Genomic DNA, 111718 nt, shown 5'->3' with positions numbered 1-111718 from the left:
CGCGGTGGGTTTTGTTGCTTGCGCTGAATGCCGGCTGAGCGGCTAATCGGAATCCCCGTGCGCCGCGCCCGACGCCTTCCGCGCGAGGGGACGACGCTCCGTCTCTTCTCACCACCCCCTGGGAGTACGACATGAAGTCGATGTGCTGCCTTACCGCGATGCTTGCCCTGTGTGTCGCCGGTTCCGCCTCCGCGGCCGGAAAGCCCCTGTTCCAGAGCAGTCAGTACATTTCCAAGGCCATTCCCGGCGAGCCCGCGTTGAGTCGCGTGCTGGCCAATCCGTCCACCGGCGCGGTGCAGAGCGTGCGCGTGGACGCCGCCGCGGTGGACGCCACGCAGGCGCAGCTGGAACTGGACCTGCTGGGCCAGCGCGTCACCGCCACGCAGACCAGGACCGAACAGCTGGAAGGCGGCAACAGCATCTGGTACGGCAACCTGGGCAACGCCGCCGCGGCCAAGGCGCGCGCGCGCTCCGGCCTGGATCCGCTGAACTCGGCGATCCTGGTGCGCAGCGGCGACACCATCACCGGCAGCATCCGCAGCAACGGCACGCTGTTCCACCTGCGCCCGATCGCCGGCGGCGGCCACGTGCTGGTCGAGGTCGACGAGAGCCGCATGCCGGCCGAGCATCCGGCCGAGTACGCGCTGCTGCCGACCATCCAGATGCCGCAGTCCGTGGTCGACGACCGCGCCACCGCCGCCGCCGCCTCGTCCGGCTCGCCGGCGACCATCCGCGTGCTGGTGGTGGCCACCAACCAGGCGGTGACCAGCTACGGCGGCAACATGCAGTCGCTGGTGCAGCTGGCGGTCGCCGAGTCCAACCAGGGCTACACCAACAGCAACGTCGGCATCACCATGCAACTGGCCGGCTACCAGACCACCAGCTATACCGAGTCGGGCGACTTCACCACCGACCTGAGCCGCTTCCGCGGCACCAGCGACGGCTACATGGACAGCATCCACACCACGCGCAACAGCGTGGCCGCCGACGTCGGCGTGCTGATCATCGACAACGCCAGCTATTGCGGCCTGGCCTCGGGCATCGGCTCGACCGCGGCCACCGCGTTCGCCGCGGTGTACTGGGACTGCGCCACCGGCTACTACAGCTTCGCCCACGAGATCGGCCACCTGCAGAGCGCGCGCCACGACGTCGCCACCGATTCGAGCACCTCGCCGTACGCCTACGGCCATGGCTATCGCTACGGCAACAGCTGGCGCACGATCATGGCCTACAACTGCCCGGTCAGCTGCCCGCGGCTGAACTACTGGTCCAACCCGAACATTTCCTACGGCGGCGTGCCGATGGGCAATGCCAGCACTGCCGACAACCAGCGCGTCCTGGTCAACACCAAGGCGACGGTCGCCGCGTTCCGTTGAGTTAGCCGTTCCAGGGGCGCTCCGGTGCAGGCCGCGCCAGGCCTGCGCCGGGATGCCCCGCTTGCCGATCGGACCTCCAGGGCCGGACGCCGCGGCGTCCGGCTTCGGCTATGCTGCGCGACGACGTGTCCGGCATGGCCGGGCGTGCACCGCTCACCCGTCCTGGAATCGGCGATGATGTTGAAGAGCATGGGCGTGCCAGCCGCCTTGGCGCTGGCGATGTTGAGCATGGGCTGCGGTCCGGCCGCGGATCCGCCGGCCGCGCCGCAACGGGCGCCGGCGACCGCTGCCGCACCGGCAACCGCGCCCGCCGCAGCCGCTGCGCCGCCGGCGGCGTTCGACGAGACCCATGCGCTGGACATGCTGGAGACGCGTCTGGCGGCCGACCGTGTCTATGCCGACGCGCAGTGCCTGCAATACGCCGCCGAGCGCGATGCGGAACCTGCGGCCGATGACGCCGCCGCCTCGTCGCCCGCTACCAGCGAACCGGCCAGCACCGAACCGGCCGCGATCGAGTTCGCGGTGCGCGAGAAGCATGGCGACGGCTGTCCGGGCGACCCGCAGACTGCGCCGGTCAGAGACCGTTACCGGGTCGAACGCTCCGGCGCGATCCTGTGGTACGACGCGGCCGAGGGCGATTTCGTCGGCTATGCGCAGCGCGCCCGCGACAGCGCCGGCGGCATGCTGTAGCCGGCAGCGCGTCGCGCGCGGTCCCCGCGCTGTCGCTTGCCTACAGCCGCTGCAGCTGGCAGCCCTGCGCATCCACGCGCAGCACCGACCCCTGCTCGTACCAGTCGCCGAGCACGATGCGGGTGCAGTCGCGGCCGTTCGCCTGCAGCGTGTGCACCGCGGGGCGATGGGTATGGCCATGGATCATCCGCGCCACGCCGTAGCGCGCGAAGCTGGCCACGACCTCGTCCGGCGCCACGTCGGTGACGGTCTCGAACTGCGCGCGATCGCCTTGCTTCATCTCCGCCTGGCGCGCCTGGCTGGCGGCGCGCGCCTGTTGCGCATAGGCGATGCGTGCGGCCAGCGGCTGCGCCAGGAACTGCTGCTGGAACGCCGGGTCGCGGGTCTGCGCGCGGAACGCCTGGTAGGCGGTGTCGTCGGTGCACAGCAGGTCGCCGTGCAGCAGCAGCGTCGGCTCGCCGTACAGGTCGATCACGCACGGATCGGGCAGCAGGCGCATGCCGGCGCGGCGCGCGTAGTCGGCGCCGAGCAGGAAGTCGCGGTTGCCGTGCATGAACAGCACCGGCACGCCGGCATCGCCGAGCGCATGCAGTTCGAGCGCGACCGCATCGGCCGCCGCGGACGGCGTGTCGTCGCCGATCCAGGCCTCGAACAGGTCGCCGAGGATGTACAGCGCCTCGGCCTGGCGCGCTTCGCCGCGCAGGAAATCCAGGAACAGCTCGGTGATCGCCGGCCGGGCCGGATCCAGGTGCAGGTCGGAGATGAACAGCGTCGTCATTGACGCATTGTAATGGAGCCGGGATTGGAGATTGGGGATTCGGGATTGGCAACGCCGACCGTGTCCAGGCGTTCGCTCCCGCTTCCACGAATCCCCAATCCCGAATCCCCAATCCCGGCTACAAGACCACCCACAACGACACCCCGGCCAGCAGTGCGCCGATCGCGGTGGCGGCGAGCACGTCGCTGGGGTAGTGCAGGCCCAGCACCACCCGCGACAGCGCCACGCAGGCGATGAACGGGATCAGCAGCGGCGCCAGCCACGGGTAATAGGCCAGCGCGACGATGCCGAACGACACCGCGTGCAAGGTGTGCCCGGACGGGAAGCTGAACTCGTCCAGCGGCGCCACCCAGGCGCGGATGCGCAGGTCGGCCGCGTACGGGCGCGGGCGCCGGGTCCAGCGCTTGAGGCCCTTGTACAGGCTCAGCGCGACCACGCCGGTGGCGGCCATGTGCGCGGACGCGAACACGCCGCCCATGCCGTCGCAGACCACCAGCAAGGTCATCAGTCCGTACCAGAACACGCCGTCGCCGAGCCGGCTGATCAGCGCGAAGAAGCGCCGCACCGAGCGCCGCCGGCACCAGTGGTTGGCGCGCCGGCACCAGCGCGCTTCGTGCCCGCGCAGGATCTCAAGCCGCGTTGACGGTTGCATGCGTCCTCCTGCTGGAAGCCAGTTCGCCGAGAAGCGCCTCGAAATCGGCCACGACCTGTTCCGGGCGCAGCTGCTGCATCGCCGCGCAGGCGGCCTGGCCCAGCTGCCGGCGCAGGGCGTCGTCGCCGGCCAGGCGCACCGCCGCGGCGACGAAGCCTTCGTCGTCGGCCACCGCCGCGCCGTTGACGCCGTCGCGCAGGTATTCGCGTGCCGCGCCGTAGTCGAAGGCGACCGTGGCCACGCCGCTGGCCATCGCTTCCAGGGTCACGTTGCCGAAGGTCTCGCTGCGGCTGGGGAACAGGAACAGGTCGCCGCTGGCGAAGTGGCGCGCCAGCGCGTCGCCGCGTTGCACGCCGCAGAAAATGAAGTCGGGGTTTTCCTGCGCCAGGCGCCCGCGCATCGGGCCGTCGCCGACCCAGACGAAGCGCGCGTCCGGCCGCACCTGCTGCAGTCGGCGGAACGCGCGCACCGCCAGCGGCAGGTTCTTCTCCGAGGCGATGCGGCCGACGTACAGGGCCGCGCAGCCAGCGTCGTCCAGGCCCCACTCGCGGCGCAGCTGCGCATCGCGGCGCTGCGGTTCGAACTGGCGATTGTCCACCGCGCGCGCCAGCAGGCGCGCGCGCTCGAAGCCTTGACCGGCGAGGAAGCCCAGCAGCTCGCGGGTCGGCACCAGGGTCGCGTCGGCCTGGTTGTGGAAGCGCCGCATCCAGCGCAGCGCGGTGGACTGCAGCCAGGCGGCACCGTATTGCGGCAGGTATTCGTCGAAGCGGGTGTGCAGGCCGGTGGCGATCGGGATGCCCAGGCGCCGCGCGGTGCGCAGCGCCGACCAGCCGAGCGGGCCTTCGGTGGCGATGTAGACCGCGTCCGGCGGCGCGGCCTGCCACAGCCGGGTCAGGCGTCGCGGCGCGGGCAGGCCGAACTTCAGGCCGGGGTAGCGCGGCAGCGCCGCACCGCGCACCAGGTGCGCATCGCCGTCGTGGTCGCCGACCTGGCGCGGCCGCACCACGTCGACTTGATGGCCGAGCGCGCGCAATCCAACTTCCAGCCCCTGCACGGTCAGCGCGACACCGTTGACCTCAGGGGGGTACGTTTCGGTGACGATCGCGTAGCGCATGCTTCAGGCTCCGGTTTGCCAAAGCTTCGCGCGAAGCGGTGAAGCGAACATGTCCGGCGCATGTAGGAATGATGACGCCGGCCCAGGGCGTTTAGCCGCCCTTTCACCAGCAGCCCGGCGAGGGCGATGCGGCCCGCAAGAATCGCTCCAGCAGCCCGGCTTTTACGAATCCCGAATCCCGAATCCCGAATCCCAGCCTTCAGGCCACAAACGGCCGGAAATTGATCCCCAGCCCCGCCATGCCCTCGACCTCGCCGATCAGGTCGGCGCGCTGCAGCGGCCGCGATTCGATCCACGGCTGCGACAGGATCAGGTGCAGGTCGTTGCCGTTGGCCTTCAGTTCCAGCGACGGGATCGGCTCGGATTCGTGCGCGCGGTGCAGCAGCACCGCCAGCCGCAGCAGCGCGGCCTTGCGCTTGGCGCCGAGCAGCAGGCGGTCGGGCAGGGCGTCGAACGCGGTCTTGGGCACGTTGCGGCGATGGGTGCGCACCAGCGTGGCCAGCACCTGCTGTTCCTGCCGCGAGAAGCCGGCGATGTCGGAGTGCTCGAGCACGTAGGCGCCGTGCACGTGGTACTGGCTGTGCGCGATGACCTGGCCGAGCTCGTGCAGGCGCGCGGCCCAGCCGAGCATGCGGCCGTCGTCGGCATCCAGCGCCCAATCGGTGGCGACCTGCTCGAACAGCGCCATCGCGGTGCCTTCCACGCGCGCGGCCTGCGCCTCGTCGATGCCGTAGCGCTGGGTGAGCGCGGCGATCGCGGTCTCGCGCGGATCGTTTTCGCCGCCGCGGCCGAGCATGTCGTAGAGGATGCCTTCGCGCATGGCCGCCTTGCTCACCATCAGGCGCTGCAGGCCCAGGGCCTGGAACGCGGCTTCCAGCACCAGCACGCCGCCGGCGATGATCGGGCGGCGGTCGGCGGACAGGCCGGGCAGGTCGATGTCCTCGATGCGCTTGGCCAGCAGCAGGCGCTCGCGCAGTTGCGGCAGCGCTTCGGCGGTGATCGCGCCCTTGGTCAGCTTCATCGCCGCGCAGATCTCGCCGATCGCCTTGTGCGTGCCCGACGAGCCCAGGGCTTCGTGCCAACCCAATGCGCGGTACAGCCCGGCGAACTGCTGGAACTCGGCGCCGATCTCGGTCAGCGCGTCCTTCCATTTCTTCTTCGACAGCTTGCCGCCGGGGAAGAAGCGCCGCGTGCTGGCGATGCAACCGGCCTGCAGGCTCTCGCGTTCCAGGGTCTGGAAGCCGCGGCCGATGATGAATTCGGTGGAGCCGCCGCCGATGTCGATCACCAGCCGGCGCTGGTCCGGCTTGGGCGGCTGCGCATGCGCCACGCCCAGGTAGATCAGGCGCGCTTCCTCGCGTCCGCTGACCACTTCGATCGGATGGCCGAGCGCGGTCTCGCCGGGAATCAGGAACGCCTGCGGCGAGCGCAGCTGGCGCACGGTGTTGGTGGCCAGCGCGCGCACGCGCAGCGACGGCACGTCGCGGATGCGCTGGCCGAAGCGCGCCAGGCATTCCAGCGCGCGTTGCCGCGCGTCCGCCGACAGCCCGCCCTTGCTGTCCAGGCCGTCGGCCATGCGCACGGTCTCGCGCAGGCGGTCCACCACGCGCAGCTGTCCCAGCTGGTACCGCGCCACGACCATGTGGAAACTGTTGGAACCCAGGTCGATGGCGGCCAGCAGGTCGCCATCGCGCAACGGCGTGTACGGGGAGATGGGAGGCATGGGCGGAATGGTAGCCGATGCACGGCGGGTGCCGTCCATCGGCGCGCAGGCGGCGTGGCTCAGAGTCCGTCGAGCAGCGCCAGCTGCGCCGAATGCGGCGGCTGGTCCTGGCCCGGCGCCAGCTTGCGGTAGTTGCCGCTGGCGTCCAGCTCCCACGCGTTGAGATTGTCGTCCAGGTAGTTCTTCAGCACTTCGCGCTGGATGCGCTGGATCAGTTTCGGATCCAGGATCGGGAAGCAGGTCTCCACCCGCCGCAGCAGGTTGCGCTCCAGCCAGTCGGCGCTGGCGCAGAACAGCTCCGGCGCGCCGTCGTTGCCGAACCAGTACACGCGGCTGTGCTCGAGGAAGCGGCCGACGATCGAGCGCACCCGGATGTTGTCCGACACGCCCGGCACGCCGGGACGCAGCGTGCACGCGCCGCGGATGATCAGGTCGATCTTGACCCCGGCCTGCGAGGCGGCGTACAGCGCGCGGATCACCTGCGGCTCGTTGAGCGCGTTCATCTTGGCGATGATGCGGCCCGGGCGCCCGGCCAGGGCCAGCTTGGTCTCGCGCTCGATCCGGTGCAGCACGCCCGGGTGCAGGGTGAACGGCGATTGCAGCAGGCGCTTGAGGCGGATCTTCGGCGCCAGCCCGGACAGCTGCTGGAACAGCAGGTGCACGTCGTTGCAGATGTCCGCGTCGGCGGTGATCAGGCTCAGGTCGGTGTAGGCGCGCGCGGTGCCGCTGTGATAGTTGCCGGTGCCCAGGTGCACGTAGCGGCGCAGCTTGCGGCCCTCGCGGCGCACGATCAGCAGCATCTTGGCGTGGGTCTTGTAGCCGACCACGCCGTACACCACCTGCACGCCGGCTTCCTGCAGGCGATCGGCCAGGCCCAGGTTGGCTTCCTCGTCGAAGCGCGCGCGCAGCTCGACCACCACGGTCACGTCCTTGCCGTTGCGCGCGGCCAGCACCAGCGCATCGACGATGCCCGAGTCCTTGCCGGTGCGGTACAGGGTCTGCTTGATCGCCAGCACCTGCGGGTCCACCGCGGCCTGCTTGATCAGGTCCAGCACCGCGGTGAACGCGTCGAACGGATGGTGCAGCAGCACGTCGCCGGCGGCGGCGATCTCGAAGATGCCGTCGTTGTCGCGCAGGGTGCGCGGATTCATCGGCGGGTACTTCAGGTCCGGGCGCTGCACCAGGTCGTAGACCTGGTTGACCCGGCTCAGGTTGACCGGGCCGTTGATGCGGTAGACCGCGTTCTCCGGCAACGCGAAGTTCTGCAGCAGCGTGCGCACGATCGGCTTCGGGCAGTCCTCGGCGATCTCCAGCCGCACCGCCGGCCGGTAGCCGCGGTTGACCAGCTCGTCGCGCAGCGCCAGCGCCAGGTTCTCCACTTCCTCCTCGTCCACCACCAGCTCGGAATTGCGGGTCACGCGGAACTGGTAGGACCCCATCACCTCCATGCCCGGGAACAGTTCGTCGACGAAGGTGGACAGCACCGAGGACAGGAACACGAAGCTCTGTCCGCCTTCGGCCAGGCTTTCCGGCAACTGGATGATGCGCGGCAGCGAGCGCGGCGCGCGCACGATCGCCAGGTGCCCGATGCGGCCGAACGCGTCGGTGCCCTTCAACACCACCACGATGTTCAGCGATTTGTTGAGGATCTTCGGGAACGGGTGCGCCGGGTCCAGGCCCAGCGGCGACAGCACCGGCATGATCTCGTTGCGGAAGTAGGCGCGCAGCCAGCGCTTCTGCCGCGCGTTCCAGCTGTGGCGGCCGAGCACGCCGATGCCGGCGTCCTTCAGCGCCGGCCGCAGCACTTCGTTCCAGCAGCGGTACTGGTGGTCGACCAGCTGCGCGGCGCGGTCGTGGATGGAGTTGAGGATCGCGCTCGAGCTCAGCCCGTCCGGCGCCGGCGGCAGGCCGAATTCCAGCGCATGGCGCACGGTGGCGGCGCGGATCTCGAAGAACTCGTCGAGGTTGGTGCAGGAGATGCACAGGAAGCGCAGCCGCTCCAGCAGCGGCACGCTCGGATCCTGCGCCTGCGCCAGCACGCGGAAATTGAAATCCAGCTGCGACAGTTCGCGGTTGAGGTACAACGCCGGGTCGCGCAGCGGGTCGCTGGGAACGTCCGGTGGCGGCGTGGGCGGCAGGGCGGCGGCGCGGGGCATGGCGGTACTCGTTAGGCGGAGGTCAGGGTGGCATGGTCGTGCCGCGGATGCACGCGTCCGGCGCCGAAGTGGCACGAGAACGTGCTGCCCTTGCCGACTTCGCTTTCGATGTCCAGCCGCGCCTGGTGCAGGCCCAGCACATGCTTGACGATCGACAGTCCCAGCCCGGTGCCGCCGCTCTCGCGCGAACGGCTGCTGGAGACGCGGTAGAAGCGTTCGGTGATGCGCGGCAGGTGATGCGAGGGGATGCCGTAGCCGCTGTCGCGCACCGACAGCACCGCGCCGTCGCCTTCGCGGGCGAAGACGATGCTGACCGAGCCGCCGGCAGGGGTGTAGCGCACCGCGTTGGTGACCAGGTTGGAGAACGCGCTGTGCAATTCCTTGTTGGAGCCGACCAGGTCGATGTCGGCCTCGTCGTGCACCTCGATGCGGTGCCGGCCCTGGCTATGCGCCTCGGCCTCGCGGCGCAGCGTGGCCAGCATCGGCGCCATCGCGATCGTTTCTTCGTTGGCGTGTTCCTGCGATTCCAGCCGCGACAGGGTCAGCAGGTCTTCGACCAGCTGGGTCATGCGCTGCGACTGCTTGCGCATCTCGGCGATCATCGGCCCGGAATCGGGGAAATCCTCCGGATCGAGCATGTCCAGGTAGCCGTGCACCACGGTCAGCGGTGTGCGCAGTTCGTGCGAGACGTTGGCGACGAAGTCGCGGCGCACCTGCTCCAGCTGCAGCAGCTTGCTGACGTCGCGCGCGACCAGCAGCCAGTAGTCGGCGGAGTAGGGGATCAGGCGCAGGTTTAGGCGCAGCCGGTCGTCGATCGGCGAGGGCGTGTCCAGCATCGGTTCGGCGTTGCGGCCGCCGGCCAGCCAGTGCGCCAGCGGCATCGGCTGCAGGCGTTCCACCACCGGCACGTTGAGGTCGCCGGGATGGCGCAGGCCGAGCAGGGTGCCGGCGGCTTCGTTGAACCACTGGATGCGCTGGCTGTTGCGGTCCACCACCACCACCGCATCGGGCAGCGCGGCGGCGGCGGCGCGGTAGGCGCGCAGCATGTCCAGCAGGCGCCGCTTGCGCGTGCGCATCTCCGCCTGGCTGCGGTACAGCAAGCGATCCAGTTCGTTCCACACGCCGGTGCCGGCCGGCGGTTCCCAGCGCTGGCGCGCGGTCAGCCGGCGCAGCACGCGGCGCAGGCGCCAGTAGTGCCAGCCCATCACCGCCAGCGACATCAGGGTCAGGGCCATCCACACATGGCCGCCGATCCAGCCGATCAGCACCGCCAGCAGCAGCAGCGCGGCGAGGGTGCCGAGGGTCTTGAACCAGGCGGAACGGATGTGGCGGGGCATCGGGGGCGCGCTCTGTCGCAATGGATCTGTCCGTCCGCCGTTTATAGCAGGCAAAGACGGCAATCAGATGGAGGACGAGAAGCGGTAGCCGGAGCCGCGCACCGTCTGCACCATGTTCTCCACCGCGAACGGTTCCAGGGTCTTGCGCAGCCGGCGGATGTGCACGTCGATGGTGCGCTCCTCGACGTAGACGCTGCCGCCCCACACGTGGTCGAGCAGTTGCGCGCGGCTGTAGACGCGCTCGGGATGGGTCATGAAGAAATGCAGCAGGCGGTATTCGGTGGGGCCGATCGGCACCGGCGCGTCGCCGGCGAACACGCGGTGCGCGGCGCCGTCGATGCGCAGGCTGCCGACCGAGACGCTGCCGTCCTCGTCGTCGTCGCGGGTACGCCGCATCACCGCGCGGATCCGCGCCAGCAGTTCGCGCGCGGAGAACGGCTTGACCACGTAGTCGTCGACACCGGCTTCCAGCCCGCCGACCCGGTCGTTCTCCTCGCCGCGCGCGGTGAGCATGATGATCGGCACCTCGCGGGTCATCGCGTCCTTGCGCCAGCGCCGGGCCAGTTCCAGGCCGCTGGTGCCGGGCAGCATCCAGTCCAGCAGGATCAGGTCGGGGACACGGTCGGCGATGGAGGTCTGCGCTTCCCGCGCGTCGCCGGCATGGACCGGTTCGAAGTCGCCCTTGCGCAGGGCAAAGGCCACCATGTCGCGGATGGCGGGTTCGTCGTCGACGATCAGGATGCGTTTCTGCACGACGGCACCGGGGTACTGGGAGGAGAGGTCGCCAGTAGACTACGGTTTTATTACTAATCGATGACGGCCGCCACACGGCGTTTCAGCGCTGTTTCACGTCCGGATCCTGCACGCCCTGGCGGCGCAGCTCCAACACCGTGGGCGTGATCGCGGCGATCCGCGCGTCGATGCGCGCGCGCGCCACGTAATCGAGGTCGTCGCGCTTCCTCAGATTGTTCAGCTGGATCAGCGCCTGCTCGGGGCGTCCGTTCAGGTACGCGGCCTCGGCATAGGCCTCGCCGGCGCGGTTGCCGTCCCCGGCCAGCTCGCAGGCGCGGGCGAAGGTGCGCTGGAACACCGGATCGTCGGCCGCCGCGCCCAGCAGCGGCCGCAGCACCGCCTGTGCGCGCTGGCCGGCCGCGCGGCCGCCCTGTTCGTTCAGGGCGGTGGCATAGGTCAGCGCCACCGCGCGGTTGCTCGGCAGCCGCTTGAGCAGGGCGTCGAAGCGCTGGTTGGCCTGCTGGCTGCGGCCGTTGCGCGATTCGGCCTCGGCCACCGCCAGGCCCAGCCACCAATTGTCCGGGTGCGCCTGCAGCAGGTCCTCCAGGACCTGGGTCGGCTCCTGGCGGTTGCCGCTGCCGCGCAGCCGGGCCAGCGCCAGGCCGTAGCGCTGGGCGTCGCTGAGGCCCTGCTTGCTGCCCTGGCGCAGGCCCTCGTATTCGCGCACCGCATCGGCCGGGGTGTTGGCGCTGAGCACGCGCAGGCGTTCGCGCGCCCACTCGAACTGGCCGCTGGCGCCGCGCGCGTAGGTGTCGAACGGCAGTTGCAGCCGCCCGGGCAGCAACGGGTTGCTGGGCGCGCCCAGCGGCTGGCTCAGCGACACGTCGTTGGGGTCGACCCGCTCCTGCAGGGTGCCGCCGGGCACGCTGGTGGTCAGCGTCACCGTGTTCTTCTTCATCTGTTCGGCGCGCTGCCGCGCCTCGCTGATGCGGGTGGTGGTGACCGGGTGGGTCATCAGGTAGTCGGGGGTGCTGTAGCCGCCCTGGTTGCCGCGCATCGCCAGCGACATGCGCTCGAAGAAGCCGGCCATCGCGTCCACGTCGTAGCCGCTGCGCGCCAGGGTGCGGATGCCCAGGCGGTCGGCCTCCGATTCGTTGGAGCGGGTGTAGTCGATCTGGCGCTGCTGCATCAGCCCCAGGCCGCTGGCGATCGCCGCCTGGGTGGCGTCGCCGCTGGAGCGGCCGCCGGCCTGCTGCGCGGCGACCACCGCGGCGAGCATGCCGAGCAGGATCGGCACCTGGTCGCGCTGCGCCCGCTCCACCCCGCGCAGCACGTGCTGCTGGGTGATGTGCGCGATCTCGTGCGACAGCACCGCGGCCACCTCGTCCTCGCGCTCGGCGGTCAGCACCAGCCCGGCGTTGACCGCGACGTAGCCGCCCAGCGTGGCGAAGGCGTTGATCTGGCGGTCGCGCAGCATGAAGAAGGTGTACTTCTGCTGCGGCTGGTCGCTGTTGGCGCCGAGCCGGGTGCCCATGGTCTGCAGCCAGTCGTCGATCAGCGGGTCCTCGAGCACGTAGTCGTAGTTGCGCAGCTCGGCCAGCATCATCTTGCCGTACTCGGCCTGGCGCGCCGGGGTCAGCAGCTCGCCGGCCGAGGAGCCGATGTCCGGCAGCTTGTTCTCCTGCGCGGGCGCAGGCGCGACCGCGACGGCGGTAGCCAGGGTGATCGCGAAGGCGAGCGGCAACGGGCGCAAGGGTGGCTCCAGGGGCAGGCGGGGCGCCGCGGCGGCGGCGGGTGAATCCAGGGTGATCCGCAGTGTTGCGGCAGCGGACTCGAAAATCCACCTGGCCGCTACCATAGTGGCTTGGACCCCTTTTCTCGCCCGGAGTTTCCCGTGGACATCCAACATGCCGATGACGGCCAGGCCGGCGGCCCGCCGATCACCCTGTACTCCACCGCGATCTGCCCGTACTGCGTGGCGGCCAAGAACTTCCTGAAGAGCAAGGGCCGCAGCTGGACCGAGGTGCGCATCGACCTGGACCCGGCCGAGCGCGAGAAGATGGTGGCGCTGGCGCGCCGCACCAGCGTGCCGCAGATCTTCGTCGGCGCCACCCATGTCGGCGGCTACGACGACATGATGGCGCTGCACCGCGCCGGCAAGCTGGAACCGCTGCTCGACGGCCAGGCCCCGGAGGGCCAGGCATGAGCGCTGCGGGGACGGGCGGCGAGGGGGGCGACGGCCAGGACCGGGTGCGCGAGTTCACCGAGTTCCGCCAGCGCATGAACCAGCGCATCCTGGCCGAGCCGAACCAGGTGGTGCGGCGCTTCTTCGCGCTCGACACCCAGACCTACCAGGCCGGCGCGCTGGACGTGAAGACCAAGGAGCTGCTCGGCCTGGTCGCCTCGCTGGTGCTGCGCTGCGACGACTGCATCAGCTACCACGTGGCCCAGTGCAAGGAAGCCGGGGTGGAGCGCGACGAATTCTTCGAGACCTTCTCGGTCGGCTTGGTGGTCGGCGGCTCGATCGTGATCCCGCACCTGCGCCGGGCGGTGGATTTCCTCGACAAGCTCGAGGAAGGCGCGGCCGCCGCGCCGCCGGAGCACGCGCACGGCTGAGTGGCGCCGGAGCCGCCTTGCACGCGCCGCCTGCGGGCGGCGCGCTGCGTTTTGCGCCCGCTGCGGTTTGGGGGCCTTCACCGGCTTCGGGCATAATTACTGGTGAAACCTCCTTGCGCCTGCAGCCCGGGCTTCCGGTCGGCGCTCCCCCTCTGTACGGAAACCGCAATCCTATGACGCAGACAATCACGGTCATTCGGGGCGATGGCATCGGCCCCGAGATCATGGACGCCACGCTGTTCGTGCTCGACGCGCTGAACGCCGGCCTCACCTACGAATACGCCGACGCCGGCCTGGTCGCGCTGGAGAAGCACGGCGATCTGTTGCCCGCCGCCACCCTGGACTCGATCCGCAAGAACAAGATCGCGCTGAAGAGCCCGCTGACCACCCCGGTGGGCGAGGGCTTCAGCTCGATCAACGTGGCCATGCGCCGCCAGTTCGACCTGTACGCCAACGTGCGCCCGGCCAAGTCGTTCCCGAACACCAAGTCGCGCTTCGGCGCCGGCGTGGACCTGATCACCGTGCGCGAGAACACCGAAGGCGCCTACCTGAGCGAAGGCCAGGAAGTGTCGGCCGACGGCGAGACCGCGGTGTCGATGGCCAAGGTGACCCGCAAGGGCTCCGAGCGCATCGTCCGCTACGCCTTCGACCTGGCGCGCGCGACCGGCCGCAAGAAGGTCACCGCGGTGCACAAGGCCAACATCATCAAGTCCACCTCGGGCCTGTTCCTGAAGGTGGCGCGCGAAGTGGCGGCGAACTACCCGGAGATCGAGTTCCAGGAAATGATCGTCGACAACGCCTGCATGCAGCTGGTGATGCGTCCGGAGCAGTTCGACATCATCGTCACCACCAACCTGTTCGGCGACATCCTGTCGGACCTGTGCGCCGGCCTGGTCGGCGGCCTGGGCCTGGCGCCGGGCGCCAACATCGGCGTGGACGCGGCGATCTTCGAGGCCGTGCACGGCTCGGCCCCGGACATCGCCGGGCAGGGCAAGGCCAACCCGTGCGCGCTGCTGCTGGGCGCGGCGCAGCTGCTGGACCACGTCGGCCAGCCGCAGAACGCCGAGCGCCTGCGCAACGCCATCGTCGCCACGCTGGAAGCCAAGGACGGGCTGACCCCGGACCTGGGCGGCAGCGGCAACACCATGGGCTTCGCCAAGGCCATCGCCAGCCGCCTCTGAGCGCGCCGGAAGACCGCACAAAAAGAAAGGGCGCCTCCGGGCGCCCTTATCTTTTGCTCGTAAGTTTGTCTGACGCTACTTCTCGCGCATCGATCACAGGGAGCCGCTCTTGCGATTCCCCAATCCCGATTCCCGACTCCCGGCTTAATTGCGCGACTGCAACTTCGACAACAGCCGCAGGAACTCGATGTACAGCCACACCAGGGTGACCATCAGCCCGAACGCGCCGTACCACTCCATGTACTTGGGCGCGCCCTGTTCCACGCCGCTCTCGATGAAGTCGAAGTCCAGCACCAGGTTCAGCGCCGCCACCACCACCACGAACAGGCTGAACAGGATGCCGACCGTGCCGGAAGCGTGGATGTAGGGGATCTGGATGTTGAACAGGCCGAGCACGATGGTCGCCAGGTACACCAGCGCGATGCCGCCGGTGGCCGCCACCACGCCCAGCTTGAAGTTCTCGGTGGCCTTGATCAGCCCGCTGCGGTAGGCGAACAGCAGCGCGAACAGGGTGCCGAAGGTCAGCAGCACCGCCTGCAGCACGATGCCGTTGAAGCGGTGCTCGTACAGCGCCGAGATCGAGCCCAGGAAGAAGCCTTCCACCAGCGCGTACAGCGGCGCGGTGATCGGCGCCCAGGTCTTCTTGAAGGTGGTGATCAGCGCCAGGATGAAGCCGCCGATCGCGCCGCCCAGCACGTAGCCGATGATGCCCGGCGCGATCACTTCGTTGCCGGCGCCATCGACCGAGATCGACTGGCTCCAGGCGAACACCGCGGTCAGCACGGTCAGCAACAGCAGCGCGCCGGTCTTGTGGATGGTGCCGTTCAGGGTCATCGCCTCGCTGTCGCGCGACACCACTGCGCCGCTGCCGAGGTCGAGGAACGTGGATTCCTTCAAGGCGGGGTTGCCGCTGCGGATCATGCTGTTTCTCCCTGTAAAAAAGACGGTTGGCCCGTATCGGCCGCAAGTGGCGAGGATAGCGCAGGCGGCGCGAATGCGATGTGCCGTTGACACCGGGCCGCGAGCTTCCCACAATAGCCGACCTTTCCGGCCTCGGCCGCGAGGGATGTTCCGCCGGGGTATAGCGCAGTCTGGTAGCGCGCCTGCTTTGGGAGCAGGATGTCGGGGGTTCGAATCCCTCTACCCCGACCAATCCGATGTCCAACGGCGGTGAGGAATGCGACAATCCGGCCCGGGCGCCCGTAGCTCAACCGGATAGAGCACCGGCCTTCTAAGCCGGCGGTTACAGGTTCGATTCCTGTCGGGCGCGCCACACCGGCGCCGGACAGGGTGTTGCAAGAGTTCAATGGTGGCTGTAGCTCAGCTGGTTAGAGTACTGGATTGTGATTCCAGATGTCGGGGGTTCGAGTCCCCTCAGCCACCCCATTGATCGCGTGACCCGCTGCTTCGCGGGGTGTTGCAACGAAGCAAAAAAGCGCCTAAAATGCGCGACTCAGTTTCAGGGCCGTTAGCTCAGTTGGTAGAGCAGTTGACTCTTAATCAATAGGTCCAAGGTTCGAATCCTTGACGGCCCACCAAATCAAGCAGCCACTTAGCGCAAGCCAAGTGGCTGTTTTTTTATGCGCCGCGCATGCGCGAACGCGTGCCGGCCACGGCGTACGCAGCCGGGCGCGTCGGTCAGCGCCGCGCCGCGATCGCCAGTGCCGCCTCCACCATCGCGTCGGGCCGCAGCGGATCGTCGTCGATGGCGATGTCCGGCGTCAGCCACATCGGCGTTGCCGCTCCCGACGGCCGCACCAGCAGCAGCCGCGGCACCCACAGCACCAGTCCGCTGTGCGGCAGCACGATCTTCTGCACGCCGCCGGTCTGCGTGCTCCTGACGCTGGCGCCTTCTCCGAGCAGCGTTGCGAAGCCGAAGTCCTGCATCGTGTCGGCGAACAGCACCGCCGAGGAATAGGTGCCGCGGCCGATCAGCACATAGACCTTGCCGTCGAAGTGCAGCGGATCGTCCGGCTGCGGGGCGCTCCAGGTGTCCACGGTTCCGCTCAGCACCTCGCCCGGCCGTTCGTGCTTGGACGGGTCGTCGCGGAGCACTTTCTTGGTGTAGCGCGACGCCCATCGGTAGGGGCGGTCGGCGATGTAGGGCAGCAGCCCTTGCAGCCACAGCGCGTCGTCGCCGCCGCCGTTCTGGCGCACATCGATGATCAGCGTGCGCGTGCCGCTCGCCCGCATCTGTTGGAACGCGCGGCGGGCGAATTCCAGGAACGCGTCCGGCTCGGGCCACGAAAAGGTCCGGATGGTCATGACCGCGGCGGCGTCCGGGCGCAGTTCGAGGGCGAACTGCCGGTCGAAATCGTCCTCGCCGATCAGGATCGAAGGGCGCGCGTGGCTTGCGGGTTGGCGCAGCCGCGCCTGCGGCGGGCCGGCGAGCGTCAGCCGGAAGGCCGGGGGCGCGCCGTACACCTTCCAGTAGAAGAACCACCAGCGCCGCGACAGCAGGTCGGCGCGGAAACGCGCGCTGTCCCCGTGCACGTGCGCGAGCAATGCGCGCGCGACCTGGTCCGTGGGAACGCCATCGATGGCCTGGATCCGGCTGCCGGCGAGAGCGGTCGAGGCGCCGCCCAATTCGGAGAGGATCCGTACCCGCGCCTGCGCATCGACCGTGACCTCGAAGGGAAACAGGGTGCCCCCGTCGCGCAGATGCTGTTCCGTCTGCGCACGCCAGTCGGCGTAAGCGACGAAGAAGTGGCCATCCGCCAGCAGCGGATTGAGCGTGGAGAATTCCCGCCAGGCGGCATCGCGATCCAGTCCGGTCGACACCCGCTGGCGCAATGCGTCGACGGCGTGCTTGAGCTGCGCGGGATCGACCGAATGCGACGGATGCGGGTGGGTCGCGGCGATTCCCGCCTGCAGTGCGTCGATGTCGGCATCGAGCTGCTGGGTGCTGTAGCGTTCAGCCGCCTGGACGGGCGGAACGCCCAGGACTGGCGCGGCGGCGAGCAAGAACAGCAATGCCTGGAGCAGTTGCGGCCTTCGCATGAAGACCTCCCGAGAAGTGTGTTGAAAAAATATCATAAAATTTCAAAATGACGAAAAAAGCCAAGCAGCCGCTCGACCCCGCCGCCATCGGCGATCCGGCGCATATCCGCCTCCTGGCCTCGCCGGTACGGCAGGAACTGGTCGATACGCTGGCGTCGCTGGGGGGGCGGGCGACCGTCGCGGAGCTGTCGGAGCAGTTGGGCCGGCCGGCGGACGGGCTCTACTACCATCTGCAACTGCTGGCCGAGAGCGGGCTCGTGCGCGAAGGCGAGGGCGCGGCAGGGGAGCGGGTGTTCCGGCTCGCGGGCAGCGCCGGCGTCCCGCTGCGCCTGTCCTACGACCTGGCCGACGACGAGGCGGCGTCGGCCCTGGCCGCCTATGCCAAGGGCCTGGCCCAGGTCGCCGAGCGCGACTTCCAGGCGGCCTTGAAGCAGCCCGGTGTCGTGGTCGAAGGCCCCGGCCGGCAACTGTGGGCGGCGCGCAACAAGGGCTGGGTCAACGCGGCGGAACTGGCCGAGGCCAACGCGCTGCTGGAGCGGCTCTGCGAGCTGCTGAGCCGCCCGCGCGATCCGTCGCGCGACCGGCCGATGTCGCTGGCGTTCGTGCTCGCGCCGGCGGCGGTGCGGGGCCGGCGCCGGGTGCCCAAGGGTTGAGGAGGGGCTTGCCTCGCGCCTTGCCATCGGTGGGTTGCGGAAACAGCGTGCGCTACCGCCCGCCGGCATGTCGGCGCTCCCTGTCTGCATCGGGGCCGCCCCAACGCATTGATTGCAAAGCCCTCCGGCAGTGCATCCCGATCGATCGGCGCGCGTCCTGCACCCCCGGCGGCCGAGCGGGCCGGGTGGCATCCGCTCCGTCAGGCGCCTTTTTCTTTGCCGGCAGGCCTGCAACAATGCGCAGGCGAGCGCGTCCGGCGCCCCAGCGCGAAAGTGGCGGAATTGGTAGACGCCCTGGTTTTAGGTACCAGTGCCGCAAGGCGTAGGGGTTCGAGTCCCCTCTTTCGCACCATTCCGGCGCCGCCAGCGCGGCCCGCCGCGCCCATGGCCTCCGTCCGCACGCCTGCCGCGACAGCGCCGGCCGACCCGGTGCGCTGGCAGGCACCGCGGGAATAGGCGAAACTATCCGGCTGCGGCGGCCGTCCCGTGCCCGCGTCAACCCGTATTTTTCTACATCGTGCCGAGAGCCGCGGGCTCCCGGTGGCAGGAGTCCACATGCAAGCTTCGATCGAAACCACCGGTACCTTGGAACGGCGTCTGACCTTCACCCTGCCGGAGGAGCGCCTGGAGACCCATATCGGCGGCCGCCTGCGCGAAGTCGCGCGCACCGCGCGGATCAAGGGCTTCCGTCCCGGCAAGATCCCGCCGAAGGTGATCGAGCAGCGCTTCGGGCCGCAGATCCGCGCCGAGGCGCTGGACGGCCTGCTGCGCGAGACCTTCGACTCGGCGGTGCGCGAGCACGAGCTGCGCCTGGCCGGCAACCCGCGCATCGACCGCGCCGGCGACAACGAGCTGCAGTTCGTGGCCACCTTCGAGGTGGTGCCGGAGTTCGGCGACATCGACGTGGCCAAGCTGGAAGTGATCCGCCACACCGCCGAGGTCACCGACGCCGACATCGAGCAGATGATCGAGAACCTGCGCCTGCAGCGCCGCACCTGGCAGCCCGCCGGGCGTGCCGCGCAGGACGGCGACCTGGTGACCCTGGAAACCTGGTCGCAGGCCGGCGACGAGCGCCTGCCCGCCGAGGGCGTGGAGAAGGGCAGCAGCGTGATCGGCTCCGGCGTCATGTTCCCGGCGATCGAGCAGGGCCTGGTCGGCCTGTCCAAGGACGAGGAAAAGACCCTGACCGTCGATTTCCCGGCCGACTGGCGCGTGCCGCAGTTCGCCGGCAAGCAGGTCCAGGTGCACGTGAAGGCGGTCGACGTCGCCGCGCCGGTGCTGCCGGAGGTGGACAAGGAGTTCATCAAGAGCTTCGGTGTGAAGAGCGGCGATGCCGAGCAGTTCCGCAAGGACATCCGCATCAACCTGGAGCGCGAGCTCAAGGGCGCGCTGATGAACCGGCTGCGCCGGGAGGTCGGCGAGCAGCTGATCGCCGCCTATGCGTCGGTGGAGATGCCGCCGCGCCTGGTCGAGAACGAGGCGCGCTCGATGCTGGCGCAGCAGGTGGAGCAGCTGCGCCGCTCCGGCCGCGACCCGGGCCAGGTGCCGGACGACGCCCACCAGGGCTTCGTCGACGCGGCGCGCAAGCGCGTGCTGGTCGGCCTGCTGGTCGGCGAGGTCGCCCGCCGCAACGAGCTGCGCCTGGATCCCAAGCGGGTCTCGGAGACGCTGCGCCTGATCGCCTCGACCTACGAAGAGCCGGAACAGGTCATTGAGATGTACCGCAACGATCCCCAATTGATGGGTGGACTGCAGAGCCGTGTGATGGAAGAGCAGGTGATCGACTGGATCGCCGAGCGCGCCCAGCACACCGAGCAGGCGATGACGTTCCAGGAAGCGATCCGCCAGTAAGGCGTCGCTTCGCGGCGGCCCGCATATTGCATGCGGGTTGGAGACGCAATCCAGGCCCCCGCAGCCGTGGGGGCGCGACAAGATGCGAAGCCCTGCACATCCCCGTGCAGGTACTACACAAAGCAGGAGTTCCCGCGTGGACAATGTGACCAAGGCGTTGAATCTGGTTCCGATGGTGGTCGAGCAGACCAGCCGCGGCGAGCGTGCCTACGACATCTATTCGCGCCTGCTGAAGGAGCGGCTGATCTTCCTGGTCGGACCGATCGACGACCACATGGCCAACGTGATCGTGGCGCAGATGCTGTTCCTGGAAGCGGACAACCCGGAAAAGGACATCAACATCTACATCAACTCGCCGGGCGGCGTGGTCACCGCCGGCATGGCGATCTACGACACCATGCAGTACATCAAGCCGGACGTGAGCACCATCTGCATCGGCCAGGCCGCCTCGATGGGCGCGCTGCTGCTGGCCTCGGGCGCGGCCGGCAAGCGTTACGCGCTGCCGAATTCGCGGGTGATGATCCACCAGCCGCTGGGCGGCTTCCAGGGCCAGGCCACCGACATCGACATTCACGCGCGCGAAATCCTGACCCTGCGCGCGCGGCTGAACGAAATCCTGGCCAAGCACACCGGCCAGTCGCTGGAAACCATCGCCCGCGACACCGAGCGCGACAACTTCAAGAGCGCCGTCGACGCGCAGGCCTACGGGCTGGTCGACCAGGTGCTGGAGCGCCGTCCGGAAGAGTCGATCCAGCCGGCATAAGGCTTGCATGTACTGCAAAACGCAGCGTATTCCGCAGGGCCGGGGTCGGGCTAGCGTCCTCCCGGCCCTGTGCTATTCTCGAAATCGAACCCCCGTTCATCGGGTGGGGTAACTGGGTAAGCGAAGCAATGAGCGAAGACCGGCAAGGCCGTTCCGGCGACAGCAACAAGATTCTGTACTGCTCGTTCTGCGGCAAGAGTCAACACGAGGTCCGTAAGCTGATCGCCGGGCCGAGCGTGTTCATTTGCGACGAATGCGTCGAGCTGTGCAACGACATCATCCGCGAGGAGCTCGAGGAGAAGGCGCAGTCCGCACGCAGCAGCCTGCCCAAGCCCAAGGAAATCCTCGAGGTGCTGGACCAGTACGTGATCGGGCAGCTGCGCGCCAAGCGCACGCTCGCCGTGGCCGTGTACAACCACTACAAGCGCATCGAGAGCCGCCAGAAGAACGACGAAGTCGAACTGGCCAAGTCCAACATCCTGCTGGTCGGTCCGACCGGTTCGGGCAAGACGCTGCTGGCCGAAACGCTGGCGCGGCTGCTCAACGTGCCGTTCACGATCGCCGATGCGACCACGCTGACCGAGGCCGGCTACGTCGGCGAGGACGTGGAGAACATCATCCAGAAGCTGCTGCAGAAGTGCGACTACGACGTCGACAAGGCGCAGCAGGGCATCGTCTACATCGACGAGATCGACAAGATCTCGCGCAAGAGCGAGAACCCGTCGATCACCCGCGACGTGTCCGGCGAAGGCGTGCAGCAGGCGCTGCTGAAGCTGATCGAAGGCACGGTCGCCTCGGTGCCGCCGCAGGGCGGGCGCAAGCATCCGCAGCAGGAATTCCTGCAGGTGGACACCAAGAACATCCTGTTCATCTGCGGCGGCGCTTTCGCTGGTCTGGACAAGGTGATCCAGCAGCGCTCCAACGACGTCGGCGGTATCGGCTTCGGCGCCAAGGTGAAGAGTTCCGAGCGCAAGCGCGAAGTCGGCAAGATCCTGGCGGAAGTGGAGCCGGAAGACCTGATCAAGTTCGGCCTGATCCCCGAGTTCGTCGGCCGCCTGCCGGTGGTCGCCACGCTCGAGGAACTGGACGAGCCGGCGCTGATCCGGATCCTGACCGAGCCGAAGAACGCGATCACCAAGCAGTTCAAGAAGCTGTTCGAGATGGAAGGCGTGGAGCTGGAGTTCCGGCCCGACGCGTTGCTGGCCATCGCCAAGAAGGCGCTCAAGCGCAAGACCGGCGCGCGCGGCCTGCGCACCATCGTCGAGTCGGTGCTGCTGGACACGATGTACGAACTGCCGTCGCAGGAAAACGTCAGCAAGGTGGTGGTGGACGAGTCGGTGATCGAGCACAAGTCCGAGCCGTACCTGATCTACCAGACCCCGCCGCCGGCGCCGAAGGTGGCCTCGGCCGAGTGAGTGCCGGGTGAACCCGCGGGGCTGCCGCGCCGCGGCCTTCGCGACCTGCTAAATAGTTGAAAGAAAAGGGGCTTTTTCGCTGCCCTTGCATCATCCAGCCGATGGCCCCATAACGGGGCCATCGGCATTTTTATGCCCGCCTTTTCCGCATTCCCGCCTCCCACATCGGAACCCTCATGGCCCAGTCCCAATCCGAAGTCCTCGACCTGCCGGTCCTGCCGTTGCGCGACGTCGTGGTCTTCCCGCACATGGTCATCCCGCTGTTCGTCGGCCGCGACAAGTCCATGCGCGCGCTCGAGTACGCGATGGAGGCCGACAAGCGCATCCTGCTGGTCGCGCAGAAATCCGCCGAGACCGACGATCCGGTGGCGGCCGACCTGTACAACGTCGGCACCCTGGCGCAGGTGCTGCAACTGCTGAAGCTGCCCGACGGCACCATCAAGGTGCTGGTCGAGGGGCTGTCGCGGGTCAGCGTCGACAAGGTGGTCGAGCGCGACGGCGCGCTGCAGGGCGAAGGCAGCGAGATCGATGCGGCCGAATCGCGCGAGGAGCGCGAGGTCGAGGCGATCGCGCGTTCGCTGATGTCGCTGTTCGAGCAGTACGTCAAGACCAACCGCAAGCTGCCGCCGGAACTGCTGCAGACGCTGTCGGGCATCGACGAGCCCGGGCGCCTGGCCGACACCATCGCCGCGCACATCGGCGTGCGCCTGGCCGACAAGCAGCGCCTGCTGGAAACGCTGGAAGTGGGCGAGCGCCTGGAGATGCTGGTCGGCCTGGTCGACGGCGAGATCGACGTGCAGCAGCTGGAGAAGCGCATCCGCGGCCGGGTCAAGTCGCAGATGGAGAAGAGCCAGCGCGAGTACTACCTCAACGAGCAGATGAAGGCGATCCAGAAGGAGCTGGGCGACCTGGACGACGCGCCGGGCGAGCTGGAGGAGCTGGCGCGCAAGATCGCCGAGGCGGGCATGCCCAAGCCGGTGGAGACCAAGGCCAAGGCCGAGCTCAACAAGCTCAAGCAGATGTCGCCGATGTCGGCCGAGGCCGCGGTGGTGCGCAACTACCTGGACTGGCTGCTGGGCGTGCCGTGGAAGAAGCGCAGCAAGGTGCGCAAGGACCTGAAGGTCGCGCAGGAAACGCTGGACGCCGATCACTACGGCCTGGAGAAGGTCAAGGACCGCATCCTCGAATACCTCGCGGTGCAGTCGCGGGTGAAGCAGATGAAGGGCCCGATCCTGTGCCTGGTCGGCCCGCCCGGCGTCGGCAAGACCTCGCTCGGCCAGTCCATCGCCAAGGCGACCAACCGCAAGTTCGTGCGCATGTCGCTGGGCGGCGTGCGCGACGAGGCGGAGATCCGCGGGCACCGCCGCACCTACGTCGGTTCGATGCCGGGCCGCATCGTGCAGAACCTCAACAAGGTCAGCAGCAAGAACCCGCTGTTCGTGCTCGACGAGATCGACAAGATGTCGATGGACTTCCGCGGCGATCCGTCCTCGGCGCTGCTGGAAGTGCTCGATCCGGAGCAGAACAACGCGTTCAACGACCACTACCTGGAAGTGGATCTTGACCTGTCCGAAGTGATGTTCGTGGCGACCTCCAACTCGCTGAACATCCCCGGCCCGCTGCTCGACCGCATGGAGGTGATCCGCATCCCCGGCTACACCGAGGACGAGAAGCTCGCCATCGCCATGCGCTACCTGGTGCCCAAGCAGCTGAAGGCCAACGGCCTGAAGGGCGAGGAGCTGGAGATCGCCGCCGACGCGATCCGCGACATCGTGCGCTACTACACGCGCGAGTCCGGCGTGCGCAACCTCGAGCGCGAAGTCGCCAAGATCTGCCGCAAGGTGGTCAAGGAAATCGCGTTGGCCGGCCCGCAACCGGCAGTCGCCAAGAAGGCGCCGGCGAAGAAGGGCGCGGCGGCGCGCAAGGACAAGGCGCGGGTCAGCGTCGGCTCCAAGAACCTGGACAAGTACCTGGGCGTGCGGCGGTTCGATTTCGGCCGCGCCGAGGAGCAGAACGAGGTCGGCCTGGTCACCGGCCTGGCCTGGACCGAGGTCGGCGGCGACCTGCTGCAGATCGAATCGACCCTGGTCCCGGGCAAGGGCGCGGTGATCCTGACCGGCCAGCTCGGCGACGTGATGAAGGAATCGGCGTCGGCGGCGCTGTCGGTGGTGCGCTCGCGCGCCGAGCGGCTCGGCATCGAGGTCGACTTCCTGCAGAAGCACGACGTGCATCTGCACGTGCCCGATGGCGCCACGCCGAAGGACGGCCCCAGCGCCGGCATCGCGATGGTGACCTCGCTGGTGTCGATGCTGACCAAGGTGCCGGTCAAGGCCGATGTGGCGATGACCGGCGAGATCACCTTGCGCGGCCGCGTCTCGGCGATCGGCGGACTCAAGGAGAAGCTGCTGGCGGCGCTGCGCGGCGGCATCCACACGGTGATCATCCCGGAGGAGAACCGCAAGGATCTGGCCGACATTCCGGACAACGTGACCCGCGACCTGAAGATCGTGCCGGTCAAGTGGATCGACGAAGTGCTCGACCTGGCGCTGGAGACGCCGCTGAAGCCGAAGGCGGCGGCCGATGGCGAAGCCGCTCCGGTGCGGCGCAAGCCCAAGCCGAAAGCATCCTCGAGCGCGCGCGTCAAGCACTGAAAGGCGCTGAACCGTACCCGCCCAAGCGGCCGAAACCCGCGCCGTTGCTGGCTTTTCGGCTTGCGCGGGTGGGAGGCCGCTGGTATAAATGCACGACTTGCGAGCACCGCAAAGGCGCGTGCTTGGTAGTGAAAAAATCAATCGGGGCCTCGTCGCCGACGAGGCAGGCCACGCCGACACCCGATCCTCAATTCCGCGGTTTTCTGCCGCACATGGAGTCATCAAGAAATGAATAAAGCCGAACTGAACGACGCTATCGCCGCCGCTGCCGATATCTCCAAGGCCGAAGCCGGTCGCGCCGTCGACGCCTTCGTGTCCGAAGTCACCAAGGCGCTCAAGAAGGGCGACAGCGTGACCCTCGTGGGCTTCGGCACCTTCCAGGTGCGCGACCGTGCCGAGCGCACCGGCCGCAACCCGAAGACCGGCGACTCGATCAAGATCGCCGCGTCGAAGAATCCGACCTTCAAGGCTGGCAAAGCGCTGAAGGATGCCGTAAACTAATCGACTCGCTAGGGTGCTTAGCTCAGCGGTAGAGCGTCTCCTTTACACGGAGAGGGTCGGGGGTTCGAAACCCTCAGCACCCACCAAAGCACCGAGCGGCAAGTTTCAAAAGCGGAGTGGTAGTTCAGTCGGTTAGAATGCTGGCCTGTCACGCCGGAGGTCGCGGGTTCGAGTCCCGTCCACTCCGCCAGTTGTACCGAAGCCCCTGAGAAATCGGGGGTTTCGTTTCTCGAAGCACCCGCCGCGTCCTGCGCTGCGTACACTTCCGAGAATGCGGGCCTCGCGCCTGCCTCCGTTCAAAAAGCGGAGTGGTAGTTCAGTCGGTTAGAATGCTGGCCTGTCACGCCGGAGGTCGCGGGTTCGAGTCCCGTCCACTCCGCCAGTTTTGTACGCGAAACCCCCGAGCGATCGGGGGTTTCTTTTTTGGGAACGGCCTCGCTCCGCGCCATGCGCGCGGCAGGCGTTCGCGCCGCGGGCCGCCGCTGCGGCGACGCCATTCGGCCACGGGGCGTGAAGCGGGTTAAACTGCGCGGCTCGCCAACAGGCCTCGGTTCCCAACCAATGCTGCAGAAACTTCGCGAAAAGACCTCGGGCTGGATCGCCACCGCGATCATCGGCCTGTTGATGATTCCGTTCCTGTTCGTCATCGACAGCAGCTACCTCGGTGGCGTCGGTGCCAACAACGTCGCCAAGGTGCAGGCGCCGCCCGCGTGGTGGTCGTCGGCGCCGTCGTGGTGGCCGGTCTCGTTGCTGTGGCGTCACCACGAGGTGAGCACCGAGCAGTTCCGCGCGCGCTTCGAGGAAGCGCGGCTGCAGGAGCGCCAGCAGCAGGGCGAGAACTTCGACCCGCGCGAGTTCGAGAGCGCCGACAACAAGCGCAAGGTGCTCGACCAGTTGATCGACGAGCAGGTGGTGAAGCTGGCCGCCGAGCAGGCCGGCGTGGTCATCGGCGATGCCGCGGTGCGCGACTACATCGCCACCATTCCGGCGTTCCAGAACGACGGCAAGTTCGACCCGGAGCGCTACCGCCTGGCCCTGGCCTCGGGCACGCCGCCGCGGACCCCGGCCATGTTCGACCAGCTGGTGCGCGATGGCCTGCAGCAGTCGCTGATCCCGTCCGCGCTGATGGAATCGGCGTTCTCGACCCAGCAGGAATCCGAGCGCCTGCTGAAGATGCTCGGCGAGACCCGCGATGTCGAGCTGGCGCTGCTGCCCGAGCAGCCGGCCGACACCACCCCGGTCAGCGATGCGCAGGTGCAGCAGTGGTACGACGCGCACCAGTCCGACTTCAAGCTGCCGGAGCGGGTGTCGATCGAATACGTCGAACTGGACGCGGCCAAGCTGCCGCCGGCCAAGCCGGCCGACGAGGCGACGCTGCGCAAGCGCTACGAGGACGAGAAGGCCCGTTTCGTCGAGCCCGACCAGCGCCTGGCCTCGCACATCCTGATCAATGCCGGCAAGGACGCCGCGTCGCAGAAGGCGGCCGAGGCCAAGGCCGCCAAGCTGGTCGCCGAGGCCAAGCAGCCCGGCGCCGATTTCGCCGCGCTGGCCCGCGCCAATTCCGAGGATCCGGGCTCCAAGAACGCCGGCGGCGACCTGGGCTGGGTCGAGAAGGGCGTGATGGTCAAGCCGTTCGAGGACGCGCTGTTCGCGATGAAGGCCGGCGACATCGTCGGTCCGGTGAAGAGCGAGTTCGGCTACCACGTGATCCAGCTGCGCGAGATCAAGGGCGGCCAGGGCAAGAGCTTCGAGCAGGTGCGCGACCAGCTCGCCGGGGAGCAGTCGCAGGCCGACAACGAGAAGGTCTTCAGCGACCTGAGCGGCAGGCTGGTGGACCTGGTGCTGAAGAACCCGACCGCGCTGGGCGCGGCGGCCAAGGAGGTCGGCCTGCCGGTGCAGACCCTGGGGCCGTTCTCGCGCGCCGATGCCAGCGGCGTCGCCGCGCAGCCGGCGGTGCTGCGCGCGGCGTTCTCCGACACGCTGGTGCAGGACGGCACGGTCAGCGACCCGATCACCCTGGGGCCGAACCACACCGTGCTGATCCGCGTCACCCAGCACCTGCCGGAGCAGACCCAGCCGCTGGCCAAGGTCCGCGAGCAGGTGGTCGCCGCGGTGCATGCCGACCGCACCGCCAAGGCGGCCGCGGCCAAGGCCGACGCGTTGCTGGAGCGGCTGCGCAAGGGCGAGACGCTGCAGGCGATGGCCGGCCCGGAGAAGCTGCAGGTCAACCCGATGCCGGGGCTGCCGCGGACCGTGCCGATGCCGAGCCCGGAAGCCAACCGCGCGATCTTCAGCGCGCCGCCGCCGGCCGCGGGCAAGCCGTCGGTGGGCAAGGTCGAGCTGTCGGCGAACGGTGCGCCGGGCGGCGCCAAGCGCTATGCGCTGTTCGTGCTGAACAAGGTGAACCCGGGCGACCTGAGCAAGGTGCCGGCGGAGCAGCAGGCCACGCTGAAGCAGCAGCTGGGCCAGATCGAAGGCGCCGCCGCGGCGAAGGCCTACATCGATGCGATGCGCAAGCGCTACAAGGTCAGCGTCCAGGAAGCGCAGCTGTAAGCGCGGTCTGCACGGCGGCATGATGCGAACAAGCCCGGCCCTGCCGGGCTTGTTCGTTTCCGGCGTCTGCGCGCTGGGCGCATCCGTGCGCAGTGCGGGTGCGCGGTGTGTTGCGCGAGCGTGGCGCGCGGCGTGGTCGCGAGAGGTGCTGCGGGCATGCGGCATGCGGTGCCAGTTGCCGGATCGGCGACGCGATGCGGCCGAGGCGAGGGCCCTGTGCGGTCGGTGCGAGGGCGCTGGGGCCAAACGTCCCTAGGCTGATCGTTACGCTGTAGAAGCGATTTCAGTCGCGACAGGCGCTATCCGAGTCCCGGTCGCGACTGAAGGTGCTCCTACAGGGGCAGTGCGGGAGCGCGCGGGGAAGCCTTCGGCTCGATGCGATGAGGAAGATCCCGAGGTGAGGCACGGGCGCGTCCGTAGCGGAGCGGGGTAGCGCGGAAAGCGGCGAGTCCGCGCTCGCAGCGCGGCAACGGCACTTGGCCTGCTGCGGGCTGCGTAACTGCCGCGGCAGTGCAACCGCAGTGCTCGGTCATGCTGCGCTGGCAACCGGCAACCGGCAACCGGCAACCGGCAACCGGCAGCTGGCTGCGCGGTTGCCGGTAGCGCAATCCTCCCGCCGCAGCGGGAGACTTATTCCTCGTAGCTCAGCACCATGCCCGGACGCAGCACGCTGCGCGCGGACAGGCCGTTCTTCGCCAGCAGCGTCTGCACGGTGATGCCGTAGCGCTTGGCGATGTTCCAGGCGGTGTCGCCATCGCGGACCGTGTGGGTACGGCGCGCCGAAGGAGTGCGCGAGCGGATGCGTGGCGGGGTGGCCTCGGCGACGCTGGCGACGGTCTTCGCCGCCGGTGCCTCGACCTGCGCCGGCATCGCCGCCGCCACGGCATCGTCGATGGCCGCAGCCGCGCTGCCGCCGACGCCGATCGGCGCCAGCACCGGCAACGCGCGCTTGCGGTTGCGGGTACTGCCCAGCGCCGGATTCAGGCGCGCGACCTGGTTGCCCTGCAGCGCCTGCTGCCGGGCCCAGTCGTCCAGCGCCATGCCGACGGGCAGGGTGCGCGCCTGCAGGATCGGCACCTCGCGGTCCAGCGAGGCCATCCACTCGTCGCGGGTCTGCGCCTGTTCCAGCACGCAGGCCAGCGCATGCAGTTTCTCGACGTAGGCATAGGTGATCGGCGACAGCCCCGGCAGCTTGTCCGGCTGCGCGTTCTGCGCGTTCATGCCGGCGCGGCGCATCGACTGCAGCACGCGGTATTCGCCGGCGTTGTAGGCCATGATCGCCAGTCGCCAGTCGCCGCCGAACATGCCGTGCAAGGTCTTCAGGTAGCGCACCGCGGCGCGGGTGGAATCGACCGCCGACAGGCGCCCGTCGTAGCCGCCTTCGACCGGCACATCGTGGTTGCGCGCGGTGTCGGCGATGAACTGCCACAGCCCGGCCGGACCGCCGCTGTTGCGCGCGGCGGGGCGGTAGCCGCTCTCGACGAACGGGATCAGCGCGAACTCGGTCGGCAGGTCGGCGGCACGCAATTCGTCGACCACATAGCCGAACAGCGGCAATACGTCCTCGTCCTCGTTGGCCAGGCGTGCCGGCGCGCGCGAGAACTGCTGCTTCCAGCGCGCATCGGTGGCGCCGCCGTCGCATTGCGCATCGGCCAGCCCGTCGCGGAAGTTGGCGAGGATGTCGTGGCCGTTGCGCGTGGTCGCCGGCGGCAGCGCCGCCGCGTCCATCGGCAAGCCATTCAGGCCGGCGACGGTCTGCTCAAGCGCGGCGCCGATCGGCGCGGCCGCGGTCGCGGGAGGGGCTACCGACGCCGCGACCGCCAGGGTCAGCGCCGTCGTCAACAGCAACGACCTCATGCGCGGAAATCGTCTTTCCAGCGCCTCAATTCGGCGAATACTTCCACTTCGTCGCGCGCGCCGCGGCCGAGCCGGGCGCCGACCGCCTGCTGGATCGCCGCCGAGGCGGTGCGCAGGAACGGATTGGTCGCCACTTCGCTGGCGAGACTGACGGGAACAGTGGGACGGGCAGCATGACGCATGGCCTGGACTTCCTGATGGCGCTGCCGCAAGGCAGCGTTGGTGGGATCGACCGTGACGGCGAATGCCGCATTGGCCAGGGTGTATTCGTGTCCGCAACACACCAGCGTGGCGCCCGGGAGGGCGGCCAGCCGTTGCAGCGAACCCAACATCTGGGAGGGCGTACCTTCGAACATGCGCCCACAGCCCAGGCTGAACAGCGTATCGCCGCTGAACAGATGGCCGTGGCCGACATAGGCCACGTGCGTGCGGGTATGCCCAGGCACGGCAAGGGTCTGCAGCTCCCATTGCAGCACCTGGACGTGGTCGCCATCGCCCACCCGCTGGCTGGCGAACGGGATCCGCGGTTCGTGCGGGGCATACACCGGCAGCTCCGGCCAGCGCTCGCGCAAGGCCGCCACGCCACCGATGTGGTCGTCGTGATGATGGGTCAGCAGCACCGCGGCCGGTTGCAATCCCTGCGCGGCGGCTTCGAATACCGGCTCGGCCTGGCCGGGGTCGACCAGCAAGGCGCGGCCGTCCGCGGCGGTGATCGCCCAGATGTAATTATCCTGGAATGCGGGCAGGGCGATCAGTCGCATAGAATTGCACCATGCCTGCCACCCCGTTCCCTCGTCAAGCCACCGTCTCATCCTGGTTTGATACGGCAGTGGCGCAACAGCTGCTCCAGGCCGAGCAGCCGTTGATCCTGGATGCCTTGCTCGGACGCCCCGCGCAGCCCTGGTTGTGGCTGGCGCCGGTGCCGTTCGCGCCGCTGGCGCGCGAGCTGCCGGGGCGCGGCGTGCGCCTGCACCGCACCGCGCGCGGCTATGCCGGCGACCTGGTGTGCACGCTGCCGTTGCCGCTGCCGTCGGAGAGCGTCAACGCGATCGTGCTGCAGCATGTGCTGGGCGCCGACGCCGCGGCGCTGCTGGAAGAATGCGAGCGGGTGCTGCTGCCGGGCGGGCGGATCTGGCTGTTCGCGCTCAATGCGGTGAGCCCGTACCGGCTGCGCTGGCGCCGGCAGGGCCTGGTGGCGCGGCCGCCGGGCAGCTGGCGCGGCCTGCTGGATCAGGTCGGGCTGACCTGCACCGAGCCGTTGCGCTACCTGGGGCCGGTGTGGCCGACCCGCGGCGGCGTCGGCTCGTCCACCTCCGGCGCGCCGTTGCGGGCGGTGTGCCTGCTGCAGGCGGAGAAGCGCAGCGCCGCCGGCATCGGCCCCATTCCGCTGCGCGCGCCGGTACGCTGGCGCGGTTCGGCCGCTTCCATCTGATTCCTGGACGACCATGAAGACTGTTGATATCCACACCGATGGCGCCTGCCTCGGCAATCCCGGCCCCGGCGGCTGGGCCGCGCTGCTGCGCTACAAGGGCCTGGAACGCGAAGTGGCCGGCGCCGAGGCGCATACCACCAACAACCGCATGGAGCTGATGGCCGCGATCATGGCGCTGGAGACGCTCAACGAGCCGTGCCAGATCGTGCTGCACACCGATTCGCAGTACGTGCGCCAGGGCATCACCGAGTGGATGCCGGGCTGGGTGCGGCGGCAGTGGAAGACCGCCGGCGGCGACCCGGTCAAGAACCGCGACCTGTGGGAGCGGCTGCATGCCGCGGCGCAGCGGCACACGATCGACTGGCGCTGGGTCAAGGGCCACAGCGGCGACCCGGACAACGAGCGGGTGGACGTGCTGGCGCGCAACCAGGCGCTGCGGGTGCGCGCCGGCGGCGCCGCGGTCGCGTCCTGATCCTTTCCACGCCTCATCCTGCAGCGAGCCACATGCGCCAGATCATCCTCGATACCGAAACCACCGGCCTGGAATGGAAGAAGGGCAACCGCGTCGTCGAAATCGGCGCGGTGGAACTGCTCGAGCGCCGCCCCAGCGGGCGCAATTTCCACCGCTACCTGCGCCCGGACTGCGACTTCGAACCGGGCGCGCAGGAAGTCACCGGCCTGACCCTGGAGTTCCTCGCCGACAAGCCGCAGTTCCACGAGATAGTGGACGAGTTCCTGGCGTTCATCGACGGCGCCGAGCTGATCATCCACAACGCCTCGTTCGACCTGGGCTTCCTCGACAACGAACTGTCGCTGCTGGGCGCGTCCTACGGGCGCATCCTCGACCGCGCCAAGGTCATCGACACGCTGCTGATGGCGCGCGAGCGCTTTCCGGGCCAGCGCAATTCGCTGGACGCGCTGTGCAAGCGGCTGGGCGTGGACAACTCGCACCGGCAACTGCACGGCGCGCTGCTCGATGCGCAGATCCTCAGCGACGTTTATATCGCGCTGACCTCGGGCCAGGAGGAAATCGGCTTCGCCCTGGCCGAGGAGGGCGGCGGCCACGCCGACGGCCAGCGCGCGGCGTTCGACATGGCGACGCTGCTGCCGCGGCCGCGGGTGCTGGCGACCGCCTCGGAGCTGGAAGCGCACCAGGCGCGGCTGGAAAAGCTGCGCAAGAAGGCCGGGCGCGCGCTGTGGGACGCCGCCGAGCCGGTGCTGGCCGAGGCCGTGGCCGGTTGAGCGGCTGAGACGCTGGAAGGCGTCGTTCGCTGGCGCTTTCAGGGACTGTCCTGGCAGGCGGCGCCACGGGCCAAGGCCGCCATTGCGGCGGCAGCGCGTCGCGCAGCTCGCAGAGGGCGGCCGCAGACCGCGCCTGCCGTCGCAGGCATCGCCCGTACAGGGCGCCAACTCAGTGGCAGCGCACCAGGATCGCGGTGATGTTGTCCGAGCCGCCGCCGTCCAGCGCGGCGGCCACCAGCGTGTCCACGCATTCCTGCGCGCTGCAGTCGTCGTGGCCGAGCGTGGCGGCGATGCCGGGATCGTCCACCTCTTCGGTCAGCCCGTCGCTGCACAGCAGCAGTTGCATGCCCGGGCGCAGCTCGCCGGTCATCGTGGCCACGTTGAGGTGCAGCGGATCGGTGACGCCCAGCGCCTGGGTGACCACGTTGCGGTGCGGGTGCGCGCGCGCCTGTTCGGCGGTCAGCGCGCCCTGCGCGATCAGTTCCTGCACGTAGCTGTGGTCCTGGCTGAGCTGGGCCAGCTTGCCGTCGCGCCACAGGTAGGCGCGGCTGTCGCCGACCCAGGCCACCTCGAAGCGGTTGCCCTGCACGCGCGCGGCGACCACGGTGGTGCCCATCGGCAAGGTGTCGTTGCGCCGGCGCGAGGCGCGGATGATCTCTTCGTCGGCGATGCGGATCGCCTGCGCCAGCGGGGTGCCGCCGCGCACCTCGCGGACGATGGCCTCGCGCGCCAGGGCGCTGGCCACCTCGCCGCAGGCGTGGCCGCCCATGCCGTCGGCGACCAGCCACAGGCCGAGCTCGTTGTCGCCGTAATAGGTGTCCTCGTTGAGTTCGCGGCGCAGGCCGACGTGGGTGAGGTGTCCGAATTCGATCATTGCGCGCCCACGGCCGGCCCGGCTTCCTGTCATTCAAACGGCATCATCGCGGCCAAGCGGACATCAGGCAATCGTTCGCCGCGCCAGCGGGCAGGCGGGGTTCATGGCGCCACAGGGGGGCGGACGCACGCGGCCGCGCGACGCGGCGCTTGTCCGCGCGCGGCGGGAACCGTATGATGCACGCCCCCGGTCCGCCGGGGACCACCCGGGAAGGTGGCAGAGCGGTTGAATGTACCTGACTCGAAATCAGGCAGGCGTTTATAGCGCCTCGGGGGTTCGAATCCCCCCCTTCCCGCCAGTCTTTGCAGAAGGCCCCGTCAGGGGCCTTTTGTTTTTTGACGGCCGCGGCCACGTTGCGCCGACATGGCTTTAAGGCCCGCTCGTTACACTTCCTCTCAACTCTCGCCTGGGTATGCCCATGTCCGAAATCCTCGTCCCCGTGTCCTTCGGCGAACTGCTCGACAAGATCGCCATCCTGCAGATCAAGTCCGAGCGCATCGGCGATGCGGCCAAGCTGGCCAACGTGCGCGCGGAGCTGTCGGCGCTGGAAAAGACCTGGATGGCGCATCCGGCCGCCAGCGGCGACGTCGCCCGCCTGCGGCTGGAACTGAAGGCGGTCAACGAGCGCCTGTGGGTGATCGAGGACGAGATCCGGATCAAGGAGAAGGCGCAGGCCTTCGACGAGGAGTTCATCAAGCTCGCGCGCAGCGTGTACTACGAGAACGACGAGCGCGCGCGGATCAAGAAGGAGATCAACCTGGCGCTGGGTTCCAGCTACGTGGAAGAGAAGTCCTACCAGGACTACCGCGGCACGGCGTCCTGAGCGAAACATCCGGGAGGCATTGCCTGCCTCCCGGATCGGTCAGGACGGGCCGGGTATGGGCGGGTCAGGCGCGGGCGACCAGGATGCCGGTCAGCCGCCGCACCAGCGGCAATGCCAGCAGCAGGGTGGGAAAGGCGATCAGCCACGACAACGCCCAGGCGCCCAGCCACAACGAATACACGCCCGGCGCCAGGCCGACCGTGCGCAGGGTGCTGATCATCGAGACCACGCAGGTCATCAGGATCGACAACAACAGCGGCATCACCCAGCCGGCATGGCGGGCGTGCAGCTTGCGCGGGGAAAATCGAGGGAAACGGGACATGATGCGGACTCCGTAAGCCGGTCGGGCAAAGGCGCCACCCGCGCGCGCCGAGGCGCTGGCGGGAAACGGCCCCGGACGAATCCGGCGCGGTTGGCGCGTTGCTTGACGTAAACGCTTACGGCGGCGTCCGCAGACCGAAGCGGTGGCCGACGCGCGCGATCATGGTAAGGCGGCGATCGGCCCGCACACAAGCCGGCTCAGCGGCCGTGGTCGGCACGGTAGCGCTCGAACGCGGCGATCGCGTCGTCCACGCCGATCAGCGCCATCACCGCGTCGAATTCGATCTTGCTGCCCCATTTCAGCTGCGCGGCCGGCTTGCCGAGGAACTTGCGCGCCGCCGCGTCGTACTTGTCCACGCAGTAGCGGATGTCCGAATACGGGCCGCTGCGGCGCGGGTTGCTGGCGGCGTGCAGGCCCAGCACCTTGCTGCCCACGGCGTTGGCGATGTGCATCGGGCCGGAATCGGGGGTCATCACCAGCGCGGCGCGCTGCAGCAGCGCCGGCAATTGCTTGAGCGTGTCGCGGCCGACCAGGTCCAGCAGCGGCGCGCGCGCGGCCGCGACGATGGCGTCGGCGGTGCTGCGCTCCAGCGCGCTGCGCCCGCCGCACAGCACCACCCGCCAGCCCTGCGCGGCGGCATGGTCGGCGACCGCGGCGTAGCGGTCGGCATACCAGTTGCGGCGCACGTGGCTGGAGCAGGGCGAGATCAGCAGCGCCGGACGGCCGTCGTCGGGCCATTGCGCCTGCGCCCAGGCATGCGCGTCCTCGGGGATCGGCAGGTCCCAGCGCACCTCGGTCTGGCGCAGGCCCAGCGGTTCGCAGAAGCTGCCGATCGCGTCGAGCACGTGGATGCCGGGGCGGTCGGGAATGCGTTCGTTGACGAACAGGCCGTGCAGGTCCTTGGAGCGGCTGCGGTCGTAGCCGATGCGGCGGCGCGCGCGCACGAACGCGGACAGCACGTTGGCGCGCAGCGCCACCTGCATCTGCAGCAGCGCATCGAAGCCCTGCGGCGGCAGTTCGCGGCGCAGCGCGCGCATGCCGGCCACGCCGCTGCGCTTGTCGTAGTCGTGGAAGACCACCCTGGGCAGGCCGTCGAGCAGCCTGTGCCCGGCCTTGTCGATGATCCAGTGCAGCGGCGGCGCCTCCGGCCAGGCGCGCTGCAGGGTGCGCACCAGCGGCACCACGTGGGTCACGTCCCCCAGCGCCGACAGGCGCAACAGGCACAGCGAAGGGAGCGTTGCTGCCATGGTGTTGTTAGACTCGCTGAATGGTTGCATTCGACGCCACCGAAGCGCTGACGCCGTACCGCGAGGGCCGCGGCTATGGCGCCATTCTGTTCGACCGCCAACGACTGCGGCAAGCCGAGCCGGCGCTGTTCTCCGCGGCCCATTGGGCCGAGCGCGCGCGTCCGGTGGACGAGGGCGGCCGCGGTGGCGCCTGGTTCGTCGATGCCCCGTTCGGCGCCTGCGTGCTGCGCCAGTACCGGCGTGGCGGCCTGGTCGCCAAGCTCAGCCGCGATCGCTACCTGTGGTCCGGCGCCGACCGCACCCGCAGCTTCGCCGAGTTCCGGCTGATGCGCGCGCTGATCGCACGCAAGCTGCCGGTGCCGCGGCCGCTAGCCGCCTGCTACCTGCGCCAGGGGCTGCGCTACCGCGCCGCGATCCTGATGGAGCGGCTGGAAGGGGTGCGCTCGCTGGCCGATCGCGCGCATGTCGCCGGGCGCGGCGCGCCGTGGGAGGAGACCGGGCGGCTGGTAGCGCGCTTCCATCGCGCCGGGCTGGATCACGCCGATCTCAACGCGCACAACATCCTGTTCGACGGCAATGGCCGCGGCTGGCTGATCGATTTCGACCGCGGCGTGCTGCGCATTCCGGCCACGCGCTGGCGCGAGCGCAACCTCAAGCGCCTGCACCGCTCGCTGCTGAAGCTGCGCGGCGAGCGCAGCGTCGACGAGGTCAACAAGGACTACGCACGCCTGCGCCGCGCCTACGACCTGGCCTGGAACCGGGGCTACTGATGGCCTGGGCGCTGCGCTTCCAGGGCGTCGGCAACGCGTCGGCGGTGCAGCTGGGTTCGCCGATGGCCACCATCGAGCGCGATGGCGCGCCGTGGCTGAGCATCGATTGCGGCGGCGAGGGCCTGAGCGCCTACCAGGCGCACTACGGGGCGATGCCGCAGGCGCTGTTCGTGACCCATGTGCACCTGGACCACGTGGCCGGGTTCGAGCGGCTGTTCGTGGACGCCTATTTCTCGGCGCGGCGCGGCAAGGTGCGGCTGTACGTGCCGGCGCCGGTGCTGCCGCTGCTGCACCGGCGCATCGCCGACTACCCGAACGTGCTGGCCGAAGGCGGCGCCAATTTCTGGGACGCGTTCCAGCTGATCGCGGTCGGCGATGCGTTCTGGCACGACGGGGTGCGGCTGGAAGTGTTCCCGGTACGCCACCACTGGCCGGAAACCGCCTACGGGCTGCGCCTGCAGGGCGCGCTGGTATGGAGCGGCGATACCCGGCCGATCCCGGAAATGCTGAGCCGTTATGCCGGCGACGGCGAGCTGGTGGCGCATGACTGCGGCCTTCACGGCAATCCGTCGCATACTGGCGTGGACGACCTGGAACGGGAATATCCCGCCGAGCTGCTGCAACGCATGATGCTGTACCACTACGCCAGCGCCGAGGATGCCGAGGCCCTGCGCGCGCGCGGCCACCGCGTCGCGCGGCCGGGCGAGTGCGTGGCCCTGGACGCACCGCGCGCGCCGCAGGTGCCGGCGCCATGAGCGCGGTATTGCGCCCGCCGCTGTCGCTGGCGCCTGCCACCCCTGTGGATCGGCTCGGGCGGCCGCTGCGCGACCTGCGCCTGTCGGTGATCGAGGCCTGCAACTTCCGCTGTGGCTACTGCATGCCGGCCGACAAGGTGCCCGACGACTACGGCTTCGATGCGGCCTCGCGGCTGTCGTTCGAGCAGATCGAGACGCTGGTGCGCGCCTTCGTGCGCAACGGCGTCAGCAAGCTGCGCCTGACCGGCGGCGAGCCGCTGCTGCGCCGCGACCTGCCCGAACTGGTGCGGCGGCTGGCGCGCATCCCCGGCCTCGACGACCTGGCCATGACCACCAACGGCTCGCTGCTGGCGCGGCACGCGCAGGCCCTGCGCGAGGCCGGATTGCGCCGGGTCACGGTGAGCCTGGACGCGATCGACGCGGCGACCTTCCGGCGGATGTCCGGCGACCGCGGCGACGTGGCGCAGGTGCTGGCCGGGATCGACGCGGCGGTGGCCGCCGGGCTGGGGCCGGTCAAGATCAATTGCGTGGTCCAGCGCGGCATCAACGACGACCAGGTGCTGCCGCTGCTGGCGCACTTCCGCGGCAGCGGCCACGTGCTGCGTTTCATCGAGTACATGGACGTGGGCACCTGCAACGCCTGGCGCCGCGAACGGGTGGTGCCCTCGGCCGAACTGCGCGAGCGCATCGCCGCGCGCTGGCCGCTGCGCGCGCTGGATCCGCACTATGCCGGCGAAGTCGCCGCGCGCCATGCCTTCGTCGATGGCGGCGGCGAGATCGGCTTCGTCAGCTCGGTCAGCGCGCCGTTCTGCGGCGACTGCCATCGCGCCCGGGTCTCGGCCGACGGCCAGCTCTATACCTGCCTGTTCGCCGCCGCCGGCAGCGACCTGAAGCCGGCGCTGGCCGGCGGCGAGGACGCGCTGGCCGAACGCGTGCAGGCGCTGTGGGCCCAGCGCGGCGATCGCTACAGCGAACTGCGCGGCGATGCGCGCGCGGCGCGCGGCAAGCACGTCGAGATGTTCCTGATCGGTGGATGAGCGGCATGCACGACGACGCCACCACGCAGCGCGTGATCGCGCTGGAACTGAGCCTGCTGGAGGCGTCCGTGCGCGCCTCGGTCGAACGCCTCGACGACCTGCTCGAGGAGGACTTCGTGGAGTTCGGCGCTTCCGGCCGGCGCTTCGGCAAGCGCGAGGTGTTGGCTGCGCTGCCGGGCGCGTCCCCGGTCCGTTACCGGGTCGACGACATGCAGGCGCGCTGGCTGGCGCCGGACCTGCTGCAACTGACCTATCGCAGCGAGCGCGATGGCGACGGCGGCCGGCATGGTGCGTTGCGCAGCTCGCTGTGGCGGTGCCGCGACGATCGCTGGCGGATGCTGTTCCACCAAGGCACGCCGAGCGTCGGCGAGGCCTGAGATTTCGCCGTGGGAGCGGCAGCGCAGCGCATGAAGAAGAACCTGGCCAAGCCGGCGCAGCCGGCGCTGACCCATCTCGACCCGCAGGGATTGCCGACCATGGTCGACGTCTCGGCCAAGACCGTCACCGCGCGCGTCGCCGTGGCCGAGTCGCGGGTGCGCTTTCCCGCCGCGGTGGCCGCGCAATTGCGCGCCGATGCGCTGCGCAGCGCCAAGGGCGGCATCGTCGACACGGCGGTGATCGCCGGCACCATGGCGGTCAAGCGCACCCACGAGCTGATCCCGTTCTGCCATCCGCTGCCGATCGACGGCTGCCGCTTCGCGATCGACTGGGCCTCGGCGCAGGTGCTGCGCATCGAATGCACGGTGCGCACCGTGCACCGCACCGGCGTGGAGATGGAAGCGCTGACCGGCGCCAGCGTGGCCGCGCTGACCGTCTACGACATGTGCAAGGCGCTGACCCACGCGATGACGATCGGCCCGGTGCGGCTGCTCGGCAAGCGCGGCGGCAAGCGCGACGTCGGGAGCGCGGCATGAGCGTGCAGGTCAGCGTGCTGTATTTCGCCAGCCTGCGCGAGGCGGCGGGCATCGAGCGCGAGCAGGTGCACAGCGCGGCCGCCGACCTGCGCGCGCTGTACGCCGAACTGGACGCGCGGCACGGCCTACGCTGGCCGCCGCAACGCCTGCGCGTCGCCGTGGACGGCGCCTTCGCCAGTTGGGACGACGCGCTGCGCGACGGCAGCGAAGTGGTGTTCATCCCGCCGGTCTCGGGAGGCTGATCGATGTCCGCACCGCACCGCTTCCATCTCGCCGACAGCGCCCTGGACATCGCCGCGCTGCGCGCACCGTTGGCGCATGCGCAGGCCGGCGCCTACGCCAGCTTCGAAGGCTGGGTGCGCGACCACAACGACGGCCGCGCGGTCGACGGCCTGCGCTACGAAGCCTATGCCGCGCTGGCCGAGGCCGAAGGCCGGCGCATCGCCGACGAGGCCCTGGCCCGCTTCGACATCCTCGACCTGCGCTGCGTGCACCGCATCGGCGAGCTGGCGATCGGCGACCTGGCGGTGTGGGTGGGCGTGGTCTCGGCGCACCGCGACGCCGCCTTCGGCGCCTGCCGCTACGTCATCGACGAGGTCAAGGCGCGGGTGCCGATCTGGAAGCACGAGCGCTACCGCGAGGGCGATGCGGGTTGGCTGCATCCGGAGGCGTAGGGCCGGCCCGGGATGGTGGGCCATCGGCAGGGACGCCGAGATCGCGTCGACGATGACGTGACGACGAGCCAAGGCGCGTCCGAGCCATGGGCACACGGATCGGCCGAGGCAGCGCTTCTGCGAAGAGATTAGGGTGGCGACCCCGCCGGCTGACCTCGGCGCCCGCGTCGATCGATACCGTTGCTGCCTTCCGGCCCTGGCGGGGTTTTCGACCTAGCGTCGCGAGGGGCCGACGGGGCCACCATAGAGACGAAACCGCGCCAGCGGCGCGGTCTTTCCCTTTGAATCGTTTCGCCGGCGGCGAAGCGACTCTGCGAGGGAAGCGCAATGCGAATCTGGCGGAGAGAGGGGGATTCGAACCCCCGAAGCGCGGTTTAGACGCTTACACACTTTCCAGGCGTGCTCCTTCAACCACTCGGACACCTCTCCGGGCCTGCCGGCGCGAGGTAGCCGACGGCAGGGGCGGGATTCTAGCCGTCGCGAGCGCCGTTAACAAGGCGAATGGCCGGCGGCGCCGGGACTTGCCGCCGTCGCCTGCGCCTGAAGCGCGGAAAAGCGCCGGCCCGCCGCCGTCCGCGCCCGTGGCGACGGGCCGGTCGCGGCTGCCGCTGAACGATCGGCGCGGCGCGGCGTGGCACAATGGCGGTTCAGATGAAGACGGTTGCCTGATGTCCTATCTCGTTCTCGCCCGCAAGTGGCGCCCCAAGCGTTTTGCCGAGCTGGTGGGGCAGGAGCACGTGGTCCGCGCGCTCAGCAATGCGCTGGACAGCGGCCGCGTGCACCACGCGTTCCTGTTCACCGGCACCCGCGGCGTCGGCAAGACCACCATCGCGCGCATCTTCGCCAAGTCGCTGAACTGCGAGCAGGGCACCAGCGCCGACCCGTGCGGGCAGTGCCCGGCGTGCCTGGACATCGACGCCGGCCGCTACATCGACCTGCTGGAGATCGACGCCGCCTCCAACACCGGCGTGGACGACGTCCGCGAGGTGATCGAGAACGCGCAGTACATGCCCTCGCGCGGCAAGTACAAGGTCTACCTGATCGACGAAGTGCACATGCTGTCCAAGGCGGCGTTCAACGCGCTGCTGAAGACGCTGGAAGAGCCGCCGGAGCACGTCAAGTTCCTGCTCGCCACCACCGACCCGCAGAAGCTGCCGGTGACGGTGCTGTCGCGCTGCCTGCAGTTCAACCTCAAGCGCCTGGACGAGGAGCAGATCCAGGGGCAGATGACCAAGATCCTGGCCGCCGAGCAGATCGAGGTCGATGCCTCGGCGATCGTGCAGCTGGCCAAGGCCGCCGACGGCAGCCTGCGCGACGGCCTGTCGCTGCTCGACCAGGCCATCGCCTACGCCGGTGGCGCGCTGCGCGACGACGTGGTGCGGGCGATGCTGGGCACGGTGGACCGCACCCAGGTCGGGGCGATGCTGGAGGCGCTGGCCGATGGCGACGGGCAGCGGTTGCTGCAGGTGGTCGCCGGGCTGGCCGAGTTCTCGCCGGATTGGGGCGGGGTGCTGGAGGCGCTGGCCGAAGCGCTGCACCGGATCCAGGTGCGGCAGCTGGTGCCGGGCGCGGCCGCGGCCGGCCTCGACGGCCTGGACCCGGCGCCGTTCGCCGCACGCCTGCGCCCGGAAATCGTGCAGCTGTGGTACCAGATGGCCTTGAACGGCCGCCGCGACCTGTACCTGGCGCCGAGTCCCCGCGCCGGCTTCGAGATGGCGGTGCTGCGCATGCTGGCGTTCCGCCCGGCAGGCGCGGCGCCGTTGCCGGCCGCTTCGGGCTCGGGCACGACCACGGAAGGGCGCAGCACGGCGGCACCGGTGGCCGCGGCGCCTGCCGCCGCTTCTGCCAGCGTCGCCGCGCCGTCCGTCGCCGCGCCGTCCGCGCCTGCCGCACCGAAGATGGCGCCGGCGCCAGCAGCGGCCGCTGCGGTGCCCGCACCCGCACCCGCGCCTGGCGCAGCGGCGGCAGTGCTGGACCCGCCATGGGAAACCGCCGCGCCTGTCTCCACAGCGACGATGCCGCAGGCCGCGAGCCCGGCGCCGGTCGCGCCGGCACCTGCGCCCGCCGCCGAGCCGGAAATGGCGATGGTGCCGCCGCTGGCCGCCGCCACGACGCGCGCGCCGCACGACACCGGCGCGCCGCGCGTGCTGCACGCCGCCGAGGACTGGCTGGAGCTGGTCGCCGATTGCGGCCTGACCGGACCGTCGCGACAGCTCGCCGCCAACTCGGCCTTCGTCAGCCATGCCGACGGTGTGCTGCGGCTGTCGCTGTCGCCGGGCTTCGAATACCTGCAATCCGAGCGTTCGCTCGGCGAACTGGCCGCGGCCCTGGCCGATGCGCTGGGCAGCCGGCCGAAGATCGTGATCGAAAGCGGCATCGCGGTCGATGCCGAGACCCTGCACGAGCGCTCGCACCGGCAACGCGGCGAGCGCCAGAGCGCGGCCGAGACCGCGTTCCTGCACGACCCGGCGGTGCAAGCGCTGATCCAGCAGCAAGGCGCGCGGGTCGTCCCCGATTCCATCCGCCCTTACCAAGAGTAAACACGCATGCGCGGGAACATCGCCCAATTGATGCAGCAGGCGCAGAAGATGCAGGAGAACCTGCAGCGCGCCCAGGAAGAACTGGCCCAGCTGGAAGTCACCGGCAGCGCCGGCGGCGGCATGGTCAGCGTGACCCTGACCGGCACCAAGGAGTGCCGCAAGGTGCGGATCGATCCGAGCATCCTCTCCGACCAGGAGATGGCCGAGGACCTGATCGCCGCCGCCTTCAACGACGCGTCCAACAAGATCGATGCCGAGTCCAAGTCGCGGATGGGCGCGGCCACGGCCGGCATGCCGATTCCGCCGGGCATGAAGTTGCCGTTCTGAGAGGCCGGGATTCGAGATTCGGGATTGGGGATTCGCAAGGCAAGAGCGAAGCCACTGCTTCTCAATCCCCAATCCCGAATCCCCAATCCCGACTCCCTGCCCATGTCCTCGTTGCTCGAACAACTGATCGACGCGTTCCGCGTGTTGCCCGGCGTCGGCCAGAAGTCGGCGCAGCGCATGGCCTACCACGTGCTCGAACGCGAGCGCGAGGGCGGGCAGCGCTTGGCGGACGTGCTGGCCGCGGCGGTGGAGAAGGTCGGCCACTGCACGCAGTGCCGCGATTTCAGCGAGACCGAACTGTGCGCGATCTGCGCCAGCGCCAGCCGCGACCGCCAGCAGCTGTGCGCGGTGGAGTCGCCGGCCGACCGCCTGGCGATCGAGCATGCCACCGGCTACCGCGGGCTGTATTTCATCCTGCAGGGCCGGCTGTCGCCGCTGGACGGGGTCGGTCCGCGCGAGCTCGGCCTGGACCGGCTCGGGGCGCGGCTGGCGCAGGGCGAGATCGCCGAGCTGATCATCGCCACCAACTCCACCGTCGAGGGCGAGGCCACCGCGCACTACCTGGCGCAGCTAGCGCGCCGGCACGGGGTGCGCCCGAGCCGGCTTGCGCAGGGCCTGCCACTGGGCGGGGAACTGGAATACGTGGACCGCGGCACGCTGTCGCATGCGTTCGGCAGCCGCAACGAGGTGCCGCAGGGCGGCGCAGGCGAGTAGCGGCCTGCGCGGCGGTGCCTGCGCACGGCCGAATTGGGCTATAACGACTGCCCCTTTCCGCCCTGCGACCCGGCCCATGGACACCATCTTCGGCAAGATCATCCGCCGCGAAATTCCCGCCAGCATCGTCTACGAGGATGACGACGTCCTCGGCTTCAAGGACATCGCGCCGCAGGCGCCGGTGCACGTGCTGTTCATTCCCAGGCAGGTGGAGATCCCCACGCTCGACGACCTGACGCCGGAGCAGGCGCCGCTGGTCGGCAAGCTGGTGCTGGCCGCGGCCGCGTACGCGCGCGCGCAGGGCCTGGCCGAGGACGGCTACCGGGTGGTGATGAACTGCCGCGAGCACGCCGGGCAGACCGTGTTCCATCTGCACCTGCACCTGCTGGCCGGGGCGCCGCTGGGCCGTTTCGGCACGCCCTGATCCAGGCACTGGCCGGCGCGGGCGGGCGATCCGCGGCAGCGCTGCCGGCCAAAACGGAAAACGCCGCTTTTCAGCGGCGTTTTCTTGTCCATCATCGCACAACGCTTGCCACCGGCCGGCTTACCACCAGCCGCGGCCCCAGCCCCAGCGCGGGCCCCACGGATCCCACGGGCCCCAGGGGCCGTACGGGTAGGCGGGCACCACGTCGACCTGGCGCACTACCGGCCACAGGTAGACCACGTCGGCATCGATCTTCGCCAGGCGGTAGTCGTACTCGCCGATGCGGGTGCTCTCGTAGCCGGAGACGTGGCCGATGAAGGTCACCTCGCGGCCCGGCTCGAACACCGCCGGGTCGTAGAAGCCGGAGCGGCAGGCGACGAAGCGGCCGTCGCTGGCGTCGGCCGAGTCGCTGTCCGGGCGGCCGCTGGCGTTCAACGGCCGCGACAGCACCTGGAAGCAGGTCTGGCCCTGGCCGGGCTTGGTCTGGATGATCTTGCCGCCCCAGCGCACCGAGGCGCCGACCTGCTGGCCGGCGACCGAGTCGCGCGGGGTGACGGTGGCGAACTGGCCTTGCAGCGGCTTGGGCGCGGTCGCGCAGGCGCCCAGGGCGAGAACGGCCATGACGGGGAACAGCAATCGGATCTTCATCGAAATGCTCCGGTGTGCGGACGGTGCCTGCGCAGGTCGCGCAACAATGAAGCCCTGTCCGAATCCGCGCCAGCGTAGCGCGAATCGGCGAAACGTTGGCTGAGCGAAACCAGCGCCGGATCGGGCCTCACCTGGTGTACACGCTGCGCCCAGTCCAGCGCCGGTTCGTGCGCCTCGCGGGCCAGGCCGAGCCGCGCGTAGCGCCGGCCCAGCCGCCGCCAGGCGCGCAGCAGCGGGTCGCGCTCGCGTTCGCCGCGCGCCAGCAGCCAGGCCATCCAGCCCAGCACCAGCGCGGCGAAGCCGGCGAACAGCGCGACCAGTTGCGCCGGCTCCAGCTTGGCGATGCCCAACTGGCTCAGCAGCCGTTGCTGGCGGCTGGCGTCGAACGACAGCACCAGGTCGTTCCAGCCGCGGCGCAGCCAGTCGCCGACGTCGCGCAGTTGCCAGTTGCCGCCGCCCTGGGTGTCGGCGTCGTTACCGAGGCGGTCTTCCAGGGTGTCGTAGATGCGTTCCGGGGCGACCGCGGCGGTCGGGTCCACGCGCACCCAGCCGCGTTGCGGCAGCCACACCTCGGCCCAGGCATGGGCGTCCATGCGCCGCACCACCCAGTAGCCGCCGAACGGATTGCGGGTGCCGCCGGCATAGCCGGTGACCACGCGCGCGGGGATCCCGGCGCCGCGCATCAGCACCACGAAGGCGGAGCTGAAGTGCTGGCAGAAGCCGGCCTTCTGCTGGAACAGGAATTCGTCGACGCCGTCGCGGCCGGGCAGCGGCGTCGTCAGCGTGTAGGCGAAATCGCGGCGGATCCACTGCAGCGCGCGCGCCACGATCGCCGCATCGTCGTTGCCGGCCTGTTGCCGCCATTGCCGGGCCAGGGCCAGGGTGCGCGGGTTGTAGCCCGGCGGCAGCGCCAATGCGCGTTGCCGCTGCGCGGGCGCCAGCGCGGTCTCGAAGCGCAGCGGCGGCGCCGAGCGCAGGCGCCAGCGGGTCAGCGCGCTGAGCGGGCGCTCGCTGTGCAGGACGTAGTCGGCCGACACGCGGGTGCCGTCCGGCGCCTGCAGCGGCAGGTCCAGCGCGACCAGCTGGCGGCGGTCGGTCGGCTCGACCTCGATCTGGTAGTCCCACGTGGTCACGCCGGGTTGCACCGCCGGCGCCGGCAGGTATTCGTTGCCGCGCTGCGCGCGCCAGGTGCTGCCGTCGAAATCCCACAGCACCGGCCCGCGCCAGTAGCGCTGCGCCGGCGCCGGCACGCGGCCGAAGAACTGCACGCGCAGCGCCGGGGTGTCGTCGGCCATCAGGTCCAGCCACTGGCCCGGACTCATCGAGTCCGCCAGGCCGGGCCGCGCCAGCGCGCGTTCCGGCACGCCCCACAGCGGCGAACCCAGTCGCGGGAACAGCCAGAACGCGGCCAGCGCCAGCGGCAGGCCCAGCGCCAGCAGCCGGCCGACGCCGCGCAGCTGGCCGCGCAACGGGGGGGCGGTGCTGTGCCCTTCCTGGTCGGCCAGGCGCTGCATGCACAGCAGCGCGGCGATCACCGCGGCCAGCCCCAGCAGCATCGTCGCCGGTCCCTGGTCCAGCAGGAACGCGGCGAATGGCGCGAACAGGGCGAAGCCGAGCAGGCTGCGCGCGTCGCGCAGCGTCTTCAGTTCCGACGGCTTGATCGCCAGCATCGCCGCGAGCATGGCGCAGCCGGTGTCGCGGCCGAAGCGCATGCCGACCTGCCAGTAGATCGCCGCCAGCGTCGCCGCCACCAGCAGCAGGCGCAGCGCGGCCGGCAGCGGCCGCCACGCCGAGCTGGCGCCGACCAGCAGCGCCGCCAGCGCGAACACCAGCGCCAGCATCCCCGGCAACTGCAGCAGCAACGGCAGCAGCGCCAGCAGGCCGGCGCCGAGCGCCCAGTGGCGGCTGGCCCTGCTCAGCGCGGGCGAGCGCGGCTCAGCCATGCGGCAGCAGCGCCAAGGCGCGCAGGCACTGGTGCCGGTGTTGCGGGCCGCGGCCCGGGCCCAGCGGCGGCTGTCCCGGCAGCAGCAGGCGATAGCGGCGGCCGTCGCGCTCGGCCTCGTCGACCCAGCGCGCCAGCCGCGCGATGCGGCGCTCGTAGGGCAGCGCCGGCAGCGTGCGCCAGTCCAGCACCACGTCCACGCCGATCGGGCGTTCGTACTCGCGCACCAGCAGGGTGTCGCGGCGCGCCGAGTGCTTCCAGGAGATCGCGCGTCGCGCATCGCCGGGGCGGTACGGGCGCAGTTGCTGCAGTTCCTCGCCCAGCGCGTGCAGGCGGGTCTGGGTCGGGGTGCCGTCGCCGTGCGGCAGCGGCGGCCCATCGCTTTCCGGCTGCGGGTAGACCAGGAGCGGCGTGTCCGGCCAGAACCAGGCCCAGGCGCGCAGCAGGCCCAGCGGCTGGGTGGTGGAAATGCGGATGCGCTGCAGGTCGAGCCAGCCGCGGCGCTCGGTGGGCAGGTCCAGGTCGGCTTCGTTGCCGCCGTCGCCGTGCAGGTCCAGATGGGTGTGGCGGCCGGCATGCGCCACGCGCAGGCCGCGCCGGGGCCGGTTGTCGTCGGCGGCCAGCGCCAGGCGCAGCCGCAGCGGCGTGCCGGCCGCGACCGGCTCGGCCGACAGCGCCTGCAGGCGCAGCCCCGACAGCTGCAGGTGGGCGGCGATCGCGCTGGCCATGGCGGCCGCGCCGAGCAGCATCGCCAGCAGCAGGGCGGGGTTGTTGTTGTAGTTCAGCGCGCCGAGCAGCATCGCGCCGAGCAGCAGCGCCACGAAGCCGCCGAACGGCGTGGGCAGGATGTAGATCCGGCGCCGGTCCAGCCGCACCGGCAGCGCCTCGGGATCGCGCGGCCGCGCCAGCCGTGCCAGCGCCTGCCGCCACTCGCGCAGCCGTGCGCGCATCGGCCTCAGTCCACCGCCACGCTGTGCAGGATCGCCTTGGCCAGCGCTTGCCCGGAGGCCGATTCCTGTTCGGCCACCAGCCGATGCTCGGCCACCGCCACGAACAGCGCCTGCACATCTTCCGGCAGCGCATGCCCGCGGCCGAGCAGCAGCGCATGCGCCTTGGCCGCGCGCAGCAGCGCGATGCCGGCGCGCGGCGACAGGCCCACGCGCACGCCCGGATGCTGGCGGCTGCGCGCGAGCAGCGCCTGCACGTAGCCGACCAGCGCGTCGCTGGCATGGATCTGCTCCACGCTGTGCCGCAGCGTGGCCATGTCGGTATCGCTGAGCAGCGGCCGCGCCTGCGCGATCAGGTCGCGGCGGTCGCTGCCGCTGAGCAGCGCGCGTTCGGACTCGGCACTGGGATAGCCCAGCGCCAACCGCAGCAAAAAACGGTCCAGCTGCGAATCGGGCAGCGGGAAGGTGCCCGACAGGTCCACCGGATTCTGCGTGGCGATGACGAAGAACGGCGCCGGCAGCGGATGCGTGGTGCCGTCCAGCGTCACCTGCTGTTCGGCCATCGCCTCCAGCAGCGCGCTCTGCGTGCGCGGCGGCGCGCGGTTGATCTCGTCGGCGAGCAGCACGTGCGCGAACACCGGTCCGGGATGGAACTGGAACTGGCGCGATTGCGCGTCGTACACCGACACGCCGAGCACGTCGGCCGGCAGCAGGTCGGAGGTGAACTGCACGCGCTGGAAGCTCAGGCCCAGGCTCGCCGCCAGCGCATGCGCCAGCGTGGTCTTGCCCAGGCCGGGCAGATCCTCGATCAATAAATGTCCGCCGGACAGCAGCGCGACAAAGGCCATGCGCACCTGTTGCGGCTTGCCCAGGACCAGCGCATTGACCTGTTGCTGGGCCTGCGCGAGCGCCTCGCGCAGCGTATCGGTTAGCATTTCCGGCAAGCGGGGCGGAGTAGGCATCGCATTCTCGCAACGGGTTTAGGGGAGTCTAAAGGCAATGCAAGGCGAACAACGTGCACGCAACACCTTCATGGTGCTGTGGACGCTGGTCACCGCGGCCAAGTTGCTGGCGGCCGCGCGTCTGCCGTTGTTCGTGGACGAAGCGTTCTACTGGCAGGAAGGCCGGCACCTGGCCGCGGCCTATTCGGATCTGCCCGGGCTGACCGCCTGGCTGGCGCGGCTGGGCGTGGCGCTCGGCGGCGATCACCTGCTGGCGTTGCGCGCGCCGTTCCTGGTGCTGGCGGCGCTGATGCCGTGGCTGATCGCGCGCATCGCCACGCGCTGGTTCGGCGCGGTCGCCGGCTGGCGCGCCGGCAGCCTGACCTTGCTGATGCCGCTGTCGGGCACGCTCGGCATCCTCGCCTTGCCGGACGTGCCGATGGCGCTGGCCACGATCCTGTGCATGGACGCCAGCGCGCGGCTGCTGCGCCAGATCGATGCGATGAGCGCGGTGGAGCTGGCGCTGGGCCTGAGCCTGGGCGCGCTGAGCCATTACCGCTTCGCCGGGGTGATCGGGGTCGGCGCGATCGCGTTGCTGCTGATCCCGCAGGGCCGGCGCATGCTGCGCGATCCGCAGGTGTGGGTGGCGCTGGCGATGGGCATCGTCGCCTGGCTGCCGCTGCTGGCGTGGAATGCCGACAACGGCGAGGCCGGGGTCAAGTTCCAGTTGATCGATCGGCATCCGTGGAGCTTCCAGCCCAGCGGCATCGCCTTCGTGCTGATCCAGGGCCTGCTGGTCACGCCGCTGCTGGCGGTGGCGATGTGGAAGGTGGCGCTGGTGGCCACGCGCGGCGGCGGCAGCGGCGGCGCGCGCGTGCAGTGGCGCTACTTCGGCCTGCTCGGCGGCGTGTCCACGCTGGGCATCTTCCTGCTCGGCTTCTTCACCGATGCCGAGCGGGTCAGTTTCCATTGGCCGTTGCCGGGCTACCTGGCCTTGCTGATCGCCGCGCCGGTGATCCTCCACGGCTGGCCGAAACCGCTGCGCCGCGCGACCTGGCTGCTGACCGGGCTGGGCCTGGTCGGCGCGTTCGGCTACTACCTGGCGGTGTCGGTGCCGTCGGTGCGCGAGCATGCCGCCGGCGACAAGTACTACCCGCGCAACTTCGCCGGCTGGAAGCCGCTGGCCTCGGCGGTGCGCCGCGAGCTGGCGGCGATGCCGCCGGGCACGCAGGTGCTGGCCGACAACTTCAAGGTCGGCGCCGAACTCGGTTTCGAGCTGGGCGATGCCGATATCCAGGTGCTGCCGCATCCGTTGAACGACAAGCATGGGCGCAGCGTGCAACTGCGCCAGTGGGGCCTGCTCAGCGACGGCCGCCGCGACGGGCCGCGCTTGCTGGTGCTGTCGCCCAGCGACATGAAGTACCGGCTGCTGTTGCAGCGCTACCACGCGGTATGCGATCTGGTCGGCCCGCTGCCGCCGCCGAAGGTGGTGTCCAGCGATCACGGCAGCCAGCGCTTCCTGCTGTTCGCGCTGCCGGCGCAGCGCCTGGCCGGGCCATGCACGACGCCGGCGATGGCCTGGTTCAACGCGCCGCAGGTGGGCGACAAGGTGGCGCGCCATTTCGAGGTCTCCGGCTGGGCGTTCAAGGACGGCGTGGGCATCGACCGGGTCGAGGTGCTGCTCGACGGCAAGGTCGCCGCGCAGGCGCGCTACGGCGAGGCCTACGACATCACCGCGTTCTGGAAGATCTCCACCGATCCGGGCCATCCCAATGTCGGCTTCCGCGCCGAACTCGATGCCAGCGGATTGGCGCCGGGCACGCATTGGCTGGGCCTGCGCCTGCATGGCCGCGACGGCAGTGTCGAGGATTGGTGGGAACAGCCGATCGAACTGCGCCGCTGAGATAGGATGGCCCGCCCTCCCTTGTCCGACGCGCAGGACCGCACGCCGCCCATGCCGAGTCTTTCTTCCGCCGCCGACGCGGCGCTGCCGCGGATCGCGGTGCTGGTGCCCTGCCACAACGAAGCGGCCACGATCGGCCGGGTGGTCGCCGAGTTCGCCGCGCATCTGCCGACCGCGAGCGTCCACGTGTTCGACAACAACTCCAGCGACGCCACCATCGAGCGCGCGCGCGCGGCCGGCGCGCAGGTGCGGCAGGTCGCGCTGCAGGGCAAGGGCAACGTGGTGCGGCGGCTGTTCGCCGATGTCGATGCCGACGTGTACGTGCTGGTCGATGGCGACGCGACCTACGACGCGGCGATGGCGCCGGCGCTGGTCGCGCGGTTGCTGCGCGACGGGCTGGACATGGTGGTCGGCGCGCGGCGCAGCGACGAAGCCGCCGCCTACCGCGCCGGCCACCGCTTCGGCAACGTGCTGCTGACCCGCTGCGTGAGCTTCCTGTTCGGGCGCAGCTTCGACGACATGCTGTCCGGCTACCGGGTGTTCTCGCGCCGCTACGTGAAGTCGTTTCCCGCGCATGCCGCCGGCTTCGAGACCGAGACCGAACTGGCGGTGCACGCGCTGCAGCTGCGCATGCCGGTGGCGGAAGTGGCCACCGCCTACGGCGCGCGGCCGCAGGGCTCGCAGAGCAAGCTGCGCACCTGGCACGACGGCACCCGGATCCTGCTGACCATCCTGCGCCTGTTCAAGGCCGAGCGGCCGTTGCTGTTCTTCTCGCTGGGCTTCGGCGCCTGCGTGTTGCTGGCGCTGGGCCTGGCGCTGCCGCTGGTGCTGACCTACCTGCACACCGGCCTGGTGCCGCGCTTCCCGACCGCGATCCTGTGCTCGGCGCTGGTGCTGCTGGGCTTTTTGCTGTTGGCCTGCGGCCTGATCCTGGACACGGTCACGCGCGGCCGGGTCGAGGCCAAGCGCCTGGCCTATCTGGCGATCCCGGCGCTGCCGCTGCGCGCCACCGCTGGCGACGACGCATGAGCGCGGCCATCGCCATGCCGCCGCGCCCGAACCGCCGCCAGCGCCTGCTGCGCGCGCTGGATCGCCGCTTCGCCTTCCACGACCGCGGCAACGTGGTCGCCGCCGGCCTCGCGGTCGCCCTGCTCGGCGGGCTTCTGTCGCTGCTGCTCGGCCAGGACGCCAACTGGGACCTGCGCAACTACCACCTGTACAACGGCTATGCCGCGCTGCACGGGCGCCTGGGCGTGGACCTGGCGCCGGCGCAGCTGCAGAGCTACTTCAATCCGCTGCTGGACATGCTGCACTACGCGCTGATGACCGGCCTGCCGGCGCCGCTGGCGGGCTTCGCGATGGGCGCGCTGCATGCGCTGGCGTTCCTGCTGCTGGCCGGCATCATCTGGGAAGTGCTGGATCCGCGCCTGGACCGCGCGCGGCTGGTGCCGTGGCTGGCCCTGGCCGGCATGTGCAGCGCCGCGTTCCTGTCCGAATTCGCCGGCACCATGGCCGACAACAGCAGCGCGCTGCCGGTGCTGGGCGCGCTGCTGGCCGCGTTGCACGCGCAGCGCCGGCAGCAGGCGGCCGGGCAGGGCGTGGCGGTCGCGTGGTGGGCGCTGGCCGGTATGTTGCTGGGCCTGGCGCTGGCCTGCAAGCTGACCAACGCGCCGTTCGCGCTGGCCCTGGGCGTGGCGGCGCTGGTCGCCGGCGGCCGCGCGCGGCAGCGCATCGGCGGCGCCGCGGTGTTGACCGCGGTCACCGTGCTCGGTTTCGCGGTCCTGGCCGGGCCGTGGCTGCTGGGCGTGTGGAAGACCTTCGGCAATCCGCTGTTCCCGCAGTTCAACAGCCACTTCCTGGCGCCGCTGGCGCAGCCGGTCGCGCTCAGCGATACGCGCTGGCTGCCGCAGGGCTGGCTGCAGTGGCTGACCTGGCCAGTGCAGTTCTCGATCGCGCCGAACCGGGTCAGCGAGGTCGCCCTGCGCCAGATCGTCTGGCCGCTGCTGTACCTGCTCGGCCTGGCCGCGCTGCTGCGGTTCGCGCTGCGCCGGCCACGCCGGCCCGCGGCGGCCGGCGAGGTGGTCGCGCCGGCGTGGCGCGCGCTGCTGGTGTTCTTCGTGGTCGCGTTCCTGGCCTGGCAGGCCACCTTCAGCATCCAGCGCTATCTGGTGGTGCCGGAACTGCTGGCGCCGCTGCTGCTGTGGGTCGGGCTGCGGCGGCTGCTGCCGACGCGGATCGCGGCGCCGGCGGCGCGCTGGACGCTGATCGCCTGCGCGCTGGTCGCCGTGCATGGCTGGGGCGACTGGGGCCACGAGCGCTGGGCGCGCGCGGCGTTCCGGGTGCAGGCGCCGCCGCTGCCGCAGCCGGCGCGCAGCCTGGTGCTGCTGGTCGGCGACGTGCCGCAGTCGTGGCGCATCCCGTTCCTGCCGGCGCAGGCGGCGTATGCGTCGGTGGCGTCCAATTTCCCCGAATCGCCGGCCTATGCCGAGCGCGTGCAGGCGATGCTGGCCGAACGCGGCCAGGGCTATGCGCTGTTGCCGGCGACGGTGGACCGCAACGTCGAGCGGCTGCAGCGGCTCAATGCGCTGGCCGCGCGCCTGGGCCTGGACGGCGGGCCGGACTGCCGACTGATGCGGCGCCTGGCGCGCCGGCCGGTGCGTGCGGCGGTGACCGAGCAGGAGGGGCGCTGCCGGTGGACGCTATTGCCGGAGCGCGCCATCGACATCGCCGCCGGCGACCGCCAGGCGCTGGCGCTGGCCGACCAGCAGCTGGCGCGCTACGGCCTGGCGCTGCAGCCGGGCAGCTGTGCGGTCCACGCATCCTGGGTCGGGCAGGCGCGCTATCCGTACCAGTGGTGCCGGGTAAGCAAGCGCTGAGGCCGCCGGGCTAGGGCAGCACGTAGCCGGCCTCGCGCAGCAGCCCGGCCAGGCCGATCAGCGGCAGCCCGACCAGCGCGGTCGGGTCCTGGCTGTGGATCGCGCTGAACAGGCTGATGCCCAGGCCTTCGCACTTGAAGCTGCCGGCGCAGTCCAGCGGCTGCTCGGCGGCGACGTAGCGGGCGATCTCCCCGGCCTGCAGTACACGGAAGCGCACTTCGGTCAGGTCGCACAGCTGCAGCGCGCGTTCGCCGCGCAGCAGGCACACCGCGGTATGGAAGCGCACGCTGCGTCCGGACATCGCCGCCAGCTGCGCCTGCGCGGCTTCGGCATGGCCGGGCTTGCCCAGCGGCTGGCCGTCGAGCTCGGCGACCTGGTCCGAGCCGATCACCCAGGCATCGGCGGCGCCGGCGGCCACCGCGGCGGCCTTGGCCCGCGCCAGGCGCTGCGCCAGCGCCAGTGGCGCCTCCCCGGGCAGCGGCGTCTCCTCGACCTGCGGGCGCACGCTGTCGAAGGGCAGGCGCAGGCGCTGCAGCAGCGCGCGGCGGTAGGCGGAGGTGGAGGCCAGGATCAGGGGCGGCATGGCGGTCGGGCAGGGGCGGCGGGCTGCCGGGGCCGGCAGTCTGCGGCGCGGCGCACGGCCGGGCAAGCCGGATGGCGGGACGGTTTGACAGCGCCCCCGGCAGTCCTTAACATTCTGCGGCTTATGTCCGCGAACGTGCCCGAACTGTTGGATGCCTGGCGGATGGTCGCAGCGCGCAGGGTCTTCGAAGACCGCCTGCCGCTCTCGGCGATGACCCGTCTGCAAGGCAGCCTGGCCGATACCGAAGGCGAATGCCGCTACACGCTGGAATTCGGCCGCGACGCTGTACTGCAAGTGTCCTACGTCGAACTGACGCTCGAAACCGCGCTGCCGCTGATCTGTCAGCGCAGCCTGCAGCGCTTCCTGCTGCCGGTGTCCAGCGTACAGCGGCTGGGACTGATCCGCAGCGAGGCCGAAGAGGCCGCGCTGCCGCCGGATTACGAGGCCTTGCTGGTGCCGGACGACGGCATGCTGCGGCCCGCCGATCTGGTCGAGGACGAGTTGGTGCTGGCGGTCCCGCTGGTGCCGGTGGCGCCCGGAAGCGAGGCGGTCGAACAGGACTGGCCGGCGACCGAGGAAGAGGTGAGCAAGGCCAACCCGTTCGCGGCGTTGGCGGCGCTGAAGAAACAGTAGCGGTCGGCCCGCCGGCCCGCTGCCTGAGGTTGTTGCCGGACGCGCGCGTCCTGCGCGACGTAATGACGACAGATGTAAACGAACCGAGTTTGGAGCAATCCCATGGCTGTGCAGAAATCCCGTGTCACCCCGTCCCGCCGCGGCCAGCGCCGTTCGCACGACGCCCTCAGCGCCAAGCAGCTGTCGACCGACCCGACCAGCGGCGAGATCCACCTGCGCCACCACATCACCGCCGACGGCTACTACCGCGGCAAGAAGGTGATCGCGACCAAGACCTCGCAGGTCGAAGAAGATTGATCCGTGCCCGTCCATCGCGCCGCGGCGGACGGAGTCACCCATCTTCACAGGCCGCGCCGGCGCGGGCGGCCTGCGTAACAGGCAACAGGAACCAGCATGAGCAAGCGGATCTATTCCAGGATCGCGGGCACCGGCAGCTATTTGCCTGAAAAAGTGTTGACCAACGACGATCTGTCGCACATGGTCGATACCAGCGACGAATGGATCCGCAGCCGCACCGGCATCCGCGAGCGGCACATCGCCGCCGCCGGGCAGACCGCCGGCGACCTGGGCTACGAAGCCGCGCTGAAGGCGATCGAGGCCGCCGGCATCGATGTCGCCGCGCTGGACATGATCGTCGTCGGCACCACCACGCCGGACCTGATCTTCCCGTCCACCGCCTGCCTGATCCAGGCGCGGCTGGGCGCGGTCGGCTGTCCTGCGCTGGACGTCAACGCCGCCTGCTCGGGCTTCGTCTACGCGCTCAGCGTGGCCGACAAGTTCATCCGCTGCGGCGACGCCAAGACCGTGCTGGTGATCGGCACCGAGACCCTCAGCCGCATCGTCGACTGGACCGAGCGCACCACCTGCGTGCTGTTCGGCGACGGCGCCGGCGCGGTGGTCCTGCGCGCCGACGAGGACACCGGCATCCTCAGCACCCACCTGCATGCCGACGGCAGCAAGAAGGAACTGCTGTGGAATCCGGTCGGCATCTCCGCCGGCTTCGACGCCGGCGCCGGCGGCATCCAGATGAAGGGCAGCGAGGTGTTCAAGTACGCGGTCAAGGCGCTGGACGCGGTGGTCGACGAGACCCTGGACGCCAACGGCCTGGGCAAGCACGACCTGGACTGGCTGATCCCGCACCAGGCCAACCTGCGCATCATCGAAGCCACCGCCAAGCGCCTGGAGCTGTCGATGGAGCAGGTGGTGGTGACGGTGGACATCCACGGCAACACCTCGTCCGCCTCGGTGCCGATGGCGCTGGACGTGGCGGTGCGTTCCGGCCGCGTGCAGCGCGGCCAGCTGCTGCTGCTGGAAGCCTTCGGCGGCGGCTTCACCTGGGGCTCGGCGCTGCTGCGCTACTGAGTCCGGGAATCCCCGCGGCATGGCGCCACGCGCGCCATGGCCTGCGGCAGGGTGGGCGCGTCGCGCGCCGCTGCAAATCACCGAACGTTATTACGCATCTGTCCGCACCGTTGGCGCGGATCGCCGCGGCGTTGCGCCGTGCGCGCGAACCGGCGCGCGAGGGCAGGCGTGCCGGGTCGCCGCGTGCTTGCGCACCGCGGTGCCGCGACCCGGTAGGGCGGGCTGGACCGGTGGCGGCGGTCGCTGCGGCCGCCATCGTTCGGCGCCGCACATACGCCCGGGTACAGACGCACGGCCGGTTTCGCCCGTATCATCGCCGCTCGATTTTTGCAGGCGGATGCGCGTGACCGATTCCACACTAGCCTTCGTTTTCCCCGGCCAGGGTTCGCAGTCGCTGGGCATGCTGGCCGAGCTGTCCGAACTGCACCCGCAGCTGCGCGACAGCTTCGTCGAGGCCTCCGACGGCGCCGGCGTCGACCTGTGGGCGCTGACCCAGGGCGGCCCCGAGGAAATGCTCAACCGCACCGAATACACCCAGCCGGCGCTGCTGGCGGCGAGCGTGGCGCTGTGGCGGCTGTGGCTGGCCCAGGGCGGCGCGCGTCCGGCGCTGCTGGCCGGGCACAGCCTGGGCGAGTACAGCGCGCTGGTCGCGGCCGGCGCGCTGTCGCTGCACGACGGCGCGCACCTGGTGCGCCTGCGCGGCCAGCTGATGCAGGACGCGGCCCCGGCCGGCGTCGGCGCGATGGCCGCGGTGATCGGCGCCGAGGACGCGCTGGTCGAGGAGGTCTGCGCGCAGGCCGCCGGCAGCCAGGTGGTGGTCCCGGCCAACTACAACTCCCCCGGCCAGGTGGTGATCGGCGGCGACGCCGCCGCGGTCGACCGCGCGCTGGCGCTGCTGGCCGAGCGCGGCGTGCGCAAGACGGTGAAGCTGGCGGTCAGCGTGCCCTCGCACACGCCGCTGATGCGCGAGGCGGCCAACCGCCTGGCCGAGGCGATGCGCGGCCTGGCCTGGCACGCGCCGCAGCTGCCGGTGGTGCAGAACGTCGACGCCCAGGTGCACGACGGCGTCGATGCGATCCGCCAGGCGCTGGTCGAGCAGCTGTACCTGCCGGTGCGCTGGACCGGCTGCGTGCAGGCGCTGGCCGCGCGCGGCGCCACCCGCGTGGCCGAATGCGGCCCCGGCAAGGTGCTGACCGGGCTGGTCAAGCGCATCGACAAGTCGCTGGACGGGCGCGCCCTGGCGACCCCGGCCGACTTCGCCGGCGCACTGGAAACCTGGGCTGCCTGATCCCGCTGCCGCGCGCGGGCGGGTACGCCCGCGGCGGCCTCCTTTCCCTCGGCGCCTCGCGCGCCGTCCGTCCCCCAAGGAACAGCAGATGAGCAAGCCATTGCAGGGCGAGATCGCCCTGGTCACCGGCGCCAGCCGCGGCATCGGCGCGGCCATCGCCGACACGCTGGCCGCGCAGGGCGCCACCGTCGTCGGCACCGCGACCTCCGCCTCGGGCGCGCAGGCGATCGGCGAGCGCCTGGCCGCCCACGGCGGCCACGGCCGCGCGCTGGACGTCACCGACCCGGCCGCGGTCGAGGCGCTGATCGAGACGATCGGCAAGGACTTCGGCGCGGTCTCGATCCTGGTCAACAACGCCGGCATCACCCGCGACAACCTGTTGATGCGGATGAAGGAAGAGGACTGGCAGGCGATCATCGACACCAACCTGACCAGCGTGTTCCGCACCTCCAAGGCGGTGCTGCGCGGCATGATGAAGGCGCGCAAGGGCCGCATCGTCAACATCGCCTCGGTGGTCGGCGTGACCGGCAACCCGGGCCAGGCCAACTACGCCGCGGCCAAGGCCGGCATCATCGCCTTCTCCAAGTCGATGGCCAAGGAAATCGGCTCGCGCGGCATCACCGTCAACGTGGTCGCGCCGGGCTTCATCGACACCGACATGACCAAGGCCCTGCCCGAGGCGCAGCGCGCCGCGCTGCTGGAGCAGATCGCGCTGGGCCAGCTCGGCCAGCCGTCCGACATCGCCAACGCGGTGGCGTTCCTGGTCGGCCCCGGGGCCGGCTACATCACCGGAGAGACCCTGCATGTGAACGGCGGGATGTACATGCCGTAAGCCTGCGGCGCAAGGACTGCGCCTAAGTGGCTGATCGGCAGGCGTTTGTGCAGCGATGCAAGGGCCGGGCGGTTTCCACTACACTATCCAACGCGGCCATCGCAGCCCGATGGCGTTTCGAACCACCACTACTCCATCTGGAGCGATATCCCAATGAGCACCATCGAAGAACGCGTCAAGAAAATCGTCGTCGAACAACTCGGCGTCAAGGAAGAAGAAGTCACCAACAGCGCATCGTTCGTCGATGACCTCGGTGCCGACTCGCTGGACACCGTCGAGCTGGTGATGGCGCTGGAAGAAGAGTTCGAGTGCGAGATTCCGGACGAAGAAGCCGAGAAGATCACCTCGGTGCAGCAGGCCATCGACTACGTCAAGGCGCACGTCAAGAGCTGATGCTCCGTTCTCGATCGCGATCGGCGCCTGCGTGGGTCCGGTCCGCGTGACAATCCCATGGGGCCGCGCATGCGGCCCTGTGTTTTTACAGCGTCAACGCCGCGCGCATCGCGGCGAGGAGATTTCGCAATGAGCCGTCGCGTCGTCGTAACCGGCATGGGCCTGGTATCGCCGTTGGGCAATGACCTGGCCAGCAGTTGGGAAGGGATCGTCAACGGGCGTTCCGGCATCGGCCCGATCACCCAGATCGATGCGTCGCAGTTCACCACCAAGATCGCCGGCGAGATCAAGGATTTCGATCCGACCAAGTTCGTGTCCATCAAGGACGCCAAGAAGATGGATTCGTTCATCCACTACGGCGTCGGCGCCTCGTTCATGGCGCTGGACGATTCGGGCCTGGTGATCGACGAAAGCAACGCCGAGCGCATCGGAGCGATCCTCGGCTCGGGCATCGGCGGCCTGCTCGGCATCGAGGAGCAGACCATCAAATTCCACGAGGGCGGCGCGCGCAAGATCTCGCCGTTCTACGTGCCCAGCACCATCATCAACATGCTCCCCGGGCAGGTGAGCCTGATCAAGGGCCTGAAGGGCCCGACCTTCTCGGCGGTCTCGGCCTGCGCCACCTCCAACCATTCGATCGGCACCGCGCTGCGCATGATCCAGCACGGCGATGCCGACGTGATGCTGGCCGGCGGCGCCGAGCGCGGCTCCTCGCCGACCTCGGTGGGCGGCTTCTGCTCGATGAAGGCCATGTCCACCCGCAACGACGATCCCGCCGCCGCTTCGCGGCCGTGGGACAAGGGCCGCGACGGCTTCGTGCTCGGCGACGGCGCCGGCGTGCTGGTGCTGGAAGAGTACGAACACGCCAAGGCGCGCGGCGCGCGCATCTACGCCGAGCTGGTCGGCTTCGGCGCCAGCTCCGATGCGTTCCACATGACCGCCCCGAGCGAGGACGGCGAAGGCGCCGCGCGCAGCATGCGGGCGGCGATCAAGGACGCCAGGCTCAACCCCGAGCAGATCGACTACCTCAACGCGCACGGCACCTCCACGCCGCTGGGCGACCTGGCCGAGACCCTGGCGATGAAGCGCGCGCTCGGCGACCACGCCTACAAGACCATGGTCAGCTCGACCAAGTCGATGACCGGGCACCTGCTCGGCGCGGCCGGCGGCGCCGAGGCGATCTTCTCGGTGATGGCGCTGCACACCGGCATCATCCCGCCGACGATCAACCTGGAAGAGCCGAGCGAAGGCTGCGACCTGGACTACGTGCCGAACGTGGCGCGCGAGAAGAAGATCGACGTGGCGATGTCCAATGGGTTCGGCTTCGGCGGGACCAATGGGACCTTGGTGTTCAAGCGGCTTTGATCGAGCCGGGATTGGGGAGTGGGGATTCGGGATTGGCAGGCGCCGTCCCGGTTGCGCCCGCGGTTCCATCTTGGTTCGTTTGTGCTTGAAGGGCGCGTGTGGCGGACGGCGCGTCCGCCTCGCTGCGGAGAGGGGATTCGCAGCTCTGATGCCTGAATAAGTTCGTGCTGGCGCGATGGCGGTTCACGCCAGGGCGGCCGCCGTCGTGATCGAGTCGGTCGCGCGACCCGTGGATGGGCGCGCTGCCGCTTCGGTGGCGCGGGTCGATGCGATCGCTGCGGCTGCGCGCAGTTGCGCCGAACGCATCCGCGGCCACGCCGTCGCAGGTGCAGCAATCGTTTGCACGTGCGCAGCGCATCGCCGTCTGTGCCCGTACCCCCTCCATCTTCCACCGGGTCCTCGATGCTGCGTACCGTTCCCCTGCCGGCCGACACCGATCTGCTGGCGCTGCATCGCCTGGCGCCGCAGCGCTATCCGTTGCTGCTGGAATCGGCGGCGTCGGGCACCGCGCAGGGCCGCTGGGACCTGCTGCTGATCGCCGGCGGCGAGGGCCTGCGCCTGGACCGCGATGGCATCACCCGCGACCTGCAGGGGGCCGCGGTCGCCGGCGATTTCCTGGCCGCGCTGGACGCGCAATGGCAGGCCGAACGCTGCGCGCGCGACGCGCCGCGCTGGCCGTTCCGCGGCGGCTGGGCGCTGCTGCTGGACTACGAACTGGCGGCACAGGTGGAGCCGGTGCTGCGGTTGCCGCAGGGGCCGGCGGCCACGCCGACGGCGCTGGCGCTGCGCTGCCCGGCCGCGGTGCTGCGCGACCACGCCAGCGGCGAGTGCGTGGCGCTGGCGGAAACCGCGCATGCCGGTCTGCTGGACGCGCTGCTCGCCGACCTGCAGGCCGTGCCCGCCGCCGCGCCGCTGCCGGCCTGGACCCCGCCGCTGGCGATCGACGAAGACCCGCCGCCGCGTTTCGTCGACGGCGTGCGCCGCATCCTCGACTACCTGCGCGCCGGCGACGTGTTCCAGGTCAACCTGTCGCGGCGCTGGTCGGCGCGCTTCGCCGCCGCGCTGGACCCGGCCGCGCTGTACGCGCAGCTGCGCCGCGCCAATCCGGCGCCGTTCGCCGGCCTGTTCGCCAGCCATGGCCGCGCGGTGGTCAGTTCCTCGCCGGAACGGCTGGTGTCGGTGCGCGGCGACGTGGTCGAGACCCGGCCGATCGCCGGCACCCGTCCGCGCGCGCCCGGCGACGACGAGGCCGCGCGCATCCGCGAACTGGTCGGGCACCCCAAGGAACGCGCCGAGCACGTGATGCTGATCGACCTGGAGCGCAACGACCTGGGCCGGGTCTGCGCGCCGGGCAGCGTCGAGGTCGACGAGCTGATGACGGTGGAGAGCTACGCCCACGTGCACCACATCGTCAGCAACGTGCGCGGGCGGCTGCGCGCCGGGGTCAGCCCCGGCGAGGTTATCCGCGCCACCTTCCCCGGCGGCACCATCACCGGCTGCCCCAAGGTGCGCTGCATGCAGATCATCGCCGAGCTGGAACAGGTGCCGCGCGGCGCCTACACCGGCGCGTTCGGCTGGCTCAACCGCGACGGCGACATGGACCTGAACATCCTGATCCGCACCGCCGAAGTGGACGGCGCGCAGGCGCATTTCCGCACCGGCGCCGGCATCGTGGTCGATTCGCAGCCCGAGCGCGAACTCGACGAGACCCGGGCCAAGGCGCGCGGCCTGCTGCGCGCGCTGGAACCGTGAGCGGCACGCTCGCGATACCGGCCGATGCCGGCCGCGCGGTATCCTGCACCCCGTTGAATTCGCTTCGAGGTGGCCGTGGCTTGGGCTAAACGCGGGTGTCTGACCCTGCTGGCGACATTGCTGGTGCTTGCGCTGCTGGCCGCGGCGGCCGGCGCGTGGTGGTGGCAGGGCTATCGCGCCTTCGCCGAGCAGCCGCTGCAGGCGGCGCAGCCCAGCGTGGAAGTGGCGCGCGGCGATTCGTTCAACGGCGTGCTGCGCAGGCTGCGCGCGGCCGGGGTCGCGCAGGGCAGCAACCTGCAATGGCAACTGCTGGCGCGCCAGCTCGACGCCGCCGGCAAGCTCAAGGTCGGCGAATACGCGCTGCAGCCGGCGCTGAGCCCGCGCGAGCTGCTGCTGCGCATGCGCAAGGGCCAGGTGATCCACTACCGCTTCACCATCGTCGAGGGCTGGAACATCCGCCAGCTGCGTTCGGCGCTGAACGCGGCCACGCCGCTGCGCCACGTCGCCACCGAGCTCAGCGACAGCGAACTGATGGCCAGGTTCGGCCAGCCCGGGCAGCATCCGGAAGGCCGCTTCCTGCCGGAAACCTATCTGTACCAGCGCGAGGACAGCGACCTGGACGTGCTGCGGCGCGCGCATGCGGCGATGGACAAGGCGCTGGCCGAGGCCTGGGACGCGCGCGCGGCCGAGCTGCCGCTGCAATCGCCGGAACAGGCGCTGACCCTGGCCTCGATCGTGGAGAAGGAAACCGGCCTGGCCGCCGAGCGCCCGCAGATCGCCGGCGTGTTCGTGCGCCGCCTGCAGCAGGGCATGAAGCTGCAGACCGATCCGACCGTGATCTACGGCATCGGCAGCGCCTACGACGGCAACATCCGCAAGCGCGACCTGGAGACCGATACGCCGTACAACACCTACACCCGCAGCGGCCTGCCGCCGACCCCGATCGCCATGCCCGGCCGCGACGCGCTGCGCGCGGCGACCAACCCGGCGCCCGGCGACAGCCTGTACTTCGTCGCGGTCGGCGACGGCAGCGGCGCGCACGTGTTCTCCGCCAGCTATGCCGAGCACAGCGCGGCGGTGGCGCGCTACCTGCAGCGGCTGCGCCAGGCGCGCAACGGCGCGGCGGTGACGCCATGAGCGAAGCCGTGCTGCGCCATCATCGCTTCGTCAGCCTGGAAGGCGGCGAGGGCGCCGGCAAGACCACCGCGATCAACGCGATCCGCGACTGGCTGCAGGCGCAGGGCCACGAGGTGCTGCTGACCCGCGAACCCGGCGGCACCCCGCTGGCCGAACGCATCCGCGAGCTGCTGCTCAACAACGCTCCGGCGCTGCAGCCGGCCGAGCCGCTGGCCGCGGAGACCGAACTGCTGCTGGTGTTCGCCGCGCGCGCCCAGCACGTGCGCGAGGTGATCCGCCCGGCGCTGCAGCGCGGCGCCTACGTGGTCAGCGACCGCTTCACCGATTCCAGCTACGCCTACCAGGGCGAGGGCCGCGGCCTGGACCGCGCCTGGATCGCCGACCTGGAGCGGCGCGCGGTCGGCCTGCAGCCCGGCCTGACCCTGCTGCTGGACCTGGACGTGCGCATCGGCCGCGCCCGCACCAGCGGCCGTGACCTGTGGCCGGACCGGATCGAGAGCGAGCAGGACGATTTCTTCCAGCGCGTGCGCGCCGGCTTCCGCCAGCGCGCCGCGCAGGACCCGCAGCGCTTCCGCACCATCGACGCCAGCCAGCCGCCGCAGGCGGTGGCCCGCGACGTGGCCGCCGCGCTGGCCGCCTGGGTGCAGCAGGAGCGCACGCCATGAGCGCCGCTTCGACCGAGGCGCTGCCGTTCGCGCCCTGGCAGCAGCGCGCCTACGAGCAGACCGTGGCCGCGCTCGACGCTGGCCGGCTCGGCCACGGCCTGCTGATCTGCGGCCCGGACGGCCTGGGCAAGCGGGCGGTGGCGCTGAAGCTGGCCGCGCACGTGCTCGGCCAGGGCGAACCGGCCGCGAACCTGCGCAGCGCGCAGCTGATCGCCGCCGGCACCCATCCCGACCTGCAGCTGGTCTCGTTCATTCCCAACCGCACCGGCGACAAGCTGCGCACCGAGATCGTCATCGAACAGGTGCGCGAGATCTCGCAGAAGCTGTCGCTGACCCCGCAGTACGGCATCGCCCAGGTGGTGGTGGTGGACCCGGCCGACGCGATCAACCGCGCCGCCTGCAACGCCCTGCTCAAGACTTTGGAGGAGCCGCAGCCCGGCCGCTACCTGTGGCTGATCAGCGCACAGCCGGCGCGGCTGCCGGCGACCATCCGCAGCCGCTGCCAGCGCCTGGAGTTCAAGCTGCCGCCGGCCGACGAGGCGATCGCCTGGCTGCTGGCGCAGGACTTCCCGGAGAAGACCGCGCGCGAAGCGCTGGCCGCCGCGCGCGGCCATCCCGGGCTGGCCGCGCAGTGGCTGCGCGAGGATGGCCTGAAGCTGCGCCGGCAGGTGGCCGCGGACCTGGAGCAGGTCGCCGCGGGCAAGCTGGGCACGCTCGAAGCGGCGCAGCGCTGGAGCGGCGACGGCTTCGCCGAGCAGCGCCTGGGCCACGCCGCCGACCTGGCGCTGGCGCAGGCCTCGCAGGCCGGCTTGACCGACCCGGCGCGATTGCACAAGCTGGCGACCTGGTTCGACGCAGCCAACCGCACCCGCGACCTGCTGCGCACCACCGTCCGTGGCGACCTGGCCATCGCGGAACTGCTGTTGGCCTGGCGCGATGGCGATCGCCCGGTCCGGAGAGGGGGACAACGATGAGTGCGATGAGCGGACGTCAGGGCATCCTGTCGCTGGCGGTGAAGGACAAGGCGGCGCTGTACAACGCGTACATGCCGTTCGTGAAGAACGGCGGCATCTTCGTGCCCACGCCCAAGCGCTATTTCCTGGGCGACGAAGTGTTCCTGCTGCTGACCCTGCCCGATTCCAGCGAACGCCTGCCGGTGGCCGGCAAGGTGATCTGGGTGACCCCGATGGGCGCGCAGGGCAACCGCACCGCCGGCATCGGCGTGCAGCTGCCGGACAACAGCGAGGGCGAGGCCATCCGCAACAAGATCGAGACCCAGCTGGCCGGCACCCTCAACGCCGACAAGCCCACCCAGACCATGTAGCCAGGCATGCGCAGGCGCTGCCGACGGGGGCGTTGACGCCAGCCGCAGCGGCCCTATAATGTGCGGCTCGCGACACGGGCGGTTAGCTCAGCGGTAGAGCATTGCCTTCACACGGCAAGGGTCGCAGGTTCGAACCCTGCACCGCCCACCACGAATTACGTATTTGTAAAAAGCCGGCCTAGTGCCGGCTTTTTCGTGAGTGCAGGAGAAGTGCATGGACGGCTACCAGTTCCTGGACGTTCCTACCCTAGATCGCGTCATCGAGCGAGCCGAGATCCTAGACGCGATTGGTGACACATCGCATCTGGAGGTCTACGCCGTCTACCCGACCCACCCAGCCTACGAGTACATCCACTTCGTACAGATGTCGGTAGAGGCGATGACTCGCTCGCTCTGTGCGCTGAAAGGCAAAGAGTTCCTCGACGACGACTATCTTGGGCTTTCCGCTCATGGATTCGGAGTGTCGTGGCGCGTCCAAATGGACGACGTCATCGACCTGGCGCTCCAAGACACGCTGCCGCCTATCGTCTATGCACCGATAGACCATAGAGGGAAAAAGGGCGCGCATGACGCTTGGGCAAGAGCCTTCCGCCCTTGGTTGACCTATATCCTTAGAATCGGATTCATCCATCTCTTCGAGACCAACGAGAGAGCGGTCATGAAGCATGGCGGCGACGCCGGCAGACTGGCAAAACTCGTTCGCGATAGTTCAGCGCATGGCGGAAAAGTTTGCACCAGAGAGGGGAGTGTGGCCTTTCGAGGCCTGGAGTTCGACAAGTCGCAGAACAAGAGGGCGGAATTGTCCGATCACTTCGGGTTTGGCGACTATCTCGTGTTGGCTCTCTGCATGCTCAACGCACCGAAGATGGGCCTCCCTCCCTTCAGACCCGATTCCTCAGTTCCTGCTGGCTCTTGACTGCGCTGGGTCGCTACTGCCAGACGCTAAGCAGCACCGCAAGCCGGTATCGATAGCCTGGGCGTTAAGCCGGGAGCAGCGAGACTATACGTAGTGGTAGCGCACCTGCGCGATCAGCAGGACGCCAGCCTCAACCTTGTACACGATGCGGTGTTCGTCGTTGATGCGCCGCGACCAATAGCCGGCCAAGGCATGGCGCAGCGGTTCTGGCTTGCCGATGCCCTGGAAGGGATCGCGTTGAATGGCTTTGATCAGGTCGTTGACGCGCTTGAGCATCTTCTTGTCGGCCTGCTGCCAGTAGAGGTAGTCCTCCCAGGCATTGTCCGAGAACTGCAGCATCACTCGGCCAGTTCCCGTGCCTTGCCGCGACCGGCCTCGAGCTGGGCGATGGATTCCAGCAGGCGCTGCGCGCTCTTCGGGCTCCGCAGCAGGTAGGCGGTTTCCTCCATCGCCTTGTAGTCCTCCAGCGACAGCATGACCACCGATTGCTCACGGCTGCGGGTGATGATCACCGGCTCGTGGTTGTTGACCACGCGCTCCATGGTGTCTGCGAGGGCGGCACGTGCCGCGCTATAGGTGATGGTGTCCATGTAGGGCTCCAGTTGTACAAATAATTGTACATGTGGATTGGAGCGTGTCAATTTGAGTTCTGAGGCGGCACCAAACGGCCCCAAGTAAGCGCCATGTCCATAGGTGGAGCGCTCGGCTCACGATCGGCTCACGGCCATTCCAGATACTGCAGGCATGCCCGAAGGTCCCTCGATCGTCATCCTGAAAGAAGAAGCGGCCGCGTTCGCGGGGCGCAAGGTATTGCGGGTGTCCGGCAATAGCAAGCTGGACCTGGAACGGATGCGCAACCGCAAGATTCTGTCGCTGCGCAGTTGGGGCAAGCACTTCCTGATCGAGTTCGACGGGTTCAGTGTGCGCATCCATTTCCTGCTGTTCGGCAGCTATCGGATCAATGCGCGCAAGGAGGCGTCGCCACGGTTGAGCCTGGGCTTCGCCAAGGGCGAGGAGCTGAACTTCTACGCGTGTTCGGTCAAGTTCATCGAGGGCGCGCTGGACGCGGCCTACGACTGGCGCGCGGACGTGATGAATCCGGACTGGGACGCGGCGCAGGCGCGGCGCAAGTTGCGCCTGCGGCCGCGCACGCTGGCCGCCGATGCGTTGCTGGACCAGGACGTGTTCGCCGGGGTCGGCAACATCATCAAGAACGAGGTCTTGCATCGCATCCGCGTGCATCCGGAGAGCGAGGTGGGGGCGTTGCCGCCGCGCAAGTTGGCGGAGCTGGTGGCGCAGGCGCGCGAGTACAGCTTCGATTTCTACAACTGGAAGAAGGCCTTCGTGCTGAAGAAGCACTACCAGGTGCACACCAAGACCACCTGTCCGCGCGACGGCCATCTGCTGACCTATCGCAAGCAACTCGGCAAGGCGCAGCGGCGCGCGTTCTTCTGCGAGCACTGCCAGCGCCGCTATGCGTTGGACGCTTCCGACACGGGCGCCGCTTCGCGATAGGCATCGTTGGCGACCGGTACGTCTGGTCCACGACGCGATCGTTGCGGCACTGTCCGCGGTTGCGCTATCCGAGGCTGGAATTCCCGTGCGGGGCGCATTGCATGCCGGCGGAAGGGTCGCTGCTCAGGAGTCGAGCGCGAGTGCGTCCCCCGCAAGCCGGCGGATTCCCAGTTCGCTCTGCAGGCCGGCCCAGCCGATGTCGGTGACGTGGATCGCGCGCGAACCGTCGTTGCGGCGCAGCCAGTGCTTGGCGCAAAGCAGTGCGAGCAGTTGGACGCCGAGCGGTCCGGCGAGGTGGTGCTTGCGTTCGGTCCAGTCCAGGCACTGCCGCGCGATGCCGAGCCTGGTGGGGACGACGCGCGAAACGTCCAGCCCCATCCACGCGAACCATGCGGCTCCTTCGGCAGACACCGCGTATTGCTTGTCGCCTTGCCTGGCGATCAGCGCGCGCCGCTCCAGCGCTTCGGCCACCGTTACGCCCAGTCGCCCTGCCAGATGGTCGTAACAGCATCTGGCCAAGGTCAGCGATTGCTGCCGGCGTCCTGTTTTCCGGCATCGCGGTGCGGCGGGCGCGGCGAGGGTCGCCAGGTTCTCGAGCGCGAACGCGACGTGGGAACCGGCCAGCCGGTAGTAGCGGTGGCGGCCCTGGACCTCGACCGCCAGCAAGCCGCCGTCCAGCAGTTTCGACAGGTGCGAACTCGCCGTCTGCGGGGTGACGCCGCCGGCGAAGGCGAGTTCGCCGGCAGGCAGGGCACGTCCGTCGATCAGCGCCATCAACATGGCGGCGCGGGCGGGATCGGCGATGAGGAAGGCGGTCGCGGCAAGCTTGGGCTGTTCGACCGGCATCGTGTGCACTCCTGGCGGGCACGGCCATCATAGAGCGCGCCTTGCCGGAACGCTTCGACACGCATCGAATCGACGGCCTGCGCATGTTCCTAGACTGCAGCGCACTACATTCGGAGTGTCCTGCATGAGCGGAATCGAAGCGCGGTCGAACGGCGCGGAGGGCGATGCCCGCCGCATCTTCGAGCAATGGCACCACGGCGTCGTCGAACGGAATCTGGACGCGCTGATGGCGCTGTATGCGCAAGACGCGATGCTGGAAACGCCATTGGCGTATGTGGTCTCCGCAGGGCGGCAAGATGGGAGGCTGCACGGACGCGAGGCGATCAGGACGTTCTTCGCGGCCTCTTTCGCACAGCCCGAAAACGGCCTCGGCCGCTGGTATCGCACCGACCGTTGCCATGCTTCCCACCGCCAAGTGATCTGGGAATATCCGCGGCAAACGCCGGAGGGCGATCAGGTCGATCTGGTGGAAGTCATGGATCTCGATGCGCGCGGCCTGATCGCGTGCCATCGGGTGTACTGGGGTTGGAAAGGCGTGCAGACGCTGCTGGCGGCGCTGGGTCGACAGCAGTAGCCGGTGGCGCAGCGGCGGTGTTTCTCGACGCGTGGCATGGCAAGTGCCTCACGCGCGATCAGCGTTCTGCTGCGCGGCGAGCGGATCGCCCATGGCATCGCCCGCGTCATGGGCGATGTTGCGGCAGGCCTGGCGAACGGCATCCAGGCGCGATCGCGGCAGCGTGCATTGCGTCGGTGGCACTGGGTCCTGCGAGACTTGCCATAGCAGCCTGGCGATCGGCGTTGTCGGAGGCTTCTTCCTCATCTGACAGATTGGTTGCGAGCATCCGGCCCTCGCAGCGACGCAGTGTCTTCCAGGCGGCTGGCGATCGGCGGCGCGCTGTGGTCATGCCTGCGCAATCGGCAGCCAGTGACGGTGTTGCCGCCGCGTTTGGTTCCGCGGATTTGGTTTCTCGCTCCGGCGCAGCGCGGTTTCGTCACAACACGGCTGGCACAGGCATTCGCCGTGGCTATCTTGCAGCGGCGTTGTCCGCATGGGGTGGATGACGCTACGTGCGGCCTGATGCCGTCGTGGCCTGTTTGCCGGTGCTGTTGGCGTGTGCGCGGCGATGCCGTGCGGGTCGCTGCGCTGCCGTGCAGCTGTGTTGCGGCGTTTCAATCCTGCGCGGCCGCATGGAGATGGCGGTTCTTCGTCTCCGCTTGGGAACAGTGATGAAAAATGCACTCGCAGCGCTTGGCGTTTCGTGTTTGCTGATGGTGGGTGCGCCGGTGCAGGCGGCACCGGTGGATTGCGCGAGCATGGCGGCGACGGCCAAGCTGGTGGCCAGATATCGCCAGATGGGCGGGCCGCTGTCGGATATCGCCAGCAACGGTGCGATCGGGTCGAGCAAGGCCAGGCGCGAGCTGGCTGCCGCCATCTACCGCGAAGGCCTGGACGAAGCCGAGGCGGTGCAACGGGTGACGCAGGCATGCGGCAAGGCAGTGGAGGCGCCTTCGCAATCGCCGTGACCTGTCTGTTCGCCGCGCAAGGCAGGCGTGGTTGCGCTTGCCGGCTCAATGGAAATCGCGGCTGCGAATGTCCAGTCCGAGCAGCAGCGGGGTCAGGTCTTCGAGGTGGCCGGCGATCAGATGGCGCACGCCGTCGGCGGTCTCCACGCGGCCGCGCACCGCCAGCAGCCTGGATTCGATCAGCGCCTGGCGCTGGCGATCGGCCAGGCGCCGCCAGACCACGACGTTGACCAGGCCGTGTTCGTCCTCGAGGGTGAGGAAGGTGATGCCGCTGGCGGTCTGCGGGCGTTGGCGCATCGTCACCAGGCCGGCGATGGCGACCGCGCTGGCGTGGGGCAGGGCACGTAGTTCGCCGGAGTGGCGATAGCGGCGCGCGCGCAGTTGCCGGCGCAGCAAGGTCAGCGGGTGCTTGCCCAGGGTGGTGCCGATGGTCGCGTAGTCGGCGCGGATATCCTCGCCGAGGCTGGGCAGCGGCAGCGCCACCTGCTGTTCCGGGGTGGCGTCGAGCGCTTCGAACAAGGGCCGCTGCGCTTCGACGCCGGCCACCGCCCAGCGTGCGCGGTGGCGGTGCCCGGCCAGCGGTTTCAGCGCACCGGCGTCGGCCAGGCTGTCGCGCGCCTTGTCGTCGAGCGCGGCGCGCTGGCACAGGTCGGCGAGGTCGCGGAACGGCGCCTGCGCGCGCGCCTGCTGCAGGCGCAACGCGGCGTCTTCGGCCAGGCCGCGGACCATGCGCAGGCCCAGGCGGATCGCCGGCTGCACGCTCGGATCGGCGCTGCAGGTTTCCAGGCCGCAGTCCCAGTCGCTGTAGCGCACGTCCACCGGGCGCACCTGCAGGCCGTGGCGGCGCGCGTCCTGCAGCAGCTGGTCGGGGCTGTAGAAGCCCATCGGCCAGCTGTTGATCAGCGCGCAGGTGAATGCCGCCGGTTCGTGGCGCTTGAGCCAGCAGCTGGCGTAGGTGAGCAGGGCGAAGCTGGCGGCGTGGCTCTCGGGGAAGCCGTAGCTGCCGAAGCCCTTGATCTGCTCGAAGATGCGTGCGGCGAATTCGGCGCTGTAGCCGTTCTTGAGCATGCCCTTCAGCAGATCCTCGCGATGCGGTTCCAACCCTCCATGGCGTTTCCAGGCGGCCATCGAGCGACGCAGTTGGTCGGCCTTATCGGCGCTGTAGTCGGCGGCGACCATCGCCAGTTGCATCACCTGTTCCTGGAACAGCGGGACACCAAGCGTCCGTTCGAAGACCTTGAAGAGCTGCGGCGGCAGATCGTCGGGCTCTTCCTCGCCGCTGCGGCGGCGCAGGTAGGGATGCACCATGCCGCCCTGGATCGGACCGGGGCGCACGATGGCGACCTGGATCACCAGGTCGTAGAACTCGCGCGGCTTCAGCCGCGGCAGCATCGCCATCTGCGCGCGCGATTCGATCTGGAACACGCCGATGGTGTCGGCGCGCTGGATCATCGCGTAGGTGTCCGGGTCTTCGGCGGGAATGGTCGCCAGGCTCAAGTCGCGGCCGCGATGCGTGCGCAGCAGATCCAGCGTGCGCCGCAGCGCGCTGAGCATGCCCAGCGCGAGCACGTCGACCTTCATCAGCCCGACCAGTTCCAGGTCGTCCTTGTCCCACTGGATCACGGTGCGCTCGGCCATCGCCGCGTTCTCCACCGGCACCAGCGTGTGCAGCGGATGCTCGGAGATCACGAAGCCGCCGGGGTGCTGCGACAGGTGGCGCGGAAAGCCGATGAGTTCGCCCGTCAATGCCAGCAGCCGGCGCATCAGCGCGGTGTCCGGGTCGAAGCCGCGTTCGCGCAGGCGTTCGTGCGGCGGGACGGCGTCGTCCCACTGGCCGAGCGTGGACGCCAGCGCGTCGACGCTATCGCCGGGCAGGCCGAGCGCACGCGCCACGTCGCGCACCGCGCTGCGGCCGTGGTACTGGATCGCCACCGTGGTCAACGCGGCGCGCTCGCGGCCGTAGTGGCCGAAGATGTACTGGATCACTTCCTCGCGGCGGTCGTGCTCGAAATCGATGTCGATGTCGGGCCGTTCCTTGCGTTCTTCGGAAATGAAGCGCTCGAACAGCATGCCGATGCGGTCCGGGTCGATCGCGGTGACGCCCAGCGCGTAGCAGACGGCCGAGTTCGCCGCCGAGCCGCGCCCTTGGCACAGGATGTCGCGCGACCTGGCGAAGCGCACCAGGTCGTAGACGGTGAGGAAGTACGACTCGTAGCCCAGGCGCTGGATCACGCCCAGTTCGTGCTCGATCAGGCGTCGCGCCTTTTCCGGCACGCCGTGCGGCCAGCGCGTGGCGGCGCCGCGTTCGGTGAGCGTGCGCAGCCATTGCGTCGGGGTCTGCCCGGGCGGCACCAGTTCGTGCGGATACTGGTAGCGCAATTGGCCCAGGTCGAACGTGCAGCGTTGCGCGATGCGCACCGATTCGGCCAGCAGCGCAGGCGGATACAGCGTGGCCAGGGTCGCGCGCGGGCGCAGGTGGCGCTCGCCGTTGCCGAACAGGTGCGCGCCGGCTTCGCTCAGCGGCAGGCGCTGGCGGATCGCGGTCAGCGTGTCCTGCAGCGCGCGGCGTCCGCGCGCGTGCATGTGCACGTCGCCGCTGGCCACCGCGGGCAGGTGCAGGCGCTGCGCCAGCTGCAGGCGTGCGTGCAGCAGGGCGTGGTCGTCGGGGCCGCGCAGCAGCTCCACCGCCAGCCACAGGCGCTGCGGGAACCGCGCCTGCAGCCAGGCGCCGTCGGCCGCATCCTCGTCGTCGCCGCGCGGCAGCCACAGGCACAGCAGGCCTTGCAGATCGCCGTCGACGTCCTCGCGCAGCGCGCGGTACGTGCCCTTGTCGGCGCGGCGGCGGGCCACGGTGATCAGCCGGCACAGCTGCTGGTAGCCGTGCAGGGTTTCGGCCAGCAGCACCAGCTTGGGGCCGTGTTCGAGCTGGAACTCGCTGCCGACGATCAGCGCCAGGCCGGTGTCGCGGGCCGCCTGCCAGGCGCGCACGATGCCGGCCAGGGTGCACTCGTCGGTGATCGCCAGTGCGCGGTAGCCGTGGCGTGCGGCGCGTTCGAACAGTTCGCGCGCATGCGAGGCGCCGCGCTGGAAACTGAAGTTCGACAGGCAATGCAGTTCGGCGTAGTCCGGTGGCGTCGTGCGCGTGGCTGCCGGCGTGCCGGCGTGTGCCGGTGCAGGCTGCGCGACCGGCGCCGGCACGGCGCGCAAGCGTGGACGCGGTGGGCCGTGGCTCATGCGAACCAGCCGTGCAGCATCAGCGCGTCCGGCGCGTCGGCGGGCGCGAACACCCAGGCGTGCTGGCCCTGGCGGGTGCGCACGATGTAGTAGTCGCGGCGGATGTCGCCATCGTCCCACCAGCCGCTTTCGATGCGTTCCGGGCCGGCCAGGCGTTCGGGATCGCGTTCGCGCAGCGGGATCGGCGGGGTCAGCAGCCAGCCGGGGCGCGGCAGCGCGGTGGCGGCGCTGGCGCCAGCACTTGGTTTGTGGGCCTTGCCGGCCTGCGCCGGCTTGCCCGATTCGGCGCGCCAGGCCTGCTCGGGGCGATGGTCGGCATGCGCGCGCAGGCCGTGCACGGCATCGTCGCCGAGGCGTGCGCGCAGGCGTTCGCGCAACTGTTCCCAGGGCAGCGCCTGCTGCGCGCGGTCGTCGAACAGTTCGCGCGCGGCGGGCACGAACGGCGGCAGTTCGTCGGCGCGCAGGCGCATGGCCTGCACCGGCGCCGGCACGCTGGCGTGCTGCAGGCGGCCGCGCGCCAGTTCGAACAGCATCGCCGCCTCGCGTTCGGCGGCGAGCAGGCCGACCGGCACCACGCTGTCGGCCAGGCCTTCGTGCTCCAGGTGCAGCTGGAAGCGCTGCACGCCGCCGTCGCGCCCGGCCAGGAACGCGGCCAGGTCGGCGGTCAGGCGGCGCAGCGGGAACAGCAGCGCCTGGCTGGATTCCACCGCGTAGCCCAGCTCCAGCCGCGCATCGAAGCGGTCCGGCGGCAGGTAGTACTGCAGCGGCAGCGGCGCCTGCCCGCGCAAGGCGTCCAGGTGCTGCAGCAGCGCCGGCGGATAGCGTCGCGCCAGCGCCGTGCGCGGCAGCGCGAACAGCTGCTGCAGGGTGCGCAGGCCCATCCGCGCGAAGCCCTCGGCCAGGCCCGGTTGCAACCCGGCGCGGGCAATCGGCAACTGGCCCAGCGCGCGGTGCAGCGCGGCGTTGTCGAGCAGGGCGATGCCGTCGTGCGCATTGGCCAGCACCCGCGCGGCCAGCGGATGCGGCGCGACCACGATGCGGTGGCGGAAGCCCAGCGCGGTCAGCTCCTCGCGCAGGCGCGCCTCGAAGCGCGGCCATGGCCCGAACAGGCCCAGGCTGGCCTCGATCTCCAGCAGCAGCGCGCCGGGATAGTCGGTGCTGACCAGCGAGCTGAAGCGGTACGCCCACGCCGCCAGGAACTGCTGGCAGCGGCGACTCTCCTCGGCATCGTGCAGGGCGGTGGCGAAGCGGTCGCACAGCGCCTGCGCCGTGGCCAGCGATTGCCCGGGTTGCAGGCCGCGTGCGCGTGCGGCGGCGTTGACCGCTTTCAGCGTGCGCCGCTGCGGCGGGCCGGCGAGCAGGGCCAGCGGTTCGTCCGGGGTCGGCCAGCGCCGCAGCACCGTGTCGAGCGCCAGTTGCGGCAGCAGGATGCAGGCCCAGCGCATGCGTGCGCGCTCAAGCCGTTGCCGACGACGACGCGGACAGCGCGATCGGCCGTGCCGGCGGCATGCCGCCGCGGCACTTGAGCACGCGCAGCTGCGCCGGGGCGGCATCGATGGCGATGCGCAGCGCGGCCGGCGACGGATTGGCCGCGGCCTTCAACGGCCGGTAGGCGAAGCCCAGCGCGCGCCCGGTCTCGGCCGCCACCTGCAGCCGGCGCAGGGTCTTGTCGTTGGCCTGCGCCGGCCAGCACAGCACCGCCGCGCAACTGCCCGAACGCAGGCATTGCTCGGCGGCCCATGCGGCGTCCGCGCCGGCGCGCACGATCTGCAGCTGCGGCAGCGCCACCCCGGCCTGTTCCCAGGCGCCGGGGTAGGGCAGGTAGGGCGGATCGACCAGCACGATGCGGCCGCCGCCCTGCGACAGCCGCGCCAGCGTCGGCCACAGCAGCTGCAGTTCGCCGATGCCGTCGGCGGCGTGCAGCAGTTCGGTCAGCGCCATCTCCGGCCAGCCGCGCGCCGGCAACGCGGCATCGAGCGCGGCATGGCCGGTGGGCTGCGCGCTGGGCGGCAGCGCGGTCGGCTGGCCGCGCCAGACCCGGCGTTCGGCGAGCAGGCGGTCGAGGGCGACGACGGCGCCCATCAGCCTTGCCGGATCAGGCCGCAGTACTGCCCTTCGATGGCGAAGTCCTGCCCCGGCTGCACCACGATCGGCGCATAGGCCGGATTGCGCGGCAGCAGCTGGATGCGTTCGCCATCGTGGCGATAGCGCTTGATGGTGAGTTCGCCGTCCAGCCGCGCCACCACGATCTGGCCGTTGCGCGCATCGGCGCTGCGGCGCACGCCGACCAGGTCGCCGTCGAGGATGCCGTCGTCGATCATCGAATCGCCCTGTACGCGCAGCAGGTAGTCCGGGCGCAGCGCGAACACGGCGCGGTCCAGCCGCAACTGCTGGTCCAGGCCGATGTCGGCGCCGATCGGCGTGCCGGCGGCGACCCGGCCCAGCACCGGCAGTTGCAGCAGCTCGCTGCGCGCCGTCGCCTGCGCCGGTCGCAGGCTGCGCGCCTGCTGCGGCACATGCTCCAGCAGCCCGGCCTCGACGAGCGCCTGCACGTGCTTGCGTGCCGCGTTGCGCGAGGCGAAGCCGAAGCGCGCGGCGATCTCGGCCAGGCTCGGCGGCCGTCCGGCCTGCTCGGCGCAGTCGCGGACGTAGGCGAGGATGGCGGCGCGCTGTGGGGAGAGGGTGTCCATGGTGTACATTTGTACACCGTCGCAGACAATTTGGCGACGCGGTTCACTGAATCCGGTCAGGCCTTTCTCCAGCCGTGCAAGGGGCGCGCTGCGCTGCGGCTTGCCGCCGCGGCGACAGCAGGGCATGCGCAATGGACGCCCGGCTCCGATGCGGCGCCTGCCGCGCAGGCTGCCGCGCTCAGCCCGGCGCCGAACCGTCGGGCATGACCCCGGCATAGCGCGCGCGCGGGCGGATCAACTTGCCCAGCGCCTGCTGCTCCAGCGCATGCGCCAGCCAGCCGGACAGCCGGGCGGCGGCGAACAGCACCAGGGCGTGGGCGGCGGGCAGGTCGTGGACCAGGCAGATCGCGGCGAGCATGGCGTCGATGTTGGGCGCCTGGCCGCTGCACTCCCGCGCCGCGGCGAGCAAGGTTTCCACATGCCGCATTTGCGGATGCTGCCCGCAGCGTTCGCGCAGCAGGCGCAGCACCTCGGCCGCGCGCGGGTCGCCGTCCGGGTACAGCGCGTGGTGGAAGCCGGGCAGGTCGTCGCCGCGCTGCCAGCGTTCGGCGATGAAGGCGGCCGGGTTGGCCGCGTCCTGGGCGTCGCGCAGCAGGGCGTGGGCGCGGGCGGTGGCGCCGCCATGGCGCGGGCCGGACAGCGCGGCCAGGCCGGCGCTGACGGTGGCGTGCAGCGGCGCGCCGGTGGAGGCGACCACGCGCGCGGCGAACGCCGAGACGTTGAGTTCGTGGTCGGCGCACAGCACCAGGGCGGCGCGCGCCAGTTCGGCGAAGCCGGCATCGCCCGGGCGCCAGCGGTCGGCGATCAGGCGATGCACCGGCCGGGTGTCCGCCTGGGTGCCGACCAGCAGCGCGGCGTTCTGCCGCAGCAGGCTGGCGGCGATCTCGCGGCGCACGTGCGGCGCGGCGTTGAGCGACTGGCGCAGTTCCAGCGCCAGCAGCGGGATGCAGGCCATGGCGCGCTCCAGCGGCGGCAGCGCGGCGTCGCCGGCCAGCGGGGCCACGCGCGGCGACCAGGGCGCCGCCGCCGCGCTGGCGAACGGATCCTCGTCCTGGCAGTCCCACAGCAGCCGCGCGATGTCCTCCAGGCCGGCGCCCTCGCGCACCAAGGCCACCGCCGAGCGCCCGCGGTAGTAGGGGCCGTCGGGCCGGATCAGCGAGATGCGCGTCTCCAGCACCGGCAGGCCGCGGTCCAGGCTCTGCGCGGCGCCGCGCGCGGCACCGCGGCCGACGCGCTTGCGCTGGACCAGCCGCTCCACCTCCGCGCGCAGGTAGGCGCGGCTGCGGTGGTCGGCGCCGGCGCGCGAACTGAGCAGGCCACGGCTCACATAGGCGTAGAGGGTGGCGCTGCTGATGCCGAGCAGGGCGCAGGCCTCGGCGGCGGAGATCAGGTTGCGGTCGGCGGCGGATGGCATATGGATTCGCTGACAGGTTGATTCATTGAATCAAGATTGATCGGCCGCGACGATGGTGCCAGATTGGCGCCCATCGCGGAACGGCCGTGCGGGCCGCCGCCCTCGCTCAGGAGTTCGCCATGTCGCACGTTTCCGCCGGTGCCCGTTTCCGCGCCGCGCTGGCCGCCGAATCGCCGCTGCAGGTGATCGGCGCGATCAACGCCAACCACGCGCTGCTGGCGCAACGCGCCGGCTACCGGGCCATCTATCTGTCCGGCGGCGGCGTCGCCGCCGGTTCGCTGGGCCTGCCGGACCTGGGCATCAACACCCTGGACGACGTGCTGATCGACGTGCGCCGCATCACCGACGTGTGCGAGCTGCCGCTGCTGGTGGACATCGACACCGGCTTCGGCCCGAGCGCGTTCAACATCGAGCGCACCATCAAGTCGCTGATCAAGGCCGGCGCGGCCGCCTGCCATATCGAGGATCAGGTCGGGGCCAAGCGCTGCGGCCACCGGCCCGGCAAGGAGATCGTGAGCCAGGGCGAGATGGTCGATCGGGTCAAGGCGGCGGCCGATGCCAGGACCGATGCCGACTTCTTCCTGATCGCGCGCACCGACGCGATCCAGGTGGACGGCGTGGATGCGGCGATCGCGCGCGCCATCGCCTGCGTGGACGCCGGCGCCGACGGCATCTTCGCCGAGGCCGCCTACGACCTGGACACCTACCGCCGCTTCGTCGATGCGGTGCAGGTGCCGGTGCTGGCCAACATCACCGAATTCGGCAAGACCCCGCTGTTCACCCGCGACGAACTGGCCCAGGCCGGGGTGGCGATCCAGCTGTTCCCGCTGTCGGCGTTCCGCGCCGCCAACAAGGCGGCCGAGGCGGTGTACACGGCGATCCGCCGCGACGGCCACCAGCAGAACGTGGTGGACACGATGCAGACGCGCGAGGAGCTGTACGAGCGCATCGGCTACCACGCCTTCGAGCAGCGCCTGGACGCCCTGTTCGCCGGCAAGGGCGCATGATCCACGCCGGTTCCCCTGCCCGAGCACGTCCATGAACACCCACGCCGCTACGCCGCCACGCGGCCGCATCGACCGCCGCCAGACCGCGCGGCAGTTGCTGCAGACCGAACTGGAGAAACTGCCAGACGCCGAGCGCCAGGTGGTGGAGCGCTTCATCGCCAAGCGCCATGTGGCGCGCGACATCGTCAAGCAGGCCGATCACGACCGCACGCTCGGCGAGCGCATCGCCGACCGGGTCGCCGAGATCGGCGGCAGCTGGAGCTTCATCATCGGCTTCGGCCTAGTGCTGCTGGCTTGGATCGCGCTCAACAGCCTGGTGCTGGCGCATGCCTTCGATCCGTATCCCTACATCCTGCTCAACCTGTGCCTGTCGTGCCTGGCCGCGATCCAGGCGCCGGTGATCATGATGAGCCAGAACCGCCAGGCCGCGGTGGACCGCCTGCGCGCGCAGAACGACTACGAAGTGAACATCAAATCCGAGCTGGAGATCCTGCAGGTGCACGAGAAGCTCAACCAGCTGCGCGAGCAGGACTGGGCGACGCTGGTCGAGCAGCAGAACCGCCAGATCGCCATGTTGCAGCAATTGCTCGAGCGCGCCGGCGGCCTGTCGCCGGACGCGCCCGCGCGTTGACCGCTTGCGTCTACACGACCGCGAACACCCGGGAGATCTTGCAATGAACGACACCGTCGCCCCCTCCGCCGCCACGCCCTTCAAGCCGAAGAAGTCGGTGGCCCTGTCCGGTACCGCCGCCGGCAACACCGCGCTGTGCACGGTGGGCCGCAGCGGCAACGACCTGCATTACCGCGGCTACGACATCCTGGACCTGGCGCGCAGCAGCCAGTTCGAGGAGATCGCCTACCTGCTGGTGCACGGCAAGCTGCCCAGCAACAGCGAGCTGCGCGGCTACAAGGCCAAGCTGCGCTCGCTGCGCGGGGTGCCGGCCGCGGTCAAGGCGGCGCTGGAACAGCTGCCGCCGTCGGCGCATCCGATGGACGTGATGCGCACCGGCGTGTCGGTGCTGGGCTGCGTGCAGCCGGAGAAGGACGACCACAACCATCCCGGCGCGCGCGACATCGCCGACAAGCTGATGGCGTCGCTGGGCTCGATGCTGCTGTACTGGTACCACTACAGCCACAACGGCCGGCGCATCGAGGTGGAGACCGACGACGACTCGATCGGCGGGCATTTCCTGCACCTGCTGCACGGCTTCAAGCCGCACGAGGAGTGGGTGCAGGCGATGCACACCAGCCTGATCCTGTACGCCGAGCACGAGTTCAACGCCTCCACCTTCGCCTGCCGGGTCATCGCCGGCACCGGCAGCGACATGTACAGCGCCATCGCCGGCGGCATCGGCGCGCTGCGCGGGCCCAAGCACGGCGGCGCCAACGAGGTCGCGTTCGAGGTGCAGAAGCGCTACGACAGACCCGACGAGGCGGAAGCCGACATCCGCGCGCGGGTGGAGCGCAAGGAAGTGATCATCGGCTTCGGCCACCCGGTGTACACCGTCAGCGATCCGCGCAACCAGGTGATCAAGGACGTGGCGCGCGAGCTGTCCGACGCGCAGGGCAGCCGCAAGATGTACGACATCGCCGAGCGCCTGGAGGCGGTGATGTGGGAGATCAAGAAGATGTTCCCGAACCTGGACTGGTTCAGCGCGGTCAGCTACCACATGATGGGCGTGCCGACGGCGATGTTCACCCCGCTGTTCGTGATCGCGCGCACCGCCGGCTGGAGCGCGCACATCATCGAGCAGCGCATCGACGGCAAGATCATCCGCCCCAGCGCGAACTACACCGGGCCGGAAGACCAGGCCTTCGTGCCGATCGACCGCCGCAGCTGACACTCCCCTCTCCCGTCGGGAGAGGGGTCGGGGGTGAGGGTACGGGCGCAGCCTCGTGACATTTGGTTGCACCAGGCTTCGCCCGTACCCTCATCCGCCCCTTCGCGGCACCTTCCCCCGATGGGAGAAGGGGACGTCTTCGCTTTTTTCCCCACTTCGTAGCCAGCCATGAACAGCCACTACCGCACTTCCCTGCCAGGCACTTCGCTGGATTACTTCGACGCGCGCGCCGCGGTCGATGCGATCCGGCCCGGCGCCTATGCCACGCTGCCGTACAGCTCGCGCGTGTTCGCCGAGAACCTGGTGCGGCGCTGCGATCCGGCCATGCTGGACGCCTCGCTGACCCAGTTGATCGAACGCCGCCGCGACCTGGATTTCCCGTGGTTCCCGGCGCGCGTGGTGTGCCACGACATCCTCGGCCAGACCGCGCTGGTGGACCTGGCCGGGCTGCGCGATGCGATCGCCGACATGGGCGGCGATCCGGCCAAGGTCAATCCGGTGGTGCCGGTGCAGCTGATCGTCGATCACTCGCTGGCGGTGGAGTGCGGCGGCGCCGATCCGCAGGCGTTCGCGAAGAACCGCGCCATCGAGGATCGCCGCAACGAAGACCGTTTCCACTTCATCGACTGGACCAAGCAGGCGTTCCAGAACGTGGACGTGATCCCGCCGGGCAACGGCATCATGCACCAGATCAACCTGGAGAAGATGTCGCCGGTGGTCTACGTGCAGGACGGCGTGGCCTTCCCGGATACCTGCGTGGGCACCGACAGCCACACCCCGCACGTGGATGCGCTGGGCGTGATCGCCATCGGCGTCGGCGGGCTGGAAGCGGAGAACGTGATGCTCGGCCGCGCCTCGTGGATGCGCCTGCCGGACATCGTCGGCGTGGAGCTGACCGGCCGGCCGCAGCCGGGCATCACCGCCACCGACGTGGTGCTGGCGCTGACCGAGTTCCTGCGCGCGCAGAAGGTGGTCGGCGCCTATCTCGAATTCTTCGGCAGCGGCGCCGCCGCGCTGACCATCGGCGACCGCGCCACCATTTCCAACATGTGCCCGGAATACGGCGCCACCGCGGCGATGTTCTACATCGACCAGCAGACCATCGACTACCTGCGCCTGACCGGGCGCGAGGACGCGCAGGTCGCGCTGGTGGAGCACTACGCCCGCACCGCCGGGCTATGGGCCGATGCGCTGGCGACCGCGCAGTACGAGCGCGTGCTGCGCTTCGACCTGTCCACGGTGGTGCGCAACATGGCCGGCCCGAGCAATCCGCACCGGCGGGTGGCGACCGCCGAGCTGGCCGAGCGCGGCATCGCCGATGCGTCCAAGCTCGATGCCGGCAAGGCCGAGCAGGCGCAGGGCCTGATGCCCGACGGCGCGGTGATCATCGCCGCCATCACCAGCTGCACCAATACCTCCAATCCGCGCAACGTCATCGCCGCCGGCCTGCTGGCGCGCAACGCCAATGCGCGCGGGCTGCAACGCAAGCGGTGGGTCAAGACCTCGCTGGCGCCCGGCTCCAAGGCGGTGCAGCTGTACCTGGAAGAAGCCGGCCTGCTGACGGAGCTGGAAGCGCTGGGGTTCGGCATCGTCGCCTTCGCCTGCACCACCTGCAACGGCATGAGCGGCGCGCTGGACCCGGCGATCCAGCAGCAGATCATCGACCGCGACCTGTATGCCACCGCGGTGCTGTCGGGCAACCGCAACTTCGACGGCCGCATCCACCCCTACGCCAAGCAGGCCTTCCTGGCCTCGCCGCCGCTGGTGATCGCCTACGCCATCGCCGGCACCGTGCGCTTCGACATCGAGAAGGACGTGCTGGGCGTGGACGCCGCCGGCAATGCCGTGCGCCTGAAGGACATCTGGCCCAGCGACGCCGAGATCGACGCGGTGGTGAAGGCGGCGGTGAAGCCGGAGCAGTTCCGCCGCGTCTACAACCCGATGTTCAACGTGCGCGTGGAGCACGGCGCCCCGGTCAGCCCGCTGTACGCCTGGCGCCCGCACAGCACCTACATCCGCCGCCCGCCGTACTGGGAAGGCGCCTTGGCCGGCGCCCGCACGCTGCGCGGCATGCGCGCGCTGGCGGTGCTCGGCGACAACATCACCACCGACCACCTGTCGCCGTCCAACGCGATCCTGGCCGATAGCGCGGCCGGCGAATACCTGGCCCGGATGGGCGTGCCGGAAGAGGACTTCAACTCCTACGCCACCCACCGCGGCGACCACCTCACCGCGCAGCGCGCCACCTTCGCCAATCCGCAGCTGCTCAACGAGATGGCCGTGGTCGATGGCCAGGTCCAGCGCGGTTCGCTGACCCGGCTGGAGCCGGAAGGGCAGGTGCTGCGCATGTGGGAAGCGATCGAGACCTACATGGCGCGCAAGCAGCCGCTGCTGATCGTGGCCGGCGCCGACTACGGGCAGGGCTCCTCGCGCGACTGGGCGGCCAAGGGCGTGCGCCTGGCCGGGGTCGAGGCGATCGTGGCCGAGGGCTTCGAACGCATCCACCGCACCAACCTGGTCGGGATGGGCGTGCTGCCGCTGGAGTTCCTGCCCGGCACCACGCGCAAGACCCTGGGCATCGACGGCAGCGAGACCTTCGACGTGCTCGGCGCGCGCACGCCCGGCGCCACGCTGACCCTGGCCATCACCCGCAACGACGGCGCGCGCGTGGAGGTACCGGTGACCTGTCGCCTGGACACCGCCGAGGAACTGGCGATCTACGAGGCCGGTGGCGTGCTGCAGCGTTTCGCGCAGGATTTCCTGGACATGTCGAAAATCGCCTGACCCGTTCGTCGGTGTCATCGGGCGCGTGCCATCCTGTGCGCGCCTTCACCGATGAGGACACCATCATGAGCAAGGGCAATACCGGTACCGTCCGCCTGCACCGCGTCCTGCGCGCTCCGGCCGAGCGCATCTACCGCGCGTTCCTGGAACCGGCGGCGCTGGCCAAATGGCTGCCGCCGCACGGCCACACAGCCACCGTGCATGCCCTGGAGGCGCGCGTGGGCGGCAGCTTCAGGATCTCCTTCCACAACCTCGGCACCGGCACCGGCGAGTCCTTCGGCGGCACCTATCTGGAGTTGGTGCCGGGCGCGCTGATCCGCCACACCGATACCTTCGACAACCCGGACCTGCCCGGCGAGATGATGGTGACGGTCAAGCTGCGCACGGTGGCCTGCGGCACCGAGCTGGACATCGTCCAAGACGGCATTCCCGAGCAGATCCCGGTGGAGTTCTGCTACCTCGGCTGGCAGGAGTCGCTGAGCCTGCTGGCGCTGCTGGTCGAAGCCGAAATCCCCGCCACCCCCTGAGCCGTTCCCTCCATTCGCGTCGATCGGAAACTCCCATGTCCCACGTTCCCCAACTCCGCATTCCCGCCACCTACATGCGCGGCGGCACGTCCAAGGGCGTGTTCTTCCGGCTGCAGGATCTGCCGGCTGCCGCGCAATCGCCCGGCGCGGCGCGCGATGCGCTGCTGCTGCGGGTGATCGGCAGTCCCGATCCCTACGCCAAGCAGATCGACGGCATGGGCGGGGCCACGTCCAGCACCAGCAAGACGGTGATCGTGGCGCCGAGCGCGCGCGCGGACCACGACGTGGACTACCTGTTCGGGCAGGTGGCGATCGAGCGCCCGTTCGTGGACTGGAGCGGCAACTGCGGCAACCTGTCGGCGGCGGTCGGTCCGTTCGCGATCGCCGCCGGCCTGGTCGATGCCGCGCGCGTTCCGCACGACGGCACGGCCACGGTGCGGATCTGGCAGGCCAACATCGGCAAGACCATCCTGGCGCACGTGCCGATGGCGGGCGGTGCGGTGCAGGAGAGCGGCGACTTCGAACTGGACGGGGTGACCTTCCCGGCGGCCGAGATCCAGCTCGAATTCCTCGATCCGGCCGCGGACGAGGACGGCGCCGACGGGGCGATGTTTCCCACCGGCAACCTGGTCGATACGCTGGAGGTGCCGGGCGTGGGGACGTTCGAGGCGACACTGATCAACGCCGGCATCCCGACCATCTTCCTCGACGCGCAGGCGCTGGGCTACCGCGGCACCGAGCTGCAGGACGCGATCAACGGCGATGCGCAGGCGCTGGCCCGGTTCGAGACGATCCGCGCCTACGGCGCGCTGCGCATGGGCCTGATCGCCACGCTGGACCAGGCGGCCACGCGCCAGCACACGCCCAAGGTCGCCTTCGTCGCGCCGCCGGCCGACTACCTGGCCTCCAGCGGCAAGCCGGTCGCCGCCGCCGACATCGACCTGCTGGTGCGGGCGATGTCGATGGGCAAGCTGCACCACGCGATGATGGGCACCGCGGCGGTGGCGATCGGCACCGCCGCGGCGATCCCCGGCACGCTGGTCAACCGCGCCGCCGGCGGCGGCACACGCAGCGCGGTGCGCTTCGGCCACCCCTCGGGCAGCCTGCGGGTCGGCGCCGAGGCGCGCCAGGTGGACGGCCAGTGGACCGTCACCAAGGCGCTGATGAGCCGCAGCGCGCGGGTGCTGATGGAGGGCTGGGTGCGGGTGCCGGGCACTGCTGCTTGAGCCGCCCGGCCTTGCCGCCGCCTCGGCGAGGCGATGTCCGCGGCGGCAGGACGCGGCTCAGGTGCAGTCCGCGTTGAGGGACGGGTAGGCGGTGCTGATCAGCCACTTGCCGGCGGTGCCTGTCTTGCCGGGGGAATTGGCGTACCAGAAGCAGACCTTGACCGGAACGAACGCCTGCCAGGCCGTGCACACGCCGTTGGCCGCCGCCGCGGTGCATGTCCAGCCCTGGGTGATGCCGACGCTGGCCGCATCGGCGATGTCCTTCGCGCCGCCGCTGGTGCCGCAGTTGGCGTGGGTCCCGCCGGCGGCGGCCCACTTGGTGAAGGCGCCCTTGAAGGCGTTCCAGTCCGCGAACGCCGATTTTCCCTTCTGGCTGTCGGCGCCGCTGGGCGGGAGCGGGGTGGTGGCGTCCTGCATGTGCAGGCCCACATGCCCGCCCTTGCCGCCGGCGTCGCGGTTGTCGATGTCCGAGAGGCTACTCGCGACGACATTGACGTTGCTGGTGCAGGTCCCGGCACGGGCGGACAGGACCGGCAGCGCCGCGCACAGGGCGGCGGCGAACAAAAAACGACGTGGTGACATGAGGTTGCTTCCGATGGCGGCGCGGATGGCGCCCTCTCAAGACGCACCGGCCGCAGGTCTGTGAACGCAGCGGCCCCCGGCGTGCGCGCCGGGCGGGCATGGGCGGCGCTTGCCGCGGCCTGCCATGCCGCGCGCCTTAACGCGTTCAAGTGACCGGGCCATGCAAAGCATGTGTATTTTGTGTTAATTATGTTGCGGCGCGGCATCGCTTGCCGGCGACGCGCACCTCCCCGCTCTTGCCCATTCCACTCCGGAGTTCCCATGTCCGCCAGTTGGTCCCTGCGCACCAGCGCACTCGCCGTCGCCGTCGTTTCCGCCCTCTCGTTCTCCGCCGCCGCCCAGCAGGCGGACAGCAGCGACGGGGTCGCCCGCCTGGATACGGTCAAGGTGACCGCCGAACGGCGTTCGGAAGATTCCAAGGACGTGCCGATCTCCGCCAGCGTGCTGCGCCCGGAATACCTGGACGCGATCGCCACCAGCGGCTCGGACGTGCGCGTGCTGGCCGGCAAGGCGCCCAGCCTCAATGTCGAATCCTCCAATGGCCGCGTGTTCCCGCGCTTCTACATCCGCGGCTACGGCAACACCGATTTCAACACCTACGCCTCGCAACCGGTGTCGCTGGTGTACGACGACGTGGTCGCCGAGAACGCGTTCCTGAAGGGCTTCCCGATCTTCGACCTGGAGAGCCTGGAAGTGCTGCGCGGCCCGCAGGGCACGCTGTTCGGCCGCAACACCCCCGCCGGCGTGGTCAAGTTCAACTCGGTCAAGCCGACCATCGGCGCCAACGACGGCTACGCCAGCCTGTCCTACGGCACCTACGGCACCATGACCATGGAAACCGGGCTGAGCATCGCCATGGGCGACAAGTGGGCCGCGCGCGTGTCGGCGCTGGGCCAGCGCCGCGACGACTGGGTCGACAACACCGTGGACAACCGCTCGTTCGAGGGCTACACCGATTCGGCGGTGCGGGTGCAGCTGCTGTTTCAGCCGGGCGAGGATTTCAGCGCGCTGTTCAACGCGCATGCGCGCCACCTCGACGGCACCGCGCGGCTGTTCCGCGCCAACATCTTCCAGCCGGGCAGCAACAAGCTGGTCGACGGCTTCGATCCGGACAAGGCCTCCATCGACGGCGGCAACACCCAGGAACTGCAGACCTACGGCGGCAGCGCCAACCTGACCTGGGACCTGGGCGACATCGTGCTGCACTCGATCACCGGCTACGAAGGCATCGGCAAGTACTACAGCCGCGGCGACATCGACGGCGGCTACGGCGCGGTGTTCGCGCCGCCGTCCGGCCCCGGGGTGATCGCGTTCCCGGTGGAAACCGCCGGCGGCATCAAGAACCTGGACCAGTACTCGCAGGAGCTGCGCGCCGAGTCGCAGTACGCCGGCCCGGTCAACTGGCAGGCCGGCCTGTACTACTTCCACGATTCGGTGGAAGGCGAGAACTACACCTACAACACCCTGGGCGGCGGCACCCTGAGCAGCTACCAGCTGACCCGCCAGCGCAACACCTCGTGGGCGGCGTTCGGCTCGCTGAACTATGCCGCGACCGACCGCCTGGACCTGCGCGCCGGCATCCGCTACACCTACGACAAGAAGACCTTCGACGTGCTGGCGCTGGACCGCGTCACCCTGCTCGAGCCGTCCACCGGCAGCACCGACAACTCCAAGGTCACCGGCGACGTCAGCGCGACCTACACCATCAACGACGACGTCAACGTCTATGCCCGCGCCGCGCGCGGCTTCCGCGGCGCCAGCTTCGGCGTGCCGTCGGCGACCGCGCCGCTGACCGTGGCCGCGCCGGAGACCGTGGACTCCTACGAGATCGGCATCAAGTCCGACCTGTTCGACAAGCGCGCGCGCATCAGCTTCGACATCTACGATTTCCGGGTGAAGAACCAGCAGCTGACCGCGGTCGGCGGCACCTCCAACGACGTGCGCCTGCTCAACGCCGACAAGTCCAAGGCGCGCGGCGCCGAGTTCGACTTCGAGGCGCTGCTCACCCAGAACCTGCGCTTCACCCTGGGCGGCGCCTACAACTGGACCCGCATCGAGGATCCGACCCTGTCGGTCGGCGTGTGCCGCACCTGCACCGTGACCGATCCGCTCAACGCCGCCGGCAACGCCATCATCGACGGCAACGTGCTGCCGCAGGCGGCCAAGTGGATGGGCAACGCCACGCTGCGCTACGGCATCCCTGTGGGCGACGACGCCGAGTTCTTCTTCTTCACCGACTGGTCCTACCGCAGCGAGATCAACTTCTTCCTGTACGACTCGCGCGAGTTCGTCGGCCAGCCGCTGCTCGAGGGCGGCGCCAAGATCGGCTACAACTGGGGCGCTGGCGCGTACGAGGTGTCGGTGTTCTGCCGCAACTGCACCAACCAGATCCGCGCCACCGGTGCGATCGACTTCAACAACCTCACCGGCTTCATCAACGATCCGCGCATCGTCGGCGCGCAGTTCCGCGCCAACTTCTGATCGGCGCGGCGGCACTGCGGTGAACCACGGACCGCCGGCTATCATGCCGGCGGTTTCTTTTGGCGGGAGGCGCGCATGCGCAATCTGAAAGGGTGGGCGGCGCTGGCGCTGCTGGCGTTGGCGCCGATCGCGGCAGCCGCCACTGCGGCGGACCCGGCCACCACGCCGGTCGCGACGCAGAAGGTGGTGGTGTCCACCGATATCGGCGACGACATCGACGATGCCTTCGCGCTGGCGCTGCTGCTGCGCAGCCCGGAACTGGACGTGCTCGGCATCGCCTCGGCCTGGGGCGATACCGGGCTGCGCGCGCAGCTGCTGCAGCGGCTGTTGCGGCAGGCCGGGCGCAGCGCGATCCCGCTGGCGATCGGCCAGCAGACCGCCAGCGCCATCCCCTTCAGCCAGGAGCGCTGGGCGGCGCAGGGCACGCGGCCGCGCAACGCGCCGGACGCGGCGGAGTTCATCCTGGCGCAGGCGCGGCGCCATCCGGGCCAGGTCACGCTGCTGGTGCTGGGTCCGCTGACCGACGCGGCGCGCGCGCTGCAGCGCGACCCGCAGGGCTTCGCCATGCTCAGGCAGGTGGTGCTGATGGGCGGCTCGGTGCGCGCCGGCTACGGCAAGTCGCGCTACCGCCCGGCGAACCCGCCGGCGCCCGAGTACAACATCGTGTCCGACATCGGCGCCGCGCAGCGCGTGTTCGCCGCCGGCGTGCCGCTGGTGATGCTGCCGCTGGACGCGACCCAGGTGACCCTGGAGGAACCGGAGCGGGTGGCGCTGTTCGCGCATGGCGATCCGCTGACCGACGCGCTGACCCAGCTCTACTACCAGTGGCGCGACACCGACCAGCCCTGGGCCAGCGCCACGCCGACCCTGTTCGACGTGGTGCCGGTGGCGCAACTGCTCGACCCGGGCCTGTGCCCGACGGTGCCGCTGCGCATCGCCGTCGACGACCAGGGGTATACGCGGGAAGTGCCGCCTGGCGGTGAGGCAGGTGGCGGGGTGGACGGTCGCCAAGCCGCAAGTGGCGCCGCCAACGTCCAGGTCTGCCTGGCGCTGGACCGGCCGCGGCTGATCGCGTTGTACATGCAGCGCCTGTTGCGCTGAGGCGGCGGCGAGTCCAAGGCTTCGTTCGTCGCGACTGAAGCCGCTCCTACAGGGAGCCGCGGCCAACTCGCCGGGTGCACTGTGGCAGGGACTTCAGTCCTGACTGCATCGGGGCTGGGCGAACCGTGGGCACCCGGCCGATGCACCCGCAACAGGAGCGCCGGAATCGCCGCGTGCGCGGCCTGGCCGGTGGCGCTGCCCCCGCCGCGCAACCCGCTCGCCAGGCGCCGGCGAACGCCGCGTTCGCGATCGCCATGCCGGCCCTCCCGCCGTCGCGCCGGCGTTCTATACTCGCGCCACTTTCACGGAGCGAACGTATGCACACGGATTCGAAGCGGCAGTGGCGCCTCCTGCGCGCGGGGCTGTTGAGCACCTTCCTGCTGCTGGGCCTGGCGCTGGCGCTGGGCGGCTGCAAGCGCAACGAATCCGGGCAGTTGCCCGACGCCAGCGGCGAACCGGTCAAGGGCCAGAAGGAAGCGATGAAGGGCTTCGGCCTGGTCCGCGCCTATCCGGACCAGAAGCGCGACGGCCTGTCGCTGGCGCTGGAATTCTCGCGGCCGCTGGTCGGCACCCAGGACTTCGACAAGCTGCTGCGCTTCGAGGAGAAGGTCGGCACCGACGACAGCGCCTGGTCGCTGTCCGACGACGGCAAGACCCTGCGCTATCCGTACGTGGAGGCGGCCAAGGACTACACCGTGCTGATCTCCGCCGACCTGCTCGCCGCCGACGGCAGCCGCCTGGGCAAGCCGCTCAAGCAGAAGGTCTATACCGGCGAACTGGAGCCGGCGGTCGGCTTCGCCTCGCAGGGCAGCGTGCTGCCGGCGCGCGAGAGCCGCGGCCTGCCGGTGGTCTCGCTCAACGTGCCGGAAGTGGACGTGGAATTCATGCGGGTCAAGGAAGGCTCATTGCCGGCGTTCTTCGCCCAGTACCAGCGCGGCGGCCGCCGCGGCAGCTGGGAGATGGACAGCGACTACAGCGACCACACCCCGATCTCGCAGCTGGCCGAGTCGGTCTACGTCAACCGCTTCGTGCTCGGCGGCGACAAGAACGAACGCGCGCTGACCTATCTGCCGATCCAGGAGATCAAGGAACTGCAGGCGCCGGGCCTGTACTTCGCGGTGATGAAGCGCCCGGGCCGGTTCGAGAACGAATACGACACCGCGTTCTTCACCGTCAGCGACATCGGCCTGCACGCGCGCGCCTACAAGGACAAGCTGTTCGTGCACACCGCCTCGCTGCAGAGCGGGGAGCCGCTGAAGAAGGTGGAGCTGCGCGTGCTCGACGCCAAGGGCGAGCTGTTCCTGAAGGGCGAGACCGACGCCAACGGCAACGCGCTGCTGAACTACACGCTCGACGCCGGCCAGGTGCTGGTGGCGCGCAGCGGCACCGACCTGTCGATGCTGCCGTTCAACCAGCCGGCGCTGGACCTGAGCGAGTTCGCCGTGGCCGGGCGCGAGAACGCCTGGTTCGACGTGTTCGCCTGGTCCGGCCGCGACCTGTACCGCCCCGGCGAGACGGTGCGCGTGTCGGCGCTGCTGCGCGACAACGACGGCAAGCCGGTGGCGACCAGCGGCAAGGGCGCGCAGCCGGTGTTCCTGCGCCTGAAGCAGCCCGACGGCAAGATCTTCCGCGAGACCCGCCTGCAGCCGGGCGAACAGGGCTATTTCAGCTTCGAGCAGCTGATTCCCGCCGATGCGCCGACCGGGCGCTGGCAGGTCGAGTTCCGCACCGACCCGGCCAGCAAGGAAGCGGTGCAGGGCATGACCCTGCGCATCGAGGAATTCCTGCCCGAGCGCATGAAGCTGGACCTGGACAGCGCGCAGAAGACGCTCAAGCCGGGCGAGCCGTTCAAGCTGCAGGCCACCGCCGCCTACCTGTACGGCGCGCCGGCCGACGGCAACCGCTTCACCGCCAAGCTGGCGGTGGCGGTCGAGCAGCATCCGGTGGAGGCGCTGCCGGGCTATTTCTTCGGCGACCCGACGCTGCAGCTGCCGCGCGAAGCCAAGGACGTGATCGATACCGAGTTCGGCGCCGACGGCAAGATCGCCGAGGACCTGGCGCTGCCGGACGAGGCCAAGCCGACCAGCACCATCGCCGCGCTGGTCTCGGCCAGCGTGTACGAGACCGGCGGGCGCACCGTCACCCGCACGCTCAAGCGCGTGCTGTGGCCGGCGCCGGCGCTGGTCGGCGTGCGTCCGCTGTTCGACGACAAGGACGGCGCGGATTCCAATGCCAACGCGCGCTTCGAGCTGATGCGGGTCGACGCGCAGGGCAAGCCGCAGCCGGCCAAGGGGCTGAAGGTGACCCTGGTGCGCGAGCTGCGCGACTACCACTGGGCGTTCACCGACAACCGCTGGGACTACGACTTCACCCGCCGCTTCGAGAACAAGCAGAGCATCACCGTCGATGCCGGCAGCGGCGCGGCCAAGTTCGACTTCCCGGTGGAGTGGGGCGAGTACCGGGTGGACGTGTTCGACCCGTCCACCGGCCTGACCACGCGCTATCCGTTCCGCGCCGGCTGGAGCTGGAACGACGAGAACCGCGGCCTGGATGCGCGCCCGGACAAGGTCAAGCTGGCGCTGGACAAGACCGGCTACAAGGCCGGCGACACGCTCAAGGTCACCCTGACCCCGCCGCATGCCGGCCCCGGCGTGCTGATGGTCGAGAGCGACAGGATGCTGTACGTGCAGGACATCGACGTGAAGCCGGGCAGCAGCTTCGAGATCCCGGTGACCAAGGACTGGGAGCGCCACGACGTCTACGTCACCGCGCTGGTGTTCCGCGGCGGTTCGGCGCCGAGCAAGATCACCCCGGCGCGCGCGGTCGGCGTGGCCTTCGTGCCGATGGAGCGCAAGACCCGGCGCGTGGCGGTGGGCCTGGTCGCGCCCAAGCAGATGCGCCCGGAGCAGCCGCTGCCGGTCACGGTCAGCGTGCCGGAACTGGCCGGCAAGCAGGCGCACGTGACCATCTCCGCGGTCGACGTGGGCATCCTCAACATCACCCGCTTCCCGGTGCCCGACGCCAACGCGCAGTTCTTCGCGCAGCGGCGCCTGGGCGTGGACGCCTACGACATCTACGGCCGCGTGATCGAGAGCTTCGAGGGCGGCACCGGCAAGCTGCGCTTCGGCGGAGACATGGCGCTGGCGGCGTTGCCGCAGGCCAAGCGCCCGACCGCGCGGGTGCAGACCGTGGACCTGTTCTCCGGCTCGGTGAAGCTCGACGCCAAGGGCAACGCGCGGGTGCAGCTGCCGGTGCCGGACTTCAACGGCACGCTACGGGTGTCGGCGCTGGTGTATTCGGACGAGCGCTACGGCAACCGCGACGTGGAGACGCTGGTGCGCGCGCCGATCGTGGCCGAGGCCAGCATGCCGCGGGTGATGGCGCCGGGCGACCGCAGCACGGTCACCCTGGACGTGCAGAACTTCACCGGGCAGCCGGGCGAGTTCAAGGTGCGGGTGGACGGCGAAGGCCCGCTGGCGATCGCCGAGAACGCGCGCAGCGCCAAGCTCGGCAAGGACGGCAAGGCCACGCTGAGCTTCCCGCTGGTGGCGCAGGAGGGCTATAGCGTGGCCAAGGTGCGGGTGCGGGTGGACGGCAACGGCTTCGCCGTGGACCGCCGCTACGACCTGCCGGTGCGCGCGGCGTGGCCGTCGGTGCTGCGCGCGCAGACCCGCGTGCTGGATCCGCTGGCGCCGGTGACGCTGGGCATGGCCGATGCCGAGGGCCTGATGGCCGGCTCGGTCAACGCGCGCATGCTGGTCAGCGCGTTGCCGCCGATCCCGTTCGCCAGCGCGCTGCAGGGCGCGCTGGAGTACCCGTACGGCTGCGCCGAGCAGACCACCAGCAAGGGCTACGCCGCGCTGCTGCTCGACGACGCCACCGCCAGGCTGCTCGGCGCCAAGGGCCTGGACGCGGCCACCCGCCGCGCGCGCATGGAAGGCGCGTTCGGGCGGCTGGCGTCGATGCAGATCTCCAGCGGCCACTTCTCGATGTGGGGCGACGACGGCTACGTCAATCCGGGCCTGACCCCGTACATCGCCGAGTTCCTGCTCGACGCCAAGGACGCCGGCTTCGCGGTGCCCGACAACGTGCTGCAGAAGGCGCTCAACCGGCTCAGCGAGGACCTGCTGTCCGGCGGCAACAACTTCTACGGGCAGGACCGCCGCGAGAACCTGAAGTTCGCCAACCAGGCCTGGTCCGGCTACGTGCTGGCGCGGGTCAACCGCGCCCCGCTGGGCACGCTGCGCGCGCTGTACGACAACGACCGCGGCAAGGCGCTGACCGGCCTGTCGCTGGTGCACCTGGGCGTGGCGCTGTCGCTGCAGGGCGACAAGAAGCGTGGCGAGGCGGCGATCGCGGCCGGCTTCGCCAAGGACAGCGGCGACCGTCCGCCTTACTTCGGCGACTACGGCAGCGTGATCCGCGACGACGCGCTGATGATCGCGCTGCTGCACGAGCGCGGCCTGGCCAAGCCCGAGTACGACGCGCGCGCGGTGGCGCTGGGCCGTGAGATCGACGCGCGCCGCCGCGGCGGCTGGCTGTGGCTGAGCACCCAGGAGCAGGTGGCGCTGGCGCGGATGGGCAAGGCGCTGCTGGCCAACCAGAGCAAGCTGGTGTCCGGGCAGCTGGCGATCGGCGACAGCAGCGAGGCGATCGGCGCGGCCAAGGCCTTCGGCCGCCTGTTCGGCGAGGCCGAGCTGGCGCGCGGGGTCAGCTTCGTGCCGCAGGGCGAGGCGCCGATGTACGCCAGCCTGGAAATCGCCGGCATCCCGCGCAAGGCGCCGGAGGTGGACGAGAGCACGCTGAAGGTGGAGCGCGAGTGGTACGGCACCGACGGCAAGCCGTGGACGCCGCGGCCGCTGAAGGAAGGCGAGGCACTGATCGTGCGCGTCACCGTCACCTCCAACGTGAGCATGCCCGACGCGCTGTTGACCGACCTGCTGCCGGCCGGTCTGGAGATCGAGAACTTCAACCTGGGCGACGCCAAGCAGTGGGCCGATGTGGTGGTGGACGGCATCGAGATCAGCGACCGTTCCAACGCCGCCGACGTCAAGCACGAGGAGTTCCGCGACGACCGCTACGTGGCCGCGCTGAGCCTGGCATCGGGCAGCAAGGCGCAGGTGTTCTACCTGGTGCGTGCGGTGACCCCGGGCACCTACACGGTGCCGCCACCGCTGGTCGAGGACATGTACCGTCCCGACCTGCGCGGGGTGGGGCGCAGCAACCCGGGCACGATCAGCGTCGTGCAGCCCTAGCGAGCGACGGCCGGGGCGCGCGCCCGCGCGCAGGCCGCGGGTAAGAACGGAGACGACGATAGGGCCCTTGCGGCCCTATCGTCGTTTTGGCGCACGCACGATGCCGGGGGCGCGACGCCGTGGCGTACGCCTTGCGCCGCCATCGCCCGGTCAGCGGCGACGGCTTGCACGGCATTCCTGCCCACTCGGCGCGCGCTGCCCGGCACCCGCAACGCCCGCTCCGCGGCCGCTCCCACTGCGCGCTTGCCGCTGTCCGCAGCGTGCCATCGGCCTGTCATTCCCCGCGATTAAATTTAACTACTTTAAAGTTATTAATTGCATTCCGACCTTTCCAGGGGAGACGAGATGACGCGTTCGCACCACTGCCACCAGCGCGCCCTGCTGGTGTGCCTGCTTGCCGCCGCTTGCCAGGCCGCGCTCGCGCAGCAGGCGGCGACGCCGTTGCCGCCCGCCGCCACGGACGAGACCACCGCCGCCGCGTCGCCGCCGGCTGCCGAGACGGCCAAGACCCTGGACAGCGTGGTCGTCACCGGCGTGCGCAAGGCCAACGCCGCCGCGATCGAGAGCAAGCGCGCGGCCACCAACATCACCGACGTGGTCAGTTCCACCGACGTGCGCGCGCTGCCGGACACCACCATCGTCGAGGCGCTGCGCCGCATTCCCGGCCTGTCGGTGCTGCCGGCGACCGACAACGAGCATCCGCGCGACGAGGCCGCCACGCCGGTGCTGCGCGGCCTCGGCCCGTCCTACAACAACGTCACCATCGACGGCCTGACCGTGGCCTCGCCGGGCACGCCGAACGGCACGCTCGGCTCGATCACCCGCGGCGTGCGCCTGGACATCCTGCCGGCCTCGATGGTCAGCGAACTGCAGGTGGTCAAGACCTTCACCCCCGACCTGGACCCCAACGCCACCGGCGGCGCGATCAACCTGCGCACGCGCAGCGCGTTCGAGAACGGCGGCAAGCCGTTCTTCACCAGCGAGGCCGCGCTGGGCCACGCCAACGACGTCGGCAAGCCGCGCGACCAGGACGATCCCGGCTATCGCCTCGGCGCCACCGGCAGCACCACCTTCGGCAGCGACCGGCAGTACGGCCTGACCCTGTCGGGCAACTACCAGACGCTGAGCAGCTACACCGAAACCCACATGACCACCGACACGGTGCACTACGGGTTCTACGACGCCAGCGGCGTGCTGCAGAGCGGCAGCAATCTCGGCAACGGCTGGGCGGTGCCGCAGCAGGACAAGTACTGGTACGTGATGGACAAGCGCGACCGCTACGGCCTGACCGGCAAGTTCGAGGCGCGCCCCAGCGCCGACCTGCAGGCCTACGTCACCGCCGGCTACTACTATTTCAAGGACGACATGCAGCGCAACGAGCTGATCATCGATCCGCGCAACCGCAACCGCGTCTACAACCAGACCGCGACCTCCGGCAGCTATCCGGCCGGCGACATCGAGGTCGGCTATTCCAACCAGGTCACCACCACCCGCACCAAGCTCGGCCAGGCCGGCATGGAATGGCGTCCGGACGACCATCAGGTGCTGTCCGCGCGCGGCTCGTGGTCGGATGCGACCTATGACGAGCCGATCCAGATGTTCAAGTACGTCACCGGCGCGTCGCGCCCGGCGGCGGTCGCGGTCGGCCAGACCGGCCCCGGCGTCACCGTCGTTCCCAGCGCCGACTACGCCTTCAGCTACGACACCTCGGCGCTGAACCAGCGCTTCCCGGTGGCGCCGCAGGCGTACTCCGACTACGACAACTACAGCCTGTTGTACTGGCGCCCGGACTACAAGCGCAGCGCGCGCGACCGCATCCTCAGCGGACGCCTGGACTACGCCTTCAACCAGGGCGAGCAGGACCGCGGCCTGGGCTTCGGCGGCGGCCTGTCCTACACCACCGACAAGCCGTCGTTCGACATCCATCGCGACGACTACGAGCCGAACCGCAGCGCGCCGGCACTGAACATCGCCGACGTGCTGGCGCCGTCGAACGCGCCGCTGCGCTATCTGGGCCTGAACCTGATCACCATCGACCCGGACAAGGCGCGGCGCGTGCTGCAGTCCACGCCGCTGAGCGCGTTCAACAGCACCGACCAGTCGGCCTTCAGCAACCAGGACAACTTCAGCCATACCGAAAAGATCTTCGGCGCCTACGGCCTGGTCGGCTATCGCGCCGAGGCGTTCAACGTGGAGGCCGGCCTGCATTACGACGACACCGACCAGTCCACCGTCGGCCGCCAGCGCCAGCTGGACACGGCCAGCGGCAAGTACGTCTACGTCGATGCGCCGACCGATTCGCACTACGCCAACCTGCTGCCGTCGGCGATCATGACCTACCACCTCAGCGAGCGCCTCGACCTGCGCGCCGGCGCCAGTCGCACGCTCGGCCGCCCGCCGTACGACGCCTACGCCGCGCGCACCTCGATCGGCTTCGTCAACAGCACCGACGCCGGCAATCCCAATGCGCAGGGCGTGACCGTGACCGTGGGCAATCCGGACATCAAGCCGCGCATCTCGACCAACCTGGACCTGTCGCTGGAATGGCGCCTGCCCGACGATGTCGACGGCATGCTCGCCGCGGCGGTATTCAACAAGCGCATCCAGGACGAGATCTTCACCCTGTCGCGCACCGACCAGTTCAGCTTCAACGGCACCACCTATTCGAACGTGCTGATCAGCACCCCGGCCAACGCTTCCAGGGCGCACGTGCGCGGCCTGGAACTGAGCGCGGTGCTCAACACCCTGCTGCCCGGCGTGCCGGCGCTGTCCGGACTGGGCGCCAGCGCCAACCTGGCCTTGCTCGACGGCGGCATGGACGTGCCGTACAGCGTCGGCAGCGCGCCGAACGTGAGCCAGCGCCAGCGCAGCGTCGATCGCTTGGTCGGCCAGCCCGGCTACACCGCCAACGCCTCGCTGTTCTACAGCGTCGGCGGGCTGGAACTGCGCGCGGCCTACAACCGCCAGGGCAAGGCCTTGCGCGCCATCGTCAGCAACATCGACTGGCAGGACCTGTACTGGTCGCCGCGCTCGCAGCTGGACCTGTCGGCGACCTATGCGATCAACAGGCAGGTCAGCGTGGTCGGCCAGGTCGGCAACGTCACCCACAGCCGCATCACCAGCGTGACCGGGCCGGGCGAGAACCTGTTGAAGGACACCTACTCGGTGCCGACCACGTACTGGTTCGGCATTCGCTTCACGCCGTCTCTCTAACGCCTTTCCATCTTTCGGATTCCTGTTGCCATGACATCTTCCCTGTTGCCGCTGCTGTTGCTGGGCAGCGCCCTGGCCGGTCCCGCCACTGCGGCCGCCAACGCCGACGCCAGCGCGGCGATCCAGGCGCGCCTGGCCGATCCCGACGGCGGCATCTTCGTCGTCGCCCATCGCGGCTGCCACAATCCGGCGCCCGCGCACGGCTTCCCCGGCCATGCGCCGGAGAACTCGCTGGCCGGCCTGGAGCGCTGCGTGGCGATGGGCGTGGACATGCTCGAGACCGACATCCGCCGCGCCGCCGACGGCACCCTGGTGATGTTCCACGACGCCACCGTCGAGCGCACCACCGACGGCAGCGGCAAGGTCGCCGAGCTGACCTGGGCGCAGCTGTCGCGGCTGCGGTTGCGCGACGACGAGGGCGGCGCCGATGCCGCGCTCACCGACCAGCATCCGCTGACCCTGGAGCAGATGCTGGCCGCGGCCAAGGGCCGGATCCTGCTCAATCTCGACGTCAAGGCGCCGATCTATTCGGAAGTGGCGGACGCGGTGCGGCGCGCCGGCATGGAGCGCCAGGTGGTGCTCAAGACCGAGGTCGGCGTGTACAGCCAGCCGCTGGCGTCGCTGCCGCCGTTCGACCGGATCAACTTCACCCCGGTGCTGCTCAATCCGCCAGGCACCGACGACCTGCTGCAGACCGTGCGCACCCAGATCGGCGGCAAGGTCCGCCCGGTGGCGATCGAACTGCCGCGGATGCGCGCCGAGCAGTTGCCGGCGCTGGCCGCGCTGGCCAGGCAGCAGCACGTGCGGCTGCTGGTCAACACGCTGTGGGAAGGGTTCGTCGCCGGCTACGGCGGCGACGCCGACGCGGTGCGCGATCCGGATGCGGTGTGGGGGCGGCTGTACCGCGACGGGATCGGCGCGTTCCAGACCGACGAACCGGAAGCCTTGCTGCACTACCGCGCGTCGCTCGAAAAGCGTTGAGCGCGCGCGGTTCGCCGCGCAACTGTCCGTAATCGGTCGGCGCGCGTCCGCTTGCGGACGCGGCGGCCGTGCCCGACGCGGGCGATGTGCAAGCGTTTCAATGGGTTATGGCGCTTCGTCGATTGGCATGCGGCCTGCTCTGCAATGCCCATGGATATCGCGAAGTCTCCGCATCGTTCGTTCTGGCGCCAGCGGCGCCGTTGGCTGGCGCTGGCCGCCGCCGCCATCGTGCTGCTGGGCGTGGCGGCGCTGGGCGCCGGCCGCGCCTCACCGCGCGTGGCGCGCAACGAGCTGTGGATCGATGCGGCCACGCGCGGCGAGATGCGCCGCGAGATCCGCGCCAACGGCGTGCTGGTGCCGCGGCAGATCCGCTGGATCACCGCCGGCGCCACCGCCACGGTGCAGCAGCAACTGGCCGATGCCGGCGCGCGGGTGCAGGCGGACACGCTGATCCTGCAACTGGCCAATCCCGAATTGGACGCCGGCCTGGACCGCGCCCGCGCCGCACTGGCCGGCGCCGATGCCGACTTGGCCGCGCTGCATGCCGCGCTGGCCTCGCAACTGCTGGACCAGCAGGCGCTGCAGGCGCAGGCCCAGTCCGATCTGCAGATCGCGCAGATCAAGGCGCAGGCCTACCGGCGCGGCCACGACGGCGGCGCGATCTCGGCGATCGACCTGACCCAGAGCCAGATCGTCGAAGCCCAGCAGCGCGGCCGCGCCGGCATCGAAACCCAGCGCGTGGCCGCCTTCCGCCAGAACATGGCCGCGCAGCTGCGCGCCGCCCAGGCGCGGCGCGCGCAGGCCGCCAGCGCGCTGGCCATCGCCGCGCAACAGGCCGCCTCGCTGCAGGTGCGCGCCGGCAGCGCCGGCATCCTGCAGCAGGTGGACGTGGAACCCGGCCAGCGCGTCGAGGTTGGCGCCAAGCTGGCGCGGGTCGCGCGCCCGGACGACCTGCTGGCGCGGCTGCAGGTGCCCGAGGTGCTGGCCAAGGACGTGATCGACGGCCTGCCGGTCGCGGTGGACACGCACAACGGCGTGGTGCGCGGGCAGGTGGCGCGGATCGATCCGGCGGTGCGCAGCGGCAGCGTGGTGGTCGACGTGCGGCTGGCGCCGCCGCTGCCGCCGGGCGTGCGCCCGGACCTGTCGGTGGACGGGCGCATCGTGCTCGGCACCCTGCGCGACGTGGTCAGCATTCCGCGCCCGGCGCTGGCCGCGCCGAACGCCGCCGGCGACCTGTTCGTGCTGCGCGACGGCGGCGACCGCGCGCAGCGCATCCGCGTGCGCTTCGGCGCCGCCTCCAGCGACCGCATCGAAGTGCGCGCCGGCCTGCGCGCCGGCGACCAGGTCGTGCTGTCCGACACCAGCCAGTGGAACGCCTACGACACCCTGCGCTTACGCTAGCGCCATCAGGAGAGCACCCGCATGACCGACGTTGCCGCAACTTCCGCCGAGCCGCTGATCCGCCTGCACGGGCTGGGCAAGGTGTTCCATACCGAGGAAGTGGAGACCCACGCCTTGGCCGAGATCGCGCTGGACGTGGCGCGCGGCGATTTCGTCGCCATCACCGGCCCGTCTGGCTGCGGCAAATCGACCCTGCTGTCGATCCTCGGCCTGCTCGATGCGCCCAGCGGCGGCAGCTACCGGCTCAACGGCCGCAGCGTCGCCGAGCTGGACGCGATCGGCCGCGCGCGCATCCGCAATGCCGAGATCGGCTTCATCTTCCAGGCCTTCAACCTGATCGCCGACCTCACCGTGGAAGAGAACGTGGCGCTGCCGCTGACCTACCGCGACGGCGCCGAGCGCGGAAAGATCCGCCAGCGCGTGCGCGAAGTGCTGGAACTGGTCGGCATGCACCATCGCCACAGGCACTATCCGGGGCAGCTGTCCGGCGGCCAGCAGCAGCGTGTGGCGGTGGCGCGCGCGCTGGCCGGCAATCCGTCGATCCTGCTCGCCGACGAACCCACCGGCAATCTCGACACGCGCAACGGCGAGGCGGTGATGCAGCTGCTGGAACAGCTGCACGACAACGGCACCACCTTGTGCATGGTTACCCACGATGCGGCGTTCGCGCGGCGCGCGCAGCGCATCGTGCACATGCTCGACGGGCGCATCGTCGACGAGGACACCTTCGAGCGGCTGCGCCACGAGCAGGACGTGGCGTTGCCGGTGCGCGCCGCGGAGCCGGCGCGATGAGCGCCGCCATCCATTGGGCCGAGGCGCGGCAATCCTGGCGCGCGCTGGCGCGCAGGCCCGGCTACCTGCTGCTGGCGATGCTGACCCTGGCGCTGGGCGTGGCCACCACCACCGCGGTGTTCGCGCTGCTCGACCAGGCCTTGCTGAAACCGCTGCCGTTCCCGCAGGCGCAGCAACTGGTCACATTGGGCAAACCGGTCGACGGCGGCCACAACGTCGCCGCGCCGGGCTATTACCCGCCGCTGCGGCGCCTGTCCGCCCTGCAGTCCATCGGCATCCTGCGCGGGTTTCCGGTGCCGGCCAACATCGCCCGCGGCGACACCAGCGAAGTGGTCGCGGCGATCAGCGCCGACGAGGGGTTCCTGCGCACCTTGGGGTTGCCGATGGCGGCGGGCCGCAACTTCAACGCCGAGGAAAGCCGGCCCGGCGGACCGCAGGCGGTGATCCTGGCGCATCGTTTCTGGCAGCGCTATCTCGGCGGCGATCCGGCGGCGGTGGGGCGCACGCTGCAGGTGGAGGGCACGCCGGTGCAGATCGTCGGCGTGTTGCCGGCGGACTTTCCCTGGGCCGAGCCGTTCGACGTGGTCCGCAACATGCAGCCGGACCTGGCCGCGACCAATCTGTCCACCAACGAGATCATCGTGGCGCGCCTGCGTCCGGGCGTCAGTGTGGCCGCCGCCTCCGCGCAGACCGCGGGGGTGATTCTGGGCGTGCTGCGCGGCAGTCCGTACATGACCGACGACTGGTGGCGCGAGCTGCAGCGTGACCCGCCGAACGCGTTGCCGTTGCAGGGCAGCCTGTACAGCGCCTACAGCGGCAACACGCTGTGGCTGTTCTTCGCCGCGGCCGCCTGCGTGCTGCTGATCGCCGCGATCAACCTGACCAGCCTGATGCTGCTGCGCGCGCTGGGCCGCAGCCACGACATTGCGGTGCGCGCCGCGCTGGGCGCACCGTGGACGCGGCTGAGCCTGCCGGCGCTGGCCGAAGGCGTGCTGATCGGCGTGCTCGGCAGCGTGGCCGGGCTGGCCCTGGCCTGGCTCGGCCTGCGCCTGCTCGGGGGCTGGGTGCCGCTGTTGTGGATGCGCGGCGAGGCCGCGCACCTGAGCGGCGCCAGCGTGCTGTTCGCGCTGCTCGCCGGCGGCGCCACGGCGCTGCTGGCCGCGGCGCTGGGCATCGTGCGCGGCCGCCGCCGCCATCTGCTGGCGGAGCTGGCCGGCGGCGGCCGTGGCGGCTGGAGCCTGCAGGCCGGCCGCCTCGGCCGCGCCCTGGTGATCGCGCAGGTGGCCATCGCGGTGGTGTTGCTGATCGGCGCGGCGCTGTTCACGCGCACCCTGCAAAAACTGGCGGAGGTGCCGATGGGCTTCGAAAGCCGCTCGGCCGTGGTCTTCACCCTGTCGCCGGTGAAGGAGCGCTATGCCGCGGCGCAGGACGCGGTGGAGCAGGCGCGGCGCATCGTCGCGCGGCTGCAGCAGGTGCCGGGCATCGAACGCGTCGGCGTCTCCAGCAATCCGCCGACGGCGACGCGGCTGAGCTGGAGCGTGGAGGTGGACGGCGGTCCCTCCCTCGATAGCCAGTACCGCGTGGTCACGGCGCAGTTCCTGGAGGTGTTCCGTATCCCGTTGCTGGCCGGCCGCGGCATCGCCGACGGCGATGTGGCCGGCGCCGAGAACGTCTGCCTGGTCAGCGCCTCGTTCGCGGAGCGCTATCTGCACGGGCAGGCGCTCGGCAAGATCGTGACCGTCCCCGACGACGGCGACAACCACCGTTTGTCGATGCGGGTGGTCGGCGTGGTCGGCGACGTGCGCCACACCAGCCCGGCCGAGCCGCCGGAGCCGACGGTGTACCAGCCGCTGGCGCAGATGAGCGAGCCGATGTGGCGGATCATGCGCAGCTTCGGCGCGCTGACCTATGCGCTGCGGCTGCATGCGGGCGCGACGGGCGTGGACGAGCGCGCGCTGCGCGCGGCGATCGGCGAAGTGGCGCCGCAGCAGCCGATCGCCGACCTGCAGTCGATGCAGGCCCTGGTCGCCACCACCACCGGCGAGCAGAAACTCAACCTGCTGCTGGTCGGCCTGTTCGCGGCGCTGGCGCTGCTGCTGGCCGCGGTCGGCCTGTACGCGGTGATGGCGGTGGCGGTGGCCGCGCGCCAGCACGAATTCGGCGTGCGCGCCGCGCTCGGCGCGCCGCCGGCGCGGCTGCGGCGGCAGGTGCTGGGCGAGGCCGGCGTGCAGATCGGGGTAGGGCTGCTGCTGGGCCTGGGCGTGGCGATGGCGTTGTCGCGGCTGCTGCAGCGTTTCCTGTTCGAGGTGCGGGTGGCCGATCCGCTGGCGATCGGCGCGGTGTTGCTGGTGCTGGCGGCAGCCGGCCTGCTCGCGGCGCTGGGGCCGGCGCGGCGTGCGGCCCGGGTGCCGCCGATGCAGGCGTTGCGCGCCGAATGACGCGGCCAGCGAAGCAGGCTGCGTGCGTTGCGATCGCCGCGCGTGACGCGTATGCCGGCGGTGGTCAGCCGCTAGACTCTGCGCCATGAACGACGCCCGCACGCCACCCTTGCCGCGCATCCTGGTGGTCGACGACCAGGCGGACGTGCGCGAAGCCTTGCGCATGCTGCTCAAGAGCGCCGGCTACGGCATGGTCGGCGCCGAGTCGCCGGAGCTGGCGCTGGCCTGCCTGCGCGGCGACGAGTTCGCCGCGGTGCTGATCGACATGAACTACGCCCGCGACACCACGTCCGGCGCGGAAGGCCTGGCGCTGATCGCGCAGATCGCCGCGCAATGGCCCGGATTGCCGGTGATCGCGATGACCGCCTGGGCCAGCATCGAGCTGGCGGTGGCGGCGATGCGCGACGGCGCGGTGGATTTCATCGAGAAGCCGTGGCAGAACGCGCGCGTGCTGGCGGTGCTGGACAGCCGCATCGCGCTGGACCGCAGCCGCCGCAACGCGCAGCGGCTCGGCGAGGCGCAGGCGCTGCTGCTGCAGGACGGCGCCGCCGGTTTCGTCGCCGAGTCGGCGCCGATGCAGCGCCTGGTCGAGGACCTGCTGCGCATCGCCGGCAGCGGCGCCAACGTGCTGCTGCTGGGCGAGAACGGCACCGGCAAGAGCCTGCTCGCGCAGTTCCTGCACCAGTGGTCGCCGCGCCGCGCGCAGGCCTTCGTCAAGGTCAACATCGGTGGGCTGGCGCCGACCCTGTTCGAGGCCGAGCTGTTCGGCCATGTGCGCGGCGCCTACACCGACGCGCGGCAGGACCGCGCCGGCCGCTTCGAACTGGCCGACGGCGGCACCCTGTTCCTGGACGAGATCGGCAACCTGCCGCTGCAGCAGCAGCCCAAGCTGCTGCGCGCGATCGAGGACGGCGAGTTCGAGCGGCTTGGCTCCTCGCGCACGCAGCGCGTGGACGTGCGCATCGTCGCCGCGACCAATGCCGACCTGGACACGGAAGTGGCCGCGGGGCATTTCCGCCAGGACCTGCTGTACCGGCTCAACACCTTCCAGCTGCGGGTGCCGCCGCTGCGCGAGCGCGGCGCCGACATCCTGCCGCTGGCGCGGCACTACCTGGCCGCCGCTTGCACGCGCTACCGGCGGCCGCTGCCGGCGCTGGCGCGCGACGCCGAACGCGCCTTGCTCGGCTACGCCTGGCCCGGCAACGTGCGCGAACTGGCGCACGCGATGGAACGCGCCGCGTTGCTCGCCGACGCCGCGACGCTGGGCAGCGACGACCTGCGCCTGCAACCGGCCGCGGCCGCGGCGCCGGCCTTGTCGACCCAGCTGACCCTCGAGGAAGCCGAGGCGCTGTTGCTGCGGCAGGCGCTGGCGCAGCAGCAGGGCAACCTGCAGCGTACCGCCGACCAGCTCGGCATCACCCGGCAGAGCCTGTACCGGCGCCTGGGCAAGCACGGCCTGCGCAGCGATGACGGCGGCTGAGCGGCAGCGCCGGCGACCGCTGTGGCTGGCGGCGCCGGCGCTGCTGGCCTTGGCGCTGGTGCTCGCGGTCGGCACGCCGCGGCCGCCCGAGGCGGCGCTGCTGATGCTGTGCGTGCTGCTGCTGACCGCGGCGCTGTGGCGCTGGCAGCAGCGCGATGCCGGACAACGCCTGCGCACCCTCGGCGGCCTGCTCGAGGCGCTGCGCGAGGGCGACTACAGCGTGCGCGTGGCGCAGGGCGCGCGCGATCGCGATGGCGACGGCCTGCTGCAGCGCTTCAACGCCCTGGCGCAGCGGCTGCAGGACGAGCAGCGCGATTCGCACGAGAGCCTGCAGTTGCTGAGCAAGACCCTGGCGGCGCTGGACGGGGCGGTGTTCGCGTTCGAGCAGGACCAGCGCCTGCGCCTGGTCAATCCGGCCGGCGAGCGCCTGCTCGGCGCCGCCGCCGAGCAGCTGGTCGGGCAATCCGCGCAGGCGCTGGGCCTGGACGGCTTGTTCGCGTTGCCGTCGGGCAGCATCCATGCGCATGCCTTCGCCGGCCAGCAGGGGCGCTGGCAGATCGGCCATGCCGCGTTGCGCAGCCGCAGCCAGGCCGGGCGCCTGCTGCTGGTGCAGCCGATGGAGCGCGCGCTGCGCGAGGAGGAGGCGCAGGCCTTCCGCCGCCTGTTGCGCGTGCTCAGCCACGAGATCAACAACTCGCTGGCGCCGATCGCCTCGATCGCCGACACCCTCGGGCGCCTGCTGGCGGCCGCGGCAGACACGCTCGACGCCGAACTGCATGAGGACTTGCGCAACGGCCTGGGCGTGATCGAACAACGCAGCGCGGCGCTGCAGCGCTTCCTCGGCGGCTATGCGCGGCTGGCCAGGCTGCCCGCGCCGGTACCGGCAACAGTGGAGCTGGCGCCGTTGTGCGCGCGGGTGCGGCGGCTGCTCGACGATGCGCGGGTCCAGGTCGAGGTCGACCCCCAGCTGCGGCTGCACGCCGACGCCGACCAGCTCGAGCAGGTGCTGATCAACCTGCTGCGCAATGCGCTGGAATCCGGCGGCAGCGCGCCGGTGACGCTGCGCGCGCGCCGCGACGGCGCCTGCGCGCAGATCGAGATCCTCGACGGCGGCGCCGGGCTGCCGCCCAGCGACAACCTGTTCGTGCCGTTCTTCACCACCAAGCCCGGCGGGTCGGGCATCGGCCTGGTGCTGTCGCGGCAGATCCTGGAGGCGCAGGGCGGCAGCCTCAGCCTGGACGCGCGCGCGGATGCGCCCGGCAGCGTGGCCACGCTGCGCCTGCCGCTGGCGCTGGACGGCGGCGAGGCATAGCGCCGGCGGGCGCGGTTCTGTGCGGCGGCAGCGCGGCAGCGATCCCGCACCGCATGCGGTCGGGCAGGGCGCCAGCTTGCCCCTTGCCGATGTCCGGCTGGCGCCGGCGGTGGGCGCGAGTTACCGCATTCTTCTTCGCCATCGCTCGCAGTGCGCGAGACGGCAACGTTGGACCCCGTACCCGGTGTGATGGGCACCGCGTTGGCCCCCGGGCCGGAAGGCTGGGCGGTCACCCATCACGATCGGACGCGTTCGCGCCTTTATGCATCATGTTGCACGTTTATGCATGTTTCTGTACGGTAGCGGCATGCCTACCGACCTACCCCTCGCACCGGCCAACGGCGCTTCTGCCGCCTTTGCCGACGCGGCCACCCAGCCCGCGATCCACGCCACCCGCTGGGTATTCCTGCTGTCCGGCATCGCGATGGCGGCCTGGGCGCCGATGGTGCCGTACGTGAAAGCGCGTTTCGCGCTGGACGACGCCGCGCTGGGCCTGGTGCTGCTCGCCTTCGGTGGCGGCTCGATCCTGGCGATGCCGCTGTCGGGCATGCTCAGCCACCGCTTCGGCAGCCGTGCGGTGGTGGTCGCGTCCGGGCTGGCGCTGTGCCTGGGCCTGCCCTTGGTGGCGCTGGCGCCGACTGTGCCGAGCGTGGTCGCCGCGCTGCTGTACTTCGGCGCCGCGCTCGGCGCGCTGGACGTGGCGATGAACGCGCACGGGGTGGAGACCGAGACGCGCGCCGGGCGGCCGGTGATGTCCAGTTTCCACGGCGTGTTCAGCGTCGGCGGGCTGACCGGCGCAGCGGCGATGAGCGCCCTGCTCGCGCTCGGCACGCCGCTGCTGGCGGCCACGCTGGCGGTGTCGGCGCTGTTGCTGGCGCTGCTGCTGTGGCAACGCGCCGGCCTGCTGGCCGGCGCTGCCGGCGATCCGGCGCAGCGCACCGCGTTGCGCCTGCCGCGCGGCGTGGTGCTGGTGCTGGGCGCGCTGTGCTTCATCTGCCTGCTCGCCGAAGGCGCGATGCTCGACTGGAGCGCGGTGCTGCTGCGTGAGTTCCATGGCGTGGACACGCGCTACGCCGGCGTCGGCTATGCGCTGTTCTCGGTGGCGATGGCGGCCGGCCGCTTCGGCGGCGACCGGGTGGTCGCACGCATCGGCCAGCCGGCGATGCTGGCGGCCGGTGCGTCGCTGGCGGCCGGCGGCCTGCTGCTGGCCACGCTGCTGCAGGGCGTCGCCAGCGGCCTGCTCGGTTATGCGCTGGTCGGCCTGGGCGTGTCGAACCTGGTGCCGATCCTGTTCGGCGCGGCCGGGCGCCTGCCCGGCACCTCGCCGGCGGTGGCGATCGCCGCGCTGACCACGCTCGGCTACACCGGCCTGCTCGCCGGGCCGGCGCTGATCGGCTTCCTCGCCCACGCCAGCAGCCTGCCGACCGCCTTGCTGGCGGTGTCGGGGCTGTTGTTGCTGGTGGCGATGGGGTCGCGGCTGCTGCGACACTGATCCGCTCCAGGAGCAACCAGACCATGCCCTCCATTCCCCCGCACGCACCGGACACGGTGATCTTCGACCTCGGCGGCGTGCTGGTCGACTGGAACCCGCGCTATCTGTACCGGCAGCTGTTCGACGACCATGCCGCGATGGAGCGCTTCCTCGCCGAGGTGTGCTCGCCGCAGTGGAACGAGCAGCAGGACGCCGGCCGGCCATGGCGCGACGCGGTCGCCGAGCTGAGCGCGCTGCATCCGGCGCATGCCGAGCTGATCGCCGCCTATCACCAGCGTTGGGAAGAAACCCTCGGCGGCCCGCTCGAGGCCAGCGTGCAGATATTGGAAGAACTGCACGCACAGGGCGTGCGCCTGTATGCGCTGACCAACTGGTCGCAGGAGACCTTCCCGATCGCGCTGCAGCGCTATGCGTTCCTGCAGCGCTTCGCCGGGATCCTGGTGTCCGGGCAGGAGCGGCTGGTGAAGCCGGACCCGGCGATCTTCGCGCTGCTGCTGTCGCGCTACGCGATCGATCCGGCGCGCGCGGTGTTCATCGACGACGCGCTGCGCAACGTGCACGCCGCCGCCGCGCAGGGCATGCACGCGCTGCAGTTCCGCGACGCGGCCACGCTGCGCGCCGAGCTGCGCGCGCTGGGCTTGCCGCTGCACAGCACGGGGCAGGGCGCATGAACGCGGCCGATGCGCTGCCGCAGGAGCGCCAGCAGGCGATCCTGCAGCGCCTGCGCGAGCACGGCCGGGTCGTGGCCACGGAACTGGCCGCCGCGTTCGCGGTGTCCGAAGATTCGATCCGCCGCGACCTGCGCGATCTCGCCGCGCAGGGCCTGTGCCGCCGCGTCTACGGCGGTGCGCTGCCGCCCACGCCCAGCGTCGCGCCGCTGCCGCAGCGGCACGAACAACATGCCGAGCGCAAGCGCGCGCTGGCGCAGGCGGCGGTGACGCTGGTGCGGCCCGGGCAGGTGCTGCTGATCGACGCCGGTTCCACCAACAGCGCCATCGCCGCCGCATTGCCGCCGCGGCAGCGCCTGACCGTGGTCACCAATGCGCCGGACATCGCGCAACTGCTGATGGCGCGCGAGGGCATCGAGATCCTGCTGATCGGCGGCCGGGTCGATCCGCGCATCGGCGCGGCGGTGGGCGCGCAGGCGCTGCAGCAGCTGCGCCAGCTGCGCGCCGACCTGTGCTTTCCCGGCGCCTGCGCGATCGATGCCGAGCGCGGGCTGTGGGGCGTGGACGGCGAGGAGGCGCTGTTCAAGCGCGCGATGATCGAGGCCAGCGCCGAGACCGCGGTGGTGGCCACCGTGGACAAGCTCGGCGCGCACGCGCCGCATCTGGTGGCCGGCCTCGCGGCGATCGACCATCTGGTGGTGGAGCACGATGCGGCGCAGGCGCTGTGCGCGCCGTTCCTGGCGCAGGCGCTGCAGCTGCATCGCGCGGATGCGCCGATCCCGCCGCAGCGGGCAAAATAGCCGCTTCCACCGGGAGCCCGCATGCCACAGGACGTACCCGCCGCCACGCCCCCTGCGCGGCGTACCCGGCGCTGGACGCGCCTGCCGCCGCATTGGAGCCGAGTGCCTTGGCGCGCGCTGCGCTGGGGCACCGCCGCGGTGCTGGCCACGCTGTTGCTGCTGGACCTGGCATTCCCGCTGCCGCTGCCGAAATCGCGCGACACCTCGACCCTGGTGGTGGCCGCCGACGGCACCCCGTTGCGCGCCTTTGCCGACGGCAACGGCGTGTGGCGCTACCCGGCCACGCCGCGCAGCGTCTCGCCGCTGTACCTGCAGGCGCTGCTGAACTACGAGGACCGCTGGTTCTGGCAGCACCCCGGGATCAATCCCTGGGCGCTGCTGCGCGCCGGCAAGCAGTGGGTGTTCTCGCGCCGCATCGTCTCCGGCGGCTCCACCCTGACCATGCAGGTGGCGCGGATCCTGATGCCGCAGAACGCCAGCACGCGCACCCCGCTGGGCAAGCTGCAGCAACTGCTGCGCGCACTGCAGCTGGAAGTGCACCTGAGCAAGCGCCAGATCCTGCAGCTGTACCTGGAACGCGCGCCCTACGGCGGCACCATCGAAGGCGTGGAAGCGGCGAGCTGGGCCTACCTGGGCAAGCCGGCGTCGCGCCTGTCGCAGGCCGAGGCGGCGCTGCTGGCGGTGCTGCCGCAGGCGCCGAGCCGGCTGCGCCCGGACCGCCATCCCGAGGCCGCGCGCGCGGCGCGCGACAAGGTGCTCGAGCGCATGGTCGAACTGCAGGTCTGGCCGCGCGCGCAGGTCGACGACGCGCGCATCGAACCGGTGGTGGCGCGCTCGCTGCAGTCGCCGATGCATGCCGCATTGCTGGCCGAGCGCCTGCGCCTGCAAACGCCGCGCGCCGCGCACATCGTCTCCACCCTCGACGCCGACCTGCAGCGCACCCTGGAGGACCGGGTCAGCGCGTATTTCTCGCAGCTGCCCGAGCGCACCTCCGCCGCGCTGCTGGTGGTGGACAACCGCGACCTGCAGGCGCGCGCCTACATCGGCTCGGTGGCGTTCGGCGACCGCAAGCGGCTCGGCGACGTGGACATGGTGCAGGCCTGGCGCTCGCCCGGCTCCACGCTCAAGCCGTTCCTGTACGGCATGGCCCTGGACGACGGCCTGATCCATTCGGAGAGCCTGCTGGTGGACGCGCCGCAGAGCTTCGGCGACTACCGCCCGGGCAATTTCGACGAGGCCTTCAACGGCCCGGTCGGCGCCGCCAGCGCCTTGCGCCTGTCGCTGAACGTGCCGGCGGTGGACCTGCTCGAGCGGGTCGGGCCGGCGCGTTTCGCCGCGCGCCTGGACAATGCCGGCATCGGCCTGAAGTTCCCGCGCGGCAGCACGCCGAATTTGGCGCTGATCCTCGGCGGCACCGGCGCGCAGCTGGAAGAGCTGGTCGGCGCCTTCGCCGCGCTCAACCGCGACGGCATCGCCGGGCACGTGCGCTACACCGCCGCCGACAAGGTCATCGAGCGGCGGCTGATGTCGCCCGGCGCGGCGTGGATCGTGCGCGAGATCCTGGAGGCCAATCCGCGCCCGGGCTATGGCGTGGGCACCTTCGACGTCGGCACGCGCCCGCGGGTGGCGTGGAAGACCGGCACCAGCTACGGCTACCGCGATGCCTGGGCGATCGGCAGCACCCGCCGCTACACGGTCGGGGTCTGGGTCGGGCGCCCGGACGGCACGCCGTTGCCCGGCCAGTACGGCGCGGTGACCGCGCTGCCGCTGATGTTCGAGACCATCGACAGCCTGCCGCGCTCGCGCGGCGACAACGCGCCGCGGCCGATGCCGGCCAACGTGCAGCAGCTGGACGTGTGCTGGCCGCTGGGCATCGCCGCCGAACAGACCCCGCCCGCCCTGTGCCAGCGGCGCTTCTCCGCCTACGCGCTGGACGGCGCGGTGCCGCCGACCTTCGCCGAGCGCGACGCGCGGCTGTGGAGCGCCGGCCGCGACACGGTGCAGGTGGACGCGCACAGCGGCCTGCGCCTGTCGCCCGACTGCGCGCGGCCGCACCAGGCGGTGCAGCGCGAACTCGCGCGCTGGCCGGCGCTGCTGACCCCGTGGCTGCACGCCAGCGAACGCCAGGCCGGGCAATTGCCGGCGCTGGCGCCGGACTGCCGCGACGACGGCCGCGGCGGCAACGACGTGCTGCGCATCGAAGGGCTCAACGACCGCGCCACCCTGGCGCGCGCGCCGGGCAGCCCCAGCGTGCGCCTGCAGGTGCGCGCGCTGGGCACCACCGCGCCGGTGGACTGGCTGCTGGACGGGCGCTGGATCGCCCGCACCGAGGGCGCGCGCAACTTCCAGCGCGATTTCGCCGAGGCCGGCGAGCACACCCTGACCGCACTGGCCAGCAACGGCGCCTGGACCCAGGTGCGGTTCCGGGTGTTGCACTGATGCGCTTGCGCGCGCATTGCGCGACGCGGGATGTTGAACATTCGACTTTGGTGCTTGCAGTCGCAGCAGTGTTGTGGGGGCGCCTTCAGTCGCGACGGGCATTACCGGTAGAGCCCGTCGCGACTGAAGTCGCTCCCACAACATGTGCGTCCCCTGCGGCTACATCGGGAGGGATGCTCCAAGGAGCTTCCTCTGGCTCATGCCTTCTGCAGGAGCGGCTTCAGCCGCGACATGAACTTACCGAAGGTCCCTGTCGCGGCTGAAGCCGCTCCTACAGGGGAGTGCTGCGGTTGCCTGCAAAAGGCGGGAGCTGCGAACGGTCGCGGAAATCGCCGCGGCATCCTTCCGAACAGGGACGGTGCCCGAAGAGGCATGACCCCTGTAGGAGCGGCTTCAGCCGCGACAGGATCCATCCGCAGGGCTTGTCGCGGCTGAAGCCGCTCCTACACAGGGGTGCTGCGGTTGCCCGCAAAAGGCCAACGCTTGCGAACGTCGCGGAGATTGTCGCGGCATCCCTTCGAGCGGGGAGGGCGCCCGAAGAGGCGGGGCGCGCGGCGCGTCACGCGGACGCACGATCCTGTTCCGGCCGCGACGCGCGTTACCGGCCAATCCCACCGCGGTTGCCGCGAAAAAAAGCGCCCGGCAGGTGCCAGGCGCCGATGTCACGCATGCGACGGGTCGGATTACTTCCCGATCCACCCTTCCAGCATGTCGGAGAACTCGTCGGCATGCTCTTCTTCCTGGGCCAGGATCTGCTCCAGGATGCGCTTGGTGGTGGTGTCCTTGTCGCCGACGAAGTTGATCATCTCGCGGTAGCTGTCGATGGCGATGCGCTCGGCGATCAGGTTTTCCTTGACCATGTCGCGCAGGTCCTCGCCTTCCTTGTACTCGGCGTGCGAACGCGCGGTCAGGGTATCCGGATTGAGGTCCGGTTCGCCGCCCAGCTGCACGATGCGCTCGGCCAGCTTGTGCGCGTGTTCCTGCTCCTGCTGCGCGTGCTCCAGGAACTCGGCCTTGACCGAGTCGGCGAGCATGCCCGAGGCCATGAAGTAGTGGCGGTAGTAGCGCAGCACGCACACGTATTCGGTGGCGAGCGCGTCGTTGAGCAGTTTGATCACCGCCTCGCGGTCGGCGCTGTAGCTCTTGGTGATCGCGCCGTCCTCGATGCTCTGGCGCGCATTGGCGCGCAGCGTGGCGGTGTCGGTGAGGCCGGTGGTGTTGTGCAGCGGCTTGGCGTCGTTGGCTGGCTTGTTGGACATGGCTGGCCGGTTCCTGTGTGGTGGGTGGAGGGGATCAGTCGGGGAGATGCTGCAGCACGTAGTCGGCAGCGGAGACCTTGAATTCGCCGGGCGCCTCGACGAACAGCGCGCGGACCACGCCGTCCTCGGCGTACAGCGCGAAGCGCCGCGCCCGCACGCCCATGCCGTAGCTGCTGGCGTCCATTTCCAGGCCCAGCGCCTTGGCCAGTTCGCCG

At 70.3% G+C, this 111718-nt stretch carries 98 protein-coding genes, 11 tRNA genes and 1 other RNA gene (1 of these 110 running past the window's edge); 76 read left to right on the top strand and 34 right to left on the bottom strand.

Annotated features, from left to right (window positions below; all coding sequences use genetic code 11):
* The first annotated feature begins 131 nt into the window (after positions 1 to 131).
* Positions 132 to 1376 (top strand): zinc-dependent metalloprotease, encoded by a 1245-nt coding sequence (locus AB3X10_RS17315; protein ID WP_369976626.1) that lies wholly within the window; start codon positions 132 to 134, stop codon positions 1374 to 1376.
* Between the two features lie 174 nt (positions 1377 to 1550).
* Positions 1551 to 2066: a hypothetical protein gene (locus AB3X10_RS17310; RefSeq protein WP_369976624.1), complete on the top strand. Its 516-nt coding sequence runs from the start codon at positions 1551 to 1553 to the stop codon at positions 2064 to 2066.
* Positions 2067 to 2106: 40 nt separating this feature from the next.
* Here the strand turns inward: AB3X10_RS17310 and lpxH are convergent, their stop codons facing one another.
* From lpxH to AB3X10_RS17270, 8 genes are all read right to left on the bottom strand, one after another.
* On the bottom strand, positions 2107 to 2844 hold the full coding sequence (lpxH, locus tag AB3X10_RS17305) for a UDP-2,3-diacylglucosamine diphosphatase (protein WP_369976622.1): 738 nt from the start codon (positions 2842 to 2844) through the stop codon (positions 2107 to 2109).
* Positions 2845 to 2962: 118 nt separating this feature from the next.
* The gene (locus AB3X10_RS17300; protein WP_369976621.1) at positions 2963 to 3496 is read right to left on the bottom strand and encodes a phosphatase PAP2 family protein; all 534 of its coding nucleotides are present in this window, start codon (positions 3494 to 3496) and stop codon (positions 2963 to 2965) included.
* Entirely contained in the window at positions 3474 to 4610 is a 1137-nt protein-coding gene (locus AB3X10_RS17295; protein WP_369976620.1) for a glycosyltransferase family 4 protein, read from the bottom strand. Before AB3X10_RS17295 ends, AB3X10_RS17300 begins: the two co-directional genes overlap by 23 nt.
* A gap of 199 nt (positions 4611 to 4809) precedes the next feature.
* Positions 4810 to 6333, bottom strand: a complete 1524-nt coding sequence (gene ppx, locus AB3X10_RS17290) for an exopolyphosphatase (RefSeq protein ID WP_369976619.1) — start codon at positions 6331 to 6333, stop codon at positions 4810 to 4812.
* Positions 6334 to 6392: 59 nt separating this feature from the next.
* Positions 6393 to 8489, bottom strand: a complete 2097-nt coding sequence (gene ppk1, locus AB3X10_RS17285; protein WP_369976617.1) for a polyphosphate kinase 1 — start codon at positions 8487 to 8489, stop codon at positions 6393 to 6395.
* 11 nt (positions 8490 to 8500) lie between these two features.
* On the bottom strand, positions 8501 to 9826 hold the full coding sequence (phoR, locus tag AB3X10_RS17280; protein ID WP_369976616.1) for a phosphate regulon sensor histidine kinase PhoR: 1326 nt from the start codon (positions 9824 to 9826) through the stop codon (positions 8501 to 8503).
* Between the two features lie 63 nt (positions 9827 to 9889).
* On the bottom strand, positions 9890 to 10579 hold the full coding sequence (phoB, locus tag AB3X10_RS17275) for a phosphate regulon transcriptional regulator PhoB (protein ID WP_003468516.1): 690 nt from the start codon (positions 10577 to 10579) through the stop codon (positions 9890 to 9892).
* Between the two features lie 82 nt (positions 10580 to 10661).
* Positions 10662 to 12311, bottom strand: a complete 1650-nt coding sequence (locus AB3X10_RS17270) for a M48 family metalloprotease (RefSeq protein WP_369976614.1) — start codon at positions 12309 to 12311, stop codon at positions 10662 to 10664.
* Between the two features lie 141 nt (positions 12312 to 12452).
* On the opposite strand from AB3X10_RS17270, the gene grxC reads away from it, so the two are divergent.
* The 3 genes from grxC (at position 12453) to AB3X10_RS17255 (ending at position 14355) form a co-directional block, all read left to right on the top strand.
* Positions 12453 to 12764, top strand: coding sequence for a glutaredoxin 3 (gene grxC, locus AB3X10_RS17265; protein WP_369976612.1), 312 nt, complete (start codon positions 12453 to 12455; stop codon positions 12762 to 12764).
* The gene (locus tag AB3X10_RS17260; protein WP_369976608.1) at positions 12761 to 13174 is read left to right on the top strand and encodes a carboxymuconolactone decarboxylase family protein; all 414 of its coding nucleotides are present in this window, start codon (positions 12761 to 12763) and stop codon (positions 13172 to 13174) included. The genes grxC and AB3X10_RS17260 overlap by 4 nt, the downstream gene beginning before the upstream one ends.
* A 173-nt stretch (positions 13175 to 13347) precedes the next feature.
* On the top strand, positions 13348 to 14355 hold the full coding sequence (locus tag AB3X10_RS17255; protein WP_369976606.1) for an isocitrate dehydrogenase: 1008 nt from the start codon (positions 13348 to 13350) through the stop codon (positions 14353 to 14355).
* A gap of 144 nt (positions 14356 to 14499) precedes the next feature.
* Here AB3X10_RS17255 and AB3X10_RS17250 read toward each other — a convergent pair whose 3' ends face one another.
* A complete protein-coding gene (locus AB3X10_RS17250; protein ID WP_369976605.1) occupies positions 14500 to 15276 on the bottom strand; it encodes a Bax inhibitor-1/YccA family membrane protein in 777 nt (258 codons plus the stop codon).
* A 154-nt stretch (positions 15277 to 15430) separates the two neighbouring features.
* On the opposite strand from AB3X10_RS17250, the gene AB3X10_RS17245 reads away from it, so the two are divergent.
* The 4 genes from AB3X10_RS17245 to AB3X10_RS17230 all read left to right on the top strand — a co-directional run bounded on the left by AB3X10_RS17245 (position 15431) and on the right by AB3X10_RS17230 (position 15893).
* Positions 15431 to 15507, top strand: a tRNA-Pro gene (locus tag AB3X10_RS17245).
* Positions 15508 to 15551: 44 nt separating this feature from the next.
* Positions 15552 to 15628, top strand: a tRNA-Arg gene (locus AB3X10_RS17240).
* A 36-nt stretch (positions 15629 to 15664) separates the two neighbouring features.
* Positions 15665 to 15741 (top strand) — tRNA-His (locus tag AB3X10_RS17235).
* 76 nt (positions 15742 to 15817) lie between these two features.
* A tRNA-Lys gene (locus tag AB3X10_RS17230) sits at positions 15818 to 15893 on the top strand.
* A gap of 100 nt (positions 15894 to 15993) precedes the next feature.
* On the opposite strand, the gene AB3X10_RS17225 is transcribed toward AB3X10_RS17230, so the two are convergent.
* Positions 15994 to 17319, bottom strand: coding sequence for a S41 family peptidase (locus AB3X10_RS17225; RefSeq protein WP_369976603.1), 1326 nt, complete (start codon positions 17317 to 17319; stop codon positions 15994 to 15996).
* Positions 17320 to 17402: 83 nt separating this feature from the next.
* Between AB3X10_RS17225 and AB3X10_RS17220 the strand changes: the two genes are divergently transcribed.
* The 11 genes from AB3X10_RS17220 to AB3X10_RS17170 all read left to right on the top strand — a co-directional run bounded on the left by AB3X10_RS17220 (position 17403) and on the right by AB3X10_RS17170 (position 27742).
* Positions 17403 to 18008, top strand: a complete 606-nt coding sequence (locus AB3X10_RS17220) for a winged helix-turn-helix domain-containing protein (RefSeq protein WP_369976602.1) — start codon at positions 17403 to 17405, stop codon at positions 18006 to 18008.
* 267 nt (positions 18009 to 18275) lie between these two features.
* A tRNA-Leu gene (locus AB3X10_RS17215) sits at positions 18276 to 18360 on the top strand.
* 203 nt (positions 18361 to 18563) lie between these two features.
* Positions 18564 to 19859: a trigger factor gene (gene tig, locus AB3X10_RS17210; RefSeq protein WP_369976601.1), complete on the top strand. Its 1296-nt coding sequence runs from the start codon at positions 18564 to 18566 to the stop codon at positions 19857 to 19859.
* A gap of 136 nt (positions 19860 to 19995) precedes the next feature.
* On the top strand, positions 19996 to 20622 hold the full coding sequence (clpP, locus tag AB3X10_RS17205; protein WP_228320601.1) for an ATP-dependent Clp endopeptidase proteolytic subunit ClpP: 627 nt from the start codon (positions 19996 to 19998) through the stop codon (positions 20620 to 20622).
* Between the two features lie 128 nt (positions 20623 to 20750).
* A complete protein-coding gene (gene clpX / locus AB3X10_RS17200; RefSeq protein WP_003468538.1) occupies positions 20751 to 22037 on the top strand; it encodes an ATP-dependent Clp protease ATP-binding subunit ClpX in 1287 nt (428 codons plus the stop codon).
* Positions 22038 to 22213: 176 nt separating this feature from the next.
* Positions 22214 to 24688, top strand: coding sequence for an endopeptidase La (lon, locus tag AB3X10_RS17195; protein WP_369976599.1), 2475 nt, complete (start codon positions 22214 to 22216; stop codon positions 24686 to 24688).
* 228 nt (positions 24689 to 24916) lie between these two features.
* A complete protein-coding gene (locus tag AB3X10_RS17190) occupies positions 24917 to 25189 on the top strand; it encodes an HU family DNA-binding protein (protein WP_009607753.1) in 273 nt (90 codons plus the stop codon).
* 11 nt (positions 25190 to 25200) lie between these two features.
* A tRNA-Val gene (locus tag AB3X10_RS17185) sits at positions 25201 to 25275 on the top strand.
* Positions 25276 to 25302: 27 nt separating this feature from the next.
* A tRNA-Asp gene (locus tag AB3X10_RS17180) sits at positions 25303 to 25379 on the top strand.
* A gap of 115 nt (positions 25380 to 25494) precedes the next feature.
* Positions 25495 to 25571 (top strand) — tRNA-Asp (locus tag AB3X10_RS17175).
* Between the two features lie 179 nt (positions 25572 to 25750).
* Positions 25751 to 27742, top strand: coding sequence for a peptidylprolyl isomerase (locus tag AB3X10_RS17170; protein ID WP_369976598.1), 1992 nt, complete (start codon positions 25751 to 25753; stop codon positions 27740 to 27742).
* Positions 27743 to 28372: 630 nt separating this feature from the next.
* Here the strand turns inward: AB3X10_RS17170 and AB3X10_RS17165 are convergent.
* The gene (locus AB3X10_RS17165; protein WP_369976597.1) at positions 28373 to 29599 is read right to left on the bottom strand and encodes a lytic transglycosylase domain-containing protein; all 1227 of its coding nucleotides are present in this window, start codon (positions 29597 to 29599) and stop codon (positions 28373 to 28375) included.
* Positions 29596 to 30360 carry a hydroxyacylglutathione hydrolase gene (gloB, locus tag AB3X10_RS17160; protein ID WP_369976595.1) on the bottom strand — a complete coding sequence of 255 codons (765 nt, stop codon included), beginning with the start codon at positions 30358 to 30360 and terminating at the stop codon, positions 29596 to 29598. Before gloB ends, AB3X10_RS17165 begins: the two co-directional genes overlap by 4 nt.
* 11 nt (positions 30361 to 30371) lie before the next feature.
* On the opposite strand from gloB, the gene AB3X10_RS17155 reads away from it, so the two are divergent.
* The 3 genes from AB3X10_RS17155 to dnaQ are packed head-to-tail and all read left to right on the top strand — an operon-like array spanning position 30372 to position 32273.
* On the top strand, positions 30372 to 31031 hold the full coding sequence (locus AB3X10_RS17155) for a hypothetical protein (protein WP_369976593.1): 660 nt from the start codon (positions 30372 to 30374) through the stop codon (positions 31029 to 31031).
* 13 nt (positions 31032 to 31044) lie between these two features.
* A complete protein-coding gene (rnhA, locus tag AB3X10_RS17150; RefSeq protein WP_369976591.1) occupies positions 31045 to 31503 on the top strand; it encodes a ribonuclease HI in 459 nt (152 codons plus the stop codon).
* 32 nt (positions 31504 to 31535) lie between these two features.
* Entirely contained in the window at positions 31536 to 32273 is a 738-nt protein-coding gene (gene dnaQ / locus AB3X10_RS17145; protein WP_369976589.1) for a DNA polymerase III subunit epsilon, read from the top strand.
* A gap of 169 nt (positions 32274 to 32442) precedes the next feature.
* Here the strand turns inward: dnaQ and AB3X10_RS17140 are convergent, their stop codons facing one another.
* Positions 32443 to 33147: a PP2C family protein-serine/threonine phosphatase gene (locus AB3X10_RS17140; RefSeq protein ID WP_145701570.1), complete on the bottom strand. Its 705-nt coding sequence runs from the start codon at positions 33145 to 33147 to the stop codon at positions 32443 to 32445.
* Positions 33148 to 33354: 207 nt separating this feature from the next.
* Here AB3X10_RS17140 and AB3X10_RS17135 point away from each other — a divergent pair.
* Positions 33355 to 33445, top strand: a tRNA-Ser gene (locus tag AB3X10_RS17135).
* Between the two features lie 120 nt (positions 33446 to 33565).
* Entirely contained in the window at positions 33566 to 33970 is a 405-nt protein-coding gene (locus AB3X10_RS17130; protein WP_369976587.1) for a DUF6165 family protein, read from the top strand.
* A 64-nt stretch (positions 33971 to 34034) separates the two neighbouring features.
* Here AB3X10_RS17130 and AB3X10_RS17125 read toward each other — a convergent pair whose 3' ends face one another.
* Together AB3X10_RS17125 and AB3X10_RS17120 are read right to left on the bottom strand one after the other, a co-directional pair.
* Positions 34035 to 34292, bottom strand: coding sequence for a DUF2798 domain-containing protein (locus AB3X10_RS17125; RefSeq protein ID WP_369976586.1), 258 nt, complete (start codon positions 34290 to 34292; stop codon positions 34035 to 34037).
* A gap of 197 nt (positions 34293 to 34489) precedes the next feature.
* Entirely contained in the window at positions 34490 to 35539 is a 1050-nt protein-coding gene (locus AB3X10_RS17120; RefSeq protein ID WP_369976584.1) for a glycosyltransferase family 9 protein, read from the bottom strand.
* 20 nt (positions 35540 to 35559) lie between these two features.
* Between AB3X10_RS17120 and AB3X10_RS17115 the strand changes: the two genes are divergently transcribed.
* The 7 genes from AB3X10_RS17115 to AB3X10_RS17085 are packed head-to-tail and all read left to right on the top strand — an operon-like array spanning position 35560 to position 39689.
* Positions 35560 to 36309, top strand: a complete 750-nt coding sequence (locus AB3X10_RS17115) for a 3-deoxy-D-manno-octulosonic acid kinase (RefSeq protein ID WP_228320591.1) — start codon at positions 35560 to 35562, stop codon at positions 36307 to 36309.
* The gene (locus AB3X10_RS17110; RefSeq protein WP_369976582.1) at positions 36309 to 37064 is read left to right on the top strand and encodes an MBL fold metallo-hydrolase; all 756 of its coding nucleotides are present in this window, start codon (positions 36309 to 36311) and stop codon (positions 37062 to 37064) included. Before AB3X10_RS17115 ends, AB3X10_RS17110 begins: the two co-directional genes overlap by 1 nt.
* A complete protein-coding gene (moaA, locus tag AB3X10_RS17105) occupies positions 37061 to 38101 on the top strand; it encodes a GTP 3',8-cyclase MoaA (RefSeq protein WP_369976581.1) in 1041 nt (346 codons plus the stop codon). Before AB3X10_RS17110 ends, moaA begins: the two co-directional genes overlap by 4 nt.
* 5 nt (positions 38102 to 38106) lie before the next feature.
* On the top strand, positions 38107 to 38478 hold the full coding sequence (locus tag AB3X10_RS17100) for a DUF4440 domain-containing protein (protein ID WP_369976579.1): 372 nt from the start codon (positions 38107 to 38109) through the stop codon (positions 38476 to 38478).
* 30 nt (positions 38479 to 38508) lie between these two features.
* Entirely contained in the window at positions 38509 to 39015 is a 507-nt protein-coding gene (gene moaC, locus AB3X10_RS17095) for a cyclic pyranopterin monophosphate synthase MoaC (protein WP_369976577.1), read from the top strand.
* The gene (locus tag AB3X10_RS17090; RefSeq protein ID WP_369976575.1) at positions 39012 to 39257 is read left to right on the top strand and encodes a MoaD/ThiS family protein; all 246 of its coding nucleotides are present in this window, start codon (positions 39012 to 39014) and stop codon (positions 39255 to 39257) included. Before moaC ends, AB3X10_RS17090 begins: the two co-directional genes overlap by 4 nt.
* Before the next feature lie 3 nt (positions 39258 to 39260).
* Complete coding sequence (locus tag AB3X10_RS17085) at positions 39261 to 39689, top strand: molybdenum cofactor biosynthesis protein MoaE (RefSeq protein WP_369976574.1); 429 nt, start codon at positions 39261 to 39263, stop codon at positions 39687 to 39689.
* 139 nt (positions 39690 to 39828) lie between these two features.
* Here AB3X10_RS17085 and ffs read toward each other — a convergent pair.
* Together ffs and AB3X10_RS17075 are read right to left on the bottom strand one after the other, a co-directional pair.
* Positions 39829 to 39925, bottom strand: an RNA gene (ffs, locus tag AB3X10_RS17080) — signal recognition particle sRNA small type.
* 100 nt (positions 39926 to 40025) lie between these two features.
* Positions 40026 to 40118, bottom strand: a tRNA-Ser gene (locus AB3X10_RS17075).
* A 239-nt stretch (positions 40119 to 40357) separates the two neighbouring features.
* Here AB3X10_RS17075 and dnaX point away from each other — a divergent pair.
* From dnaX to AB3X10_RS17055, 4 genes are all read left to right on the top strand, one after another.
* Positions 40358 to 42229: a DNA polymerase III subunit gamma/tau gene (dnaX, locus tag AB3X10_RS17070; RefSeq protein WP_369976573.1), complete on the top strand. Its 1872-nt coding sequence runs from the start codon at positions 40358 to 40360 to the stop codon at positions 42227 to 42229.
* Between the two features lie 6 nt (positions 42230 to 42235).
* Positions 42236 to 42556 carry a YbaB/EbfC family nucleoid-associated protein gene (locus tag AB3X10_RS17065; RefSeq protein ID WP_145701549.1) on the top strand — a complete coding sequence of 107 codons (321 nt, stop codon included), beginning with the start codon at positions 42236 to 42238 and terminating at the stop codon, positions 42554 to 42556.
* A 102-nt stretch (positions 42557 to 42658) separates the two neighbouring features.
* Positions 42659 to 43270 carry a recombination mediator RecR gene (recR, locus tag AB3X10_RS17060; RefSeq protein ID WP_369976571.1) on the top strand — a complete coding sequence of 204 codons (612 nt, stop codon included), beginning with the start codon at positions 42659 to 42661 and terminating at the stop codon, positions 43268 to 43270.
* A gap of 76 nt (positions 43271 to 43346) precedes the next feature.
* A complete protein-coding gene (locus tag AB3X10_RS17055; protein ID WP_369976569.1) occupies positions 43347 to 43694 on the top strand; it encodes a histidine triad nucleotide-binding protein in 348 nt (115 codons plus the stop codon).
* Positions 43695 to 43814: 120 nt separating this feature from the next.
* On the opposite strand, the gene AB3X10_RS17050 is transcribed toward AB3X10_RS17055, so the two are convergent.
* From AB3X10_RS17050 to AB3X10_RS17035, 4 genes are read right to left on the bottom strand one after another with little or no spacing between them, the layout of a single operon-like run.
* Entirely contained in the window at positions 43815 to 44342 is a 528-nt protein-coding gene (locus AB3X10_RS17050; protein ID WP_369976567.1) for a Slp family lipoprotein, read from the bottom strand.
* Positions 44339 to 46285 carry a transglutaminase TgpA family protein gene (locus AB3X10_RS17045; protein WP_369976565.1) on the bottom strand — a complete coding sequence of 649 codons (1947 nt, stop codon included), beginning with the start codon at positions 46283 to 46285 and terminating at the stop codon, positions 44339 to 44341. Before AB3X10_RS17045 ends, AB3X10_RS17050 begins: the two co-directional genes overlap by 4 nt.
* Positions 46278 to 47234 carry a DUF58 domain-containing protein gene (locus AB3X10_RS17040; protein WP_369976563.1) on the bottom strand — a complete coding sequence of 319 codons (957 nt, stop codon included), beginning with the start codon at positions 47232 to 47234 and terminating at the stop codon, positions 46278 to 46280. The genes AB3X10_RS17045 and AB3X10_RS17040 overlap by 8 nt, the downstream gene beginning before the upstream one ends.
* 5 nt (positions 47235 to 47239) lie before the next feature.
* Complete coding sequence (locus AB3X10_RS17035) at positions 47240 to 48193, bottom strand: AAA family ATPase (RefSeq protein WP_369976561.1); 954 nt, start codon at positions 48191 to 48193, stop codon at positions 47240 to 47242.
* Between the two features lie 37 nt (positions 48194 to 48230).
* Here AB3X10_RS17035 and AB3X10_RS17030 point away from each other — a divergent pair, with 37 nt between their 5' ends.
* Genes AB3X10_RS17030 through AB3X10_RS17020 form a run of 3 tightly spaced genes read left to right on the top strand, consistent with a single transcriptional unit; the run spans position 48231 to position 52951 of the window.
* Entirely contained in the window at positions 48231 to 50075 is a 1845-nt protein-coding gene (locus AB3X10_RS17030) for an ArnT family glycosyltransferase (protein WP_369976559.1), read from the top strand.
* A 51-nt stretch (positions 50076 to 50126) separates the two neighbouring features.
* Positions 50127 to 51104 (top strand): glycosyltransferase family 2 protein, encoded by a 978-nt coding sequence (locus tag AB3X10_RS17025; RefSeq protein WP_369981877.1) that lies wholly within the window; start codon positions 50127 to 50129, stop codon positions 51102 to 51104.
* On the top strand, positions 51101 to 52951 hold the full coding sequence (locus AB3X10_RS17020) for a hypothetical protein (RefSeq protein ID WP_369976557.1): 1851 nt from the start codon (positions 51101 to 51103) through the stop codon (positions 52949 to 52951). Before AB3X10_RS17025 ends, AB3X10_RS17020 begins: the two co-directional genes overlap by 4 nt.
* 10 nt (positions 52952 to 52961) lie before the next feature.
* Here AB3X10_RS17020 and AB3X10_RS17015 read toward each other — a convergent pair whose 3' ends face one another.
* The gene (locus AB3X10_RS17015; protein WP_369976556.1) at positions 52962 to 53534 is read right to left on the bottom strand and encodes a Maf family nucleotide pyrophosphatase; all 573 of its coding nucleotides are present in this window, start codon (positions 53532 to 53534) and stop codon (positions 52962 to 52964) included.
* Positions 53535 to 53657: 123 nt separating this feature from the next.
* Here AB3X10_RS17015 and AB3X10_RS17010 point away from each other — a divergent pair, with 123 nt between their 5' ends.
* The 14 genes from AB3X10_RS17010 to AB3X10_RS16945 all read left to right on the top strand — a co-directional run bounded on the left by AB3X10_RS17010 (position 53658) and on the right by AB3X10_RS16945 (position 65201).
* Entirely contained in the window at positions 53658 to 54167 is a 510-nt protein-coding gene (locus AB3X10_RS17010; protein ID WP_145701821.1) for a YceD family protein, read from the top strand.
* A 102-nt stretch (positions 54168 to 54269) separates the two neighbouring features.
* Positions 54270 to 54464, top strand: a complete 195-nt coding sequence (gene rpmF, locus AB3X10_RS17005) for a 50S ribosomal protein L32 (protein ID WP_009608206.1) — start codon at positions 54270 to 54272, stop codon at positions 54462 to 54464.
* Positions 54465 to 54560: 96 nt separating this feature from the next.
* Positions 54561 to 55529, top strand: coding sequence for a beta-ketoacyl-ACP synthase III (locus AB3X10_RS17000; RefSeq protein ID WP_145701528.1), 969 nt, complete (start codon positions 54561 to 54563; stop codon positions 55527 to 55529).
* 343 nt (positions 55530 to 55872) lie between these two features.
* The gene (fabD, locus tag AB3X10_RS16995) at positions 55873 to 56817 is read left to right on the top strand and encodes an ACP S-malonyltransferase (RefSeq protein WP_369976555.1); all 945 of its coding nucleotides are present in this window, start codon (positions 55873 to 55875) and stop codon (positions 56815 to 56817) included.
* Positions 56818 to 56905: 88 nt separating this feature from the next.
* The gene (gene fabG, locus AB3X10_RS16990) at positions 56906 to 57649 is read left to right on the top strand and encodes a 3-oxoacyl-ACP reductase FabG (RefSeq protein WP_369976554.1); all 744 of its coding nucleotides are present in this window, start codon (positions 56906 to 56908) and stop codon (positions 57647 to 57649) included.
* 153 nt (positions 57650 to 57802) lie between these two features.
* On the top strand, positions 57803 to 58042 hold the full coding sequence (gene acpP, locus AB3X10_RS16985; RefSeq protein ID WP_046981398.1) for an acyl carrier protein: 240 nt from the start codon (positions 57803 to 57805) through the stop codon (positions 58040 to 58042).
* Between the two features lie 129 nt (positions 58043 to 58171).
* Positions 58172 to 59407 carry a beta-ketoacyl-ACP synthase II gene (fabF, locus tag AB3X10_RS16980; protein ID WP_369976552.1) on the top strand — a complete coding sequence of 412 codons (1236 nt, stop codon included), beginning with the start codon at positions 58172 to 58174 and terminating at the stop codon, positions 59405 to 59407.
* A gap of 402 nt (positions 59408 to 59809) precedes the next feature.
* Positions 59810 to 61159, top strand: a complete 1350-nt coding sequence (locus AB3X10_RS16975; protein ID WP_369976551.1) for an aminodeoxychorismate synthase component I — start codon at positions 59810 to 59812, stop codon at positions 61157 to 61159.
* A 75-nt stretch (positions 61160 to 61234) separates the two neighbouring features.
* Positions 61235 to 62296, top strand: coding sequence for an endolytic transglycosylase MltG (mltG, locus tag AB3X10_RS16970; protein ID WP_369976550.1), 1062 nt, complete (start codon positions 61235 to 61237; stop codon positions 62294 to 62296).
* On the top strand, positions 62293 to 62961 hold the full coding sequence (gene tmk, locus AB3X10_RS16965; RefSeq protein ID WP_369976548.1) for a dTMP kinase: 669 nt from the start codon (positions 62293 to 62295) through the stop codon (positions 62959 to 62961). The genes mltG and tmk overlap by 4 nt, the downstream gene beginning before the upstream one ends.
* Complete coding sequence (locus AB3X10_RS16960) at positions 62958 to 63935, top strand: DNA polymerase III subunit delta' (RefSeq protein ID WP_369976546.1); 978 nt, start codon at positions 62958 to 62960, stop codon at positions 63933 to 63935. Before tmk ends, AB3X10_RS16960 begins: the two co-directional genes overlap by 4 nt.
* Positions 63932 to 64285, top strand: coding sequence for a PilZ domain-containing protein (locus AB3X10_RS16955; RefSeq protein WP_145701511.1), 354 nt, complete (start codon positions 63932 to 63934; stop codon positions 64283 to 64285). The genes AB3X10_RS16960 and AB3X10_RS16955 overlap by 4 nt, the downstream gene beginning before the upstream one ends.
* A 76-nt stretch (positions 64286 to 64361) precedes the next feature.
* Positions 64362 to 64436 (top strand) — tRNA-Val (locus tag AB3X10_RS16950).
* Positions 64437 to 64499: 63 nt separating this feature from the next.
* A complete protein-coding gene (locus AB3X10_RS16945; protein ID WP_369976545.1) occupies positions 64500 to 65201 on the top strand; it encodes a hypothetical protein in 702 nt (233 codons plus the stop codon).
* A gap of 84 nt (positions 65202 to 65285) precedes the next feature.
* Here the strand turns inward: AB3X10_RS16945 and AB3X10_RS16940 are convergent, their stop codons facing one another.
* Both AB3X10_RS16940 and AB3X10_RS16935 read right to left on the bottom strand, forming a co-directional pair.
* Positions 65286 to 65543, bottom strand: a complete 258-nt coding sequence (locus AB3X10_RS16940) for a Txe/YoeB family addiction module toxin (RefSeq protein ID WP_369976543.1) — start codon at positions 65541 to 65543, stop codon at positions 65286 to 65288.
* Complete coding sequence (locus tag AB3X10_RS16935; protein ID WP_369976541.1) at positions 65540 to 65791, bottom strand: type II toxin-antitoxin system Phd/YefM family antitoxin; 252 nt, start codon at positions 65789 to 65791, stop codon at positions 65540 to 65542. Before AB3X10_RS16935 ends, AB3X10_RS16940 begins: the two co-directional genes overlap by 4 nt.
* A 154-nt stretch (positions 65792 to 65945) precedes the next feature.
* Between AB3X10_RS16935 and AB3X10_RS16930 the strand changes: the two genes are divergently transcribed.
* Positions 65946 to 66716, top strand: a complete 771-nt coding sequence (locus AB3X10_RS16930) for a DNA-formamidopyrimidine glycosylase family protein (RefSeq protein WP_369976539.1) — start codon at positions 65946 to 65948, stop codon at positions 66714 to 66716.
* Positions 66717 to 66839: 123 nt separating this feature from the next.
* Here the strand turns inward: AB3X10_RS16930 and AB3X10_RS16925 are convergent, their stop codons facing one another.
* Entirely contained in the window at positions 66840 to 67562 is a 723-nt protein-coding gene (locus AB3X10_RS16925) for an ArsR/SmtB family transcription factor (RefSeq protein ID WP_369976538.1), read from the bottom strand.
* 124 nt (positions 67563 to 67686) lie between these two features.
* On the opposite strand from AB3X10_RS16925, the gene AB3X10_RS16920 reads away from it, so the two are divergent.
* Positions 67687 to 68136, top strand: coding sequence for a nuclear transport factor 2 family protein (locus AB3X10_RS16920; protein ID WP_369976536.1), 450 nt, complete (start codon positions 67687 to 67689; stop codon positions 68134 to 68136).
* 48 nt (positions 68137 to 68184) lie between these two features.
* On the opposite strand, the gene AB3X10_RS16915 is transcribed toward AB3X10_RS16920, so the two are convergent.
* Positions 68185 to 68382, bottom strand: coding sequence for a hypothetical protein (locus AB3X10_RS16915; protein ID WP_369976534.1), 198 nt, complete (start codon positions 68380 to 68382; stop codon positions 68185 to 68187).
* Between the two features lie 407 nt (positions 68383 to 68789).
* Between AB3X10_RS16915 and AB3X10_RS16910 the strand changes: the two genes are divergently transcribed.
* Positions 68790 to 69086, top strand: coding sequence for a hypothetical protein (locus AB3X10_RS16910; protein WP_369976533.1), 297 nt, complete (start codon positions 68790 to 68792; stop codon positions 69084 to 69086).
* 45 nt (positions 69087 to 69131) lie between these two features.
* Here AB3X10_RS16910 and AB3X10_RS16905 read toward each other — a convergent pair whose 3' ends face one another.
* From AB3X10_RS16905 to AB3X10_RS16885, 5 genes are all read right to left on the bottom strand, one after another.
* Positions 69132 to 72320 carry an error-prone DNA polymerase gene (locus AB3X10_RS16905; RefSeq protein WP_369976531.1) on the bottom strand — a complete coding sequence of 1063 codons (3189 nt, stop codon included), beginning with the start codon at positions 72318 to 72320 and terminating at the stop codon, positions 69132 to 69134.
* Complete coding sequence (locus tag AB3X10_RS16900; protein ID WP_369976529.1) at positions 72317 to 73765, bottom strand: Y-family DNA polymerase; 1449 nt, start codon at positions 73763 to 73765, stop codon at positions 72317 to 72319. The genes AB3X10_RS16905 and AB3X10_RS16900 overlap by 4 nt, the downstream gene beginning before the upstream one ends.
* Positions 73766 to 73775: 10 nt before the next feature.
* Positions 73776 to 74402 carry a translesion DNA synthesis-associated protein ImuA gene (gene imuA / locus AB3X10_RS16895; protein WP_369976528.1) on the bottom strand — a complete coding sequence of 209 codons (627 nt, stop codon included), beginning with the start codon at positions 74400 to 74402 and terminating at the stop codon, positions 73776 to 73778.
* A complete protein-coding gene (lexA, locus tag AB3X10_RS16890; protein WP_369976527.1) occupies positions 74402 to 75010 on the bottom strand; it encodes a transcriptional repressor LexA in 609 nt (202 codons plus the stop codon). Before lexA ends, imuA begins: the two co-directional genes overlap by 1 nt.
* Positions 75011 to 75188: 178 nt before the next feature.
* A complete protein-coding gene (locus tag AB3X10_RS16885; RefSeq protein ID WP_369976525.1) occupies positions 75189 to 76424 on the bottom strand; it encodes a citrate/2-methylcitrate synthase in 1236 nt (411 codons plus the stop codon).
* A gap of 119 nt (positions 76425 to 76543) precedes the next feature.
* Here AB3X10_RS16885 and prpB point away from each other — a divergent pair, with 119 nt between their 5' ends.
* From prpB to prpF, 6 genes are all read left to right on the top strand, one after another.
* Entirely contained in the window at positions 76544 to 77431 is an 888-nt protein-coding gene (prpB, locus tag AB3X10_RS16880) for a methylisocitrate lyase (RefSeq protein ID WP_369976523.1), read from the top strand.
* Between the two features lie 31 nt (positions 77432 to 77462).
* Positions 77463 to 78062, top strand: coding sequence for a DUF1003 domain-containing protein (locus tag AB3X10_RS16875; RefSeq protein ID WP_369976521.1), 600 nt, complete (start codon positions 77463 to 77465; stop codon positions 78060 to 78062).
* Positions 78063 to 78105: 43 nt separating this feature from the next.
* Positions 78106 to 79272, top strand: a complete 1167-nt coding sequence (gene prpC / locus AB3X10_RS16870) for a bifunctional 2-methylcitrate synthase/citrate synthase (RefSeq protein ID WP_369976520.1) — start codon at positions 78106 to 78108, stop codon at positions 79270 to 79272.
* Between the two features lie 168 nt (positions 79273 to 79440).
* A complete protein-coding gene (gene acnD / locus AB3X10_RS16865) occupies positions 79441 to 82056 on the top strand; it encodes a Fe/S-dependent 2-methylisocitrate dehydratase AcnD (RefSeq protein ID WP_369976518.1) in 2616 nt (871 codons plus the stop codon).
* Between the two features lie 65 nt (positions 82057 to 82121).
* Complete coding sequence (locus AB3X10_RS16860; protein WP_369976517.1) at positions 82122 to 82583, top strand: SRPBCC family protein; 462 nt, start codon at positions 82122 to 82124, stop codon at positions 82581 to 82583.
* Between the two features lie 35 nt (positions 82584 to 82618).
* The gene (gene prpF / locus AB3X10_RS16855) at positions 82619 to 83809 is read left to right on the top strand and encodes a 2-methylaconitate cis-trans isomerase PrpF (RefSeq protein ID WP_369976516.1); all 1191 of its coding nucleotides are present in this window, start codon (positions 82619 to 82621) and stop codon (positions 83807 to 83809) included.
* Positions 83810 to 83866: 57 nt separating this feature from the next.
* Here the strand turns inward: prpF and AB3X10_RS16850 are convergent, their stop codons facing one another.
* The gene (locus tag AB3X10_RS16850; protein WP_369976515.1) at positions 83867 to 84391 is read right to left on the bottom strand and encodes a hypothetical protein; all 525 of its coding nucleotides are present in this window, start codon (positions 84389 to 84391) and stop codon (positions 83867 to 83869) included.
* A 261-nt stretch (positions 84392 to 84652) separates the two neighbouring features.
* Between AB3X10_RS16850 and AB3X10_RS16845 the strand changes: the two genes are divergently transcribed.
* From AB3X10_RS16845 to pbpC, 14 genes are all read left to right on the top strand, one after another.
* Positions 84653 to 86872, top strand: a complete 2220-nt coding sequence (locus AB3X10_RS16845; protein WP_369976513.1) for a TonB-dependent receptor — start codon at positions 84653 to 84655, stop codon at positions 86870 to 86872.
* Positions 86873 to 86947: 75 nt separating this feature from the next.
* Positions 86948 to 87973, top strand: a complete 1026-nt coding sequence (locus AB3X10_RS16840) for a nucleoside hydrolase (protein WP_369976512.1) — start codon at positions 86948 to 86950, stop codon at positions 87971 to 87973.
* Positions 87974 to 88290: 317 nt separating this feature from the next.
* On the top strand, positions 88291 to 93228 hold the full coding sequence (locus tag AB3X10_RS16835; RefSeq protein WP_369976511.1) for an alpha-2-macroglobulin family protein: 4938 nt from the start codon (positions 88291 to 88293) through the stop codon (positions 93226 to 93228).
* Between the two features lie 345 nt (positions 93229 to 93573).
* Positions 93574 to 96441 (top strand): TonB-dependent receptor, encoded by a 2868-nt coding sequence (locus AB3X10_RS16830; RefSeq protein WP_369976509.1) that lies wholly within the window; start codon positions 93574 to 93576, stop codon positions 96439 to 96441.
* Between the two features lie 30 nt (positions 96442 to 96471).
* A complete protein-coding gene (locus tag AB3X10_RS16825; protein ID WP_369976507.1) occupies positions 96472 to 97422 on the top strand; it encodes a glycerophosphodiester phosphodiesterase family protein in 951 nt (316 codons plus the stop codon).
* A gap of 150 nt (positions 97423 to 97572) precedes the next feature.
* Complete coding sequence (locus AB3X10_RS16820) at positions 97573 to 98823, top strand: efflux RND transporter periplasmic adaptor subunit (protein ID WP_369976505.1); 1251 nt, start codon at positions 97573 to 97575, stop codon at positions 98821 to 98823.
* 21 nt (positions 98824 to 98844) lie between these two features.
* Positions 98845 to 99615: an ABC transporter ATP-binding protein gene (locus AB3X10_RS16815; RefSeq protein ID WP_369976503.1), complete on the top strand. Its 771-nt coding sequence runs from the start codon at positions 98845 to 98847 to the stop codon at positions 99613 to 99615.
* The gene (locus tag AB3X10_RS16810) at positions 99612 to 102053 is read left to right on the top strand and encodes an ADOP family duplicated permease (RefSeq protein ID WP_369976501.1); all 2442 of its coding nucleotides are present in this window, start codon (positions 99612 to 99614) and stop codon (positions 102051 to 102053) included. The genes AB3X10_RS16815 and AB3X10_RS16810 overlap by 4 nt, the downstream gene beginning before the upstream one ends.
* Positions 102054 to 102138: 85 nt before the next feature.
* Entirely contained in the window at positions 102139 to 103533 is a 1395-nt protein-coding gene (locus AB3X10_RS16805) for a sigma-54-dependent transcriptional regulator (RefSeq protein ID WP_369976500.1), read from the top strand.
* 805 nt (positions 103534 to 104338) lie between these two features.
* Positions 104339 to 104845 (top strand): sensor histidine kinase, encoded by a 507-nt coding sequence (locus AB3X10_RS16800; protein ID WP_369981875.1) that lies wholly within the window; start codon positions 104339 to 104341, stop codon positions 104843 to 104845.
* Positions 104846 to 105269: 424 nt separating this feature from the next.
* Positions 105270 to 106337: an MFS transporter gene (locus AB3X10_RS16795; RefSeq protein ID WP_369981873.1), complete on the top strand. Its 1068-nt coding sequence runs from the start codon at positions 105270 to 105272 to the stop codon at positions 106335 to 106337.
* A 23-nt stretch (positions 106338 to 106360) separates the two neighbouring features.
* The gene (locus AB3X10_RS16790) at positions 106361 to 107008 is read left to right on the top strand and encodes an HAD family hydrolase (protein ID WP_369976498.1); all 648 of its coding nucleotides are present in this window, start codon (positions 106361 to 106363) and stop codon (positions 107006 to 107008) included.
* Entirely contained in the window at positions 107005 to 107805 is an 801-nt protein-coding gene (locus AB3X10_RS16785; protein ID WP_369976497.1) for a DeoR/GlpR family DNA-binding transcription regulator, read from the top strand. The genes AB3X10_RS16790 and AB3X10_RS16785 overlap by 4 nt, the downstream gene beginning before the upstream one ends.
* Before the next feature lie 21 nt (positions 107806 to 107826).
* Positions 107827 to 110244, top strand: coding sequence for a penicillin-binding protein 1C (gene pbpC / locus AB3X10_RS16780; protein ID WP_369976496.1), 2418 nt, complete (start codon positions 107827 to 107829; stop codon positions 110242 to 110244).
* 683 nt (positions 110245 to 110927) lie between these two features.
* Here the strand turns inward: pbpC and AB3X10_RS16775 are convergent.
* Both AB3X10_RS16775 and AB3X10_RS16770 read right to left on the bottom strand, forming a co-directional pair.
* Positions 110928 to 111503: a ferritin-like domain-containing protein gene (locus AB3X10_RS16775; protein WP_228322334.1), complete on the bottom strand. Its 576-nt coding sequence runs from the start codon at positions 111501 to 111503 to the stop codon at positions 110928 to 110930.
* A 34-nt stretch (positions 111504 to 111537) separates the two neighbouring features.
* Positions 111538 to 111718: the final stretch of a peroxiredoxin gene (locus tag AB3X10_RS16770; RefSeq protein ID WP_145701446.1), read on the bottom strand. 302 nt of this gene lie beyond the right edge of the window; the window shows 181 of its 483 coding nt (coding positions 303-483); its start codon lies off the right edge, out of view — the gene reads right to left on this strand; its stop codon occupies positions 111538 to 111540.

It is taken from the genome of Xanthomonas sp. DAR 80977 (genome assembly GCF_041240605.1).
GTDB lineage: Bacteria > Pseudomonadota > Gammaproteobacteria > Xanthomonadales > Xanthomonadaceae > Xanthomonas_A > Xanthomonas_A bundabergensis.
This window is presented reverse-complemented; position numbering and strand designations above follow the sequence as displayed.

Bases quoted from the DNA above. Each gene is read 5' to 3' on its own strand.
- tig (WP_369976601.1), top strand. From the start codon at position 18,564: ATGCAAGCTTCGATCGAAACCACCGGTACCTTGGAACGGCGTCTGACC.
- AB3X10_RS16920 (WP_369976536.1), top strand. From the start codon at position 67,687: ATGAGCGGAATCGAAGCGCGGTCGAACGGCGCGGAGGGCGATGCCCGC.
- lon (WP_369976599.1), top strand. From the start codon at position 22,214: ATGGCCCAGTCCCAATCCGAAGTCCTCGACCTGCCGGTCCTGCCGTTG.
- dnaQ (WP_369976589.1), top strand. From the start codon at position 31,536: ATGCGCCAGATCATCCTCGATACCGAAACCACCGGCCTGGAATGGAAG.
- AB3X10_RS16840 (WP_369976512.1), top strand. From the start codon at position 86,948: ATGCGCAATCTGAAAGGGTGGGCGGCGCTGGCGCTGCTGGCGTTGGCG.
- ppk1 (WP_369976617.1), bottom strand. From the start codon at position 8,489: ATGCCCCGCGCCGCCGCCCTGCCGCCCACGCCGCCACCGGACGTTCCC.
- AB3X10_RS16795 (WP_369981873.1), top strand. From the start codon at position 105,270: ATGGCGGCCTGGGCGCCGATGGTGCCGTACGTGAAAGCGCGTTTCGCG.
- AB3X10_RS16910 (WP_369976533.1), top strand. From the start codon at position 68,790: ATGAAAAATGCACTCGCAGCGCTTGGCGTTTCGTGTTTGCTGATGGTG.
- AB3X10_RS17020 (WP_369976557.1), top strand. From the start codon at position 51,101: ATGAGCGCGGCCATCGCCATGCCGCCGCGCCCGAACCGCCGCCAGCGC.
- tmk (WP_369976548.1), top strand. From the start codon at position 62,293: ATGAGCGAAGCCGTGCTGCGCCATCATCGCTTCGTCAGCCTGGAAGGC.
- AB3X10_RS17050 (WP_369976567.1), bottom strand. From the start codon at position 44,342: ATGAAGATCCGATTGCTGTTCCCCGTCATGGCCGTTCTCGCCCTGGGC.
- prpB (WP_369976523.1), top strand. From the start codon at position 76,544: ATGTCGCACGTTTCCGCCGGTGCCCGTTTCCGCGCCGCGCTGGCCGCC.
- AB3X10_RS16915 (WP_369976534.1), bottom strand. From the start codon at position 68,382: ATGAGGAAGAAGCCTCCGACAACGCCGATCGCCAGGCTGCTATGGCAA.
- AB3X10_RS17310 (WP_369976624.1), top strand. From the start codon at position 1,551: ATGATGTTGAAGAGCATGGGCGTGCCAGCCGCCTTGGCGCTGGCGATG.
- AB3X10_RS16850 (WP_369976515.1), bottom strand. From the start codon at position 84,391: ATGTCACCACGTCGTTTTTTGTTCGCCGCCGCCCTGTGCGCGGCGCTG.
- AB3X10_RS17250 (WP_369976605.1), bottom strand. From the start codon at position 15,276: ATGATCCGCAGCGGCAACCCCGCCTTGAAGGAATCCACGTTCCTCGAC.
- AB3X10_RS17045 (WP_369976565.1), bottom strand. From the start codon at position 46,285: ATGGCTGAGCCGCGCTCGCCCGCGCTGAGCAGGGCCAGCCGCCACTGG.
- AB3X10_RS16955 (WP_145701511.1), top strand. From the start codon at position 63,932: ATGAGTGCGATGAGCGGACGTCAGGGCATCCTGTCGCTGGCGGTGAAG.
- AB3X10_RS16825 (WP_369976507.1), top strand. From the start codon at position 96,472: ATGACATCTTCCCTGTTGCCGCTGCTGTTGCTGGGCAGCGCCCTGGCC.
- AB3X10_RS17165 (WP_369976597.1), bottom strand. From the start codon at position 29,599: ATGAGGTCGTTGCTGTTGACGACGGCGCTGACCCTGGCGGTCGCGGCG.
- AB3X10_RS17220 (WP_369976602.1), top strand. From the start codon at position 17,403: ATGACGAAAAAAGCCAAGCAGCCGCTCGACCCCGCCGCCATCGGCGAT.
- imuA (WP_369976528.1), bottom strand. From the start codon at position 74,402: ATGGGCGCCGTCGTCGCCCTCGACCGCCTGCTCGCCGAACGCCGGGTC.
- moaA (WP_369976581.1), top strand. From the start codon at position 37,061: ATGAGCGCGGTATTGCGCCCGCCGCTGTCGCTGGCGCCTGCCACCCCT.
- AB3X10_RS17300 (WP_369976621.1), bottom strand. From the start codon at position 3,496: ATGCAACCGTCAACGCGGCTTGAGATCCTGCGCGGGCACGAAGCGCGC.
- AB3X10_RS17030 (WP_369976559.1), top strand. From the start codon at position 48,231: ATGCAAGGCGAACAACGTGCACGCAACACCTTCATGGTGCTGTGGACG.
- clpX (WP_003468538.1), top strand. From the start codon at position 20,751: ATGAGCGAAGACCGGCAAGGCCGTTCCGGCGACAGCAACAAGATTCTG.
- AB3X10_RS16820 (WP_369976505.1), top strand. From the start codon at position 97,573: ATGGATATCGCGAAGTCTCCGCATCGTTCGTTCTGGCGCCAGCGGCGC.
- AB3X10_RS17055 (WP_369976569.1), top strand. From the start codon at position 43,347: ATGGACACCATCTTCGGCAAGATCATCCGCCGCGAAATTCCCGCCAGC.
- AB3X10_RS17110 (WP_369976582.1), top strand. From the start codon at position 36,309: ATGGCCTGGGCGCTGCGCTTCCAGGGCGTCGGCAACGCGTCGGCGGTG.
- AB3X10_RS17120 (WP_369976584.1), bottom strand. From the start codon at position 35,539: ATGGCAGCAACGCTCCCTTCGCTGTGCCTGTTGCGCCTGTCGGCGCTG.
- recR (WP_369976571.1), top strand. From the start codon at position 42,659: ATGTCCTCGTTGCTCGAACAACTGATCGACGCGTTCCGCGTGTTGCCC.
- AB3X10_RS17255 (WP_369976606.1), top strand. From the start codon at position 13,348: ATGACGCAGACAATCACGGTCATTCGGGGCGATGGCATCGGCCCCGAG.
- AB3X10_RS16860 (WP_369976517.1), top strand. From the start codon at position 82,122: ATGAGCAAGGGCAATACCGGTACCGTCCGCCTGCACCGCGTCCTGCGC.
- AB3X10_RS16775 (WP_228322334.1), bottom strand. From the start codon at position 111,503: ATGTCCAACAAGCCAGCCAACGACGCCAAGCCGCTGCACAACACCACC.
- gloB (WP_369976595.1), bottom strand. From the start codon at position 30,360: ATGCGACTGATCGCCCTGCCCGCATTCCAGGATAATTACATCTGGGCG.
- AB3X10_RS16785 (WP_369976497.1), top strand. From the start codon at position 107,005: ATGAACGCGGCCGATGCGCTGCCGCAGGAGCGCCAGCAGGCGATCCTG.
- AB3X10_RS16885 (WP_369976525.1), bottom strand. From the start codon at position 76,424: ATGCCATCCGCCGCCGACCGCAACCTGATCTCCGCCGCCGAGGCCTGC.
- prpF (WP_369976516.1), top strand. From the start codon at position 82,619: ATGTCCCACGTTCCCCAACTCCGCATTCCCGCCACCTACATGCGCGGC.
- fabF (WP_369976552.1), top strand. From the start codon at position 58,172: ATGAGCCGTCGCGTCGTCGTAACCGGCATGGGCCTGGTATCGCCGTTG.
- fabG (WP_369976554.1), top strand. From the start codon at position 56,906: ATGAGCAAGCCATTGCAGGGCGAGATCGCCCTGGTCACCGGCGCCAGC.
- AB3X10_RS17010 (WP_145701821.1), top strand. From the start codon at position 53,658: ATGTCCGCGAACGTGCCCGAACTGTTGGATGCCTGGCGGATGGTCGCA.
- AB3X10_RS16960 (WP_369976546.1), top strand. From the start codon at position 62,958: ATGAGCGCCGCTTCGACCGAGGCGCTGCCGTTCGCGCCCTGGCAGCAG.
- AB3X10_RS16815 (WP_369976503.1), top strand. From the start codon at position 98,845: ATGACCGACGTTGCCGCAACTTCCGCCGAGCCGCTGATCCGCCTGCAC.
- rpmF (WP_009608206.1), top strand. From the start codon at position 54,270: ATGGCTGTGCAGAAATCCCGTGTCACCCCGTCCCGCCGCGGCCAGCGC.
- AB3X10_RS17190 (WP_009607753.1), top strand. From the start codon at position 24,917: ATGAATAAAGCCGAACTGAACGACGCTATCGCCGCCGCTGCCGATATC.
- phoR (WP_369976616.1), bottom strand. From the start codon at position 9,826: ATGCCCCGCCACATCCGTTCCGCCTGGTTCAAGACCCTCGGCACCCTC.
- AB3X10_RS16925 (WP_369976538.1), bottom strand. From the start codon at position 67,562: ATGCCGGTCGAACAGCCCAAGCTTGCCGCGACCGCCTTCCTCATCGCC.
- dnaX (WP_369976573.1), top strand. From the start codon at position 40,358: ATGTCCTATCTCGTTCTCGCCCGCAAGTGGCGCCCCAAGCGTTTTGCC.
- AB3X10_RS17040 (WP_369976563.1), bottom strand. From the start codon at position 47,234: ATGCGCGCACGGCTGCGCGAGTGGCGGCAGGCGCTGGCACGGCTGGCG.
- lexA (WP_369976527.1), bottom strand. From the start codon at position 75,010: ATGGACACCCTCTCCCCACAGCGCGCCGCCATCCTCGCCTACGTCCGC.
- AB3X10_RS17170 (WP_369976598.1), top strand. From the start codon at position 25,751: ATGCTGCAGAAACTTCGCGAAAAGACCTCGGGCTGGATCGCCACCGCG.
- AB3X10_RS16945 (WP_369976545.1), top strand. From the start codon at position 64,500: ATGGACGGCTACCAGTTCCTGGACGTTCCTACCCTAGATCGCGTCATC.
- AB3X10_RS16805 (WP_369976500.1), top strand. From the start codon at position 102,139: ATGAACGACGCCCGCACGCCACCCTTGCCGCGCATCCTGGTGGTCGAC.
- AB3X10_RS17065 (WP_145701549.1), top strand. From the start codon at position 42,236: ATGCGCGGGAACATCGCCCAATTGATGCAGCAGGCGCAGAAGATGCAG.
- moaC (WP_369976577.1), top strand. From the start codon at position 38,509: ATGAAGAAGAACCTGGCCAAGCCGGCGCAGCCGGCGCTGACCCATCTC.
- AB3X10_RS17295 (WP_369976620.1), bottom strand. From the start codon at position 4,610: ATGCGCTACGCGATCGTCACCGAAACGTACCCCCCTGAGGTCAACGGT.
- AB3X10_RS17260 (WP_369976608.1), top strand. From the start codon at position 12,761: ATGAGCGCTGCGGGGACGGGCGGCGAGGGGGGCGACGGCCAGGACCGG.
- AB3X10_RS16930 (WP_369976539.1), top strand. From the start codon at position 65,946: ATGCCCGAAGGTCCCTCGATCGTCATCCTGAAAGAAGAAGCGGCCGCG.
- acpP (WP_046981398.1), top strand. From the start codon at position 57,803: ATGAGCACCATCGAAGAACGCGTCAAGAAAATCGTCGTCGAACAACTC.
- AB3X10_RS17115 (WP_228320591.1), top strand. From the start codon at position 35,560: ATGGTTGCATTCGACGCCACCGAAGCGCTGACGCCGTACCGCGAGGGC.
- AB3X10_RS17100 (WP_369976579.1), top strand. From the start codon at position 38,107: ATGCACGACGACGCCACCACGCAGCGCGTGATCGCGCTGGAACTGAGC.
- AB3X10_RS17000 (WP_145701528.1), top strand. From the start codon at position 54,561: ATGAGCAAGCGGATCTATTCCAGGATCGCGGGCACCGGCAGCTATTTG.
- prpC (WP_369976520.1), top strand. From the start codon at position 78,106: ATGAACGACACCGTCGCCCCCTCCGCCGCCACGCCCTTCAAGCCGAAG.
- ppx (WP_369976619.1), bottom strand. From the start codon at position 6,333: ATGCCTCCCATCTCCCCGTACACGCCGTTGCGCGATGGCGACCTGCTG.
- AB3X10_RS16790 (WP_369976498.1), top strand. From the start codon at position 106,361: ATGCCCTCCATTCCCCCGCACGCACCGGACACGGTGATCTTCGACCTC.
- pbpC (WP_369976496.1), top strand. From the start codon at position 107,827: ATGCCACAGGACGTACCCGCCGCCACGCCCCCTGCGCGGCGTACCCGG.
- rnhA (WP_369976591.1), top strand. From the start codon at position 31,045: ATGAAGACTGTTGATATCCACACCGATGGCGCCTGCCTCGGCAATCCC.
- AB3X10_RS17315 (WP_369976626.1), top strand. From the start codon at position 132: ATGAAGTCGATGTGCTGCCTTACCGCGATGCTTGCCCTGTGTGTCGCC.
- AB3X10_RS17125 (WP_369976586.1), bottom strand. From the start codon at position 34,292: ATGTCCCGTTTCCCTCGATTTTCCCCGCGCAAGCTGCACGCCCGCCAT.
- acnD (WP_369976518.1), top strand. From the start codon at position 79,441: ATGAACAGCCACTACCGCACTTCCCTGCCAGGCACTTCGCTGGATTAC.
- AB3X10_RS16935 (WP_369976541.1), bottom strand. From the start codon at position 65,791: ATGGACACCATCACCTATAGCGCGGCACGTGCCGCCCTCGCAGACACC.
- AB3X10_RS16905 (WP_369976531.1), bottom strand. From the start codon at position 72,320: ATGAGCCACGGCCCACCGCGTCCACGCTTGCGCGCCGTGCCGGCGCCG.
- AB3X10_RS16875 (WP_369976521.1), top strand. From the start codon at position 77,463: ATGAACACCCACGCCGCTACGCCGCCACGCGGCCGCATCGACCGCCGC.
- AB3X10_RS17025 (WP_369981877.1), top strand. From the start codon at position 50,127: ATGCCGAGTCTTTCTTCCGCCGCCGACGCGGCGCTGCCGCGGATCGCG.
- AB3X10_RS16845 (WP_369976513.1), top strand. From the start codon at position 84,653: ATGTCCGCCAGTTGGTCCCTGCGCACCAGCGCACTCGCCGTCGCCGTC.
- AB3X10_RS17015 (WP_369976556.1), bottom strand. From the start codon at position 53,534: ATGCCGCCCCTGATCCTGGCCTCCACCTCCGCCTACCGCCGCGCGCTG.
- AB3X10_RS16810 (WP_369976501.1), top strand. From the start codon at position 99,612: ATGAGCGCCGCCATCCATTGGGCCGAGGCGCGGCAATCCTGGCGCGCG.
- AB3X10_RS17090 (WP_369976575.1), top strand. From the start codon at position 39,012: ATGAGCGTGCAGGTCAGCGTGCTGTATTTCGCCAGCCTGCGCGAGGCG.
- AB3X10_RS17155 (WP_369976593.1), top strand. From the start codon at position 30,372: ATGCCTGCCACCCCGTTCCCTCGTCAAGCCACCGTCTCATCCTGGTTT.
- AB3X10_RS16900 (WP_369976529.1), bottom strand. From the start codon at position 73,765: ATGCGCTGGGCCTGCATCCTGCTGCCGCAACTGGCGCTCGACACGGTG.
- AB3X10_RS17085 (WP_369976574.1), top strand. From the start codon at position 39,261: ATGTCCGCACCGCACCGCTTCCATCTCGCCGACAGCGCCCTGGACATC.
- AB3X10_RS17035 (WP_369976561.1), bottom strand. From the start codon at position 48,193: ATGCCTACTCCGCCCCGCTTGCCGGAAATGCTAACCGATACGCTGCGC.
- AB3X10_RS16975 (WP_369976551.1), top strand. From the start codon at position 59,810: ATGCTGCGTACCGTTCCCCTGCCGGCCGACACCGATCTGCTGGCGCTG.
- AB3X10_RS16835 (WP_369976511.1), top strand. From the start codon at position 88,291: ATGCACACGGATTCGAAGCGGCAGTGGCGCCTCCTGCGCGCGGGGCTG.
- lpxH (WP_369976622.1), bottom strand. From the start codon at position 2,844: ATGACGACGCTGTTCATCTCCGACCTGCACCTGGATCCGGCCCGGCCG.
- AB3X10_RS17140 (WP_145701570.1), bottom strand. From the start codon at position 33,147: ATGATCGAATTCGGACACCTCACCCACGTCGGCCTGCGCCGCGAACTC.
- AB3X10_RS17130 (WP_369976587.1), top strand. From the start codon at position 33,566: ATGTCCGAAATCCTCGTCCCCGTGTCCTTCGGCGAACTGCTCGACAAG.
- AB3X10_RS16830 (WP_369976509.1), top strand. From the start codon at position 93,574: ATGACGCGTTCGCACCACTGCCACCAGCGCGCCCTGCTGGTGTGCCTG.